The sequence below is a fragment of the Ectopseudomonas alcaliphila genome (assembly GCF_900101755.1).
Taxonomy (GTDB): Bacteria; Pseudomonadota; Gammaproteobacteria; order Pseudomonadales; family Pseudomonadaceae; genus Aquipseudomonas; species Aquipseudomonas alcaliphila.
Map to the genome: position 1 here is coordinate 316836 of NZ_FNAE01000002.1, position 111198 is coordinate 428033.

Below are 111198 nucleotides of genomic sequence, written 5' to 3' on the forward strand. Positions count from 1 at the left end.
GGTGCCGGCGAGCAGGCGCGCCTGCAGTTGCAGGCCCTGCGTCTGGTGCGTGAGGTGCGCGAGGTGCGTATCTGGGCACGCGATCCAGCCAAGGCCCGTGCCATGGCCGCCAAACTGGAGGATGCCTGCGCAGTGGACAGCGTCGATGCGGCGCTGGAGGGCGCCGATATCGCCATCACCACCACGCCGAGTCGCGAGCCACTGATCCAGCCGCAGCATCTGCGCCCTGGTTTGCATATCACCGCCATGGGCTCGGATGCCGAGCACAAGAACGAAATCGCCCCGGCGGTTCTGGCGCGGGTCGATGCCTACGTGGCCGACCGTCTCAGCCAGACCCGCGTGCTTGGTGAGCTGCATCACGCCATCGCCGCCGGCCTGGTCGATGCCCAGGCCGACTTCGCCGAACTGGGCCAGGTCATCGCCGGCCAGCGCGCTGGTCGCACCGCGAATGAGCAGATCACCCTGTGCGACCTGACCGGCACCGGCGCCCAGGACACCGCCATCGCCAGCCTTGCGTTCGAGCGGGCGCGGGCGGCGGGCAAGGGTTTCATCTTCAACGCCTAACCCTGTGGGAGGGGCCGGTCGGCGCTCCGCTTTAGCCGCGATAAAGCCAATCGCGACTAAGGCCCCTCCCACAGTCCAAAAAAACCACGGGGATTCATCCATGTCCGAAATCGTCGTCAACCTCCCCTTCAGTCGGGAGGAATATGCCCAGCGCCTGGCCAAGACGCGCAGCGCCATGCAGGCCAGGGGCATCGAACTGCTGATCGTCACCGACCCGTCCAATATGGCCTGGCTCACCGGCTATGACGGCTGGTCGTTCTACGTGCACCAGTGCGTGCTGCTGGCGCTCGATGGCGAGCCGGTCTGGTATGGCCGCGGCCAGGATGCCAACGGCGCCAAGCGCACGGTATTCATGCAGCCGAGCAACATCATCGGCTACCCCGATCACTACGTGCAGTCCACCGAGCGCCACCCGATGGACTACCTGTCCCAGGAGGTCATCGCCGCACGTGGCTGGGACAAGCTCAGCATCGGCGTCGAGCTGGACAACTACTACTTCAGCGCCGCCGCCTATGCCTCGCTGCAACGCAATCTGCCCAACGCGCGCTTCGTCGACACGACTGCGCTGGTCAACTGGCAGCGGGCGATCAAGTCGCCTACCGAAATCGGCTACATGCGCATCGCGGCGAAGATCGTCGAGCAGATGCACGCGGCGATCTTCGACAAGATCGAGCCGGGCCTGCGCAAGAACGAGCTGGTGGCCGAGATCTACCGCACCGGCATCCTCGGTGCCGACGGCCATGGCGGCGACTATCCGGCCATCGTGCCGTTGCTGCCCACCGGCGCCGATGCCAGCGCGCCGCACCTGACCTGGGACGACAGCCCGTTCGAGCGGGGCGCCGGTACCTTCTTCGAGATCGCCGGCTGCTACAAGCGCTACCACTGCCCGCTGTCGCGCACCATCTACCTGGGCAAGCCGCCGCAGCATTTTCTCGATGGCGAGAAGGCCGTGGTCGAAGGCATCGCCGCCGGCCTGGAAGCGGCCAAGCCGGGTAACACCACCGGCGATATCGCCCGCGCCTTCTTCAAGGTGCTGGAGAAGTTCGGCATCCACAAGGACAGCCGTTGCGGCTACCCCATCGGCATCAGTTATCCGCCGGACTGGGGCGAGCGCACCATGAGCCTGCGCCCGAGCGACGAGAGCGTGCTGCAGCCGGGGATGACCTTCCACTTCATGCCTGGCCTGTGGCTGGACGACTGGGGCCTGGAAATCACCGAGTCGATCCTGATCACCGACAGCGGCGTGGAAACCTTCTGCGACGTGCCACGCAAGCTGTTCGTCAAGGATTGATACCGCTTGATTGTAGGAGCCGGCTTGCCGGCGATCCGCATCAACAACGCATCGCTGGCAAGCCAGCTCCTACCAAAAGCGGCGCTATCGAGACATCCACTTATGCCGGGCTTTGCACCATGACCCAACTGCGCGACAACCCCATCAGCCCCACGGTCGACTTCGAGCGTGACGGCGTGCAACACGGCTTTCTCAAGCTGCCCTATTCCCGCGACGATTCCGCCTGGGGCGCGGTGATGATCCCGGTGACCGTGGTGAAGAACGGCAGCGGTCCCACCGCGCTGCTTACCGGCGGCAACCACGGTGATGAGTACGAAGGCCCGCTGGCACTGAGCAAGCTGGCGCAAACGCTGCGCGCCGAGAACCTCAGCGGCCGGGTGATCATCGTGCCGTTCATGAACGCTCCGGCTGTGCAGGCTGGCAGCCGCACCTCGCCAATCGACAAGGGCAACCTCAACCGCAGCTTCCCCGGCAAGCCGGACGGCACGGTGACGCAGAAGATCGCCGACTACTTCCAGCGCAGCCTGTTGCCGCTGGCCGATGTGGTGCTGGACATCCATTCCGGCGGCAAGACCCTGGATTTCCTGCCCTTCGCCGCCTGCCACGTGCTGCCGGACAAGGCCCAGGACGCCGCCTGCGCCGCCGGCATGCGTGCCTTCGCCGCGCCCTACTGCATGCGCATGCTGGAGCTGGACGCGGTGGGCATGTACGACACCGCCGCCGAGGAGCAGGGCAAGGTGTTCGTCACCACCGAACTGGGTGGCGGCGGCAGCAGTACGGCGAAAAGCCTGGCCATCGCCGAGCGCGGGGTGCGCAATCTGCTGATACATTTCGGCCTGCTGGCCGGCGAGATCGAGGCCGGCGAGTCGGTGATGCTGGATATGCCCGATGGCGACTGCTTCGTCGCCAGCGAGGACGACGGCCTGCTGGAGATGTGCCGTGACCTCGGTGATCGCGTCGAGAAGGGCGAGGTGATCGCGCGGGTGCACAGCGTTCGGCGCACCGGCGCTCCTGCTACCGAATACCGTGCCAGACGCAGCGGCCTGCTGGCCGCGCGGCATTTTCCGGGGTTGGTGAAAAGTGGTGATACCCTCGCGGTCATCGCCGAGGTGGTGGGTTGAAAATCGAACCTGCAGCCGCTGAGCCGCGCCTGGCCATGCTCGTGAGCGCCGGCAAGGCAAAAGCTTCGCGAGCAAGCTCGCTCCTACCGGCCTCGCATCGTTCCCAAGATAGGCGTACTGCCGATGCACAAGCTCGACCGCTATGACCTGAAGATCCTGCGCATCCTGTCCGAGGATGGGCGGATCACCAAGTCGGCCCTGGCCGAGGCGATCAACCTCTCGGTGACGCCGGCCTGGGAGCGCGTGCGCAAGCTCGAAGGCGCCGGGCTGATCAAGGGCTACCGCGCGCAGATCGACTGGGCGGCGCTGTTTCGCAGCCAGCAGGTGCTGGTGGAAATCACCCTGGCCCGCCACACCGCGCAGGACATGCGCCGCTTCGAACAGCGCCTGGCCGAGGCCCCGGAGGTAGGCTTCTGCTACGCCACCGGCGGCGGTGTCGACTACATCGCCATGATCCGCGCCCGCGACATCGATCATTACCAGCGCTTTATCGACCAGCTGCTGCTGGAAGACCTCGGTATAGAGCGCTACTTCACCTATATCGTGACCAAGACCATCAAGCCCGATAGCGGCCATGCTCCCGCCGAGCTGAGCGACAACTGACGCTATTTCCCGTATGGGAATGCGGCGGTTTTCGGCCCGACCGCTCGTCGGCCAGCGGCCCATGCAAATGAACCAATGCAGGCGCCGGCGAGTCCGTCCCGGAGACGGGCAGGAGGCTCGTTTCCGATGCAATGCCTTGATTCGGAAGGGCTTCCGCGTAAGGGCCAATCACCAGGGTCGCTGGGTTTGAATAAGTTCTTCATGTCATTTTGCCTGGGAGGCGCTCTTTTACTGGGAATCTGTACCCAAGCCTCCGCCACCTTTCGCATTCACACCATTCCTGCCGCCCCGCAAGCGGCCGCGCCCAAACCGGCGAGCGAAGTGATCGACCGCGCCCTCAGCGCGCTGGGCACTCCATACCGTTGGGGCGGTGCCAGCCTGCGCCATGGCTTCGATTGCAGCGGCCTGGTGCAATACGCCTTCAAGACCCAGGACGACCTCGAGCTGCCGCGCACCTCCCGCGCCTTGTCGCGCCTGGATGCGCCCTCGGTGAAACGCAGCGACCTGCAGCCGGGTGATCTGCTGTTCTTCCGCATTCGCAGCCGTTCGGTGGACCATGTGGCCATCTACATCGGCGAGGGCCGTTTCGTCCATGCGCCGCGTCGCGGCACCAAGGTGCGCATCGACCGCCTCAACAATGCTTACTGGCAGCGTCATTTCCAGCTGGCCAAGCGGGTGGTGCCGGAGGCCTGATGCGCTGAACCAGCAGGGATGGCCGTTTCTTCGATCAGCCACCATGACGGCCATGAGCAGGCATAACTACCTGAAATATTAAACTTTTGTGAATTCCGCACCCGGCTAGGAACCCCATCCGAACGCTTGCCACCCAAGCGGCAGCTTTGATGGATGTCCCAGGTATGGAGGTGTTGAATGCCCAGTGCTGCCTATTGCCGGTTGGTCGATGATGTATGCCAGCTGGCCTTGTTGCCGAACCCGAAAACGCTCTATGAACGAACCGCCCTGACGGTGGGCAAGGTCAACTTCAGCCTGGTCGAGCGCTCAGGCGATCCGTACAGCGAAGTGTTGATCTATACCGACCTGGGGCCGTTGCCCAGTCAGCGTCGGGATGCCGTGCTGCTGCGCTTGCTGGATATCAACTTTCATCTGTTCGTCGGTGCTGGCAGTCCCAGCTGTTCCTACAACAGCGAGACCCAGCGCCTGACTCTGGGGGTCAGCCTGCTGCTGCAGGCGGCCACTGGCCAACGTTTGCTGGCGCTGCTCGGACAACTGGCCGACATGGCTCATAACTGGCGTGACGATCATTTCCTGGATCTCCCGGCCCCACGTCATGCACAGGCGAGGTTGTGATGGACAGAATCCACCAGCCCAACCCAGCCGTACCCAATGGGGTTGGGCACACCCCAAGCTCGTCTCTCACTGGCTCGCCGCCTGCTGCAGCGGTATCGCAATCCAGCGTCACCGTGGCCAGCGAGGCCCCTTTGCAGGGGCGTCAGGCCGAGCGCGCGGCCAGGCCGCAGAGTGCGCTCGAACGTTACGAGTCCGCCTTCCCAGGGTTGCGGGAGTTGCGCCAGAAGGCTCAGCGTGAGGCGGCCCGGCAGGCGGACACGGACAGACCGGCCTATCACCCTCTGGAGGCTGCCAAGCGGCGCATGCTGATCGAAGGTGAATTGCTGCGGGCAAACCCTTCGCTGAGCCTGCAGCAGGCGTCGGAGATTCTCAATATGGGGCATGTCGAGCAGTTGGCCTCGCCGATTCCCTATGGCGACAGCCTGGAGAAAATGGCGACCGCTCTTGACCAGTTGTTCGCGCCGGGCCTGCAGGATGAGTTGCCGTCCTTGGTGCAATTGGGCGCGATACTGGACGAGGGCCTTGGTGAGATATCGCGCCACCTGGAAGGCCAGCTGGGTCTGTATCAGCAGGTACTGCAGCACACCGCGCTTGATGACACCGAGCGAGCCCAGGTGAAAGCCGGGCAGCAGGCCTTGCAGGCGCTGGCAGAGCGCTGGACGGAGGATATCAAGGGCAAGGTGCTGGGCAATGCACTGGAGTTGGCCGAAAGCCGCCTGCAGGGCCTGCAAAGGGCTCAGCAGCAAAACCCGGATCAAGTGGAACTCCAGACCCGGCAGTGGCAGAACATTCGCGACTACCTCAAGAGCGCGCAGGACGAGTTCGATACGCAAGGTGAGTTCGGCACGGCCTTGCAGCATGTCCGGCTCGACAGCCAGGTAGAGGCAATGAATGCCAGTAACCAGGGCCTGTTTTCCGCGATGCGTTCGTTCATGGCCAATGGTGTTCCGCCGGGTATCGCCTCGACCTTGCTCTATGTGATGGCGCGCGCCTATGTCTCACCGCAGTTGGCCGGCGCAGAATTCGTCGGTCGTTCGCTGGGCAGTGGCATGGCCATCGGTGCGGTGCATGAAACCCTGGACAACTTCGCTAAACCGGCGGCACGTGAGGTTCTGGCCTCGCTGGGCATGACGGAGTTGCGCGAGGTCGACCCGAGCGAAGTCATCCCGGACCCACCGCGTGCGGTGATCGTCGATGGGCGTTATCAGGAGCGCGACGCCGGACAAATGGCCGAAGCCCAGGCCGAGGTCGAGCAGGCGCGCAAGGCGTTCCTGAATGCACAGCAGGACTACAAGACGGGGACGCTGAGGGGTGATGCGATCACGCTGACCAGCCTGCCCGGTGCGCAGGCGGCTCGCGAGCTCGTCAACGTGCTGTCCACACAGAATGCCGCATCAACCGGGGCGATGGCACTGGCTGCGTTTCTGGGCAATGCCGGCATGTATGGCCTGCAGGCGATGGGACAACGGCAGAAGACGTTCAGCCATGAGGGGCATCACCTGCCGACCCACGTACCCAAGCCGGCACCGCAGGAAGCGTTGGGCCAGCGTCTGGGCAATGTGTTCAAGGATGGGTTGTCCACGATCAACCCGCTGGATGCCTCGGTCAGGCAGAAGTACGACAGCAAGGGCTGGAGCGCAGCGCTTGGCATGCTGGGCTACAACAGCCTCGAAGGTGCCATCAAGCCACTGGACACCAGTACAACCGGCGGCGCGGCCTCGTCCGTGATACTTACGGGGCTGCAGACGTTTCTCATGCAACAGGTGTTCTATGCCAACAAGCCTGCGGGTGATGAGGCCAAGGCAGGAGGAACCGGCCGTTTCGACAATGCGCTGAACAATATCCGTGACCCCGATCGGGAGACATTACCCCATGGCTCGCGCCCGGGCACGACGGAGCGCGGGATCGAAAACACCTACGACCGCTGGCGTGGCGTGATTCAGGGGCCACCGCAGGCCGCGACCGAGATCACCGAGGCTGTGACCAGCACGGTTGTGAGTGGTCTTGGGCAACTGGGGCGCCAGGTTGCTGAGCAGGCTTCGAGGCAGCAGCAACGGCTTACGTCCGAGGTCAGCACCAGGGTGTTCAGTGCGCTTTCGGGTGGGCTCGAGCACGTGGGGCGTCAGGTGGCAGAGCACGCCATGAGGCAGCGCGAGCGGTTCAGGGCGGCGGAGCCGCAAGTCGATATCGAAATGGGTTTGCAGGCACCTCGAGACCGAGACAACGTCTGACAAACCGGCAGGTTCAGGAGGAGTCTGTAGGAGCCAGCTTGCTGGCGATCAGGTGCCTGGCACATGACGAAAAGCATCGCCGGCAAGCCGGCTCCTACGGATTTGCGGCGCTAAAAGCGGTGCCTCCGAAGACCTGCTGTGGTATCCGACAGGCATTGGCCGGTGGGGTTGCTCACCGGCTTTGGTCATTCGGGATCAGGACGGCAGATGGCCAAGTCCTGCCAACTGCAGCTGTTCACGGCAGATATCGTCCATGGAGTTGCCCACCCCTGCAGCGTCCGGACTGGCATGCCACACCACGAAGTCCTGTTGCACGTTGAGGAAGAGGAAGTAGTCGCTGTAACGGTCGGACTCGACGAAGCGGCGCTCCAGGGCATTACGCAATTGCTCGGGGCTCATTGCGAGGTTCTCCACGTGCAAGGCGATGCCCCAGTCCTGATGCTCTCGCCGGCTCACAAAGGTCACGCCTGAGGCCACGGGCCAGACGGCGCTCCTTTCGGCAGCCACGTGCTCATAGAACGCCAGTTTCTGCGATACCTGTTTCATGCTCAGTCCTTCAGAGGAACGACGGTGTAATCCCGCTCGGGGTCGCGATCATTGAGGCCCTGGCGCATGTCTTCCGGCCACCAGACCACCAGGGCTCGGTTCGTGGAGTCAGGGCGTTCGCAGGCGTACCCGGAGCAGCCGCTCTTGCTGGCGCAGCCCGCCAACAAGGTCAGGGCCACGAGGACGGTCAGACAACGAATGGTCATCAAGGGGTGCTCCTGTGCAGCAATGAAGATCGGCCTTGCCCGGTTTTTTGCAGCGATTGCGGCTGGCGCAAGGCAATGAACACTTCGCTTTCCTCGCCAGGTTGCAGCCAGGCGCGTGGCCAGGCACTGACCCCCATGGCCCAGCGTCCCCCGCAGCGGCTCTCATCGATGCGTATCGGCTCTGCCGTGTCGTTACGTGCCACCACCACCGCCACACCCCAACCATCGCGGGCGAACCACTGGGAGCGGTCGGCATCCAGCGTCAGTCCGTGATCCGAATTGCAGAGCGTTTCTGCCCTGAGCGGCAAGGGCGTGCTGTCGAACCCGGAGGGCTGTATGCCATCAAGCAACTGGGTGAAGGCATGTTCGATGTCGCCCCGACTCGGGCGCTCGGCACCGCGGCGGCGTTCCTCGATCTCGCGAAGCTGTCGGTCCAGGTGATGCGGGTTGCCATGTTGCACGTAGCGCGCAGGGTTCACCTGATCCCCGATCAGACGAGGCGTGAGGATGAACAACCGCTCACGCCGGTTGAATTCGCGATTGCGTGACTGGAACAGCAATTTGCCGATGACCGGGATATCGCCGAGCAAGGGAATCTTGTTGATCCTGTCGTTGGCTTCGAGGCTGTGAAAGCCGCCGATCACCAGCGAGCCATGCTCGGCGATCACTGCCTGGGTGCTGACATTGCCACGGCGTACCGACGGCTGCTCCTCGGAGATGTTCGACTCGATGATCTGGCCATCTTCGATATCGACGATCAGCTGGACCTGGGAGCGGCTGCCCTGATTCAGTGACCTCGGGATCACCTGCAGGCTGGTGCCGGCGGTGATGGGTTGGATATTGGCCACGCGCTCGGCCAGCGCCGTCAGGTATTCGGTGCGGCTGAAGTCGATGACAGCGGGCTGGTTTTCCAGGGTCAGGATCGAGGGGTTGCCCATGATCGAGGCTGCCCCTGTGCCCTCCAGTGCACGCAATTCTGCGGCGAACCGGCCGGCATCCTGGATGAACAGCGTCGAAGTGGTGCCGGGTTCGAACAGGTTGGCGCCGCCGCTGACACTGCCGGAGTTGAAGGCCCAGCGGCTGGACAGTTCGGCCAGCTCGTTACGGTCGATATCGAGAATCACGGCATCGATCTCGATCAGGTTGCGCGGCACGTCCAGTTGCTGGATGAGCCCCTGATAGATTGCCTTGCGCTCTGGCAGGTCATAGATCAGTACGGCGTTGTTGCGCACATCGGCGCTGACGCGGATCTGCGAGCGGCCGCGGCTTTCACTGCGCTTGCGCGAAGAGGACTGAGCCAGCCCCAGTACATTGTCGAGTCCCTGCTCGAGGAGGCCGCCATCCAGGCCGCTCATCCCAGCGTAAGGCAACCCCATCGGGCGGGTTGGCGCCAGGCCTTGGGTCGTACCGGATGGTTGGAAAATGCCCACGCCGCTGATTGGTTCACCCCGTGACCGTGTTTCCAGAAGTTCGCGAAGGATGCTGGCCACACCCGCTACACGCAGCTCCTGATCACGATAGCGAATGGAGCGATCAGCCGCGTTGGCATATTTCAGGGCGAAGACGATGACGTCCTGCTTTTCCGCCTTCTCGGGTTCTTCGACCTTCTGGCTGTATTCGCGAATGAACTGCACGTACTGAGCCGGACCGCGAACCAGGACCAGGCCTTCTTCGGGGAGCGTGCCCCAGCCGAAACGTGGGTCGAGCAGGCCGATGGCGGTCAGTGCGTTTTCCAGGTCATCGACGGCATCTGGCGAGACCTCGATGCGGGCCGACGTCTGCTCGCTGGTGGGGCTGACGTAGAGCGTTTCGTTGTAAACGAACCATTGGAACTGGTATTCACGCCCGAGTCGTTCGAGGAACTCCTGAGGATTGCTGGCGCGAATACGTCCGTCGACTATGCCATCCATGGGCGGCATGTCCAGTGACAGACCGAACTCCCGGGTGAAGTCCGCCAACGCCGAGTTCAGGTCGGTTTGTCGGGCATCGTAGGCATAGGCGGTCTGTTTCCAGCTTTCTGGTGGCACGGCATGCGCCGGTATGGATACAAGCAATAACAACCACGACAGCGATATCAAGGTATTGCGCATCTCATGCTCCCGGATGCAGTGCGTTGAAGGTCGGTTGCGGTGCGATGGTCGCCGCCTCGCGTATGGACACGTGAAGCAGGCTGAGCAGGGCGGCCCGCTGGTTGGCCAGCCGTTCCAGGCTGGCCAGCAGCTGATCTGCGGAGCAGGGGGCGCGATGCCAGTTCACCAGGACGAGTGCATGGGTGTCGGGGTCGATGGCGAATGCGCCATCGCAGGCACAGGCCAGGCCGGCGCCACCCTGGCTCAGCACCGCCTGCAATCGTTGGCGGTCGCTGGCTTCGAAGGGGTTGAGCACTTCCAGGCTGCATCTGACGCCGCCACCGATCTCGGCCAGGCGCGCGTTGGCATCGTCGATCCAGCAGTCGAGTGGCAGTGCGGACGCCTCGCACCATTGGGCGATGACGTCGGAGAATTCACTGAATTCCATCGATGATCGCTTTGGTCAGGCCGTGTTGAGCGCGCAGCTCCTCACTGACCACGCTGCTGACGAGCTGGGCCTTGCGCGCCGCCTCGTTGTAGGCGTGCATGTCATTGATATCGGCGCTTTCGGCTGCCTGCAGCAAGGCATCGTCCTTGTTTCGCGCGGCGCTTTCCTGGGCGCGGTCCAGACGGTTACGCAGGGCTTCTAGGCTTGACATAGGAACTCTCCAGTCAGTGGACGATGTCACTGAGTGGGGCGTCTGCCGTGGCGGGTTCCCTGGATGTTGCAGGATCTTTGGCTGGATATGATCAACCGCTCGTTTTGCCTGAGCAGGTCGGAGTGTCGCAGCCGCAATGGCTGGCTAGAGGCAGGCAACGCTACGCATGCTGGGCGTCGGGCAGGCTCGGCATCAGCCCGCGCTGCAACGAGGGCCAGTCGATGTGAAAGGTACCCAGCGTATTGCTCAGGCGCAGGGATTCAGGTGCCATGCCCGGGTCTTCCTGCACGTGCCAAAGCACGTCGAAGCCCATCGCCTGCAGCCAGGCGCGGACTGTGCTGGCGGCTTCGGGGTGACATGTCAGGTTCGCCTCAGCCTTGCTGGGCAGACCATCGGCCAGGTTGCGCAGCAAGGCGCTGATCCGCTGCGGCAGATCCGTTTCATCCAGCAACCGCGACAAGGCGATGTTCAATAGCGAGTCGACAGCGGACAAGGCATCGCGCTGATAGCTCGCGCGTTCCTCCTGTATCGCCTGAAGCTGTGCGTTGGCTTCGCTCCAGAAGCTGGCGACGGCTTCGTCGAGGTAGTGTTGGCGTTGTTCATGGGCCTGTTGCAGCAATTGTTCGGCCTGCAGACTCGCCTGGGCCAGAAGTTCGTCCGCACGCAGGCTTTCTTCAAGCAGCTGTCGGCGCAGAATCGGTTCTTCGAGTACGGCCGAGCCGAGCGCGAAGCGGCGTTTAGTCAACACGATTGCGCTCCATCTGCGAGGTTCGCCACAGTACCGCCGCCCACAAGGTGGCAAGGCGTTTGGCCGGTAGACCCGGGGGGACTTCTTCCAGCGAACCGGGCGCCCACTGCAGGCGCAGGCGTTCCCAGCATGCGGGTCCGGCCCAGGCGCCCAGTAACAGCCTGGGGTCTGTGGCTTCGGTCGTCAGCCACAAGCCGGGACGCAATGCCTTGCCCAGGCTGCGACACCAGTCAGCATCGGCAGGCAGGGCCTGGCTGGGGGCTTTTGCCGAACAGATGTGCTGTGCCAGGGTTAGCGCGTACTGGCGCTGGCTCTCGCCCAATGCCAGCCACTGCAGGACACCCTCATGCGGCGGTGGGGGCTGCGTAGCGCTGATGCCCAGAGACTGGACGAGCGCGGCATGACGGCTGTTGGCGCAATCTGCCGCAGCTTCCAGTAGCGGAGAAGATTGCCGCCAGCCCGGATGCGCGAAGTGCCAGGCCTCGCACCACCAGCGCACCCAGCGCTCGGCAGCAGCACTCATGCGACGCGGCTCGGCAGCGTCGAGACGTTATGGCTGGCCCGATGTTGGGGCCGTACCCGACTGAGCAATACCAGGCGCCAGTCCTGGCGTACGGCCAGTGCCAGGATCGCCAACAGCAGCAGGCCTCCCAGGGGGATGAGCCAGGACATGAGCTGCCAGAATCCCAGCTTGTGGCTTTCGATCAGGAAGGGTCCGAACGGCACCAGGGTATCTGCATCCTGGAACTCGGCGGCCGGAACGAAGACGATGGAAAACTTTTCGCTGCTTTCGACCCCGGTACTGGCCAGGCCGGGAATGCTGCTGACCACCATCTGTTGAATGCGCCGCTGTACGGCATCAGGCTCCAGACTGGCCGCATGCTTGATGAAGACCGCGGCCGATGCCGGCTGTACCGGTTCGCCTGGTGCAATGCGCTCGGGCAACACGACATGCACCCGCGCGACGATGACGCCATCGATTTGCGACAGGGTCGATTCCAGTTCTTGCGACAGCGCATAGATGTAACGGGCGCGTTCCTCCAGCGGCGTGGAGATCACGCCTTCCTTCTTGAAGATTTCACCCAGGCTGGTCCGAGCCCGGCGTGGTAACCCGGCTGCTTCCAGTACGCGCACCGCTCGATTGATCTCTGCGGTGTCGACGGTCACCACGACACCCGCCTTCTCCGAGCGTTTGCGCGCGCTGATGCGGTGCTCACCGAGGGATGCGATGACCTCATTGGCATCGAGTTCGGAAAGGCCGCTGAACAGGTCGGTGCGATCACTGCATCCGCTCAACAGAAACAGGCACAGGGCGACAATGGGGAGCGTCCATTTCACGGTATCGGTCCTACTGCATGTTGGTCAGTTTTTCGAGTGCCTGCCCTGTCTTGCTGACCACCTTGGTCGTCACCGCCATTTGCAGCGAGTACTGCGAGAGGGCACGGCTCATATCCGTGATGGCGCTTACATCGTTGCCGGTAACGGCCTCTTTCATGTGGCGCATGGCTTGCCGCGAGAGATCATCCACAGACGTCATTCGAGCGTTCACCGTGTCGGCGATCACGGCCGCCAGGTGGCTGGGCTGCTCGGCTGTGTTGCCGTTGTCTCGCATCAAGCTGGAAAAAAGCTCGACATCTGCCTGAGAAGGCTCACTGACCAGTCCCTGGTCGAGCTTCAAGTCGGGACTCGTCAGTCCGTCTATCTTGGAAATGCTCATATGAAAACTCCTGCAGGCGATGTCGATTAGGGGGTAACGGATATCAGGCTGTGCGACTGTTGTTGGGCAACATCGCACTGACCAGGGCATTGGCCGTATCCATTGCACTGCTGGTGAGGTTTTGCAGGCTGAGTTGAGAGGCCAGACCTTGCAGACCCTGGATCAGGTTGTTCAGCTCTTGCAGAGGGTCCTGCGAGGTGTTGCCCGAACCACCCAGACCACCTTCACCGCCGAGCATGTTCGCTGCTGCGCTGCCCGGTAGACCTGCTGCGCCCTGTGCACCACCCGGCTGGCCGGAGGCCTTGGCGTCCAGTTGTCCGCCGATACTGTCGAGCGCTGCACGGAATGCGCCGGTCTCTTCCTTGTTCAGGTAGTTGTCTTCCTTGAGCTCATTGGCCCAGGAGCCCGAGTCGGGTTTTGGAAACTGACTCGGGTTGGCATCCATGAACTTGGCGATTTCCTCCAACATCGGCATGTCCTTGTCGGAGAACTTCGTACCCTCACCCTGCTTGCCAAGCAGGTCGTCCAGCGACGACTTGGCCAGCCCGCTCAGTACGCGCTCCAGCAGGTCAGGTTGCTGACCGCCACCGGCACCAGCGGCACCGCCAGCACCAGCGCCCTTGCCCAGGCCGAACGACTGGGCGGCGCCGAAGTTGTCGCCGAGCTTTTCACTGATAATGTCTTTGAGGGCGTCCTTGACTGCGTTCTCCATGCCGCCCTTTTTCAGGATCCCCATCAGGCCGCCCGAATCGTCGAGCTTATCCTTGACCATCTGTCCCAGCGGGGAAGATGACAGGTCGCTGCCTTTCAACATGTCGGCCAGTTTGTCCACCACCTGGTCCATGTTCTGCGGTCGTTCGCTATTGCTTTGCGAGCCAATGGAGAAGTTGCTGAGATTGCCAGCCACCAGCCCCGGCATATTGCTAATCATGTTCACGGGTGACGCCTCCTATCCATGCGCTAACAGCTTTGCAGCCTGTGCGGCGATCAGTAGCTGATGCCCTTGGCGTTCTGTGCGGTGGAGCTGATTTTCTTGTTGGCAGCATCGTCCTCGGCGGACTGCATGGCCTGCAGGGTGTTTTCGACTTTCATCTTCTCGGCGTGACGACTTTGCAGGTCGATCATCTTCGCGCTGCTGGCGTCGGAGCGGGCCATGGCATCTTCCATGGCCTTGGAGGACTTGCTGTCGCCTGCCGCGTCAGCGATGTTGTTGTTCATGTTGAAGGCGCTGGTGGCTTGGTTGAACATCTGTGCGCCGCTGTTGATCGGGTCCATGGTGTATTCCTCTGCATTGTTGCCAGCGTTATTGCTTGGCATCGATGGGTGGCAGGCAGGTGCGAATCGGTTCCATCAGGCTGCGCGAGGTGGGAAAAATGCGGACCAGGTCCTGTATCGGGCCGTCGCGGGGCACGCAGGCGTAGCGGTTAGCGCAAGGCCGGCGCAGGTTTAGCGAGGAGGGAGAGCATGCTTGCAGCGGTTATGCCCGCATGAACGAGCATTTTTTACAGGTGCGCCTGACTGGGCCAGGAGTCAGGACAATGATCGTCGGCAGCCAAAGCGGCGCTCGGAGGCGTTGAATGACGGGTCAGACATCGAGCTCTTTCATGCGGTGATAGAGCGTGCGCCGGGGGATGTCTAAATCGTGGAGCACGGCTTCGATGCAATGCTCGTGGCGCTGCAGGGATTCCTGGATCAACACCTTTTCGATCAGCCGGAGTTGACACTTGAGGTCGCAATCGGTGGGCTGTTCGGCTTCGATACCCAACAGGTTTATACCCAGCACGTGGCGCTTCGCCGCAGATTTGAGCTCGCGGATATTACCGGGCCAGTCATGGTTCAACAGGACATGTTCAATGGCCGGGTCGATGGCCGGTAGCTCCGTGTCCATGTCCTGGGAGGCCTCGAATGCGAAGCGCTCGAACATCGGGATGATCCATTCACGCTTCTGTCTCAGCGCGGGGAGCCTCAGCGTCAGTACATTGAGGCGGAAGTAGAGATCACGGCGAAACTCGCCCAGCTCGACCAACTCGTCCAGCGAGCGCTGTGCGGAGGCCACGATGCAGATATCCAACGGGACCGGCGTGGTCGACCCCAGTCGTTCGATCTGGCGGGTTTCCAGCACCCGCAGCAGCTTGGCCTGCAGGAACGAAGGCATGCTGTCGATCTCGTCGAGGTACAGCGTGCCGCCTTGAGCGGCTTCCACATAGCCCACTCTGGAGTGATCAGCGCCGGTGTAGGCGCCGCTCGTCACGCCGAACAGCTCGCTCTCGAACAGAGATTCCGGGATCGCTGCGCAATTCATGGCCACGAATGGTCCTTTGCGCCCGGACAGCTTGTGCAGGTATTTCGCCAGTGTGTCCTTGCCAGAACCGGTCTCGCCGGTCAGCAGGACATCGATATTCAGTTCGGAGATGCTGCTTGCCACGACTTCGAGATTGGGTAGCCCGCCGTCATTCATCCAAGATGCATCCGGCCAATCAAATTCACTCATGTGCTGCATGACCTCTGGCGCGCTGAAAAAGAGCACAGCTTCTTAGGCAGGTAAACCTGTCGATGCTGCTTCAGCGAGGTTGAACCTCCAGTTCTCCATGCGGTGATACGAGGAATGCTGGGTACTCGGTCACGGCTTCGAGACAGTGCTTGTGACACCGAAGACACCGAGATCAGGGGTTCCAATCATGGTGTCCGAATCTGAGACAGGGTCTTCTGTGGATGTTTCCGGGGGCGGCCGATCGATTGCGATTGCTGGGAAACTCGTCACAGATTGTTGTGCCGAGGCAGATCTGGCGGGTAGGTGATGCCTCGTCTGTAATGTTGGGCGCAAGGCAAGCGGGCCAATGGCACGCCGTTTCGAGCGCTGGCCTGGCGGTAGCAGGCGGGGCTGGTGCTAGGGTCTGTTCCCGTTTCGTCGCAAGCCGCGTTGCTGCGAAAAATCTCGCCAGGCTAGGCGGAGGACGCAGGGAATGGTTATTCCCTTGCCAAGTCCTCCAACAACGCATGGCGCGATTTTGCGCGCAACCCGCAGGGCCGGGCCCGTTTTAGCGCGATGCTGCGTTTCTCGATGGCTCATTTAGCTCACTAAACCTCGCATCTCGTGCCTTGCCTCGCGCTAAAACTGGCTCCGGCGCGGCCGCGAACGAAACGGGAACAGACCCTAGACGTCAAGTTCCTTTATTCGCTGATACAGGGTCCGACGGGATATGCCGAGCTCCTCGGCAACTGCCTCCAGACCGTTCTTGTGACGTTTCAAGGCGTCCTGAATGAGCATTTTCTCCACGGCACGCATGCGCTTCTTGAGCCCCCGCTTGTCGTGGGGAAAATCACCGTGCCCGAGATCATGAAGGGCGCCGGCATCGACAGGCGGCAGTCCCATCACGAAACGTTTGGCGGCGGACTTCAGTTCGCGGATATTGCCCGGCCAGGGATGGCTGAGCAGTATCTGGATCAGCTGGGAGTCCAGCGCATGGGCGTCATTTGCCTGTTTCGAGCCAAGGCTTCGGGTGAATCGCTTGAACAGCGGCAGGATCAACTCACGCCGCTGGCGCAAGGGAGGCAATGACAGCGTCATCGCATTGAGCCGGAACAACAGGTCGCGGCGAAACAGCCCTTGCTCCACGAGCTCCTCGAGAGGGCGTTGCGTCGAGGCGATGATCCGCAGGTTGAGAGGGATGAACGTCGTCGTGCCCAAGCGTTCGACGCCTCGGGTCTCGAGCACGCGCAGCAGCTTCGCCTGTAGTTGCAGGGGCATACTGTCGATTTCATCGAGGTACAACGTACCGTCGTTCGAGGCTTCGATATAACCCTGGCGTGACCGGTTGGCCCCGGTGAAAGCACCGCTGACAACACCGAATAGCTGGCTTTCGGCCAATGCCTCTGGAATGGCGGCGCAGTTTATGCCGACGAAAGCGCCTGTCCTGCCGGACAGATCGTGTATGTGCCTCGCCAGCACATCTTTGCCAGTCCCTGTCTCCCCACACAGAAGCAGGTCCATTCTGAAATGTCCTGCAGATAGCGTAATGCCCAACTCGGGAACGTCAGTACCACCACGTCTGCGCGCACTTTGTTCTGCGGCGACCCCCCTACTCATTACTGCTCCTCACACCTTACCCAGGGTCAGGCCAGTAAAAATAACCCTGAAGCAAGTCAGGTCAATAAATGGGCGTGCGTATTCCGACGAAGTGTTCAGCTTGCGACGCCATGGTCATGCCTGGCTCCGCAGGCTCCGTCCTAGAGCATTTTGTTCAATATTAACGATGCTGCACGGTTTTGCTCTTGGGCGGGCCGGGGCAGAGGGGAAAGCCGTTTGCAGCCGGCATCGGCCTTGAAATGAAAAATGCAGTGGAAACAATGAGAAAAGTAGAAAGTTGAACTTCAGGTCAATAAGTCGGGGTGCTGAATGAAAACATCTCGCAAATGCTCCGAAAGAGCATGGCAAGGGTGAAAACTTGCTTCTCAAGGCGAGTTGATATTGTTTGACTGGATAAATAAAAAACGACGAGCGGTATATGTTTGTGGCGATATGCCGTCACTGGGTGTCGAACGCAGAAAAGAGCGTGGGCCAACTTTTTTGCAGAACCGTGATTGCACGTTGCAATCACGGGGACCGTGAGAGATGGGCCGCTCAGTGATTCTGCATTTCAACGTCTTCGCCATCACGTTGTGCATTCGGGCGCTGTCGCAGTGAATTGACCGTCGAATTGAGCGAGGTGCTGATGCTGCTCGAGATCGCTTTACTCGTTTCGGCTACCTTGTGATCCTGCCGTAGCCATTGGTCTGCCGCTTCCGCACCAGGCTTACCGCCCGCATAGCCCATGCCGTAGAGGGCGAAGGCCGGGATGGATAAGGTGGTGATGGTGCCGAGCCGTGCCAGCTCCTGGATGCCAGGGCCTGCGCCATTTGCTTTGGCTGTCTCGAGAGCGGCCGCCTGCGCCTCGCCTACCGCGGCGAAACTACCGGTCAAAGCGATCGAGCTGTAGATGCTGGCCGGATCTACCAGGCTCTTGAGGTTGTTGCCGCTGACCAGGTCAGCCAAGAAGTTCTTCGGCATATCGAGCAGACGGGTCAAGCCTTGCAGTGCGTGCGAGCTATAGCTGGCCTGGTCGATAGCCTGATAGTTCTCCAGCCACTCCTCTTCCTCGAATTCATCTTTTTCTTCTGTGTCCATGCGTCCAAACAGCAGGGCTGGGCCAAGCAGGTCTCGACCCTCCTGGATCTGCATGCGCGCGAATGCCGTCAGCATGCCCGCGATGACGCCGGTAATAGGCGTGCCCAGGCCGTCCAGGGTGGCTGCCAGTTGCGGATTTACGCTGGCTACCGCCGGGACCACCTCCATTCTCAAGACGTTGCGGGGTAGGTAGCTTTGCCAGAGAGCACCCTCTTCCAATGAGCTCTGCAGCGGTGATGGTTCTTTCTCCTTGAGCGAGTCCTGCATGGAGGTATGCAGATTGTCGGTGGGCGGTTTCAGGTATTGGCTGTCGGCTGTCAGGTTTTCCAGTGTCGGGGCCATGAAGCGATCAGCCACGCATGCTTGCACGGCTGACCCGGCCCATTGCCCGGCAGCGCTGCTGCCGAACATGGCCAGGACTTCGGGTTTCAGGTATTGCACTATCAACGTCGCCGCGAACGGAAGCCCATTGGCCACCGAACAGGCGGCAATGCTGGCCTGGTCGAGGAAGCTGGCTTTTTCGAGAACGCGCCGTATGTCATTTGTCGTCTGGCCGGCAGCAAACAGCTTTTCCGTCCTCGATTCGATCAGTCGGTCGATCTTGTCGTGTTGCGCTCGGATTTTTTCATGATCGACGTCCTCGCCATCTCCGCCCGTCAACTTGTGGGCGGTGAAGATATCGGTGAGAAGGCCCCTGATGTCTCGGAGGCGCTGCTGCTCATGTTCCGAGAGGGCCGTTCTGAACGTCTGTACCGATGATGTGCTGGAGCGTGGTGACGCTTCGCTTGAGGCGTGGGTGTCATTTCTATGTAGCAGCGCGTTGTTACCAGAGCGAAGTGCGTCCATCGTCTTCTCCATTGGCGTCTAGATGAGAGCGGGCAATGCCGGTGTTGCTCATCCCGGAGCCGTGATTGAGTCGAATCGCCCGAGAGCGACCCCCAGGGTTCATGAATGCTGCGTGGTTCTGAGTCGCATTGAGTTCCGCCGGGCGCATGTGCGTTGTCGGCAACGCCCGGCGTTGTGCCGCTTGGCAGCGAGCTCAGGCAAACGGATCGATCTGCCGTTTCAACTGCTCTCTTGCGCGAGACAGGCGTGAGCGCACCGTGCCGATCGGGACGCCCAGTGAGGACGCGGTGTCCTGGTAGCTACCGTCCATGGCCAGGCTGACTTCGATCACCTTTTGCATATTGTTTGGCAGGTCGCTGATCGCACTGACGACACGGGCCAGTTGCCGGTGCCCGTCGACTTGCTGGCCAACGTCGTCGGTATGTTCGTTCTCCAAATGCCATTGGTCCTCCCAGGCCTCCTGATAAGGCTGGTTGTACAGGCGCCGGAAATGGTTGCGAATCAGGTTCAGGGCAATACCGCACAGCCACGTCTGCGGCTTGCTGGCGTGCTGGAACTTGTGCTCGTTGCGCAGTGCTTCGACGAAGGTGCCCTGCAGGATGTCGTCGGCATCGTCCGGGTTCATCACGCGTTTCTGGATGAAGGCACGGAGCATCTTCAACTGTTCGCTGTTGAGCTGGCGGATCGCGGAAGGTTGGCGGAGAGAAATGGCTGCGTTCGCGTACATGGCTAGTCCATCTATTACGGGTGAGTGTGCAACCGCTATAGCGACATGTGTGCCATCTCAGATTTGTTGTCTAACTGATTGATTTATAGAAATAAAACCTGAGCTCTGGTTATTACCTTGGGCAATTTCCTGCATAACTCGAAAGAAGCCGGAACATTTTTTTGCATGACCCCGCAGAGACCTCTTCGCGGGATGGAACTGGAATCATCGGTGTGCCACTCAAGCCGCGAGACTCCATCCAGACGTGCGCCATGATCAGACCTACCACCATTGCCAACTCGATCCTGCACATACCGCCTGTGGCCCGTGCAGCATCCCCTGCCGCTTCGCTTGCGCAGGTTCGGTCAGGTGCTGCCACCACCAATGGCACGAGTGCACAGCAAGCCTCGAGATTTGCCGCCGCTCTGGTACAGAACAGCCGCGAGTTGGGGCGTCGCGATCTGTTCGCCAAGATCAATGCTCTGCAATCCCAGGCAAGCAAGCAGCATGAGTTGGCCCACCTGCTGCTGGCGACCCATGAGCGGGGCATGGAGGAGTCGGCGCGTGCGCTGCGCAAGACGCTGAAGAACGGCCAACTGCTGCGAATGGAACGGGGCAAGTTGCTCAAGCAGATCGTCGACAGCATGGCGGGCGATGCAGCCAAGGCTCATGCCCTGTTGCAGGCAGCGGCTCGACAGGCCAAGGGCGAGAAGTCGCTCAATGAACAGCAGGTGCTGAATCAACAACTCCAGCTCTTGCGGCAACAGCATGGGCGCAATCCCCGGCCATTGTTCAATACGGGTAACAACACCAGGACCATGGCGCGCGGAGGCGAGGACCCTCAGCGTCGAGACAAGCTGCGCAGCCTCTACAGCGTTGCGGTGACCGAACAGTTGAACGTCGTCGGGCTGATCGAGGCTCTGTTGAATAGCACCCAGGACGATGGGCAGAAGGATGGCCGCGAAGGGTTCGAGGCCGTTCTGCGCGAAGTTCGTCAGGTCGTGGCGCGCGACATGGCGGAACTCGACAGCAGCGCATCGCCACAGAAACTGCGCACCATGATGTACGCCGTGAGTACGGCGCAGTACGTGGCAACCCTGTTCGGTGGTTGTGAACACCTGCTAGGCCGCATGCGTAACAAGAATCCCGCCATGCAGGTTGAGACCTCGGCATTTCTCAAGAACCTGCTGGGGCTGATCGGCAAGGGCATGGCGCTGAATGAAACCCTGCAGTTGACGCAGCAGATCGGCGGTCGGCAACTCAAGCATCAGCTGGCTTTTCTCAACGGGCTGCGCCCGATGCTGCATCAGCTGCCAATCATGTTGTGGCGTGACATCAAGAGTCGACAGAACGCGCTGGGTAATCTGCTCTCGCTGATGGCGGCGTTGACCAGTGAAGAGCAGAAGCGCCTCAAGGAGGGCATCGCCTGATGGGAGCGGTCATCGATTTTCTGAACGCTATCGCGCTGGCTGCCATGCGCCGCTCGGAGATCGTCGGCGCCTTCGTGGTCATTGCCATCATCTTCATGATGATCACGCCGATGCCCTCGGCGCTGATGGATGTGCTGATCGCGATCAATATCTGCATTTCGTGCCTGATGATCATGCTGGCCATGCATCTGCCCCGGCCCCTGGCGTTCTCGACGTTCCCGGCCGTGCTGCTGCTGACCACCATGTTTCGCCTGGCCCTGTCGATTTCCACCACGCGTCTGATCCTGCTCGAGCAGGACGCCGGACATATCGTCGAGGCATTCGGCGAGTTCGTCGTGGGTGGCAACCTGGCAGTCGGCGTGGTGATATTCCTGATCCTGACCATCGTCAACTTCCTCGTCATCACCAAGGGCTCGGAGCGGGTGGCGGAGGTCGGGGCGCGTTTTACCCTGGACGCCATGCCAGGCAAGCAGATGTCCATCGACAGCGATCTGCGCGCCAACCTCATTTCGGTGACCGAGGCGCGTAACCGCCGGGCCGAATTGAACAAGGAAAGCCAGCTGTTCGGCGCCATGGATGGGGCGATGAAATTCGTCAACGGCGATGCGATCGCCAGCTTGATCATCATCGCCATCAACATGATCGGCGGTATGGCCATCGGCGTGGCGCAAATGGGGATGAGCGCAGGCGATGCCTTGCAGGTTTACACCATCCTCACCATTGGCGATGGCCTGGTTTCGCAGATCCCGGCGCTGATGATTTCTGTCACCGCCGGTATCGTCATCACCCGGGTGCCCAACGAGCAGAAGCAGCAGACCAACATCGGCCGTGAGATCGCCGAGCAGCTGACCAGTCAGCCCAAGGCCTGGATCATCGCCTCGGTCGCCATGCTCGGTTTCGCCGCATTGCCGGGCATGCCCACCCTGACCTTCATCATCATCGCCATCATCTGTGGTTGCGGCGGCTTGTTGCAGTTGCAACGTGCGCGCACCTCCAGTGCGTTGGAGGAGGATCCCGAAGTCATTCCACCGGAGATGAACGGTCAGGAGGATCTGCGTACCTTCTCGCCAAGTCGTCAGTTCGTGCTGCAGTTTCATCCCAGCCAGGATGCCCATCAGGTCGCGGCCCTGCTCAGCGAGATTCGCCAGCGGCGCAACAGGTTGGTGGTGCAGTACGGCCTTACGTTGCCCTCGTTCATCATCGAGCAATCGCCGCTCCTGCCCCAGGACGAATTCCGTTTCTCGGTCTACGAGGTGCCTCTGTTCAAGGCCACGCTGACGCAAAGCCAGCTGGCCGTACCTGCACGGAGTCTGCCGCAGGGGGCGGTCTGCGGTTCCAACGAGCGTCAGGAAGAGGACTGGGTATGGATGCCGGCCGATGATCCCATGCTGCAGAACGGCGAGTTGGAGATCGTCAGCGCCGCGACGCTGATCGTCGAGCGTATGGAGCGTGCCATGCAGGCCTGCGGGCCGCAGTTCATCGGCTTACAGGAAACCAAGGCGATTCTCGGCTGGCTGGAATCGGAGCAGCCCGAGCTTGCCCAGGAGATGCAGCGGGTCCTGCCCTTGGCCAGGTTTTCCGCGATTCTCCAGCGTCTGGCCGCCGAATGCGTGCCGCTGCGCTCTGTTCGTCTGATCGCGGAGACCCTGATCGAGCATGCCCAGCACGAACGAGATGTGACGGTGCTGACCGACTACGTGCGCATTGCCCTCAAGTCGCAGATCTACCACCAGTACTCGAGTGTGGAGGGCTTGCTGGTGTGGCTGCTGACCCCGGAAAGCGAAGGCATCCTGCGTGACGGCTTGCGTCAGACCCAGACCGAGACCTTCTTCGCCCTGAACCATGAAACCAGCCAGCTACTGCTGCAACAGCTGCACATGGCCTTTCCGATGCGGGCGCCGGAGCAGGCGGTGCTACTGGTGCCGCAGGATCTGCGCAGCCCGCTACGCACGCTGCTGCAGGAGGAATTCCACCACGTGCCCGTGCTGTCCTTTGCGGAAATCAGCAGCGCCGCTCGGGTCAAGGTAATGGGTCGCTTCGACCTGGAAGAGTCGGTGGCGCTGGACAATGACTACGCCGCTTGATGCAGAGGTGAGCACGATGTACGAACTGAGGGTATTGACCGGCCTGCACAAGGGCGCCGCACTGCCACTGGTCGGTGAGCAATGGCTCATCGGTGCCGAGGAGAGTCGTGATCTGGCGTTGCACGATCCAGGGGTGGAAACCCTTCACTGCCGCTTGCAGCGGGCGGGCGACACCTGGCAGTTGCTGGCCGAGGAAGGGACCGTGCTCGATGGCGAGGGACACTCCCACGCCTCGATGGAAGTACTGCTTGATTGCCCACTCGTGCTCGGCTCCGTCTGGGTGTACCTGGCCGCCGCCGAGTCACCCTGGCCAACCTTGCCGGTACTCGTCGGCCATCCCGGCGAAGACGGCGACGGCAAGGCCTCTGCGGAGGTTGGGGAACGAGGCCGTGTGCGTTTGCTCAATCGTGGCACCGGCATAGCGCTTGGCGTCTTGCTGGGCGTCATGGGCAGTGCCTGGAGCCTGAGTTGGCCGGTTGGCTCCGGTGCTTCGGGGCCTGCGGCGGTGCCGACGAGCGAGCCTGCCGTGGTCAGCGATGGCCGCACCCTCTTGCAGGAGGACGAGGCTGTGCGCGTGCTCAAGCAGATGCTGAGCGAACGCCTGCTGACGGCCGTCTCGGTCGAGCCGAATGCGCAAGGAATAGCGCTCATGGGCTCGCTGCAGGGCGAAGGCATGTTGGTCTACGAACGCATGCTGCAGCGTTTCGAGAAGGACTATGAAACGGACTTCGTGTTGCAGGACCAGGTTTCAAGCGGCGCCGCAGGGCTGCCATTCGTGATCGTGCAGATCATCGCCGGCCCGCGTGGGCATCTGGTGATGGAGGATGGCCGGCGCTTGCATGTCGGCGACAAGCTGGACGGCCTGCGCCTGGTACGTATCGATAACGAGCGCATCCTGTTCGATGGTGTCCGCCGTCATGAGGTGGCCTGGTGAATGCTCCTGCCAGCGAGTTGCAGGCGTGGGTACGTTTGCAGGCTGCACGCCTGGGCACACTGTCGGCGGTGCAGGTCAGCGGTCGGGTGAGCGCCGTCAGCGGCATCCTGCTGGAGTGCCAGGTACCAGCCGCTCAGGTGGGCGAGCTGTGTGAAGTGAGCAAGGCCGATGGCAGCAAGATGCTGGCCGAGATAGTCGGCTTCACCCCTGACTGCACGCTGCTCAGCGCGCTGGGCACGCCGGACGGTATCCAGGTCGGGGCGGCCATCCGCCCTTTGGGCATTGCCCACCGTATCGGTGTCGATGACAGCCTGCTTGGCAGCGTCCTGGATGGTTTCGGCCGGCCGTTGCTGGGCCAGGTGCAGGGGGCTTTCGCCGGCCCTCATGATGCACGGCATACGCTGCCGGTGATCGCCGATGCGCTGCCACCGACGCAGCGTCCGCGTATCACCACTGCCTTGCCGACCGGTATTCGTTCGATCGATAGCGCGATGTTGCTGGGCGAAGGCCAACGCGTGGGCCTGTTCGCCGGGGCCGGCTGCGGCAAGACCACGCTGATGGCGGAACTGGCCCGCAATATGGCCTGCGATGTGATCGTGTTCGGCCTGATTGGCGAACGTGGCAGGGAACTGCGTGAGTTCCTCGACCACGAACTGGACGACACCCTGCGCAAACGCTCGGTGCTGGTCTGCGCGACGTCCGATCGCTCCAGTATGGAGCGGGCTCGCGCAGCCTTTACCGCCACGGCCATCGCCGAGGCATACAGAGCCAGAGGCCTGAAGGTATTGCTGTTGATCGACTCACTGACCCGTTTCGCCCGCGCCCAGCGTGAAATCGGTATTGCCGCCGGCGAGCCGCTTGGGCGTGGCGGCTTGCCGCCCTCGGTCTACACCCTGCTGCCGCAACTGGTCGAACGTGCCGGAATGAGCGAGAGCGGCTCGATCACGGCGCTGTACACCGTGCTCATCGAGCAGGACTCGATGAACGACCCGGTGGCCGACGAGGTGCGTTCGTTGCTCGATGGGCACATCGTGATGTCGCGCAAGTTGGCCGAGAAAGGCCACTACCCGGCCATCGACGTGCCGGCCAGCATCAGCCGTGTACTCAGCAATGTGGCCCCCCGCGAGCATCAGCGCGCCAACAACCGGCTACGTCGTCTGATGGCGGCCTATCGACAGGTGGAGATGCTGTTGCGTCTTGGCGAGTACCAGCCAGGCACTGACCCGGTGACGGATTGCGCCGTACAGCTGCATGAGCCGATCAACGCCTTCCTGCGTCAGGACCTGCGCGAGCCTTCGCCGTTGCCGGTGACCCTTGAGGCCCTGATGCAATTGACCGCAGCGCTCCCGGAGTGAGCATGGAAGACGAGCTGGCAGCCGACCCGCAGCGTATGGCCCTCGAGCAGGCCATTCAAGTGCTCAAGCCCCTGCGCCAGCACCGCCAGGCGAGTGCCGAGCGGCAGCAGCGGCAGATGCAGCAGACGCTTGCCAGCAGCCGTGAACGCCTGGCCGAAACCCGTGAACGGCTGGGCAGCGAGCGCCAGGCGCAACTGGCACGTCGCGAGGCCCTGGCGCAGCAGCACGTGGATCGTTGCATGACCCTGGATGAGGTCGAGCTCTGGCACAACCAGGAGCGGGCGATGCTCGATCGCCTGGCGCACATGCGTCAGGACATTCACCAGCAGGGCATGGTGATCGAGCAGCAGCAACAACAACTGCAGGTCATGCAGGCTCAAGCCAAGGCGGCTCAGCGTGCGGTGGAAAAACTGTCCTGCCTGGCGGAGGCGATCAACGATGAAAACTGAACACGCAGCCCGCCCGCAGCAGGCGCAAACCCCGCAGCAGGGTGCAGCGCCCCAGGGCAACCCGGCTGCACTCAAGGAGACGGGTTGGTCGCGGCGTGGTGATTTCGAGTCGAGCCTGTCGAGTTGGTCGAACAGCGCAGCGCCCACCCTGGCCGATGGGCAGCTGTTCGCCCAGTTGCTTCAGCCCGTCCATCAAGGTGGTGATCAGTCCGGTTTTGGCGGTAGCGGCGTGGCGTCGTTTCAGGCTCGGCCCGATGGCATGGCAGGAGAACTGGTCGATGAGCTGACGCAGCGCCTACCCAGCCTGCCGAGTGGCCCGATCAGCATCACCCTGTTGATGCCGAACCTGGGTCGGGTGCAGGTGCGCGCAGGCAAGCGCGACCAGCAATTGGAAGTGGAGCTGGGCTTCGAGCGGCAGGATGTGCTGGAACGCCTGCGCGCGCAGGAACACAGCTGTGCAAGCGCGTTGAGCGAGGCGCTTGGCCTGCCTGTGCGCCTGTGGATGCGTGAAGAGGCGAGCGTATGAAGCCTCTGGCCCTGGGCCCGATCCCTACCGCACTGGCCCAGGCCTCACGTGCTCTGGGCGCCGGCGTCACACTCAACTTCCAGGCCCGTGGTCATGACGGCGAGCTGAAACTGCTGCCCATGCTGCCTGGTGCCCCGTCGATGGTCGAAACCTGGCTGCATACGAGTGTCGGGCCGTTGTGCCTGAGTGACGCTGGGGCGGTGTTGAGTCTGCTGGGTGAGCTGCCGGTTGCGTTCGAAGGCGATGACCAGCCCTGGTACTGGCAACTGGTCAGTCAGCGCCTCAGCCAGGGGGTTGCGGGGGCCTTGGGGGTGATCTGCCCTGTTGACAGGGATGCTCCAGCGGGCGCGCTGCTGCATGCCCGGCTGCATGTTCGCCTGGGTGATGAACGGGTGCAGGCTCAACTCGCCGCACCGCCGGAGACCTGGCTGAACTGGTTGCAGGCACCTGAATGGCAACGCATCAGGACAGCGCTGCACGAGGCTTTGGTGTTGCAGGTTCCTCTGCAACTGGGGCGGCTGGAGCTTAGCGCCGAGCAGTTGGCCTCACTGCAGCCTGGCGACATCGTGCTACCGACCCAGGCGAGTTTCACCTGCGCCGGCAGTGGTCATCTGGAGTTGGCCAGCCGCTATTGGGCGGCCCAGGTGAGCAGTCGTGGCGAAAAACTGTTCTTGCATCTGAGTCACGAGGAAGGCGGCCAGCATGAGCACTGAAGATCTATCCCAGGAAACCTTGCAGGAGACGGCGGAAATGGACGCTGATGCGCTGCCTGAGGCGGGCGATGAACAATTTGTCGAAGTGCTCCCCGAAGGTCAGGCGTTTGCGCCGCAGGACGAGCAAGCGAGTGCCGTCGAGCCCCAGCAGATGGAGGCGCTTGGCGCTATCGCGCACTTGCCGCTGCAGCTTACCTTGCGCTGTGGCCAGTTGACCTTGAGCGTCGATCAACTGCGACAGCTAGGCAGTGGCAGCGTACTCGAGATTCATGGTGTCGCCCCTGGCCGCGCCAGCCTGTGCCATGGCGAATATGTGGTGGGCGAAGGCGAGTTGGTGGATGTCGATGGGCGCCTAGGTCTGCAGATCACCCGGCTGGCGACGCTGTCATGATTCTGGACGGAATGAACCCCATCATGCTGGCGCTGTTCCTTGGCGCCCTGTCGTTGATTCCCTTCCTGCTCATCGTCTGCACGGCATTTCTCAAGATCGCCATGACGCTGATGATCACCCGCAACGCCATTGGCGTGCAGCAGGTTCCGCCGAACATGGCGATCTACGGTATCGCCCTGGCAGCGACCATGTTCGTGATGGCGCCGGTGGCCTACGAGATCCAGAACCGACTCAGTGACAACCCTCTGGACCTGTCGTCTTCGGACACTCTCCAGGCCAGTGCCGGCACGGTTGTGGAGCCGTTACAGGACTTCATGGTGCGTAACACCAACCCGGACATCGCCACGCATCTTCTGGAAAACACCCAGCGTATGTGGCCCAAGGAAATGTCCGAGAAGGCCAGCAAAAGCGACCTGCTGCTGGCGATTCCGGCGTTCGTGCTGTCCGAGCTGCAGGCTGCGTTCCAGATCGGCTTTCTCATCTACATCCCGTTCATCGTGATCGACCTGATCATTTCCAACCTGCTGCTGGCGCTGGGGATGCAGATGGTGTCGCCGATGACCATATCGCTGCCGCTGAAGCTGTTGCTGTTCGTGCTGGTGGACGGCTGGACACGGCTGCTCAACAGCCTCTTCTACTCCTACATGTGAGGTCGCCATGGAGGCGTTGGCACTGTTCAAGCAAGGCATGTTCCTGGTGGTGATCCTGACTGCACCGCCATTGGCCGTGGCGGTGCTGGTCGGGGTGACGACGTCGCTGGTGCAGGCGCTGATGCAGATGCAGGATCAGACGTTGCCCTTCGGTTTGAAACTGGCTGCCGTCGGCCTGACCCTGGCGATGACCGGCCGCTGGATCGGCCTGGAATTGATTCAGTTCACCCATATGGCGTTCGACCTGATTGCCCGCTCAGGGGGCAATTAGATGCCATTGGATGCTCAGGCCGCTTTCGAGCTGATGCTGGGGCTAGGTCTTGGCGTGGCCCGGCTGCTGCCCTGCATGCTGCTGGTGCCTGCGTTCTGTTTCAAACACCTCAAAGGCATTCTGCGTTATGGCGTGGTGGTCGCCGTGGCGATGATCCCGGCACCTTCGATCGGCGAGGCCCTGGCCAGTGAGGGGGCCAGTTTCGGCGTGGTCATGGGGCTGCTGATCAAGGAGGTCATGCTCGGTGCGCTGCTCGGTGTGTTGTTGCACATGCCGTTCTGGATGTTCGCCTCGGTCGGCGCTTTGCTCGACAGTCAGCGTGGCGCTCTCAGTGGTGGACAGCTCAACCCGGCGCTCGGCCCGGACGTGACGCCGATGGGCGAGCTGCTGCAGGAAGTGCTGGTCATGCTGGTCATTCTGTTCGGCGGGTTGCCGCTGATTACCCAGGTGATCTGGGACAGCTACCTGATCTGGCCGCCCACGGTCTGGCTGCCGATCCTGAACGAGGACGGCCTGGGCGTGCTGCTCTCGCAACTCAGCCGCACGCTGCAACACATGCTGCTGTATGCCGCGCCCTTCATTGCCCTGCTGCTACTGATCGAGGCGGCCATGGCGATCATCAGCCTGTATGCGCAACAACTGAACGTATTCATCCTGGCCATGCCGGCCAAGAGCATTGCCGGGCTGGCTTTCCTGCTGATCTATCTGCCCACGCTTCTCGAACTGGGTGGTGGGGAGGTTCAGCAGTTTCAGCTGCTCAAGCTGTTGCTGGGCGATATTGCCCAGGTGCCTGTGCCATGAGCGAAAAAACCGAGAAGGCGACGCCCAAACAACTGCGCGATGCGCGGGAAAAGGGCCAGATTGCGCAGAGCCAGGACGTCAGCAAATTGTTGATCCTGCTGGTGGTCAGCGAAATCACCTTGAGCCTGGCCACGGAGAGCGTACAACGCCTGCAGCACCTGATGGCTCTTGCCATCAATGCGACCGGGCAGCCGTTTCTGCGGATTGTCGGGCAACTGGTCGAAGAGGCCGTGACCGTGTTGCTCGGCTTCCTGGTCTTCAGTGTCGGTGTCGCCATGGTGATGCGCCTGGCCGGGGGCTGGGCTCAGTTCGGGTTTCTCTTCGCGCCCAAGGCGTTGAAGATCGATTTCAACAAGCTCAATCCGTTTCCCCAGTTCAAGCAGATGTTCTCTGCGCAGAACCTGACCAACTTGCTGATGAGCATCCTCAAGGCTGCCGTCATCGGGATCACGCTTTACCTTCTGCTCTGGCCGGAGTTGGGTACGTTGATCCTGCTGGCCAACTCGGACCTGGACACCTACTGGCAATCGTTGATGGAGGTGTTTCGCTACATCCTGCGCTGCACCCTGGGTTTGCTGCTGGTGCTGGCTGCAGTGGACTTCGGCCTGCAAAAATACTTCCATGCCAAGAAACTGCGCATGAGCAAGGACGACGTGAAGAAGGAGTACAAGCAGTCGGAGGGCGACCCGATGGTGAAGGGGCAGCGCCGCCAACTGGCGCACGAACTGCTCAATCAGCCGCCCTCGGCTGCGGCAAAGCCTGTGGAAGAGGCCGATATGCTGGTGGTCAACCCGACCCACTATGCCGTGGCCCTGTACTATCGTCCGGGCAAGACACCCTTGCCGATGATTCACTGCAAGGGCGAGGACGACGACGCGCTGGCCCTGATCGCACGCGCCAGGAAGGCCAGGATTCCAGTGGTGCAGAGTGTCTGGCTCGCCCGTACCCTGTACAAGGTCAATGCGGGGCGTCATATCCCCCGTCCGACCCTGGAGGCTGTCGCTCACATCTATCAACTGGTGAAACAGCTGGACGAGGTGACCGACGAAATCATCCAGGCTGAGTCCGGGCTCTGAGCGCGACCTCATCGAGGCTGAACTCGGTCATGCCTGTGCTCGCAGCCTCTCGATTGCAGGGCGCGGCTTGCAAGCGTTCTGGCGAAACCTATCCTGCGGGTCAACAACGCGCTAGAATGCGCGCCGCTCGCGGCCATGTCGGCTGCGGCAGTGGGTTCCCTCACCCCACTTCATGAAAAAGGACATCGACATGACCCTGATTCCTGCGTCGGTCAGTCGGCCCGTGCTGGCCGGCCTGATCGCCTTCCATATCCTCATCATCATCGCCAGCAACTACCTGGTGCAGCTGCCGATCACCCTGTTCGGCTGGCATACCACCTGGGGTGCGTTCAGCTTCCCGTTCATCTTCCTGGCCACCGACCTGACCGTGCGCCTGATCGGCAAACACGCCGCGCGCGTGGTGATCGCCCGCGTCATGCTGCCGGCGCTGGTCGCCTCGTACGTGGTGTCGGTGCTGTTCCATGAAGGCGCTTTCGGCGGCCTGATGGCGCTGAGCGAATTCAATCTGTTCGTCTTCCGTATCGCCGTGGCCAGCTTCCTCGCCTACGCCTTCGGCCAGTTGCTGGATATCCAGGTGTTCGACCGCCTGCGCAGGATGCGCCAGTGGTGGATCGCCCCCACCGCCTCGACCGTCTTCGGCAACCTGCTCGACACCTTCCTGTTCTTCTCGGTGGCCTTCTGGCGCAGCGACGATCCGTTCATGGCGGCCAACTGGGTGGAGATCGCCACGGTGGACTACGTGATCAAGCTGGCCATCAGCCTGATCCTCTTCGTGCCGCTGTACGGCATGCTGCTCAGCGCTATCGTACGCGCCCTGCCGCAGCGTACCGCTACCGCCTGAGCTGAAACCCTAGCCCGGATGCAATCCGGGGACGGCGGTGCGCACGGCGCACCCTACAAAAGGAGCACGGCGGTTTCGGACAAGGGCAGAAAAAACGCCTGTTCGCCGATCACCTTCAGAAAAAACTGCTGTCACGCCTGCCCGGCTTGGAAAAAACGCCAAGCCACCCTTCCCTAGCATGTCTCCCATGCCCATCGGCCCGGAGACATCGCCATGCCCCTCGATCATCCCCTGCTGTTCAAGTCGCTGTGCTATGTCGACGGCCACTGGCTGCACAGTGACGACGGTGCCAGCATTGCCGTGCACAACCCCGCCGACCAGAGTGTGATCGGCCATGTGCCGATGCTCGGTGAGCAGCAGATCATCGCCGCGGTGGACGCCGCCCAGCGCGCCTTCGCCGACTGGCGCGAGCAGAGCCTGGACGCTCGCGCCACGTTGCTGCGGCGTTGGGCCGAGCTGATCCTGCAGCATCAGGAAGACCTGGCGCGCATTCTCAGCCAGGAACAGGGCAAGCCGTTGGCCGAGGCCCGTGGCGAGATTCGCTACGCCGCCAGCTTCATTCCCTGGTTCGCCGAAGAGGCGCGCCGGCTCTACGGCCAGACCATTCCCAGTCATATCCCCGGGGCTCAGCTCGGTACGCTGAAGGAGCCGGTTGGGGTCTGCGCCCTGCTCACGCCCTGGAACTTTCCCAGCGCGATGATCACCCGCAAGGCCGCCGCCGCCCTGGCCGCTGGTTGCACCGTGGTGGTCAAACCGGCGCACGAGACGCCCTACTCCGCTTTTGCCCTGGCGCAACTGGCCGAGGAAGCCGGCTTGCCGGCCGGCGTGTTCAACGTGGTGCTGGGCGAGCCGCAGATGGCCATGCAGACCCTGGTCAAGGATGCGCGGGTGCGCTCGGTGAGCTTCACCGGCTCGACTCGTGTCGGCAAGCTGGTGCTGCAGGTTGCCGCCGAGGATGTGAAGAAGGTGGCGCTGGAGCTGGGCGGCAACGCGCCGCTGATCGTCTGCGCCGATGCTGATCTTGACCACGCCGTGCAGGTGGCGCTGGACGCCAAGTTCCAGACCTCCGGCCAGGACTGCTGCGCGGCCAACCGCATCCTGGTGCAGCGCCCGGTGTATGAGGAATTCCTCCGGCGCTTCGCCAAGGCCGTGCGTGACCTGCGCGTCGGCCCTGGCCATGACGCGCGCAACCAGATTGGCCCGCTGATGCACCAGGCTGCGCTGGACGCCACCGCCGCCCGGGTCGCCGATGCCATCGAGCAGGGCGCGCGCCTGCTGGCAGGCGGCGAGCCGCATGCGCTGGGCGGCTGGTTCTGGCAGCCGACGCTGCTGGCCGATGTCACCGACAGCATGCGCATCTACCGCGAAGAGAACTTCGCCCCCATCGCCGGGGTACGCGCCTTCGATACCCTGGATGAGGCCGTGGCCATGGCCAACGACACCGAGTACGGCCTGGCCGCCTACATTTGTTCAAACCGCGTGGATGTCGTCCACCCGCTGATTCGCCGCCTCGACCACGCCATGGTCGCGGTCAACGGCACCAAGTTCACTGGCCACCCGATCCCCTTCGGTGGCATGAAAGCCTCCGGCCTCGGCCGTGAGGGCGGCACGGAAGGCTTCGAGCCCTTCGTCGAAACCAAGTACTTCTGCATTCATCATCAGGGCCAGCGTTACTGAGCCAATCCGGAGGATTTTCCATGAGCCACTACGACGAGCTGTTCGCCCAGGACCGTGCCCACTTCATGCACCCGTCCACCCACGCCCACGATCACGCCAGCGGCACGCTCAAGGGCCGCATCATCACCGGTGCCTCGGGTATCCGTATTCGCGATCACGAAGGCCGCGAGCTGCTCGACGCCTTCGCTGGGCTGTACTGCGTGAACATCGGCTACGGCCGCACCGAGGTGGCCGAGGCCATCTACAAGCAGGCCAAGGAACTGGCCTACTACCACACCTATGTCGGTCACTCGACCGAGGCGATCATCGAACTGTCGGCGCGTATCATCGACTGGGCGCCCAAGGGCATGAAGAAGGTCTATTACGGTCTGTCCGGCTCCGACGCCAACGAGACCCAGATCAAGCTCGTGCGGTACTACAACAACGTGCTCGGCCGCCCGGCGAAGAAGAAAATAATCTCCCGCCAACGCGGCTATCACGGCTCGGGCATCATGACCGGCAGCCTCACCGGCCTGGCCAGTTTCCACCAGCACTTCGACCTGCCTCACGCGGACATCAAGCACGCCGCCTGCCCGCACTTCTACAAGGCGCCGGCCGGCATGGACGAAGCGGCCTTCGTGCGTCATTGCGCCGAGGATCTGGAGCGCCTGATCCTGGCCGAAGGCCCGGACACCGTGGCGGCTTTCATCGGCGAGCCGGTGATGGGCACCGGCGGCATCATCGTGCCGCCCAGCGGTTACTGGGAGGCGATCCAGGCCGTGCTGGCCAAGTACGACATCCTGCTGATCGCCGACGAAGTGGTCTGCGCCTTCGGTCGTCTGGGCACGCCGATGGGCAGCCAGATGTTCGGCATGCAGCCGGACCTGATCACCACCGCCAAGGGCCTGACCAGCGCCTACGCGCCACTGTCGGCAGTGATCGTCGGCGAGAAGGTGTGGAACGTGATCGATGAGGCCTCCAGCCGTGACGGAGCCATGGGCCATGGTTGGACCTACTCAGGCCACCCGATCTGCGCCGCCGCCGCGCTGGCCAATCTGGATATCCTGGAGAAGGAAAACATCGCCGCCAACGCCGCCGATGTCGGTGCCTACCTCAACCAGCAACTGCGCCAGACTTTCGAAGGCCACCCGCTGGTGGGCGAGGTACGCGGCGTCGGCATGCTTGCCGCGCTGGAGTTCATGGCCGACAAGGACGCGCGCACGCCCTTCGAGGCATCACTCAAGGTCGGCCCGCGGGTTTCTGCCGCCTGCCTGGAGCGCGGCATGATCGCCCGCGCCATGCCACACGGCGACATCCTCGGCTTCGCCCCGCCGCTGGTGCTGACCCGCGCCGAGGCGGACGAGGTAGTGGGGATTGCCAAGGCGGCGGTGGATGCGGTGGCGAGCGAGGTGCTTTGAGGCGAACCGCTGCAATGGGCTTCAGCGTGAAAGTCGAAGCCCTTCGCCAATTCGGTGCGCACGGCGCACCCTACAACACCGTTGCGAACCGTAGGGTGCGCCGTGCGCACCGAGTCGATCAGCGCTGCTTGTCCAGTTTGCGCAGAAACACGCTCATTTCCTTCTCGGCCTGCTTGTCACCCTTGGCCTGGGCGGCTTTGAGGCCCTGCTGCCAGGCCTGGCGGGCGCCGTCGTGGTCGCCATCGGTCTGCAGCGCCTTGCCCAGCAGCTTCCAGGCGGCGGAGTAGCTCGGGTCGAACCCGACGCAGCGTTGCAGGTGTTCGGCGGCCTGCGCGGCGTTGCCGACATCGAGATGGGCCTTGCCCAGGCCGAAGCGCAGCAGGGCATTGTCCATGCCCTTGGCCAACATCTTTTCCAGTGCCTCGGTGCTCATCTCGGCTCCCAGTCTGCTGCGCGTCGGCACTGCTGCGTTAAAAACAGGCTCGGACTGCTCATGTACTGCTCGTACACTCCGCGTCCTCGCCTGTTTTTGCCTTGCATTGCTCTAGCTCGCGAGACTTTGAAATTTTTAGAAGAGGGTCAGTCGTAGTCGGATGCGATAAGGGACTCAGAAGAACGTCAATCCGGCCTGGAACAGCCGCTCTACGTCGCGGATGTACTTCTTGTCGACCAGGAACAGGATCACGTGGTCGCCAGATTCGATCACCGTGTCGTCGTGGGCGATCAGCACTTGTTCGTCGCGGATGATGGCGCCGATGGTGGTGCTGGGCGGCAGGGCGATGTCTTCGATGGCGCGGCCGATCACCTTGCTCGACTTGGCATCGCCATGGGCGATCACTTCCAGCGCTTCCGCTGCGCCACGACGCAGGCTGTGCACGCTTTCGATATCACCGCGACGCACGTGGGTCAGCAGGGTGCCGATGGTGGCCAGCTGCGGGCTGATGGCGATGTCGATTTCGCCGCCCTGCACCAGGTCTACGTAGGCCGGATTGTTGATGATGGTCATCACCTTGCGCGCGCCGAGGCGCTTGGCCAGCAGCGAGGACATGATGTTGGCCTCGTCGTCGTTGGTCAGGGCGAGGAAGATGTCGGCGTCGTTGATGTTCTCTTCCACCAGCAGGTCGCGATCCGAAGCGCTGCCCTGCAGGACGATGGTGCTGTCGAGGCTCTCCGACAGATAGCGACAACGCGCCGGGTTCATCTCGATGATCTTCACCTGGTAGCGACTCTCGATGGCCTCGGCCAGGCGCTCGCCGATATTGCCGCCACCGGCGATCACCACGCGCTTGTAGCTGTCTTCCAGGCGGCGCATCTCGCTCATCACCGCGCGGATGTGCGCCTTGGCGGCGATGAAGAACACTTCGTCATCGGCCTCGATCACCGTGTCGCCTTGCGGCATGATCGGCCGGTTGCGGCGGAAGATCGCAGCGACGCGCGTGTCGACGTTGGGCATGTGCTGACGCAGCTGGCGCAGTTGCTGGCCCACCAGCGGGCCGCCATAGTAGGCCTTGACCGCCACCAGCTGCGCCTTGCCTTCGGCGAAATCGATCACCTGCAGGGCGCCGGGGTATTCGATCAGGCGTTTGATGTAGTTGGTCACTACCTGTTCGGGGCTGATCAGCACGTCGACCGGTATCGCCTCGTTATCGAACAGCGCCTCGCGGGTCAGGTAGGCCGCCTCGCGCACGCGGGCGATCTTGGTCGGCGTGTGGAACAGGGTGTAGGCCACCTGACAGGCCATCATGTTGACTTCATCGCTGTTGGTCACTGCCACCAGCATGTCGGCATCGTCAGCGCCGGCCTGGCGCAGCACGGTGGGGAAGGAGCCCTTGCCCTGTACGGTGCGGATGTCCAGGCGATCGCCCAGATCACGCAGGCGGTCGCCATCGGTGTCGACCACGGTGATGTCGTTGGCCTCGCTGGCAAGGTGTTCGGCCAGGGTGCCGCCCACTTGGCCGGCGCCGAGAATGATTATTTTCACTGATCGCTCCGTTAGCTGTGGCTGGTCACAGCGGTCTTTATCAGCTTGGCATAGTAGAAGCCGTCGTGGCCGTCCAGCTGCGGCAGCAGCTGGCGACCGTGCGTCGGTTGCAGGCCGAAGTCGCCGATGATGGCGACTTCCTGGGCATCGGCGGTGCGGGCCAGGAAGGCGGCGATGGTCTCGCTGTTTTCCGTCGGCAGCACCGAGCAGGTGGCGTAGAGCAGGATGCCGCCCGGCGCCAGGGTTGGCCACAGCGCATCGAGCAGTTCGCCTTGCAGCTGCGCCAGGGCGGGAATGTCTTCGGGCTGGCGGGTCAGCTTGATATCCGGGTGACGGCGGATCACACCCGTGGCCGAGCAGGGCGCATCGAGCAGGATGCGCTGGAACGGCTGGCCGTCCCACCAGGCTTGTGTGTCGCGGCCGTCGGCGGCGATCAGCGTGGCGTCGAGGTGCAGACGCTCGAGGTTCTCGCGCACGCGCGCCAGGCGCTTGGCTTCCAGATCCACGGCGACCACTTCACTGAGTCCCGGCTCGACTTCGAGCAGGTGGCAGGTCTTGCCGCCCGGCGCGGCGCAGGCGTCCAGCACGCGTTGGCCAGGCGCCAGCTCGAGCAGATCGGCGGCCAGTTGCGCAGCCTCGTCCTGCACGCTGACGCGGCCTTCCTTGAAGCCGGGCAAGGTGGTTACGTCGCAGGGCTGCAGCAGGCGCACGCCGTCGCGGCTGAAGGTGCAGGGTTCGGCGGCAAAGCCGGCGCTGCGTAGTTCTTCGAGGTAGGCGTCGCGGCTGCCGTGGCGGCGATTGACCCGCAGGATCAGCGGCGGATGCGCGTTGTTGGCGGCGCAGATGGCCTGCCAGTGCTCAGGCCAGTGTGCCTTGAGCGCCTTCTGCAGCCAGCGCGGGTGGGCGCTGTGCAGTACCGGGTCACGATCCAGCTCGGCGAAAAGCGCTTCATGCTCACGCTGGGCGCGGCGCAGCACGGCATTGAGCAGGCCCTTGGCCCAGGGTTTTTTCAGGGAGCCTGCGCAGCCGACCGTCTCGCCGATGGCGGCGTGCGCCGGGATGCGACTGTGCAGCAGCTGATAGAGGCCAATCAGCAGCAGCGCCTCGACGTCTTTGTCTGCGGCCTTGAAGGGCTTCTCCAGCAGTTTCTCGGCCAGCAGTTGCAAGCGCGGCTGCCAGCGTGCGGCGCCGAAGGCCAGGTCCTGCGCCAGGGCGCGGTCATGGTGCTCGACCTTGTCCAGCTGTGGCGGCAGGCTGCTGCCCAGCGAGGCCTTGCTGGACAACACGGCGGTCAGGGCGCGGGCGGCGGCCAGGCGCGGGTTCATTGACCGAGCACCAGACCGGGGGCGAACTGCTCGCGACGGCTGTTGTACAGATCAGCGAAGGCCAGCGGCTTGCCGCCGGGTAGCTGCAGACGAGTTAGGCGCAGTGCGCCCTCGCCGCAGGCCACGGTCAGGCCGTGCTTGTCGGCGGCGAGAATGGTGCCTGGTGCACCCTTGCCCTCACCGATCTCGGCGGCATGCACTTTCAAGGCATCGTCGTTCAGCGTGGTGTGGCAGATCGGCCAGGGATGGAAGGCGCGCACCAGGCGCTCCAGTTCGACGGCCGGTCGGCTGAAGTCGAGCCGCGCCTCGTCCTTGTTCAGCTTGTGTGCGTAGTTGGCCAGGGTATCGTCCTGCACTTCACCTTTGAGCGTGCCCGCCGCCAGGCCGTCGATGGCCTGCAGCACCGCCTGCGGGCCGAGCTGGGCGAGGCGGTCATGCAGGCTGCCGCCGGTGTCTTCTGCCGAGATCGGCGTGCTGACCTTGAGCAGCATCGGTCCGGTGTCCAGGCCGGCCTCCATCTGCATCACGGTGACGCCACTCTCGGCATCGCCGGCCTGCACCGCACGTTGGATCGGCGCGGCGCCGCGCCAGCGCGGCAGCAGGGAGGCGTGGCTGTTGATGCAGCCCAGGCGCGGCGTGTCGAGCACCACTTGCGGCAGGATCAGACCGTAGGCGACCACCACCATCAGGTCCGGCTGCAGTGCGGCCAGCTCGGCCTGGGCCTCTTCATGGCGCAGGCTGGCTGGCTGGTAGACCGGGATGCCGTGCTCGACGGCGAGCTGCTTGACCGGGCTGGGCGCGAGCTTCTGGCCACGACCGGCCGGGCGATCCGGCTGGGTGTAGACCGCGACGATTTCATGCTGGCTGGCCAGCAGGGCCTTGAGGTGCTCGGCAGCAAATTCCGGGGTGCCGGCAAAGACGATACGCAGTGAATCAGGCATGGAAGCTCGCTAAAAGAAAAGGCTTGCCGTAGCAAGCCTTCTGGATGGGGCGTCAGGCGCGTTGACGATGCTGTTTTTCCAGCTTCTTCTTGATGCGGTCGCGCTTGAGATTGGACAGGTAGTCGACGAACAGCTTGCCGTTGAGGTGATCGCACTCGTGCTGAATGCACACGGCGAGCAGGCCTTCGGCGATCAGCTCGTAGGGCTGGCCATCGCGATCCAGCGCCTTGATCTTGACCTTCTGCGGGCGGTCGACGTTCTCGTAGAAGCCGGGCACCGACAGGCAGCCCTCCTGGTATTGGTCCATCTCGTCGGTCAGTGACTCGAACTCGGGGTTGATGAACACCCGTGGCTCGGACTTGTCCTCGGACAGATCCATCACCACCACGCGCTTGTGCACGTTGACCTGCGTCGCGGCCAGGCCGATACCCGGAGCGTCATACATGGTCTCGAACATGTCGTCGACCAGTTGACGGATGGAGTCGTCCACGACGTCCACCGGTTTGGCGATGGTACGCAGGCGTGGATCAGGAAATTCAAGGATATTCAGGATCGCCATATGCGTTTGTGATGCACTTGTGGAATAAAGTCAAAATCCGCTGCTAAGATGATGAACAGCATTGAAAAACGGCTTCACGCCGCGTATTCAGCGGGTTTGGCACGCGGCGCTAGGGCGCTTCACGTGAAGGCACATAATAAAGGGATTCACCGTATGAGGAAATCACTACTCGCCCTGCTCTTTGCAGCTGGCGGACTGGCCCTGACCAGCTTGGCTCAGGCCGAAGTGCAACTCAAGGACGGTCACCCGGACCGCTACACTGTGGTCAGGGGCGATACTCTCTGGGACATTTCCGGCAAATTCCTGCGCCAGCCGTGGAAATGGCCGGAGATCTGGCACGCTAACCCACAGGTGGCTAACCCGCACCTGATCTACCCCGGTGATACCCTCAATCTGGTTTACGTTGACGGTCAGCCACGCCTGATGCTCAACCGCGGCGAGTCGCGCGGCACCATCAAGCTGTCGCCGCAAGTGCGTAGCACGCCGATGGCCGAGGCGATCCCGACCATCCCGCTGGAGGCGATCAACAGCTTCCTGCTGAGCAACCGCATCGTCGACACGCCGGAAGAGTTCAACGGCAAGCCGTATATCGTCGCTGGCAACGCCGAGCGCGTGATCAGTGGTGCCGGTGATCGTGTCTACGCCCGTGGCCAGTTCGACGAAGAGCATCCGATTTACGGCATCTTCCGTCAGGGCAAGACCTACGTGGACCCGGAAACCAAGGAATTCCTAGGCATCAACGCCGACGACGTCGGTTCTGGCGAGATCGTCGCCGAAGAGGGTGATGTCGGTACGCTGGTGCTGAAGCGCTCGACGCAGGAAGTGCGCCTGGGAGATCGCCTGTTCCCCACCGAGGAGCGTGCGATCAACTCCACCTTCATGCCCAGCGAGCCGATAACCGACATCGACGGCCTGATCCTTGATGTGCCGCGCGGTGTGAGCCAGATCGGCCAGTTCGACGTTGTCACCCTGAACAAGGGGCTGCGTGACGGCCTGGAAATCGGCAACGTGCTGGCGGTGTTCAAGACCGGCGAGACCGTACGTGACCGCGTTACCGGCGAGAGCGTGAAGATCCCGGATGAGCGCTCCGGCCTGCTGATGGTGTTCCGCACCTATGACAAGCTCAGCTATGGCCTGGTATTGCAGGCCAGCCGCCAACTCTCGGTGATGGACAAGGTCCGCAACCCGTAATGCCCAACGAGCCCCGCAATAGCGGGGCTCGTGCTTTCAGGCCGCCAGGATGGCGGCGCAACTCATCAGGGAAGAGTCGCCATGCCTGCATCCTCCTCGCTTTCCCCCGCTGTTTCTCCAGCCGAGCTCGAAGCCCGCTTGCGTCTGCATCTGTTGCCAGAGTTGGGGCCGCGACGCTTTCGCAAACTCCTGAGCGCTTTTGATAGCGCTTCGGCGGCGCTCAGTGCGCCGGCCAGTGCCTGGCGTGCGTTGGGGCTGCCGGCTGCCTGCGCCGAGCCCCGCCGCAGTGCGCAGATCCGCGAGCGAGCTGCCGCTGCCCTGCACTGGCTGGATGAGCCTGATCAGCATGTGGTGATGTGGGACGATCCAGCCTATCCGGCTCTGCTCGGCGAGCTTGCGGATGCGCCGCCGCTGTTGTTCGTGGCGGGCGAGCCGCGTGTGCTGGAGTCGCCGCAACTGGCCATGGTCGGCAGTCGGCGGGCTTCGCAGCCTGGTCTGGATAACGCGCGAGCCTTTGCCCGCAGCCTGGCCGCCGGTGGTTTCGTCATCACCAGTGGTCTGGCGTTGGGGATCGATGGTGCTGCGCATCAGGGGGCACTGGAAGGGGGCGGCAAAACGGTGGCCGTGCTGGGCACCGGTTTGCAGTGCCTGTATCCGCGACGGCATGCGGGGCTGGCGGCGCAGATCGTTGAGCAAGGCGGTGCGCTGGTCTCCGAGCTGCCGCTGGACTGTCCGCCGCAGGCGAGTAATTTCCCGAGACGTAACAGGATCATCAGCGGCCTTTCGCTCGGCGTGCTGGTGGTCGAGGCCAGTCCCTCGAGTGGCTCGCTGATCACCGCGCGCCTGGCCGCCGAGCAGGGGCGCGAGGTGTATGCCATTCCTGGCTCCATCCACCATCCCGGAGCGCGTGGCTGCCATCAGCTGATTCGCGATGGCGCCAACCTGGTCGAAAGCATCGAGCATATCCTCGAAGCCCTGCGTGGCTGGCAGGCGCAAGCCATCGAACCCGTATCGGCGCCGCTGGCTAGCGTCGAGCACCCATTATTGGACTTGCTGCATGCCGCGCCGCACAGCACCGAGGCGCTGGTGCAGGCCAGCGGCTGGCCGCTGTCGCAGGTGCTGGCGGCTTTGACCGAGCTGGAACTCGATGGCCTGGTGTGCAACGAGGCAGGTCGTTGGCTGGCGCGCAGCCGTTAACAGTCTGTTAAGGCCCGTGGCAGGTCGCGATTGGCTTGGATAGACTGCCGCCCATCGATTCAGTGGGAGACAGGCGATGGCCAGCAACTGGCAGATACAGCAAACGGCGCGAGTGGTGCGTGAGGGGGGCGTGATCGCCTATCCGACCGAGGCGGTCTGGGGGCTGGGCTGCGATCCCTGGAACGAAGCGGCGGTGGATCGTCTTTTGGCGCTCAAGGAGCGGCCGATGCACAAGGGGCTGATCGTGGTGGCCGACGACATCGAACAGTTCGACTTCCTGCTCGATGATCTGCCAGAGGTCTGGCAGGAGCGCCTGGCCGGCAGCTGGCCAGGCCCCAACACCTGGCTGGTGCCGCACCAGAATCGTCTGCCCGAGTGGGTCACTGGCGAGCACGACACCGTTGCCCTGCGCGTCAGCGACCATCCCCTGGTACGTGCGCTGTGCCGCTACACCGGCCCGCTGATCTCTACCTCGGCCAACCCGGCGGGGCGCCCTTCAGCGCGTTCGCGCCTGCGCGTCGAGCAGTACTTCCCGGGCGAACTGGACAAGGTGCTCGGCGGCGCCCTGGGTGGACGCAAGAATCCCAGCCTGATCCGCGATCTGCGTACGGGCGATGTGATTCGCCCGTCCTGACTGGCCAATGCTCGCGGCTAAAGCCCCTCCCACGATCGTGGCGGCTGTGGGAGGGCGTAGCCCGGATGCAATCCGGGAGTGGGACTGACCCCGGATTTCATCCAGGCTACGGGCTCTTAAGGCATCAAAATGGTCGAGCCGGTGGTTTGCCGTGAGCTCAGCGCATCCTGCGCGGCGGCGGCGTCCTTCAGCGCGTAGCGATTGCTGATTTCCACCTGCAGCTTGCCGCTGGCGATCATGCCGAACAGCTCGTCGGCCATGGCCTGCAGGCGCTGCGCGCTGGTGGCGTAGCCGGCCAGGGTCGGACGGGTGACATACAGCGAGCCCTTCTGCGCGAGGATGCCCAGGTTGACGCCGGTCACGGCCCCGGAGGCGTTGCCGAAGCTGACCAGCAGGCCGCGCGGTGCCACGCAGTCCAGTGAGGTTTCCCAGGTGTCCTTGCCGACGCCGTCATAGACCACCGGGCACTTGGCGCCGTCGGTCAGCTCCAGCACGCGCTGCACGACATTTTCAACGCTGTAGTCGATGGTAGCCCAGGCGCCCTGCTCCTTGGCCCGCGCTGCTTTCTCGGCCGAGCTGACGGTGCCGATCAGCTTGACACCCAGCGCCTTGGCCCACTGGCAGGCGAAGGAGCCGACACCGCCGGCCGCGGCATGGAACAGAATGGTTTCGCCGCCCTTGAGCTCATAGGTCTGGCGCAACAGGTACTGCACCGTCAGCCCCTTGAGCATCACTGCAGCAGCCTGTTCGAAGCTGATGCTGTCCGGCAGTTTCACCAGCTTGTCGGCGGGTAGCACGTGCAGCTCGCTGTAGGCGCCGAGCGGGCCGGTGGCGTAGGCGACGCGATCACCCACGGCGAAGCCTGCGACCTCGCTACCCACTGCCTCGACCACGCCAGCCCCTTCGGTGCCCAGGCTCGAAGGCAGCGCGGGTGGCTGGTACAGACCGCCGCGGAAATAGGTGTCGATGAAGTTCAGGCCGATGGCCCGGTTGGCCACGCGCACCTCGCGCGGGCCTGGTGCTGCCGGCTGGTAGTCACGGTACTGCAGCACGTCGCTGCCGCCGTGCTGGCTGAACTCGATACGCTTGGCCATCTCGGATTCCTTGTCTGCTCAAGCCGCTGCAAGCGGCGAAAGGGTCTATCCAATCGTCCCGATTGACCGACGTCAACTGCGGATGTGCCCGGCTGAATGCTATGCTGCCCGCCGATTCCGACCTGCTCTCTGTTCAAGGTGCCGCCGTGACTGACCGTACCGAGGCCGTGAAGGCCTACCTGCTCGACCTGCAAGATCGCATCTGCTCCGCCCTGCAAGCCGAAGACGGCCAGGCCGTGTTCGCCGAGGACGCCTGGCAGCGTCCGGCCGGTGGTGGCGGTCGCACGCGGGTGATCGAGAACGGCGCGCTGATCGAGAAAGGCGGGGTGAATTTCTCCCACGTGTTCGGCGACAGCCTGCCTCCCTCGGCCAGCGCCCATCGTCCCGAGCTGGCTGGACGCGGCTTCCAGGCTCTCGGCGTGTCGCTGGTGATCCACCCGGAAAACCCCTATGTGCCGACCTCGCACGCCAATGTGCGCTTCTTCAGCGCCGAGAAGGAAGGCGAGGCGCCGGTGTGGTGGTTCGGCGGCGGTTTCGACCTCACGCCCTACTACGCCAATGAAGAAGACTGCGTGCACTGGCACCAGGTCGCACATGACGCCTGTGCGCCGTTCGGCGCCGAGGTCTATCCGAAGTTCAAGGCCTGGTGCGACCGCTACTTCCACCTCAAGCATCGCGGCGAGCCGCGCGGCATCGGCGGGCTGTTCTTCGATGACCTCAACGAATGGGATTTCGACACCAGCTTCGCTTTCATGCGCGCCATCGGCGATGCCTATATCCAGGCCTACCTGCCCATCGTCCAGCGCCGCAAGCTCACCCCCTTTGGTGAGCGCGAGCGCGAATTCCAGGCCTTCCGCCGCGGCCGTTACGTGGAGTTCAATCTGGTGTTCGACCGCGGCACCCTGTTCGGCCTGCAGTCGGGTGGGCGTACCGAGTCGATCCTCATGTCGCTGCCGCCGCATGTGCGTTGGGGCTACGACTGGAAGCCCGAGCCGGGCAGCGAGGAAGCGCGCCTCACCGAGTACTTCCTCACCGATCGCGATTGGCTCTCGAAGGCGTCGTGATCCTGTAGCCCGGATGCAGTCCGAGGCAGTTTACAGGCCGCCCGGGATTGCATCCGGGCTACGAACTGGCACCATTTTCCCGTAGGAGCCCGCTTGTGGGCGATCTGGCCCCAGAGCGAATCGCCAGCAAGCTGGCTCCTACACAAACAGGACTTTCCATGGACCGCTACTGCGTCTTCGGCAACCCCATTGGCCACAGCAAATCGCCGCTGATCCATCGTCTGTTCGCCGAGCAGACCGGCCAGGCGCTGACCTATGACGCGCGCCTGGCGCCGCTGGATGACTTTGTCGGCGATGCCCGCGCCTTCTTCGCCGAGGGCCAAGGTGGCAACGTCACCGTACCGTTCAAGGAAGAGGCCTTTCGCCTGGCCGACGAGCTCACCGAGCGTGCGCGACGCGCCGGCGCAGTGAACACCCTGAAGAAGCTGGCAGACGGTCGCCTGCTCGGCGACAACACCGATGGTGCCGGTCTGACTCGTGACCTGCAGGACAACGCCGGTTTCAGCCTGGCGGGCAAGCGCATCCTCGTGCTCGGCGCCGGTGGTGCCGTGCGCGGCGTGCTCGAACCCTTCCTGGCGCAGAAACCGGCGGTGCTGGTGATCGCCAACCGTACCGTGGCCAAGGCCGAACAACTGGTACGCGAATTCGCCGATCTCGGCCCGCTGGTCGCTGCCGGCTTCGACTGGATCGATGCGCCGGTGGACCTGATCGTCAACGGCACCTCGGCCAGCCTCGGCGGCGAGCTGCCCGCGATTGCGCCAAGCCTGATCGAGCCTGGTCATACCCTCTGCTACGACATGATGTACGGCCGCGAGGCCACCGCCTTCAACCGCTGGGCTGCCGAGCAGGGCGCCGCGCGTTGCCTGGACGGCCTGGGCATGCTCGTCGAGCAGGCTGCCGAAGCTTTCGAACTGTGGCGTGGCGTACGTCCGCATACCGCGCCGGTGCTGGCCGAACTGCGCCGTCAACTGGCAGGCTGAGCGGGCATGGACGAGCAAGCACTGCCGAGGATCAGGGGCTATCACGCCCATGTCTACTTCGACGCGAGCACCCTCGACCAGGCTCGTGCGCTGTGCGAAGAAGCCGCGCGGCGTTTTCCCTTGAAGATGGGCCGGATGCATGAGCGCCCGGTCGGGCCGCACCCGGATTGGAGCTGTCAGCTGGCTTTTCGTCCCGACCTGTTCGGTGAGCTGGTGCCCTGGCTGATGCAGCAGCGCAATGGCCTCAACGTGCTGGTGCATCCGATCACTGACAACGAGCTGCGCGACCACCGCGACTGGCCGCTATGGCTCGGTCAGGTGCGCCCGCTGGATCTGAGCACACTCGCAGACGAATGATGGCCGGGGCGAGCTGCCTCGCTCAATCTTCGAACAACAGCGGGCAGCGCTCGGCGCCTTCGAGCTTGAGGATTTCCTCCACCACCTGCGGCCGCGCCTGACGCAGCACCAGGCTGCGCTTCAGTGCCTGCAGGCGGCGCGCCTCCTGATGCAGCATCTCCACCCCGGCGTAGTCGATGAAGTTGATGTGTCGCGCGTCGATCACCAGGCGCTGCCCGCGGCTGCGTTGCAGCAATTGCTGGATGTACTGGCAGGCGCCGAAGAAGATCGAGCCCTCGATGCGCAGCACTTCATCTTCGCCGTCCTGCCACAGGCGCACGCGTGGTTGCGAGGTGCGCTTGAGGTAGAAGAACAACGACGCCAACACGCCGGCGTAGATCGCCGTCTGCAACTCCAGCACCAGGGTGGCGGCGAAGGTCAGCAGCATCACCATGAACTCGGCGCGACTGACACGACGCAGTGCACGGATCGCCGGCAGATCCACCAGCCCCCAGCAGATCAGCAGGATGCCGGCCGCCATCACCGGCAGTGGAATATGCGTCAGCAGCGCCGCGCCGAACACCGCGAACAGCGCCACCAGCAGCGCCGAGAAAACCCCGGCCAGCGGTGTGCGTGCGCCGGCCTGCAGGTTCAGCGCCGAGCGGGTGAAGGAGCCGGCCGACAGCGAGGCAGAGAACCATGGCCCGAGCATATTCGACAGGCCCTGGGCGCGAACTTCCTGATTGGCATCAAGGAACTGGTGCGATTTCACCGCCAGCGCCCGGGCGATGGACAGGCTGGTGACCAGCCCGAGCATGCCGCAGGCCACCGCTGCCGGCAGCAGACGCAGCACGTCGTCGAGGTCGAAGCTCAGCATAGTCAGTGGTGGCAGGCCGCCGGCGAATGGTGCGACCAGAGCAATGTCAGCGGTGAAGCGCGCAGGCAGCAACCAGGCCAGCAGGCTGCCACAGACCAGGCCGATCAGCAATGCAGGCGCCTTTGGCCAGAGTTTGCGCACGGCCACGCTGAGCAGCAGGGTAAAGGCCGCCAGGGCCAGGCTCGGCCAGTGCGCCTCGGGCAGGTGCTGGCCGATTTGCAACAGGCTGGTCAGCGCTGTGGGTTGGCTCGCGACTTCCACGCCGAGCAGATTGGGCATCTGCCCGATGGCGATCACCAGCGCCGCACCGAGGGTGAAGCCGAGCACCACCGACTGCGAGACGAAGTTCACCAGCGCGCCGAAGCGCAGCAGGCCGAGCAGCCACTGGAACAGTCCGGCGAGAAAGGTCAGCAGCAGAATCAGGGCGATGAATTCATCGCTGCCCATGCGCGCCATGGGGCTGACGCTGGTGAACAGGACGATGGAGATGGCCGCCGTCGGCCCGCAGATCAGGTGCCAGGAGGAGCCCCACAGGCAGGCGATGATCACTGGCACGATGGCCGCGTACAGGCCGTATTCGGCGGGCAGCCCCGCGATCAGCGCGTAGGCCAGCGACTGCGGCAGGGCCAGGATGGCGCCGGTCAGGCCCACCAGCAGGTCGTTGCCGAGGGTCTTGCGGCTGGTGCCAGGCAACCAGCGGAGAAACGGCAGCAGGGTCTGTCGGTCGGGTAGGCGCATGATTTGGGTCGAGGGTGGGCCGCAGGCGACTCCACCCTACTCACTTGCCGCGGTTAATTCAAAGCCGCGCCTTCACGGCGGCCAGCCCGTCGTCACCGTCGCGGGTGGTGACGCCCTGCAGCCAGCCATCGAGTACCTGCGGGTTGGCCTGGAGCCAGGCCTTGATCGCAGCATCGTTGCTGGCCTGCTTGCTGAGCACCTGATCCATGATGCTGTTCTCCATTTCCTGGGTGAAAGTCAGGTTGCTCAGCAGCTTGCCGACGTTCGGGCACTGCGCGGCGTAGCCCTTGCGCGCCAGGGTGTTGACCTGGCCGCTGTCGCCGAAGTACTTCTCGCCGCCCTTGAGGTACTTCATGTCGTACTGCACGTTCATCGGGTGCGGCGTCCAGCCGAGGAACACCACGAACTGATCGCGTTTCACCGCGCGGCCGACCTGCACCAGCATCGCCTGTTCGCTGGACTCCACCAGCGTCCAGTCGCCCAGGCCGAATTCGTCGGCGGCGATCATCTGCCTGATCGACTCGTTGGCGGGTGAGCCGGAAGCGATGCCGTAGAGCTTCTTGCCAAACTTGTCGGCGTGCTTGTCGAGGTCGGCGAAGGTCTTCACCCCGGCATCAAAGGCATAGGTCGGTACGGCCAGGGTGTACTCGGTACCTTCGAGGTTATGCGCCAGCTTGTCCACCTCGCCGCTGGCGACGAACTTGTCGTAGTTGCTCTGTTGCGCAGGCATCCAGTTGCCGAGGAATACGTCGACCTGGCCCTTCTGCAGGCCGGCGAAGATGATCGGCACGGCCAGGGTCTGGGTTTGTGCCTTGTAGCCCAGGCCGTCGAGCAGGAAGCTGGCGATGCCGTTGGTCACGGCGATGTCGCTCCAGCCCGGATCACCGAGCTTGACCGTGGCACAGGCTGCGTCCTCGGCCCAGACATTGCCGGCGCTGGTGAGCGCAGTGGCGAGTAACAGCACGCTGAATCGGTTCATGGCGTCTCTCCTTTTTTCTTCTGTGTTGGGCCCCTCTAAAAACGTAGGCGAGGCAGCCAGCGCAAGGCAAAAACAGGCGAAAAAGCGGAGTTTACGAGCTGTAAATGAGCATTTTGAGCCTGTTTTTAACGCAGTGATGGCAACGCAGGTAGTTTTTAGAGGTGCCCTTTTGGGGGCGGCAGTCGGTAAAGGTTCACGCCTGTGGAAAACGGGCGCGGCGCTCCAGGTCGTCGAGGTCGATATGGTTGCGCATGTACTGTTGGCTGGCGTCGACCCAGGGCTGGTGATCCCAACTGGTCAGCTTGCCCTGGCTCAGTGCTTCGGCCACCAGACGGCGGCGGCGCTGGCTGGCCAGGGTGGCGGCATGGATGGCCGGGACGTCCCAGCGCTCGCGGGCCTCGGCCAGGAAGCCGGCGAGAATGCCCTTGTGTTCGCTGCAGTCGGCCAGGTTCTGACACTCGAGCGGGTCATTATCCAGGTTGAACAGCAGCAGCGGGTCCTGCTCGGAATAGACGAACTTCCACGGGCCGCGGCGAATCATCATCAGTGGGCTTACAGTGCCTTCGGCCATGTATTCGCCGAGCACTTCGTCGTGGCCACCCCTGCCTTGCAGGTGCGGCAACAGCGAGTGGCCCTCCAGCTCCAGGCCGTCGTCGACCCGGCCGCCGGCCAGTTCCACCAGTGTTGGCAGCAGATCGAGAGTGGAGACGGACTGGCTGACACGATGTGCGGCGTAGCGCTTCGGTGCATGCACCAGCAACGGTACGCGGGCGGACATCTCGAACCAGTGCATCTTGTACCAGAGGCCGCGCTCGCCAAGCATGTCGCCGTGGTCGCCGGAGAACACGACGATGGTGTCATCCGCCAGGCCGCATTCCTCAAGGGCCTTCAGCAGCTTGCCGATATTGTCGTCGATATAGCTGCAGGCGCCAAAATAGGCGCGGCGGGCGTCGCGGATCTTATCCTCGGGCAGCGGCTTGTCCCACAGGTCGATGACCTTGAGCAGACGCTGCGAGTGCGGGTCCTGCTCGTTCTGCTCGAGGTGTTGGCGCGGCATGGGAATGTCCACGCCTTCGTAGCGATCCCAGTATTCGCGCGGGATGGTGTAGGGGTCGTGCGGGTGGGTCATGGATACGGTCAGGCAGAACGGCTGATCCGGGGTCATGCGCACATGGTCGTAGAGGTACTGGCGGGCCTTGAACACCACTTCCTCGTCGAAATCCAGCTGGTTGCTGCGCACGCAGGGGCCGGCCTGCAGCACCGAGGACATGTTGTGGTACCAGCTGGCGCGCACCTCGGGCTCGTCCCAGTTCACCGCCCAGCCATAGTCGGCCGGGTAGATGTCGCTGGTCAGGCGCTCCTCATAGCCGTGCAGCTGGTCGGGGCCGCAGAAGTGCATCTTGCCCGACAGCGCGGTGCGGTAGCCGAGGCGGCGCAGATAATGGGCGTAGGTCGGCACGTCGGCCGGGAAATCGGCGGCATTGTCGTAGGCACCGATCTTCGATGGCAGCCGGCCGCTGACCAGGGTGAAGCGCGACGGCGCGCAGAGCGGGCTGTTGCAGTAGGCCGAGTCGAACACCACGGCCTGTTCGGCCAGCTTCATCAGGTGGGGCATCTGCACCGGCGAGGCGGCATCGTGCAGCGGCAGAATCGGCGCGGCCATCTGATCGGCCATGATGAAGAGGATGTTCGGGCGCTTCATGGTGGCGGGTATTCCATACTGTTGGTTTATGCGACAGTGCGGGCACCATGATTCCGGTAGAACGGCGGCAGGGTAAACCCAGCTGAAATACATGCCTCGGATAAGCAGAGCTTATGTTTAAAGCCATCGATGGACTGTCGCTCGACGCGCTGCGGGTGTTCGAGTCGGCGGCGCGCCAGCTCAGTTTCACCGCCGCCGCCAGCGAACTGGGCAGCAGTCAGCCGGCCATCAGTCAGCAGATCAAGCGTCTGGAGCAGCAGCTGGCCACGCGCCTGTTCGACCGCGTCTACCGGGGCATCGTGCTGACCGAGGCCGGCGAGCTGCTGCTGGCTCATGTGCAGGAAGGGCTGGCGAGCCTCGATGCCGGGCTCGTCGCCGTTACCGCGCGTCAGCAGCATGAGGTGCTGCAGGTGGCCACCGACTTCGCCTTTGCCGCCTATTGGCTGATGCCGCGCCTGCAGCGTTTCAATCGCCTGTACCCGGAGGTGGACGTCAGCCTGATCACCAGCGAGCGCGACCCGGCCACGGTGCCGAGCGATATCGACGTGGCGATCCGTTTCGGCGATGGTCGCTTCAAGCATGGTGAAGCGCATCTGCTGTTTCGCGAAGAGGTGTTTCCGGTGTGCAGCCCGCGTCTGCTCGGCGAGCGTCAGCCGCCGCTGCCGGTGGCGGCGCTGGCCGACCTGCCACTGCTGCACCTGCGCCCGGAGCATCGTTCGCGCTGGTTCGACTGGGAGGGATTGTTCCGCGCCCTCGGCATCGCCAGCCTGCCGACACCCGGCGCGCTGCGCTTCGACAACTACACCCTGCTGATCCAGGCGGCGATTGCCGGGCAGGGCGTGGCCATCGGTTGGCGTCATCTGGTGGATGAACTTCTGGCTCAGGGTCTGCTCTGTCGTCTGGGTGAGGCCGAGGCGCAGTCGGCGTTGGGCTATTACCTGGTGCTGCCTGAACGCAAGCGTCGCCAACGCCTCACCGCGCGTTTCGTCGACTGGTTGCAGGCTGAGCTGGATTCGCCAGCAGCAACCGTTTGATCGGACCATACTGCAATAGCAAACGCTGAGTCCCTATACTTAGCGCCGCCGCACACCGCCACCGCGCGAAACGTGCTTGCGGCCCATCCACACAAACCGGTGAGCTGAACCGTGAAACTCCGTCATTCGATTTTGGGCCTGCTGCTGTGCGGCAGCCTTGTTGTTTCGAACCTCCAGGCCGCGCCGGCCCAGCCCAAGCAGGAGCTGGCCGCCGGTAGCGCATTGCTGATCGACCTGAAGACCGGCCAGGAGCTTTACTCCAGTAACCCCGACCTGCGCCTGCCGGTCGCCTCGGTCACCAAGCTGATGACCGCCATGGTAGTGCTCGACGCCAAGCTGCCGCTGGATGAGGTATTGCCCATCACCATCCGCGACACCCAGGAAATGCAGGGCGTGTTCTCCCGTGTGCGTATCGGTAGCGAAATCACTCGCCGCGAGATGCTGCACCTGGCGCTGATGGCCTCGGAAAACCGCGCCGCCGCCAGCCTCGCGCACCATTATCCGGGTGGCCACGCGGCCTTCGTCGCAGCAATGAACGCCAAGGCCAAGGCGCTGGGCATGCACAACAGCCATTTCGTCGAGCCCACCGGCCTGTCCGAGTTGAATGTCGCCACTGCCCGTGACCTGGCGCTGATGGTCAAGGCGGCCAACCAGTATCCGCTGATCCACCAGTTCAGCACCGACTCCGAAGCCACCGTGGCCTTCCGTAAACCCAACTACACCCTGGGCTTTCGCAATACCAATGCGCTGGTGCGCAAGGCGGACTGGAACATCGACCTGAGCAAGACCGGCTTCACCAACGCCGCCGGTCGCTGCCTGGTGATGGCCACCACCATCGCCAACCGCCCAGTGGCCTTCGTGGTGCTCGGCGCCTTCGGCAAGTACACCCACATGGCCGACGCCAACCGCCTCAAGCGCTGGATGGAGACCGGCAAGGTCACTCCGGTGCCGGCTGCCGCGCTCAGCTACAAGCAGCAGAAGCTGGCCGAGTGGAGCTTGCAGGCCGCGCAGTGATGCTGCGGTGACGGAAAGGGCGACTCGACGAGTCGCCCTTTTTCGTTGTGCCTCAGCCACCTAGCCCGGATGCAATCCGGGGAAACAGTGACACAGGCCCCGGATTGCATCCGGGCTACGGTCGTTGTGTCTCAGCTCGGACAGCCGAGCCGTTCGCTGAGAAAATCGAGAAAGCAGGTGATGCGCGACGACAGCGCGGTGTTGCGGTAGTACACCGCGTTGATCGGCTGGCGCACTTCCACGCGCTGCTCGGCCAGCACTTCCACCAGCGCGCCGCTGGCGCGGGTGGCATCGGTCATGAAGTCCGACAGACACACCAGGCCTTCGCCCGCCAGGGCCAGTTCGAGAATGGTATCGCCGCTGGAGGCGCGCAGGCTCGGGGTGATGCGCCAGCGCTCGCCGAGGGCGTGGCGTAGCGGCCATTCGTTGAGGCTGTCCGGTTCGGTGAAGCCGATCAGGCTGTGTCCGGCCAGATCCTCGGTACGCGTCGGCGTGCCATGGCGAGCCAGATATTCGGGGCTGGCCAGTACGCGGCGGCGGCTGTGGCACAACGGCCTGGCGTGCAGGCTGGAGTCCGGCAGGTTGCCGATGCGGATGGCCAGGTCGGTGCGGCGCTCCAGCAGATCGATGATGCGGTCGTCGCTGTGCAACTCCAGTTCGATCTGTGGATAGAGCGCACGAAATTCGCCGATCAGCGGCACGATCACGTGCAGCATGAAAGGCGAGGCGGTGTTGATCCTCAGGCGCCCGGCCGGTGCCTGGCGGCGCAGGGTCATCTGCTCCTCCGCTTCCTCGACGCTGGCGAGGATGCGCCGCGCCTGGGCCAGGAACACCTCGCCCTCCTCGGTCAGCTCCAGGCGCCGCGTGGTGCGGCGTAGCAAGGTGACGGCGAGTTTTTCCTCCAGTCGACTCAGCGCCCGGCTGACCCCGGATGCGGTTTGCTCGAGCTGCTCGGCAGCCGCGCTGATCGAGCCGCAGTCGACCACGCTGACGAAGGCGAGCATTTCTTCCAGGCTGGTCTTCATTGTTGACCTTCAGTCAAAGGTGTTTGCTGGGTTGTCGGTTTTTCCGCATGAGTCTGGCGTGGATACTGTCCCGCCTCAACCCCCCGTTTCTGTGCTTGCGGCGGTCGCCTTGGCAAGGGCCTGCAACTTTTGCGCAATTCGTGGGGCCGAACCTTTCTGTCCCCGTTGCGGCCTGATGGTTGGCCAGCGATTCGCAACCCATGAGGAGATTTTTCATGAAATTCATTCCGCCTTTCGGCCTTGGCACCTTCCGCCTCAAGGATCAGGTCGCCGTCGACTCGGTGCGCACCGGTCTGGAGCTGGGCTACCGGCATATCGACACGGCGCAGATCTACGGCAACGAGGCGGCGGTCGGCCAGGCCATCGCCGACAGCAATGTGGCGCGCGACGAGCTGTTCGTCACCACCAAGGTCTGGACCGAGAACCTCGGCAGCGGCCGGGTCATTGCCAGCCTGCAGGAGAGCCTGCAGCGTCTGGGCCTGGAGCGGGTCGATCTGACGCTGATCCACTGGCCGTCGCCGAATGATGAAATCGCCGTGGCGCAGTACCTGAGTGAGCTGATGGAAGCCAAGCGCCAGGGTCTGACCGCCGCCATCGGCGTGTCCAACTTCACCATCGCTCATCTGCGCCAGGCCATCGATGCGGTGGGTGTGGATGAGATCGCCACCAACCAGGTGGAAATCCATCCGCTGCTGCAGAACCGCAAGCTGGTGGATTTCGCCCGGCAGCAGGGGATCCATCTCACCGCCTACATGCCGCTGGCCTATGGCAAGGTGCTGGCCGAGCCGGAGATCCAGCGCATCGCCGCTGCCCATGGCGCCAGCCCGGCGCAGGTCGCCCTGGCCTGGTCGCTGCAGCAGGGCCATGCGGTGATTCCGTCCTCGACCAAACGTGAGAATCTCGCTGCCAATCTGGCTGCCGCCGAGCTGCGCCTGAGCGAAGCGGACATGGCCGCTATCGCCACGCTGGACCGCGGCGAGCGTGTCGCCAACCCGGGCTTCGCGCCACGCTGGGATTGAGCCCGGCGCTGATCACGCCCCCCCGACTGTGACGACGTGACCGCTACTGCTCAGAATCTCGCGCTCAGGGTCAGTTGCAGGTTGCGCGGCTCGCCATACCAGAGCTGGCTGTAGAAACCGATCTGCTCCAGGTACTTCTTGTCGAAGGCGTTGTTGAGGTTGGCGGTCGCCGCGATATTTTCGCTGATCTGGTACTTGGCCATCAGGTCGACCAGGGCGTAGCTGCCGGCGCTTACGTCCACCGGGCCGTTGGGGCTGCCGGTGTTGGCGCGTGAGATACCGCTGCGCCAGGTGGTGCCTGCGCCCAGGGTCAGGTCTCTCAATGCACCGTCCAGCCGGTAGGTGGTGAACAGCTTGAACTGCGTGCGCGGGTGGGTGGTGTTGATCGCCTTGCCTTCGGCATTGCGGGCAATGAAGTGGGTGTAGCTGGTGGACAGGTTCCATGCGTCACTCAACGCGCCGCTCAGCTCCAGGTCGAAGCCGTCGACCACCGCGCCCTTGCCCGACTTGTAAGCCTGCTGGCTGGGGTCGGCAATCAGGAAGGTATCGGGAATGGCTTCGGCCAGGCCCTCCTGTTTGGTGCGATAGACCGACAGGGCGGCATTGAGCTGACCGTCCAGATAGCCGGCCTTGATCCCGGCCTCGTAGCTGTCGCCGGTGACCGGGTCGAGGAAGCTGCCATCCGGCGCCCTTTGCGTCTGGTTCTTGAAGATGCTGGTGTAGCTCGTGTACAGGCTGTAGGTCTGATCGAGGTCGTAGACCAGGCCGGCATAGGGCGTGACCTCATCGCTGTAGCGATAGTTGCGCTGGGTACCGAAGTAGTTCTGTTCGATTTTCCAGGTGCTGACGCGAGCACCCAGAATCAGATGCAGCGGGTCGGCCAGCGACAGGCGTGTCACTGCGTAGCCGCCAGTCTGGCGAATATCGGTTCGGTCACCGTTGGCCCGAACGTTCGACCAGACGGGTTCGGCGATGTCGCCGTTGGTCCAGTCCAGTCTCGAGTCGGCAATCGGCGCGGTGCCTGGCACCGGCAGGTACTGGTCCATCTGCAGATCGTCGTCGATGCTCATCCAGCCGAACGCGGCTTCGTGAGTGCGCCCCAGCAGCTCGAACGGCCCGCTGCTGGTCAGGTGCCAGTCGTCGCGGGTGCGCTCACCGTCGTACTTGAGGAAGCTGGCGCTCATGCCGGCGTTGTCCCGGTCTGGATAGCCGCCGCGGAACAGGTAGCGCATGGCGTAATCGGCCTCGGTGCGACTGTAGGCCGCGCGCAGCTTCCAGTCGTTGTCCAGCTGGTGCTCGAGATCGACGAAGGCGGTGTTCGACTCGGTGCCGAAGTACGACCACTTGGTGTTGTTGGCCGTGGAGCGACCAAAGTTGGTGCGCGACCCGTCGGCGTAGAACATTGGAACGCCGGCGCCCATGCCGTCGGTATCGTTCTTCTGGTGTTCGAGGCTCAAGGTCAGCTGCGTGCTTGGGGTCAGCTCCGCGCTGATCACGCCGTACAGCGTTTCACTGTCGTAACTCTGGTGGTCGATGAAGGTGTCGCGCTCGGAGTAGGCCGCCACCACCCGGGCAGCGATTCGACCGTCAGCGCTGAGCGGGGTGGAGATATCGATATCGCCACGGCGCTGATGCCAACGTCCGATGCCGAGCGAGCCGCCGATGGCGAACTCCGGCAATGGGCGCTTGCGTATGAAGTTGACCGCGGCCGAGGGGTTGCCGGCGCCGGTCAGCAATCCCGTCGAGCCGCGTACCACCTCGACGCGATCATAGATCGCCGAATCGATATCGGTGGCGCCGAAGTTCCAGAAGTTGTTGATCGGCGAAGCCAATCCATCGAACTGGAAGTTGTCGATGTCGAACCCGCGTGCGGAAAACGACACCCGATTGCTGTCGCTGCGGCTCATCGAGATACCCGGAGCGCTGGCGAGAACCGCCGCCGTGTCACGCAGGCCGCGATCTTCGATCTGTTGGCGGGTAACGACACTCACCGATTGTGGCGTCTCGCGTATCGACAGCGGCAGGCCTACGGCGGTGGACATGCTGCCGGTGGTGTAGCTGCCCGTGCCCTCGGTTCCCGCCTGCGGCAGCTGCTTGCCATGCACATTCATCGTCGGCAGCGTCAGGCTGGTCTCGCTGGCGCCGTTGTCATCGAAATCCCCTTGCGACGTTGCCCCGGCTGTCAGGGGTGCCATTGCGCTGGCCAGCAATGCGCTGCACATCACCGAGGCTAGCGGCGTGAGGGGGAAGATCGAACACTTCGACATGGCAGGGACCTCTTGGGAATAATTTCTTCATGCGAATTATTCACATTTACTTGAAGGTCCACTTTTGCCGGATGCCAGTGTTCCTATGCTGGATGCCAGGGCGGGAACGACGGTGTTGGGGTGATGTCCTGCTAGATCGACTCGCGGGGAGAAACACCGAAATGGTGCCGGTACGCGGTGGCGAAATTGCTGGCGTGGCGATAGCCAACGTAGTGGGCGGCGTCCTGAACGCGCCAACCCTGTTCGAGGTATTGCCTGGCCAGCTCCATGCGGCGCCGGCGCAGGTAGGCCATGACGCTGACGCCGTAGGCTTGCTGGAACTTCTGGCGCAGAGAGCTGGGGCTCATGCACGCCAGTTGGGCCAGCTGGTGCAGGCTGTGCTCGGCGCCAGGCTCTTGATGCAGGTAATCGCGAACCCGTTCCAGCAGGGCCCGATCACGTGGATTGAGCGAGGGGGCGTCGCGCTCATGGGTGCCAATGGCGCTCAAGCCGTGCGCCAACAGTTGCAGTGCCAGGCCCTCGTTCAAGAGCCGTTGCAGGCAGCCTTGCGACTGTTCGCAGGCCAGGGCCTGCAAACCCTGGTGCAGGCTTGCGGGGATGGTCCAGCGTTGGGTGTAGGCGCTGCGGCGTTGCAGGTTGCCACGTAGCTGATCCGCCAGGTTCTCGTCTGCCAGGTCATCGATGTTGCCGATGGACAGGTTGAGGCCGCGCAAATTGTGATGAGCGTGATGCCGAGCAGTCTGGCTGGGCCCTTCCTGGCTGAGCAGGATGACGCCATGACCAGGCGTGAGGGTGATGGAGGCGGGGCCGGCGAGCTGAGCCTGTCCCTCCAGCAGGACGATCATGGTCAGGCTGGGAGAGGTGAATGACTGCGCCTGGTAACCCTGGAAGGTTTGTACCTGAGAGCTGACCAGCGTCATGCCCAGGCTGGTTTCCTGCTCGTTGATGTAGCCCTGCATCACGCACGGATTATCCTCGTGCTGTGCGCCAATCAGGCTGTAATGCACATGATGACGCCGGCCCAACTGGCGGAGGTCCTCCAGCGAATACCGGCATGGGGCAGGTTGGGGCTGAGCCAAGAGAGGCACCTGGTTGTTCAAAACGCAGATAATAGCATTGCTTCTCATTTGCGCATTGATACTGGTTGGCGGATCGCCTGGCAGATGTTCTCCCGCTATGAGGGGCGCGACAGAGCGGTATTCCGGCCTCGCTCGACGTCCCTTCGTTAAGAGCTAGCGCCCGCCTGCGATATCGATCAGCGCGCCGGTGGTGTAGCTGGCTTTGTCATCGAGCAGCCAGACGATGGCTTCGGCGACTTCCTCGGCACGCCCGGCGCGGCCCAGCGGTGTCGCCTTGCCCAGGCGCTCGGCGCGGTCCGGCTGGCCGCCGCTGGCATGGATCTCGGTATCGATCAGTCCCGGGCGCACGGCATTGACCCGCACGCCCTCGCCGCCCAGTTCCTTGGCCAGGCCGCGGGTCAGTACATCCATCGCGCCTTTGGCGCCGGCGTAGTCGACATACTCGAAGGGCGCGCCCAGGCTGGCGGCCACCGACGACACCAGCACCATCGAACCACCTTCGCCGCCGCGGCTGCGGGCCATGCGCCGGGCGCCCTCGCGCGCGGTGAGATAGCTGCCCAGCACGTTGACGTCGAACATCCGCTGCAGGCGCTCGCCGCTCATCTCCAGCAGCGGCATGGGCGGGGCGACGATGCCGGCATTGACCACCAGGCCGTGCAGCGGACCGAACCTGTCCATGGCCTCGAACAGGCGCTGTACATCCTCCTCATTGGCGACATCGCCAGGCAGGGCCACGGCTTTGCCGCCCATGGCTTCGATCTGCGCCACCACCTCATCGGCGGCGGCGCGATCACAGCGGTAGTTCACCCCGACCGCCCAGCCGCCAGCGGCAGCCAGCAGGGCGGTGGCGCGACCGATGCCGCGGCTGGCACCGGTGATCAGCAGGTTCTTGTTCATGACTGGGCTCCTTGTTGTTCTGGGGTTCAGAATATGTGCCGGGCTGTCGAAGTGTGGCGCCCTTCGTGTCCGGCTTTGCCGGATGCAGGTAGCATCGGCGCCGCGCATGTCTGCCTGTGGACGTGTCTCATCATCCGATAAGGAAATCCCATGAAGAAACTGCTGTGTGTTCCCCTGTTCGCCCTGTTGTCGAGCGCGGCCAGTGCCGCCACGATCGAAAGCCAGGACCAATTGCTCGGCATCTGGGCCATGACGCCGCTGAACAACGGTATCGCCAACGTCGTCGAGTTCAAGGCCGACGGCAAGAGCGACCTGCATCCGTTCAACTGCGCAGCGCCGAGCAAGCAGGAGGTGGAGGTCTCCGACTATCGCCTCAGCGACGATGGCCAGACGATCCACATCACCTCGCCCTACCAGAGCTTCGATCTGCAGGTGCTGGAGTTCAACGCCAAGACCATGGAACTGAGCATGGAAATCGAAGGCCACACGCTGACCTTCTCTTACGTCAAAGGCAACAAGATCGAGCCGCTCTGCGGGCTGTATCGTTGATTCAGGCCTGAGCGCTGGCCTGCCGCGCAATATTCCGCGCGGCAGGCCCTGGTGCCTCAGCGGGTGCATGACGACGAATGCCGCAGGCGCTACCATGCGCGCCCCTTTCGTTCCGCCACCATCACCCGGCCCCGCCGGCTTGCCGAGACGCCATGAAACTCGCTTCCCTACGCGCCGACCTGCTGGCCGGCCTGACTTCGTCCTTCGCCCTGGTGCCCGAGTGCATCGCCTTCGCCCTGGTGGCCCAGGTCAACCCGCTGATGGGCCTGTACGGCGCCTTCATCATCTGCACCCTCACTGCGCTGTTCGGCGGCCGGCCCGGCATGATCTCCGGCGCCGCCGGTTCGATGGCGGTGGTGATCGTCGCCCTGGTGGTGCAGCACGGTGTGCAGTATCTGCTGGCCACGGTGCTGCTCGGCGGCCTGATCATGCTGCTGTTCGGCCTGCTGCGCCTGGGCAAGCTGATCCGCATGGTGCCGCACCCGGTGATGTTGGGCTTCGTCAACGGCCTGGCGATCATCATCGCCCTGGCCCAGTTCGAGCACTTCCAGCATGACGGCCACTGGCTGCAGGGCAACACGCTGTACCTGATGCTCGGCCTGGTGGCGCTGACCATGCTGATCGTCTACCTGCTGCCGCGCCTGACCCGCGCCGTGCCGCCGGCGCTGGTGGCAATTCTCGGCATCGGCGCGCTGGTCTACCTGTTCGACCTGCCCACGCACACCCTGGGCGATATGGCGCAGATCGCCGGTGGCCTGCCGAGCCTGGTACTGCCGGACATTCCCTGGAACCTGGAAACCCTTGCCATCATCGCCCCCTACGCGGTGCTGATGGCCCTGGTCGGTCTGCTGGAAACCCTGCTGACGCTGAACCTGACCGACGAGATCACCGCCACTCGCGGCCATCCGGATCGTGAGTGCGTGGCGCTCGGCGTGGCCAACATGACCTCCGGCCTGTTCGGCGGCATGGGCGGTTGCGCGATGATCGGCCAGACCATGATCAACCTTGGCTCCGGCGGTCGCGGCCGGCTGTCCGGGGTGGTCGCCGGGGTGATGATCCTGCTCTTCGTGCTGTTCCTCTCGCCACTGATCGAGCGCATCCCGCTGGCGGCGCTGGTGGGCGTGATGTTCGTGGTGGCGCAACAGACCTTCGCCTGGGGCTCGCTGCGCGTGGCCGGCAAGGTGCCGGCCAACGACGTGCTGGTGATCGTCGCGGTGACCGCCATCACCGTCGCCACCGACCTGGCCACGGCCGTGCTCTGCGGTATCGTCATCGCCGCGCTCAACTTTGCCTGGCAGCATGCCCGCGAACTCTATGCCGACAGCGATATGCAGGCCGACGGCAGCAAGCTGTACCGCGTGCACGGCACGCTGTTCTTCGCCTCCTGCACCACCTTCCTGGCGCAGTTCGAGCCGGCTGACGACCCACAGCAGGTGACCCTGGACTGCCGCCACCTGAGCTTCGTCGACTACTCGGCCATCGCCGCGCTGAAGACCCTGCGCGAACGCTACGAGCGCGCCGGCAAGCACCTGCGCGTGGTGCACTTGTCCGAACGCTGCAAGCAACTGCTCAAGCGCGCCGGCTCGGACCACTGAGTCGCTGAACGCCCGGGCGCGGCCGCAATGGCGACGCCCGGCGACTATTGCTGGCAACTGTGATTGCCGTCACCTTGTTCTGTGGAGGGGTGGCAATACGCCTGCTAAGATCCGCCGCCCAACGCAAAACCGGTCGACAGGACGCGCCCGTACGGCCACGCACGCAAGGACTCAGCATGAACAAGACCACCCTGGCCATTGCCATTCCCCTCGCCATCGTCGGCGCCTCCGTTGCCGGCGCCTGGTACACCGGCACCCTGGTCGAACAGCAACTGCAGGCAGCCATCAGCCAGGCCAACGCCTCGCTGACGCAGGAGGCGCCGCACCTCAACGCCCAGATGCAGTTGGTCGAGCTCGAGCAGGGCATCTTCTCCAGCCGTGCTCGCTACACCCTCAGTTTCTCTGTCGAAGCCGACGCGGCGCCGCTGACCCTGGCCTTCAGCGACAATCTCGAGCATGGCCCGTTTCCGCCCTCGCGACTGGCAGCCGGCAAGCTCGCCCCGGTCATGGCGCAGAGCCACTTCAGCCTGGAGCACAATGAGCTGACCGCGCCGCTGTTCGAAGCGGCCGGCGGCAAATCGCCGCTCACCGGCGAAGTCGCGTTGAACTACGACCAGAGCCAGAATGGTCGCATCGACCTAGCTGCGCTGCAGCACACTCACGCCGCAGGCACCCTGCGTACGTCCCCGGCCAGCCTGGACTTCAGCGGCTCCAGCGACAGGAAGCACATCAGCGCCAGCGGGCAGCTGGCCGAGATGGATTTCCACTTCGCCGAGAGCAACCGCGGTGGGCCGATCAGCGTGCAGCTGCGTGACCTGAGCCTGCAGGCCGACAAACAGGAAAACGCCAACGGCTTTGCTCTGGGCCCCAGTTCGGCCACGATCAAGCGCGTGATGATCCAGTCCTCGCAGGATCTGCAGATCGAACTGCAGGACGCGGTGGTCGAGGAAGCCCTGACCCAGAACGGCAGCAGCCTGGACCAGAGCGTTGCCTATCGCGTCGGCCAGGTACTGGTGCAGGAGCAGAACGTCGGCGGCGTGAAGCTGGCCATCAGCGCCCGCCACATCGACGAGGCCGCATTCAAGGCGCTCAAGGACGCCTATAACCAGCTGCTGCTGAGCAGCTTGGAAGGTCAGGAGCCTGGCAGCGACACCGAGGAAGAATTCAAAGGCCTCGCCCTGGCCCTGTTGGAAGGCGCCCCGGTGCTGGCCCTGGACGAGTTCTCGCTGAATACCGCCAACGGCCAGGGCAAGGCCGCGCTGTCGTTCAACCTGCGCAAGCCGGCAGAAGACGCCAGCAGCCCGGAGGAAATGGCACAGAGCGCACTGGCTGCGCTGCAGGCCGATATCAAGCTGGACAAGGCGGTGATCGGCGACCTGGCCACGGTTCAGGGCACCCTGGAAGGCGCAGCCAGTGGCGGCGCCGACTCGCAAGCCATTGCCCAGCAGGCGCAAATGATGACCGAGATGTTCAGCGGCATGGCGCTGGCGTCGCAGTGGGTAGTGGAAGATGGCAATGCCCTGCGCGGCTCGCTGGCCTATGCGGACGACAAGGTGACCTTCAACGGCAAGGCCATGAGCGTGGCCGAGTTCATGGCTTTCGCCACGGGCGGTGGCATGGGTATGAGCGGTCTGGGCGATGACAGCGAACAGGAGCAATACGGCCTGGAGTAAACCCCGGCCACCTGCAAACGCTCGCTGAATGCGGGCGTTTGTGTTTTTGCTCGGGTTAGCCACTGCATCAGACAATTCTCAAGTATCGCTGCGCTCAACCCAGGCCACCGAGTTATCGGCTGTGACACGCGCATGAAAAAGCCGCTGGCGGATCACTCCGTCAGCGGCTTTTTCGTAGCCAGAGAGGGGTGTCAGCGACGCGCGTTGCGCACCCCTTCGGCCAGTTCGCGGCACAGGCCGAGCACGCCGTCGATGGCCTGCTGCGGGCTTTGCGCCTCGGCGATCTTGTCGATCAGCGCCGAGCCGACCACCGCGCCCTCGGCGCGCTTGGCCACTTCAGCGGCGTGTTCCGGGGTGCGGATGCCGAAGCCGATGCACAGTGGCAGGTCGGTGTGGCGGCGCAGGCGCGCCACGGCTTCCTCGACGTGATCCATGGTCGCTGCTCCGGCGCCGGTGACGCCGGCCACCGACACGTAGTAGACGAAGCCGGAGCTGCCAGCCAGCACGGTGGGCAGGCGGTCGTCGTCGGTGGTCGGCGTGGTCAGGCGGATGAAGTCGATTCCGGCGCTCTGCGCGGGCTCGCACAGCTCGTCGTTGTGCTCTGGCGGTAGGTCGACCACGATCAGGCCGTCGACGCCAGCGGCCTTGGCATCGGCGATGAAGCGCTCCACGCCATAGACGAAGATCGGGTTGTAGTAGCCCATCAGCACCAGTGGCGTGCTCTGGTTGCCCTCACGGAATTCGCGAACCATCTGCAGCGTCTGCTGCATGCCCTGCTTGCCGGCCAGCGCGCGGATATTGGCGAGCTGGATGGCCGGGCCGTCGGCCATCGGGTCGGTGAACGGCATGCCCAGCTCGATCACGTCGGCGCCGGCTTCCGGCAGGCCCTTGAGGATGCTCAGCGAGGTGGCGTAGTCGGGGTCACCGGCAGTGATGAAGGTGACCAGCGCGGCGCGGTTTTCCTGCTTGAGTTCGGCGAAACGGTTCTGCAGGCGGCTCATGCGTGCTTCTCCTGGTTGTCCTGCATGTGGTGCATCACGGTCTGCATGTCCTTGTCGCCACGACCGGACAGGTTGATCACCATCAGGTGATCCTTGGGCAGCTTGGGTGCGCGCTTGAAGGCTTCGGCCAGCGCGTGGGCGCTTTCCAGGGCCGGGATGATGCCCTCCAGACGGCAGCACTGATGGAAGGCTTCGAGGGCTTCGTCATCGCTGATCGGCACGTATTCGACGCGCTTGATCTCGTGCAACCAGGCGTGTTCCGGGCCGACGCCGGGGTAGTCGAGGCCGGCGGAAATCGAGTGGGCATCGGTGATCTGGCCGTCGTCGTCCTGCAGCAGGAAGGTGCGGTTGCCGTGCAGCACGCCCGGCGCGCCACCGGCCATGCTCGCCGCATGCTTGCCGGTGTCGATGCCGTGGCCGGCCGCCTCGACGCCGACGATCTGCACGCCGCTGTCGTCGAGGAAGGGGTGGAACAGGCCGATGGCGTTGGAACCGCCGCCGATGCAGGCCACCAGCGAGTCGGGCAGGCGTCCTTCCTTCTCGAGGATCTGCTCACGTACTTCGTTGCCGATCACCGACTGGAAGTCGCGCACCATGGCCGGATACGGGTGCGGGCCGGCAGCGGTGCCGATCAGGTAGAAGGTGTTGTGAACGTTGGTCACCCAGTCGCGCAGGGCCTCGTTCATCGCGTCCTTGAGGGTGCCGGTGCCGGCGGTGACCGGGATCACCTCGGCGCCGAGCAGCTTCATACGGAAGACGTTGGCCTGCTGGCGGTCGATATCGGTGGTGCCCATGTACACCACGCACTGCATGCCGAAGCGCGCGGCCACGGTGGCGGTGGCCACGCCGTGCATGCCGGCGCCGGTCTCGGCGATGATGCGCTGCTTGCCCATGCGCTTGGCCAGGAGGATCTGGCCGATGCAGTTGTTGATCTTGTGCGCGCCGGTGTGATTGAGGTCTTCGCGCTTGAGGTAGATCTTCGCCCCGCCGAAGTGCTCGGAGAGGCGTTCGGCGTAATACAGCGGGCTGGCGCGGCCGATGTAGTCGCGCTGGAAGTAGGCCAGCTCTTCGAGGAAGGCCGGATCGCTCTTGGCCTTTTCGTATTCGGCGGCCAGCGAGTTGATCAGCGGCATCAGGGTTTCGGCGACGAACTGGCCACCGAAGCGACCGAACAGGCCGCGAGTGTCGGGGCCGGTGCGAAATGAGGTCATGGTGTGCTCCTTGTCGACAGCGCTTGGCTGGCAGGGCGAGTGGACGATGGGGTTATTCTATCCCCATGAGGCGCGGCGAAAAGCGAATTGATTGAGACTATTCGTTAGAAAAACTCACAAATAGAACGGCCTGCTGGAGTGATACGCCGCACATGGCCGCCAACCGGGCAGAACTCGGCGCGGCCAAATCAGTCCCAAGCGCAGGCGGCATGGGCGCCGTCCCACAGGGAGACACACGCATGCACAAGGTAATGGCTGTAGGCGCGCTCTGCGCGGCACTGGCAACGACGGCCCAGGCCGAGACTCTGGAACTCGATGGCATCGGTAATACCCGCGATGTGGCGTGCAAAGGTCAGGATGTCAGCATCACCGGCAACGCCAACCACTTCCGCTTGAGTGGCGACTGCGGGCGGGTCGAGGTGCACGGTTCCGAACATGTGATCAGTATGGGCAAAGTCTCCAGCCTGGAGGTGACCGGCGGGGAGAATCAGATCGAAGCCGAGCGAGTCGCAGGCCTGGATGTGAGCGGTGCCGATCACCGGATCACGGCCCGGGTGCAGGGCGACGGAGAGCAACCCGCGCCAGTCGTGCTGTATGGCGGCGGCAACGTACTGACGCTCGATCTGCAGGGGCCGGTGCGGCTGGAGGTCAACGGTATCGGCCAGCAGGTGACCTGGCGCGGCGACGATCCGACTGTCGAAACCAGTGGCGGCGAGCACCGCATCCAGCGCCAGTGAGCATCCGGCTGGTTGGCGCCCCAGTTGGAACGTGATTAGATGCGCCTGACCTGTCAGGAAAAATCACCTCTCCCATGAGCCGAGACCTGCCCCCACTCAATGCCCTGCGTGCCTTCGAGGCGGCGGCGCGCCTGCAGAGCGTCAGCCGCGCCGCCGAGGAGCTGCACGTCACCCACGGGGCGGTCAGCCGGCAGATTCGTGTACTCGAAGAGCAGCTGGGCCTTGGCCTGTTCGACAAGGATGGTCGTGGCGTCAAGCTCACTGCCGCCGGCGTACGCCTGCGCGATGTCGCCTCGGAAGCCTTCGAGCGCCTGCGCGACACCTGCGCCACGCTGCGCCGCGAAACCGAGGAGCGTCCCTTCGTGCTCGGCTGCCCCGGCAGTCTGCTGGCGCGCTGGTTCATCCCGCGCCTGGATCGCCTGCAGCGCGAACTGCCCGAGCTGCGCCTGCAGCTGTCGGCCAGCCAGGGCGAGCTGGACCCGCGCAGCGCCGAGGTGGATGCCACCCTGCTGTTCGCCGAGCCGCCCTGGCCGGTTGACATGCAGGTGTTCGAGCTGGCGCCAGAGCGCATCGGCCCGGTGCTCAGCCCGCGCTACGCCAATCACGCGCAACTGGCCGCGAACACTGCCGAAGCGCTGTACGCCGAGCCGCTGCTGCATACCACCTCGCGCCCGCAGGCCTGGCCACAGTGGGCGCAGGCCCAGGGCTTGACGACCGGGAGGCTGCAACAGGGCCAGGGTTTCGAGCATCTCTACTACCTGCTGGAGGCGGCGGCGGCCGGGCTTGGCGTGGCCATCGCGCCAGAAACGCTGGTGGCCGACGACTTGCGAGCCGGTCGCCTGGTGGCGCCCTGGGGCTTCGTCGAGACCAGCGGCTGCCTGGCGCTGTGGACACGCCGCGCCGACCCACGCAGCGAGCGCCTGGCGCACTGGTTGAGGCGTGAGCTGGTGTAACGCCGGCGATGTTGCCAAGTCGGCTCGGCAAAGATGACAATGCAATTCATTGTCATTTGAGATGAAATTCGCTCCATGTCCGCCGACGCTCAGGTGCTGCACACCCTCTACCGTGACCATCACAACTGGCTGCAAGGCTGGCTGCGGCGGCGCCTGGGCAATGGTTGCGATGCTGCCGACCTGGCGCAGGACACCTTCGTGCGTCTGCTACGTGCCGGCAATGCCGCGAGCATCCGTGAGCCGCGCGACTACCTGGCCACCGTGGCGCGCGGGCTGATGGTCGATTTCCTGCGGCGGCGCTCGCTGGAGCAGGCGTATCTGGAAGCGCTGGTCAGTCAGCCCGAAGCCGAGCAACCCAGCGCCGAACAGCAAGCCCTGCTGCTGGAAGCGCTGATGGAGGTCGACCGCATGCTCGCCGGCCTTGGCCGCACGGTTCGCGAGGTGTTCATCCTGTCCCAGCTCGACGGCCTCACCTACGTGCAGATCGCTGCCCGCCTGGGTATTTCCCTGCGTAGCGTGAACAACTACATGGCCCGCGCGGTAGAGCATTGCTGCCTGCTGCAGGCCGGCTGGCAGTCGTGAACGAGGCCCAGCGCGCCGCGCTCAAGGCTGCCAGTGGCTGGTATGCGCGGCTCTGTTCCGGCGCTAGCGATGCCAGCGAGCAGCAGGCCTGGCAACACTGGTACGACGCCGACGAGCAGCATCGTCAGGCCTGGCAACAGGTCGAGATGCTGCGTGAACAAATGGGCCTGCTGCCCGGCCCCATCGCATCGTCGACCCTGCGTGGCGTCGACCACGGCCGTCGCCGCTTGCTCGGCAGCCTGGCAGTGGTCGGCCTGGCATTGCCGCTGGGCTGGTTCGCCTGGCACAGCGATACCCGTCGCTACTGGCTGGCCGACTACCGCAGCGATGTGGGCGAGCGCCGGCAGTGGCAGCTCAGTGACGGCAGCCAACTGATGCTGGGCACGGCCAGTGCTGCGCAGTGGCATACCGACGGGCAGCGCCGGCTGCTGCGTCTGGTCAGTGGCGAGGCGATGATCGACAGCCCGAACGAGACGCGGCCACTGCTGGTGGAAACCCGACATGGCCTGGTGCGCTGCCAGGGCGCACGTTTCTGTGTGCGCAGCGATGAGCAGAGCAGCCAGGTCGCGGTGCTGGAGCAGCGCGTGGAAGTCGCGCCATTGCACGATCTGCAGGCCATGCAACCTCTCGCTGCCGGGCAGCAGCTACGCTTCGATGTCGAGCGCCTGGGGCCGCAGCGGCCCAACGATGCCGCTACGGCGGCCTGGACCCAGGGCAGCCTGATCGCCCTCGACCAGCCGCTGGGTGAAGTGATCGCCGAATTGGCGCGCTATCGCCATGGCGTGCTGCGCCTCGACCCGGCACTGGCCGGCTTGAAGGTATCCGGCAGTTTCCCCCTGGCCGACACCGACCGCGCCCTGGCGGCGCTGGAGCACAGCTTCCCGTTGCGCGTGGTAAGGCGCAGCGACTATTGGCTGACACTGGTGCCGCGCGGCGTGTGAGATCAGCGCAGAGCGGAAAATGATGACCCTGTAGGAGCGGGCACTCTGTCGCACCACTGCGAGGAAATTTTCCAGCGTTTGCACTTTTTGCCGCGCTGTTTCGACCCTTCCTGCAGACAATCACTCCGCAGTCTGCTGCCAGGGAATCTGCATGCCGTCATATCGCTTCGTTCACGCTCCACTTCGCACCGCCATCCGTCACGCCCTTTTATGCTCCAGCCTGGCACTGGGCGGCGCTCTGCCGGTGCTAAGCCTCGCAGACACGTCGGCGCCGCACGCTTATCAGATCGCCGGCGGCCCGCTGGCTGAGGTGCTCAACCGCTACGCCAGCGCGGCCGGCGTCGCCCTGTCGTTCGATTCGGCAGCATTGCAGGGCCAGAGCAGCCCAGGCCTGCAGGGCACCTACGCGGTGGAGGATGGCTTTGCGCGTCTGTTGCAGGGCAGCGGCCTGCGCGCGGTGCGCCAGGGTGAGGGTGTCTATGGGCTGGAGCGCCAGCCGCAGCCACGTTCGGGGAACGCCGATGTGCTGCAGCTGGACTCCGTTACGGTCAGCACCCTGCGCAGCGACACCGCCGTTGGCCAGACCAGCCAGCGCGTGACGGTCATCGACCGCCAGCAGATCGAGCAGCAGCTGGCGCTGAGCAGCGACCCGGGGCAGGTGCTGAGCAACCTGATCCCGTCCTACTCGCCGAGCCGACAGAAGATGTCCAACGCCGGCGAAACGCTGCGTGGTCGCACCCCGCAGTTTCTCGTCGACGGCGTGCCGCAGGCCAGCTCGATTCGTAACGACGGGCGCAGTAGCTACACCATCGACCTGGCGCAGATCGAACGCATCGAGGTGATCCATGGCGCCTCAGCCGAACATGGCGGCGGCGCTACCGGCGGTATCGTCAACTTCATCAGTCGGCGGCCCGAGGGCAATGGCGTTACCCAGCATGCCGGCGTCAGTCTGGAAAGCGACGACCGCTTCAGCAGGGACGGCCTGGGCTACAAGATGAACTATCGGGTCAGCGCGCTGCACGGCGACTGGGAAACCCTGTTCGGCGCCACCTGGCAGGAGCGCGGGGCGTTCTATGATGCCAACGATGAACTGGTCGGCATCGCCTACCCCGGCGAAATTCAGGACACCCGCGACCATGACCTGATGTTCAAGCTGGGCTACTGGCTCGACGACGTGCAGCACCTGCAGTTCAGCGCCAACCATTATGAACTCAAGGGCAACAACGACTATGTGCCGGTGCTCGGTGATCGCGCGGCCGGTATTCCCAGCACCGCGCGCAAGGGCGACCCACAAGGCGACCCGGCGTTCAACGAGAACCGCCAGTACAGCTTCAGCTACAGCAACCAGGATCTGTACGGCAACGTGCTCGACGTACAGCTCTATCACCAGCGCTATCGCGGCCAGTTTGGCGCCCTGCTCTCGGCCTCGTTCCAGGATCCCAACATCGCGCCGGTCGGTACCCTGTGGGAGCAGAGCCGCAGCGACTCGGAAAAATGGGGCGGCAAGCTGACCCTGCGTCGCAGTGGCCTGTTCGACGGCCTGCTCGATCTGACCGGTGGTCTCGACCTGATGCGCGACAAGGGCGAACAGGTACTGGTGCAGAGCAATCGTAGCTACGTGCCGCCGTCCACCTACGACAACCAGGCCGGTTTCCTTCAGGGTGATCTGCACCTGACCGACAAGCTGACCCTGATGGCCGGCGTACGCCGCGAGCACTCCGAGCTGGACGTGGATGATTTCCGTACCGTCTGGGGCACCAACAACGCCGGTGGGGTCAGCGTCACCGGCGGCCAGGTGTCGTTCGGCAAGACGTTGAGCAATTACGGTTTCACCTACCAGGCCAGCGACTGGGCGCAGCTCTACGGCGGTTATTCCGAAGGCTTCGGCATGCCCGATATCGGCCGTGTACTGCGCGGGCTCGATGAGCCGGGACTGGAGGTAGAAAACCTGCTGGAACTGGAGCCGATCATCACCCGTTCGCGCGAGGTAGGTCTGCGCCTGAACTTCGAGCGGGTGGACATGGAGCTGAGCTACTACGAGTCCTTCTCCAACCTCGGCGAGCGTCTTTCGGTGAACGACGATGGCAACTACATCGCCAACCGCGAGCGGGTCGAGATCCAGGGCTATGAGCTGACCGGCAACTGGCGCATCGACGACCGCCACAGCCTGCGCGGCAGCTACGCCCACAGCCAGGGCAAGTCCGACACCGACGACGACGGCAAGGTGGATACGCGTCTGACCGGCCTGAACATCGCGCCGGATCAGTACAGCCTGGGCTGGCAGGCCAACTGGAACGACGACTGGTCGAGCTACCTGCAGTACAACTACTACGTCAGCCGCAGCTTCGATGATCCGCGTCTGGAGTTCGACGGTTATGCCCTGCTCTCGGCCAGCGTCAGCCGCCGCCTGCCGTTGGGCAGCCTGTCACTGGGCATCGACAACCTGCTCGACGAAGACTACTTCACCTACTACTCGCAGTCGGCGCGCATCGCCGACGACTACAACTTCAAGGGGCGTGGCCGCACCTTTACCCTGGGTTATCAGGTGGAGTTCTGACGCGCGAGGGGACCGGCGCGTGGTGGCGGTAGATGACACTTATGCGTGGCGGGCTAGTCTCAAGGAGAACCTACACGCCACAGGAGATCCGTCATGACCGACCACCACACCTACAAGAAGATCGAGATCGTTGGCTCGTCTCGTACCAGCATCGAGGAGGCCATCGAGAACGCCCTGGCCGAGTGCGCCAAGAGCGTGCGCAACATGGACTGGTTCGAGGTGGTGGACACCCGTGGCCATATCGAGAATGGCAAGGTGGGTCACTACCAGGTCACGCTCAAGATCGGCTTTCGCCTGAGCGATAGCTGACAGAGACGCCGAACCAGGCTGCCGGCCAGCCGTTTCATCGACAGGAGCGATATGTGGTGCCGTGCACAGCGACGGTGGCTGTCGCTGGCGAGGCGCGGCGGGTTCGGGCAAGCTGCCAGGGCTGATTTCAGGGAGGAAATGTCATGTTCAGGATGATGCTGGTGTTGTTCGTCGCACTGTCGCTCGCGGGTTGCATCGACAACGAACCGCCACTCGCCGAGGAGCGCCGCCTGCTGCTCAGCGGTGAGGATTTCGCCGCTTACGAGGCGCCGGACGACGGGCGCTACGAGAAGCTGGTGACCTACGCTGCGCGCAGTATCGACCTCAGTTTCGAGAGCGAAGGCAGCGACTGGTTCTATCTCTACAGCGGTGTCTCGCTCTACCCGCGCGCGGGTGATGCGCTGATGACCAGCTACGCCGAGACCTTCGGCGCCTCGTTCGGCCTGCGTGACAGCGGCCTGGTGCAGCAGGATCTGCCGCTGGAAACCAAGCTGGCCAGCCGCGCCAGCCTCAAGCTGCTGACCCAGGACGGCGATCCGGTGGGCAATCTGTTCTATGCCACGGTCGGCAACAAGTCGATGTTCACCATCTTCACCGGTGTGTACTTCGAGCAGCCCGAGGACTTCGAGGCATTCATCGCACCCAAGCTGCTGGCATTGCGCGAATACCAGCATACCGATCCGTTGCTGAGCTGGGCGGGCGACAAGTTGGGCTTGGGCACCGATTGAGCCGCCCCAGCCCGAAGACGATCAGCCGAAGAACCAGTAGCACACGCCGATGGCGGCGATGATGCCGGCCGTGTCGGCGACCAGCGCGCAGCCCACCGCATGGCGGGCGCGTTGCAGACCGACTGCACCGAAATACACCGCAAGCACGTAGAACGTGGTCTCGGTACTGCCTTGCACCGTGGCGGCGATCAGTGCCGGAAAGCTGTCGACGCCGAAGTTCTCCATGGTCTCGATCAGCATGGCGCGCGCGGCACCGCCGGAGAAGGGTTTCATCAGCGCGGTTGGCAGGGCGTCGACGAAGCGGGTATCCCAGCCCAGCGCCTCGGTCAGCCAGCGGATGCCGTCGAGGCCGAAATCCAGTGCGCCAGATGCGCGCAGCACGCCGATGGCGCAGAGCATGGCGACCAGATAGGGCAGCAGGCTCTTGGCCACATCGAACCCTTCCTTGGCACCTTCGATGAAGCTCTCGTACACCGCCACCTTGCGCAATGCTCCGACTATCAGAAACAGCAGGATCAGGCCGAACAGGGTGAGGTTGCCGAGCAGCGAGGACAGCGCCGCCAGGGCCGTGGCACTCATGCCGGCGAGCAGGGCCATGAAGCCGCCGAGCAGCAACGCCGAGGGAATCAGGTAGGCCAGCACCACCGGGTCCCACAGGCGCAGGCGCTGCATCACCGACACCGCCAGCAGGCCGGCCAGGGTCGAGGCACTGGTCGCCAGGAGGATCGGCAGGAACACCAGCGTAGGATCCTCGGCACCTTGCTGCACGCGGTACATGAAGATCGATACCGGCAGCAGGGTCAGCGAGGAGGTGTTGAGCACCAGGAAGAGGATCTGCGCGTTGCTCGCCGTGGTGGCGCTGGGGTTGAGGTCCTGCAGGGCGCGCATGGCCTTGAGGCCGATGGGTGTGGCGGCGTTGTCCAGACCCAGGCCATTGGCGGCGAAGTTCATGCTGATCAGCCCCAGCGCGGGATGGCCGCGCGGTACTTCCGGCATCAGGCGGGCAAACAGTGGGCCCAGCATGCGCGCGAGCAGGTCGACCAGACCGGCCTTCTCGGCGATGCGCAGCAGCCCCAGCCACAGCGTCAGGGTGCCGAACAGCACCACCATCAGCTCCACCGAGAGCTTGGCCATGGCGAACAGGCTCTCGACCATGGCGCCGAACACGGCGGCGTCGCCGCCGATCAGCCAGCGCGCCAAGGCGGCGATGGCCCCCAGCAGAAAAAAGCTCAGCCACAGGCCATTGAGCATTGCGATCCCCCTTAGCTCGAAGTCGCGAGCGACGCCTTCCTTGGTGTCCTTCTCCCTGGGGGGAAGGTGGCGCGAAGCGCCGGATAAGGGAGGGCATGCCGTTATGGCGGGGGATGATAACGTGCCTGCGGCGTCTATGGGACAGCCGGCAAACTGCCGTCACTCAATACCAGTTCGGGTCGCTGCGCAGCTGTTCCATCAGCATCTGCTGGATTTCCTCGTCGGGGTCGCCCAGCCAGCGCAGGCTGGCGTGTTCACTGGGTGCACGGTCTTCCGGCAGGCCATCCGGTACCTGCACGTAAAGCGCATAGGCATCGTCGTCTTCCCATTCGAAGGCGACATAGGCGCGCTGGCTGAAGCACCTGTGCGCTTCGCATATCTGGCCAACCAGGTAGCGATCGCTATCGGCCTCCACTGCCTGCATGGGTGTGGATAGGCCGCTGAGATTGATCAGCCAGTCCGGCAAGCGCTCTTCGTTCTTCACCAAGTCCTGCCAGGCTTCGCGATACTCGGCGTTGCTGGTCAGCAACTCGCCTGGATGGAAGCTGGCGTCGCGGTCGGCGGCCTGAGCCGCCAGGGCGCCGCCCATCAGCAGGGCGGCGGCAATGGCGTGAATCGACTGCATCTATGTCTCCCTAAAGACGCGGGCGGCGGCCCATGACGAACGAGACGATGAACAGCACCAGGAACACCACGAATAGAATCTTGGCGATACCTGCAGCGGTGCCGGCGATACCACCGAAGCCCAGTACAGCGGCGATGATGGCGATGATCAGGAAAGTAACTGCCCAGCTAAGCATGGTGTTTCTCCTCGATGTATCAGTGGGTAATGGCCCAGGCAGGCCAGGGGTCTTGCACGTTGCTCGGGACCAAAGGCTGGGGCGCAGCACCCGTGGGCAGCTCCAGCTCGGCGGTATTGCGGCTCGCGCACAGGGTCTGGCCAATCAGTACAACGCTGGCGAGCGTCAGGCTGAGCAGAAGCAGCAAGGTGGCCAACACCAGAGCAACTATCCACATGGCGATTCTCCTGTTGCGTTGGAGGCGGAGGGCTCGGGTTTGTGGCCTATCCGTCTCTTCCTTGTTCTACGTTGCAACCGGTGCGTGGCCGGTCACCCACTGGGAACATTGCAGCACCCGTGCCAGACTTTTTCTTTATATAAAATCCTTGAAAATCATTGGCTTACGTTTGCATGGTGGCATTAGGTGGCAGGCATACTGCCCGAACGAGGCTTGGCCGGTCGTGCGTTTTGCCCGACACCGCATGGGCTGTGGCGTTCTACTCCCTGCCAGAGTGGTCGCTCGCCGACTGCACAGTCGGTATACTCGTTGCGCCCGTGTGCCATGCGGGTTCCGCGCCCAGAACAACAACCGCGCCGCGAGTCTCGAGCCGATGAACGACTACGAACAGGAAGACCCGATTCCCCAGGGCGATCTCGCCCTGCAGATCACCGCGTTGCCGCGCGAGACCAATGGTTTCGGTGATATCTACGGTGGCTGGCTGGTATCGCAGATGGATCTCGCCGGCACCGCGATGGCGAGCAAGGTCGCGGGCGGCCGCGTGGCGACCGTGGCCATCGATCGCATGGCCTTTCTGGTGCCGGTATCGGTGGGTGCCCAGCTCTCGTTCTACACCCAGGCACTGGAGATCGGCCGCAGTTCGATTCAGATGATGGTCGAGGTGTGGAGCGACGACCCGCTGTCCAATGAGTGGCGCAAGGTCACCGAAGCGGTGTTCGTCTTCGTCGCCATCGACGGCAGTGGTCGCACTCGCCCGGTGCCGCCGCGTCGCGGCTGACGCTCACCCAGCGCAAACGCGAATTGCAGTAATGAAAACGCCGGCTAGAAGCCGGCGTTTTGTTTTGCCCTGAGCGATCAGCCGCGGATGTTGTAGATATCCTTCTCGTTGCTTTCCGCGTATTCGTACAGGCGCTTGAGGTAGGCCTTCTGGTGTTCCCACACCTTGCTCGCTGCCGGATCGGCCGCTGCGCTGGCATCGACCACCTCGGCAGCCACTTCCTTCAGGCGCGCCAGGACTTCGTCCGGCAGGCGGCGAACTTCCACGCCGTCGGCCTTGAGCTGTTCCATGGCCTCCATGTTCTTGGCGTTGTAATCGTCGAGCATGTCGCCGTTGACGTCGCGAGCGGCGGCGCGAACGATGGCTTGCAGATCTGCAGGCAGGGTTTCCCAGGCCTTGATGTTGACGTCCAGCTCGAACAGCACGCTCGGCTCCTGCCAGCCCGGGGTGTAGTAGTACTTGGCTGCTTTGTGCAGGCCGAGGGCCAGGTCGTTGTATGGGCCGATCCACTCGGTGGCGTCGATGGCGCCAGTCTGCATGGCGGTGAAGATTTCACCGGCCGGCATGTTGACCACGGTACCGCCCATCTTGGTCAGCACTTCGCCGCCCAGGCCCGGGGTGCGCATCTTCAGACCTTTGAAGTCGTCGACCGAGTTCATTTCCTTGTTGAACCAGCCGGCGGTCTGCACGCCAGTGTTGCCACAGGCCATCGGCAGCACGCCGAAGGGTTTGTAGACCTCTTCCCACAGCTGCTGACCACCACCACGGTGCAGCCAGGCGTTCATTTCCTGGGCATTGGGGCCGAATGGCGAGGCGCAGAAGAACTGCGCAGCCGGAACCTTGCCTTTCCAGTAGTACGGGGCGCCGTGACCCATCTCGGCGGTACCGCGGGAGACTGCATCGAACACTTCCAGTGCCGGTACCAGTTCACCTGCTGCGTACACCTTGACCTTCAGGCGGCCGTTACTCATTTCATCGACCAGCCTGGCGAAGGGCTCGGCCCCCACGCCGACGCCCGGGAAGTTCTTCGGCCAGGAGGTGACCATCTTCCAGTTGAAGGTCTGGGAACTCGAGCCCTCTTGGGGTGCTGCGGCGCTCTTGGCATCTTCTTTACAGCCAGCCAGTGCGGTTGCTGCAAGGCCTACGCCCGCTGCGGCGAGTATGTCGCGACGTTTCATGCAATGCTCCTTCTTGTTGTATTGGTCTTACCACGGGATCGCCGAAGGTAGACCGGGCGTGAATAACATAGGGGGTCGTGACCTACAAGCCTAGCTACTACGACTAAAGTTGTACGGGCATTGCTGCATTACCGGTAGCCTGCCTAGAATCGCCGGCCTGCGGCTCACAAGGACGCGGGCGGCGTGACGTGCAGCCAACCGGCTTACTGTCCTGTCTCCTACACTCATAACGATAAAGGACTCACTATGTCCGACAAGCCTTCATTCCCCCTCGCTCTTGCATATCTGATCGATGCGCTCAACAGCTGGTTCGGCAAGGCCTGCGCCTGGCTGACGGTATTTCTGGTGATCGGTACCGCCGTCGTCGTGGTGCTGCGTTACGGTTTTGGTATCGGCGCGACAGCCCTGCAGGAGGCAGTGCTTTACGCTCACGCATTGGTGTTCATGGGCGCAGCGGCCTGGGTGCTGCAGCGCAACGGCCACGTGCGTGTGGATATCTTCTACCAGAAGTTCAGCGGCCGGCGTCAGGCGCTGGTGGAAATTCTCGGTAACCTGCTGTTCCTGCTGCCGGTGGCGCTTTTTCTCGGCTGGGCCAGCTGGGATTACGTCAGCAACTCCTGGTCGACGTTCGAAGCCTCGAGCGAGTCTGGCGGCCTCAAGTTCGTCTATCTGCAGAAAAGCATCATCCTGGTACTGGTCATCAGCCTGGTACTGCAAGGTATTTCCAATCTGATCAAGGCGCTCTACGTCTTCAGCGGTCGCCTGCCGGCTCCGGAGGTGAAACATGGCTGAGTTGATGGCGATTCTGCTGTTCGTCAGTATTTGCGTGGCCTTGATGGCCGGCTTCCCGGTGGCGTTCACCCTGGCCGGCGTTTCCCTGCTGTTCGCCGCTATCGGCGTCGTCACGGGCACCTTCGATCCCGGATACCTCAGTGCCCTGCCGAACCGTCTGTTCGGCATCATGAACAACCAGACCATGCTCGCCGTGCCGCTGTTCGTGTTCATGGGCGTGATGCTGGAACGCTCACGGGTGGCCGAGGATCTGCTCGAGTCCATGTCGCGCCTGTTTGGCACCCTGCGTGGTGGTCTGGCCATTTCCGTGTGCGTGGTTGGCGCCCTGCTGGCGGCTTCCACCGGCATCGTTGGCGCTACCGTGGTGACCATGGGCCTGTTGGCGCTGCCGACCATGCTGCGTCGCGGCTATGATCCGGCCATTGCCACCGGCACGCTGGCTGCTACCGGCACCCTGGGTCAGATCATCCCGCCGTCCATCGTGCTGGTGCTGCTGGGTGACGTCATGTCCAGCGCCTATCAGCAGGCGCAACTGAAGATGGGCATCTTCTCGCCGAAGACCGTGTCGGTGGGCGACCTGTTCGTCGGTGCGCTGTTGCCCGGCTTGCTGCTGGTCGGCCTGTACATCCTCTACATCATCGCAGTCGCCATCCTCCAGCCGAAGAAACTGCCGGCGCTGCCGCAGGAGGAGCTGGGTCCGATCGAGTGGGGCAAGCTGATCAAGGCGCTGGTGCCGCCGCTGATCCTGATCGGCGCGGTGCTAGGTTCGATCCTCGCCGGCTACGCCACGCCGACCGAGGCTGCTGCATTGGGCGCCGTCGGCGCCATGCTGCTGGCGTTGAGCAAGAACAAGCTGAACTTCGCCCAGCTCAAGGAAGTGGCCTACGGTACCACCAGCATCAGCGCCATGGTCTTCATGATCCTGATCGGTGCTTCGCTGTTCTCCCTGGTGTTCCGTGGCTTCGGTGGCGAGGCGCTGATCGAGGATGTGTTCGCCCAGCTGCCTGGCGGCGTGCTCGGCGCGTTCTTCCTGGTGATGGTGGTGATCTTCCTGCTCGGCTTCATTCTCGACTTCATCGAGATCACCTTCGTGGTGGTGCCGATCGTCGGGCCGGTGCTGCTGGCCATGGGGCTCGACCCGATCTGGCTGGGCGTGATGATCGCGCTGAACCTGCAGACCTCCTTCCTTACCCCGCCGTTCGGCTTCGCGCTGTTCTATCTGCGCGGGGTCACGCCGAAATCGGTAGCCACCAGCACCATCTACAAGGGTGTGCTGCCGTTCATCCTCATCCAGATCATGCTGCTGGTAATCGCCTATATGTTCCCGGGGCTGATCACCTGGCTGCCGGAACAGGTCTACGGCAAGTAAGCGTCGCTGGCTTGATCGAGCAAAACGCCCGTCTTCGTGATGGGCGTTTTGCTTTTTGTGTTGTCACACTATCCATCATCTATCTCAGCGAGAGGTCGTCATGAGCACTGCCCAAGTCGAACGCGTGGAACTGGATCAACTGACCTGCTGGCGCATCCGTGCCGCCGGCAGCGAATTGCTGGTGGCTCAGCAGGGCGCGCAGATTCTCAGTTACCAGCAGGGCGAGCAGCCGCCGCTGATCTGGCTAAGCCCGGACGCGGCCTACCGGCGTGGCCAAAGCGTGCGTGGTGGTGTGCCGGTCTGCTGGCCCTGGTTCGGTGACCTGCGCCGCAATCCGCAGGCCGTGCAGGCCCACTATCATGAGGAGCAGGCGCCGGCCCATGGCCTGGTGCGCGCGCTGGACTGGGAGTTGCTGGGCATCGACGAGGACGACCACGCCGTCACCCTGCGCTTCGCCTACGACACGCGCAATCAGCCGCTGGAGGGTTGGCCCAGGGATGCCAGCCTGACCTTCGTCGTGCGCCTGGCGCAGGACCTCAGCATGAGCCTGGAGACCCATAATCGCGGTGACACGCCGCTGACCCTGAGCCAGGCGCTGCACAGCTATTTCGCCGTCAGCGACGTGCGCCAGGTCCACGTGGAGGGGCTGCAGGGCTGTCGCTACATCGACACCCTGCAGGACTGGCAGGAGCTGCGTCAGCAGAGCGAACTGGGGTTCGGCTCCGAGACGGATCGCATCTACCTCGATACCCCCGCGCGGCTGAGCATCGTCGACCCGGGTTGGGGGCGGCGCATCCATCTGGATGCACGCGGCTCACGTTCGGCCGTGCTGTGGAATCCCTGGATCGACAAGGCCAAGCGCCTCTCGCAATTTCCCGATGACGCCTGGCAGGACATGCTCTGCATCGAGACGGCCAACCTGCTGGAAGATGTCGTGCAGGTGAAACCTGATGAAAGGCATCGGCTGGAGCTGCGACTGTCCAGTGAGTCGCTGGCCGGTTAGTGCGGCCTCTGCTGTTCCAGCGCCTGGCGAAGAAGCTCGGCGCTGGTGAAGGTCTGTTGCTGAACCAGCCGCCCATCCTTTAGCTGCAACCACAGCACCTCGCCCTCGCCAGCCGGATAGCGCGGGGCGATGCGCGCATCGCGGTCGAGGAGGATGCGGTAGCTGTAATCGCGCATCTTGGGCAGGGCGAAGAGGCTGGCGATGACCTTGGGCATGCGGCTGATATCGGCGAGGAAGACCGCCTGGCGTTGCTCCAGATAGCCCTTGGCTTTGCCTTCCAGGGCGGCGTTGACCAGCTTGGCGCCATCCATGTCGCGCGCCACCAGCAGCACGCGGGCCTGATCGTTGAGGGTGTAGGGGGCGTCATGCTGATCCAGCAGTGTCCAGGGCGCCAGGCGTTCGCCGGGCTCCAGAGCCAGCGCAGCGTTGGACAGCAGGCCCAGCAGCAGGAACGTGACGATCTTCATCTACGGCGGCTCAATAAAGATCTTCGTCGGTTACCAGGCGCACTTCGCCCGCTTCCATGGCATAGGCGGCGTCTGCCAGGTCATTGCTGACCTTCTCCACCTTCAGTTCGCCGCTGACCCACAGTGGGGCGTAGATGTCGTCGAGCGGGATGCCCTTGGGATAGCGCACCAGCACCAACTGGTTGGGCGGCGGCGGCGGGACGTGGATGCAGGCGCCCGGGTAGGGCACCAGGAAGAACAGGGTGCTGTTGCCTTTCTCGTCGTTCTCCAGCGGCACCGGGTAGCCGCCCAGACGAATGGCCTGGCCATCGAGTTCGGGCACGGTCTTGGTGGAATACATCACGGCCGGCAGGTCCTGGTCCTGCTGGCGCAGGCCGCCTTCGCTGTAGAAGGTGCTGTCGCCCTCCGGGCTGTCGTGGCTGATCTCGGGCATCTCCTCGAGGGCCTTGCGGTCTTCGGGCGGCATCAGATCGAGCCAGTCGGTTTCCGGCAGTTCGGCGTGAGCCAGGCCGGTACAAAGCAGCAGGGCGAGCAGCAGGTGGCGCATGGGGTATGGCATCTCGTGGCAGCGGTAAGCGAGAGCCGGCAAGGACTGGGTGTCCTCCGGCTCCTACAGAAGGGCAGTCAGCTCTTCTTGATCGCGCCGTAGATTACCAGCAGAACGATGGCGCCGATCACTGCGCCGATAAAACCGGCAGCCTGTCCGGCTTCGTAGATGCCCAGCGCCTGGCCGCCATAGGTGGCGGCGATGGAACCGCCGATGCCGAGCAGGATGGTCATGATCCAGCCCATGCTGTCATCGCCGGGTTTGAGAAAACGTGCGATCAGCCCGACGATCAGGCCGATGAAAATGGTACCGATAATGCCCATTGGCGTGTCTCCTTGATGAGTACCGCTTGTGCGGCAGACCCAGCTTGGGACAGGTAAATGGGGCTGTCAGTTCGCTTCGTCTGGCGGCAGAACGCCATAACGACGGTAGATCAGGGCGACTTCGCCCTCCTCACGCATGCGCTCGAGCTCAGCGCCCAGGCGGTCGTAGAGCTCGCGCCGGTCGCTCTGGTAGCGTTTCATCGAGGCGCCGAAGTGGTTGCCCAGTACCTGCTGGTGCGCGTAGTGCGCGTAGCTGTAGTCGCGAAAATCCATCGCCTCGAACTGCGCCTCCATGGGGATGCGATCGAGCACGGCAATGGTGTCGAGGCGCCCGGCCCGGAACATCGCGGCCAACTGCGCATCGTCGCTGGCATAGGCGCGGTTCAGCAGGCCATCACTGTCGAAGGGGGCGAAATAGACGGTACCGCGTTTGACCCCCAGAGACAGGTCGTACAGATCCTCGTAGCGGCTCAGCCTGGTCTCTTCCCCCGGGCGCACGACGAAGCGAACGTTCAGTTGCTGGTTGCCGATGCTGGGCAGGAAATGGATGTACTCGCGGCGTTGCTGAGTGAGCAGCACACGCGGCACCAGGTCGACTCGCCCGGAGCGCAGGTCGTCGAGACTGCGCAGGAACGGCGCTTCACGCCACTGCAGGTCTACCCCGACGCGGTGTGCGGCGGTTTCCAGCACGCTGATCAGGGGGCCGCTGGGCAGCCCGTCGACGGCACGCATCTCCGGCGGCCGTTCGCGAAAATCGACGCGCAGCACGTCTTCCGCACCAACGCAGGTCAATGCGAAGAGCAGAGGCAGTAAGGAAAGAAGATGTCTCATGGAGGGGGCTCTTGAACGACCACCGTCGTTCAAGAGCTTAGCTGCGATTCGCCCTTTCAGCTTTTACCGATCAGCGCCTGAACCGCTGCGATGCCGGCATTCAGGCTGGCGCGATCAGCACTGCGCAGGGTGGCATGACCGACCTTGCGCCCGGCCTTGAAGGCCTTGCCGTAGTGGTGCAGGTGGCAGTCGGCGACGCTGATCACCTTGTCTACCGGCGGCACTTCGCCAATGAAGTTGAGCATGGCGCTTTCGCCCCGTTTGGCGGTGGAGCCCAGCGGCAGGCCGGCGACGGCGCGCAGGTGGTTCTCGAACTGGCTGCACTCGGCGCCTTCGATGGTCCAGTGCCCGGAGTTGTGCACGCGCGGGGCGATCTCGTTGGCCTTGAGGCCGCCGTCCACCTCGAAGAACTCGAAGGCCAGCACGCCGACGTAGTCGAGCTTGTCCAGCACGCGGCCGACATAGTCCTCGGCCAGCGCTTGCAGCGGGTGATCGGTGCTGGCGATGGACAGGGCGAGGATGCCGCTGTCGTGGGTGTTGTGCACCAGCGGGTAGAAGCGCGTTTCGCCATCGCGGGCGCGCACGGCGATCAGCGATACCTCGCCAGTGAAGGGCACGAAACCTTCGAGGATGCACGGCACGCTGCCCAGTTCGGCGAAGGCGCCGGTCACGTCTTCAGGCTTGCGCAGGACTTTCTGGCCCTTGCCGTCATAGCCCAGGGTGCGGGTCTTCATCACTGCCGGCAGGCCGATGCTGGCCACGGCGGCGTCGAGGTCAGCCTGCGACTGGATGTCGGCGAACTCCGGGGTGGGAATGCCCAGTTCGCGGAACATGGACTTCTCGAACCAGCGGTCGCGGGCGACGCGCAGCGCCTCTGCACCCGGATAGACCGGCACGAACTGCGAGAGGAAGGCCACGGTCTCGGCCGGCACGCTCTCGAATTCGAAGGTGACCAGATCGACCTCGTCGGCCAGCTGGCGCAGGTGGTCCTGATCGCCGTAGTCGGCGCGGATATGCTCGCCGAGCGTCTGGGCACAGGCGTCCGGCGCCGGGTCGAGGAAGGCGAAGTTCATGCCCAGCGGGGTGCCCGCCAGGGCCATCATGCGGCCCAGCTGGCCGCCACCGATCACGCCGATCTTCATTACTGCGCCCTCGGGTCCGGATTTTCCAGCACGGTGTTGGTCTGCTCGTCGCGGAACTGCTTCAGCGCCGCGTGGAACTGCGGGTGCTGATGACCGAGGATGCTGGCGGCCAGCAGCGCGGCGTTGACCGCACCGGCCTTGCCAATGGCCAGGGTGGCGACCGGAATGCCGGCTGGCATCTGCACGATCGACAGCAGCGAGTCGACGCCCGAGAGCATGGACGACTGTACCGGTACGCCGAGCACCGGCAGGTGGGTCTTGGCCGCGCACATGCCCGGCAGGTGAGCGGCGCCACCGGCACCGGCGATGATCACCTGAATGCCGCGTGCTTCAGCCTCTTCGGCGTACTGGAACAGCAGGTCCGGGGTGCGGTGGGCAGAGACCACCTTGACCTCGTGGGGAATGCCCAGCTTGTCCAGCATCTCGGCGGTGTGGCTAAGGGTGGACCAATCGGACTTGGAGCCCATGATCACGCCAACCAGTGCGCTCATCGTCGTGCCTCTTCTCTCGGGCGCCTCGCGGCGCGTCAAAAACCAACAAGCCACGCGGGCGGGCCAGCGTGGCTTGTCATGATTCGTTGGCCGGGTGCTGCCGGCCGAAGGCCGCGCAGTATAACGCAAAGCCACTGCTGGCGGGCAGTGGCGATGACCGTTTGTCATGCAAGGTGTGGCAGAGGGGAAAACCGCCTAAATCTTGTTCTGGAGCAATGCCGGGGTGGGCTGCGCGCGCATACTGGCCAGACACTCGCATGCAAGAGGAACCGCGCATGAACCAGACCATGAAAGCCGCAGTCGTCCACGCCTTCGGTGAGCCGCTGCGTATCGAGGAGGTGAAAACCCCGCTGCCTGGCCCCGGGCAGATTCTGGTGAAGATCGAGGCGTCCGGCGTCTGCCACACCGACCTGCACGCGGCCGAGGGCGACTGGCCGGTGAAGCCGAGCCTGCCGTTCATTCCCGGCCACGAGGGCGTCGGCTACGTGGCGGCGGTCGGCAGCGGCGTGACCCGGGTCAAGGAGGGCGACCGCGTCGGCGTGCCCTGGCTGTACACCGCCTGCGGCTGCTGCGAACACTGCCTGACCGGCTGGGAAACCCTCTGCGAGGGTCAGCAGAACACCGGCTATTCGATCAACGGTGGTTATGCCGAGTACGTGCTCGCCGACCCCAACTACGTCGGCATCCTGCCGAAGGGCGTCGACTTCCTGGAGATCGCGCCGATCCTTTGCGCCGGCGTGACGGTGTACAAGGGCCTCAAGGAAACCAGGGCACGTCCCGGCCAGTGGGTCGCGATTTCCGGCATCGGCGGCCTCGGCCACGTTGCCGTGCAGTATGCCCGTGCCATGGGGCTGCACGTCATCGCGGTGGACGTCGACGACGCCAAGCTGGAACTGGCACGCAAGCTCGGCGCCAGCCTGACCATCAACGCGCGCAAGGAAAACCCCGTCGAGGTGGTGCAGCGCGATATCGGCGGCGCCCATGGCGTGCTGGTCACCGCGGTGTCCAACGCCGCCTTCGGCCAGGCCATCGGCATGGCGCGCCGGCGCGGTACCGTAGCCCTGGTCGGCCTGCCGCCGGGTGACTTCCCCACGCCGATCTTCGATGTGGTGCTCAAGGCCATCACGATCACCGGCTCCATCGTCGGTACTCGCGCCGATCTTCAGGAAGCGCTGGATTTCGCCGGCGAAGGCCTGGTCAAGGCCACGGTGCACAGCGACAAGCTCGACAACATCAACGGCATCTTCGATCAGATGCGCGGTGGGCAGATCGAGGGGCGGGTCGTGCTGCAGTTCTGATTCGAGCAAGGCCACGCAGTGGCGACTTTCCTACAGAACGGACGCGTACGGGCGCACAGATCGCTGCCAGATGGCTGGCTATACTGTGCGCTCATCATCCGAACAAGGACGTGTCGTCATGAAACAGTACGTTTCGCTAGTAGCCCTCTCCCTGCTTTCCCTTCAAGCCGCAGCGCTGGATCTGGCCAAGCACCCGCAGGTATTCGACGCCGGCCAGGGCGTCAGCCTGGCGCTGGCCCCGTCTGCCGATGGCAAGCAGGCGCTGGTGCAGGTTCGCGGCATCAATCACCCGCTCGACGAGGTGGTGTTTCTCACCGATGTCCGTGAGCTGGGCAACGAGCAGCGCGACTACGGCATCCGCCTCGATGGTCGCGACTACAACCTGCTGAACAAGCGCCGCGCCTGGAGCGGCGAGAGCTACCAGCTCAACCTGCCGAACACCCAGGGGTTCGAGCTCAGCTACAACGAGGACAAGACCAAGGCGCTGAAGCCCAAGGACCTCCTGGCGATTTATCAGAAGCAGGAGAAGGACGGCTTGCAGGCACGCCTCGCCGCCTTCGACCGCAAGCAGCGCGTTGCCGATTACAGCGCGCGCCTGCAGGAGATCGACGGCGAAGCCTCCAAGGCCTGCGCCACCCCGCTGAGCACCAAGGTCGATTGGAGCGCGATTTCCGACGAGCAATTGATCGGCGTCAGCGTGCCGAGCTTCTGCGGTGAAGTGGTCAGCCAGATGGCCAACCTGTGTGGCAAGGATGAGCGCTACAAGGCTGAGGCCAAGACCCTCAAAGGCGTCGACTGCCGCTTCGGCGAGCACATGAAGTTGCGCGAGCAGGACGGGCAACTGCAGTTCACCACCCTCAAGGACGAACCGAATCAGGGCGACTTCATCAACGCCATCCTGCGTAATCGCTGATCCTCTCGGGCGGGCTGCGGCCCGCCGTCTCGCGGCATAGTTCTTGCGTTCCTTTGCGTAACCGCGCATACGGAACGCATCATGCCGCACGCCCCGCTGACCACCTTGCATGTGGTTTCCCTGATCCTGCAATGCTTCGCCGAGCAGCCCGAGCTGCGCCCGCAATTACTGGCCGGGAGCGGCATTGGTGCGGCCGATCTGGACAGTGCCGATGCGCGCATCACCCGGGTGCAGGAGCAGCAGGTCTGCGCCAATGCCCTGGCCTTGCGCGCCGACATGGGCCTGGAACTGGGGCGCAGCCTGCATGTTTCCTCCTATGGGCTGCTTGGTTACGCCGCGCTCTCGGCTGCCACCTTTGGTGACGCCTGGCGCCTGCTGTTGCAGTACCCGGCATTGCTTGGCACCTATTTTCGCCTCGACCTGCAGGTGGAGGGCGAACTGGCCTGGATCTGCGCCAGCGGTTATCGCGATGCCGAGGCGCTGGAAGTGTTCAACGTGGAGATGTGCCTGGCCTCGCTGAAGCTGATCGGCGACGAACTGTTGCGCCAGCCGCTGCCGCTGGAGGGTGCCGAGTTCACCTATGTCCAGCCGCGCTATGTGAAGCGCTACGCAAGGAGTTTTCCTTGCCCGCTGCATTTCCAGGCGCAGCGCAATGCCTTCGCCTTTCCCGCCGCACTGCTGGAGCGCCGCCTGCCGCTGGCCGATAGCGTCACTCATGGCGACATGGTGGAACGCTGCCGCCGCCTGAATGCCGAGTTCAGCAGCCGGCAGGCTTGGCTGGAACGGGTGCGCCAGTTGCTCGCCGCGCAACTGGCCGAGCCTCCGGGCCTGGAAAATCTGGCGCAGCAGATGCACTGCTCGCCACGCACCCTGCGTCGCCACCTGCAGGAGCTGGGCACCAGCTACCAGGGCCTGCTCGACGAGCTGCGTTTCGAGCGGGCCAAGACCCTGCTCAGCGAGGAGCAATGGCCGGTGTACCGCATCGCCGAGGTGCTCGGCTTCAGCGAGACCGCCAGCTTTCGCCACGCCTTCCAGCGTTGGAGCGGCGTGCCTCCGAGCCGCTTTCGCGCCTGAGACGAGCGATGGCATTCGCGGCTGAAGCCGCTCCTACAAGAGCGGCAACTCACACCCCCGTGGGAGCGGCTTCAGCCGCGATAAAAGCTCGCCGCTGAAGCGCCTCCCACAGGCATCGCTCATTCATCCGCCTGCACGTTGCGATACATCTGCAGACGCGCCGCTTCATGCAAACCGCGACTCAGTGCCAGCAGGCGCTGGAATTCATCCGGGTGACGCTCGGCGACATTGTCGCGTGGCGTTGGCGAGCGCAGATCGTGCAGGGTCGGTGAGCTGCCGTCGTGCTGCATCTGCACGAGAAAATCGCGCGTCACCGCGCCGATCACCGGGAAGGTGCCTTCCTGCAGCACCAGCGGCACTACGCGTTCGCCTTCCGGCGCAGGCAGCTGCAGGTCGCGACCTAGGCCGCCGTTCTCAAAGGGCACGCCGACCATCCCGGCAACGGTCGGTAGCAGATCGGCCAGGCCCACGGCTTCGTCGAACTCACGCGGCGCCAGCCATTTCGGGGCGTGAATCAGCAGCGGCACGTTGTTGCTCTCCAGCCCCAGTTGCTCGAAGGCCGGCGCCATGTGCGGGATCTGGCTGATACGGGTGTTGTGGTCGCCGAAGAAGACGAAAATCGTGTCGTCGTAGAAGCCCTGCTCCTTGGCCAGCTCCATCAGGCGGCCGATATTGAAGTCCAGCAGGCGCACGGCGTTGTATTGCTCCAGGCTGCGCGAGCCGGCCTGCTGCACCTGTTCCAGCGGCAGGTCGAGCGGCTCGAAGCCGTCGTTTTCCTTGGGAATGGTGAAGGGGCGGTGGTTGCCGGAAGTCTGCAGGTAGGCGAAGAAGGGTTGGTCCTTGGGCAGGGCGCCGAGGATGCGCGAACTCTCCTTGAAGAAATCCAGGTCGGAGATGCCCCACACATCCACCTGCGGAGATTGCCAATGGCGCTCTTCATAGAGCTGCACGCCGTCGATGCTCTGGCGGATCAGCGCGTTGATGTTGGCCCAGCCGGCGTTGCCGCCGATCATGTAGAACTTCTCATAGCCCGGCAGTGCGTTGATCAGCGTGCGCTGGCGGGCGATCAGCGGGTTGCGCGTGGCCGTCTCCTGGCGCGACACGTCGGGAATGCCGGTGATGCTCGCCCACACCGTCTTGGCGGTGCCGGTCACCGGCACGTAGAAGTGGCGGAAGAACCAGCTTTGCTGGGCCAGGCGGTCGAGATTCGGCGTCGGGTTCAGCGGGTTGCCGTAAGCGCCGACGGCGCTGGTGCCGAGGGATTCGAGCATGACGAAAATCACATTCGGTTGGCGCTCTGTGGCAATGCGGTGGGGCTGTACAGGCTGGTGGCGGAAGAAGTTCAGGCTCTGCGCATCGCGCTCGCTGACGCCCAGGTAATCGGCCACCACCTCGTAGTGCTCGCGCGTGGCCGCTTCGTCGAAGGCGCTGGGGGCGAGCGTGAGGGTGTCGAACAGAAACAGCGCCGGATTGATCCCGAGCGCGCCAATCTGACTGTTGCCACTGTAGAAGGCATCGCTCCAGCGCAGCGGTACCGGGTTCTCCAGGTTAAGCGCGCTGGCGCGACCGAGCAGACCGAAGAACACCAGCATGCCGACCACTGCCGCACCGCCGATTGCCGGCAACACGCCGACTCGTTGTGCTTGCGGGCGATCCAGGGTAGCGCGCTCCAGGCGCAGCAGCGCCCAGGCCCACAGCGCCACACCGCTCAGCCAGGCCAGGGTTATCCACAGCACCGGGTAGGTCTGCCAGAGCATGCCGGCTGAAATCTGCGCATCGCCGGCAAAGCGCAGCACCGTGGCGTTGAGGCGCACGCCCAGGTAGGCGTAGTGGCCGAAGTCGAGGATATACAGCAGGCCCAGCGCTGCCACGGCCAGCAGCAGGTAGCCACGCAGCAGCCAGCGCACCGCCAGCAGGATGCCGACCGGTAGCATCAGCAGCAGGGCCAGGCGCAGGTCGAAGCGCAGGCCGATGCCGAGGGTGTGCAGTACGTCCGGGTCGCTGATGTTATCGACAGCGGAAAATCCCAGCAGAAACAGCCCGCGCAAGGCGGCGAAGAGTACGAACAGCAGCGCCGTGAGGCCTGCCAGGTAATGCAGGCGGCGGGATTTCAGCCAGCTCATGCGAGTTTCCTTGTCGGTCGGGCCAGCAGCCAGCGCACAGCGGCGCTCAGCAGCGCGCCCAGGCTATAGAGGGCCAGGTAGGGGTCGATCAGGTAGTCCCAGTAGTTTTCCGAAGCGCCCAGGCGCAGGGCGAAGGCCAGGGTCGCCAGCGCCAGTGCCAGGGCGCCGAGCCAGCTGCGCTGGACGATCAGCACCGCGCACAGCAGGCCCAGCACCAATAGCATCGGTCGCGGCTCGAAGCCGAGCTGATACGGGTCGGCATAACTCAGGCCCAGTGCCGCCGGATAGAGCAACACGGCCAGGCCGGCGAACAGTGCCAGGCTGGCCAGGCGATCCCGTGCGCTGGCAGGCGCCAGGCCGAATCGGCTCAGGGTCGCCCAGCCCAGTAGCACCAGGCTGGCCACCGACAGATCGCCGATATAGGTGCGCAACTGCAGCGCCAGGCTGATGCCCTGCACCGGCAAAAGGCTGAGCAGCAGGCAGCCTGTCAGCAGGGTGCCGCGCTGCATCGCATTGCGCGCCAAGCGCGCGAAGATCAGGAAGACGAGCAGAGTGAAGGCCAGGTGCGGCAGCCAGAAGTCAGTCATGCGGGCGGCGCTCCGACAGCCAGGCCTCGTTGAAGCTCAGGTGTTTGATGAACATATCGTTCCACGAATACACCAGGTGGTAGGTACCCGCGCGGTCACGGGTGAAGTAGGGGTATTCGTAGTCGAAGGTGCAGCCGTCGGCGCTGCACATGCGCGCGCTTACCCGTTCCAGGAACTGTGGCTGCTGCTCCGGCTTGCCGCCGCTGGCGCGGAATTTCTCGCTGACCACGGTCGGAAATTCGTCGTGTGGGATGGGCTCGCCCCAGGGGTTGGGGCTTTCGTCGAGCTCACCGAGGGTGCGCCAGTTGTCCAGATTGGCGTCGGTGGCATAAAGCGTCAGGCGAAAGCGCCCGTCTTCGAGGTCGTTCATCGCCACCAGCAAGTTGCCGTCGGGGCGACCGACCGCCGCCAGGGACGAATTGGGGTTGCTCGGTTCCACCGGCTGCGGATGGCTCCAGCTACGCCCGGCATCCTCGCTGTAGCTAGCCAATACGCGGTGATGCTCCTCGCCGGCATAGCGCAGCAGGGCCACGGCGCGGCGTTCGCCCAGCGCCACCACGGTCGGTTGCAGGGAATCACGCCCTTTGCCGATGCGGTACTTGCCCAGCACTTCGCCGTTCGCGCTCAGGTGCAGGTACTCGGGAAACTTGCCGAGAAACTCGTGGTACACCGGCAGGCCGATGCTGCCATCTGCGTGGAATACCGGCGTGGCGCGCACCAGGGTGCTGATATTGAGAAAGGGACTGGTGACCAGTTGCCTGGGTGCCGACCAGGTTTCGCCGAGGTCGTCGGAAACCATGGCGTTGACTGCGCTGCCGGCCCAGCCGCCAATCGACACCGAGACGTAGAACAGCCACAGGCGGTTGTCCGGCGCCAGGCTGATCACCGGGTTGCCCAGCTTGCGGATGTGCTTGCCGACCGCGCGCTGGGTGTCTTCACGGCTGGCCAGCACGCGCTCGGCGCTCCACTGGCCGCTGGCGGCATCGAAGCGTGCGGCGCGGATCTGCACGTCGGCGGCGCCTTCGCGGCTGCCTGCGAACCAGGCGGCCATCAGGTCGCCGCCGGGCAGGCCGGTGATCGAGGCGGAATGGACGAAGTCCTCCAGGTCGGAGGAGGCGAAGTGTGCGGCCATGGTCGGCTGCTCGGCAGAGGGCGCTGGCGCCTGGCTGGCGAAGGGCGCCAGTGCATGCGGGGCAGCGCCGAGCCAGGCGCAGGCGAACACCGTGGCAGCGCCCAGCAGCAGGGCGCAGGTCTTGAAGGTTGAGGTCATGTTTGGTGGTTCAGGGATGTCTGGGCGAGGCCAGGTGCGAGCTGGCGACTTCTTCTACCGGGCGGGCGTCGACCGGGTCGTAGTAGATCTCCAGCTTGCGGCCGTTGGCATCGAAGCCATAGATCTCGTAGCAGTTACCGGGGGTGATGCGGAATTTGGTGATCTGCACGCCCTGGCGCTTCATCTGCTCGCGAAACTGCGACTCCGGCATCCAGGCACTGCGGTCTTGCCGAGCGCAGTCGGTATCAGCGAGTGCGGCGCCGGATAGCGCAAGCAGTGCGAGCATCGTCAGGGCGCGAACGGGTTGGCGGGCCGGTGTCGACATGCTCGGCATCCTTTGGCGTGGCGAATGGAACGGGGCTCGGCCCCAGGCAGGTCGCCACCTTCGGCCGACAGGCTTAAGGAAAGCTTAAGCATCACGGGTTGTTACATTTGCCTGCTGTGGATAGCTCGGGGTTTTTGGCCATTTCGATCCCCTTTTGGCCATTGTCAGCGTTCTCGATTCGCTGCCAGCAGGCGAACAATGCAGGCACAACAACGAGCCTGGAGCGCTTTGCATGCTCACCTACTACAGCGACGACCACCACCTGCACCATGGCAAATGCGAGCTGATCGACGGGCAACTGATGCCCTGCTTCGAGAAACCGCAGCGCGCCGACCACATCCTCGCCCGCGTCAAGCAGCGCCAGATCGGCGACGTTCGCGCACCCAAGGATTTCGGCCTGGCGCCCATCGAACGTATCCACAGCAAGGCCTACCTGGAATTCTTCGAGGGCGCCTGGGCGCGCTGGCAGGAGCAGGGCGGCAAGGGTGACCTGCTGCCGTTCACCTGGCCGGCGCGCACGCTGCGGCGGATGATCCCCAATGACCTGCACGGCCAGCTTGGCTACTACAGTTTTGACGGCGGTGCGCCAATCACCGCTGGCACCTGGCAGGCCGCCTACAGCGCCGCACAGGTGGCGCTCAGCGCCCAGCAGGAGATCGCCAATGGCGCACACAGCGCCTTCGCCCTGTGCCGTCCGCCAGGCCACCACGCCGCTGGCGACGTGATGGGCGGTTACTGCTACCTGAACAACGCCGCCATCGCCGCTCAGGCCTTCCTCGATCAGGGCCGCAAGAAAGTCGCCATTCTCGATGTCGACTACCACCACGGCAACGGCACCCAGGACATCTTCTACCAGCGCAGCGACGTGCTGTTCGCCTCGATTCACGGCGACCCGGCCGAGGAATTTCCGTTCTTCCTCGGCTACGCCGACGAACTGGGCGAGGGTGCCGGCGAGGGCTACAACTTCAACTACCCGTTGCCCATGGGCAGCTCCTGGGACACCTGGAACGCCGCGCTGGAGCAGGCCTGCCAGCGCATCGCCGAATACGGCGCCGAGGTGCTGGTGGTGTCGCTGGGCGTGGACACCTACATGGAAGACCCGATTTCGCAGTTCAAACTCGACAGCCCGGACTACCTGGCCATGGGCCGGCGCATCGCCGCACTGGGCCTGCCGACGCTGTTCATCATGGAAGGCGGCTACGCGGTGGAGGCCATCGGCGTCAACGCGGTCAACGTGCTGGAAGGCTTCGAGGGCGCGTAGCGCGTAGGGTGGACGACGCTTTTTTCGTCCACCCTAAAAAAGACCAATAACGACACTTCAGGGGTGAGAAACGATGAAAGCCATCAAACAGATGCTCGGCGCCGCCCTGTGCGGCGCCACTCTGCTCAGCGGCGTAGCGCAGGCCAAGGAACTGCGCGTATACAACTGGGCCGACTACATCCTTCCGGAGGTGCCCAAGGACTTCCAGAAGGAGTCCGGCATCCAGATCACCTGGGACACCTTCGAGACCAACGAGGCGCTGGAGGCCAAGCTGCTTACCGGCAACTCCGGCTATGACCTGGTGATCCCGTCCAACCAGTTCCTCGAAACCCAGATCAGGGCCGGCGTGTTCGCCCCGCTGGACAAATCCAAGCTGCCCAACTGGAAGAACCTCGACCCGGTACTGCTCGGCCTGCTGGAAAAGAACGACCCGGGCAACCAGTACGGCGTGCCCTACATGTACGGCACCGTGCTGATCGGTTACAACCCGGACAAGGTCAAGGCCGCGCTTGGCGACGATGCTCCGGTGAATAGCTGGGACCTGGTGTTCAAACCCGAGTACATGGAAAAGCTGAAATCCTGCGGCGTGGCCATGCTCGACTCGCCCACCGAGATCATCCCCATCGCCCTGCACTACCTGGGCCTGGACCCCAACAGCGCCAATCCGGCCGACTACGAGAGGGTCACCGAACTGCTGCTGAAAGTGCGCCCCTACGTGGCCTACTTTCATTCGGCCAAGTACATGACCGACATCGCTAACGGCGACATCTGCGTGGCCATCGGTTACTCCGGCAGCTTCTACCAGTTCGCCAACCGCGCCAAGGAAGCCGGCAACGGCGTGACGATCAACTGGCGCCTGCCCAAGGAAGGCGCGCCGATCTGGTTCGACACCTGGGCCATCCCCAAGAGTGCGAAGAACGCCGACGAAGCCCACGCCTTCATCAACCACCTGCTCGAACCCAAGGTCATCGCGCCGATCAGCGATTTCCTCGGCTACCCCAACCCCAACGTACCGGGCATGGAACTGGTGGGCGCGGAGATCGCCGACGATGCCGATCTGACGCCGACGCCGGAGCTGCAGAAGTCGCTCTACGTGGTGCAGCCGCTGCCGCAGAAGATCGAGCGGGTGCGCACCCGCGCCTGGACGTCGATCAAGTCGGGCAAGTGATTCGTCACTAACGGCTCGCGGCTGAAGCCGCTCCTACAGACCCAGCACGAATCTGTAGGAGCGGCTTCAGCCGCGATGATATAGGCGGCACAACGTGCTGCACCGGAAATCGGCTACTTGCAACTGGCTGCGGACGACAAAATGGCCAGGGAGACAACGCCTACAACAGGCCGGATATACGAATGCAGCGCGCTGACGACGGGATCGAAAAGCTATTGCTCACTACTTTGATTTGTCGTGCAGCCACTTAATAAAACGATTATTTTAAAAAATAAAATTCTGACCATTATTGTCTTCTAGAGATTAGCTAACATTCGATTATGAGGTGGCCTCAGCTCGTTCCAGTAATCACAGAGAACGGTTTGAACCTGTTGATATAGCACGTAGCGTTGCGGCAAGTATGGATACCACGGAGGGTCGCATTTTGGGTGATTTCAATTTTGCTGGTAGACGACTTAGCCAATGCCGATTTGGACCTAGGCCCGCCTCGCGTAGCATTGATAAACGACGAGTTGTTGGCAGGGGATTGAGAGACAAGACTCTGATGCACTCAGAAATTTGCTCGGAAGAAGAGAATTGCAATACCACACCCTGTATCTGAACGCATATGATTGCAAAGCCCTTGTGAGGTATGGCTTTAGGCGCCTCAGGTAAAAAATTATTGGAATTGAACCATGGCTCGCCGTCTTGCTCAATGTGTACCCAAAAAGCAAGTGGTGTATTCCGCCACGAGTCAGTGTATTCAATCCAATACTCAGGAGCTGACATAAGAGTCCTGGAATTTTATTTGGAGGCGGTTTTTAGCTTGCTTCAGCGAGCGAAAAAATGCCCGACCCACTACTTAAAAACTCAAGCTCCGGAAGCCAGCCCGGTTATTACCATAGCAAAAACAAGCCACGCTACAAAGGCACCAGCCCCTGCCAGTAAGCTCTGAGCTATTTTAGCCTTAAGGGATAATTCAGACCTATACAAGGACAGATTGAAGTAATAAGCAGCAACGCCAAGAACGCCGCCTATCGCACCACCAATGAAAATCAAAAATATCGGCCAGCCACATATTAGGTGTGCTTTAAGCGGTAATTTTTTCTTCTGTTCGGAGTCATTCATCAATAATTATTCTCTTGCATTTGGTTAGGTGTGAATTTAGCTCGGCCAGATAGCGATTTGAGCGGTTTGAACTAGCTTTTCGGAGTTCCCACGCTTCTGCATGGCGGCAATTATGCTTCGCTTTCGTGTCAGATATGCAAATACTTGCTGTAGATATACAGCAACACCGCTGACATACCTTCCGGCCAGAGTGTTAACGCAGTCCATGTTTATTCTGCTTTGTCGCATGTGTACTCGATATGGCGCTCATCGAGCCAGCACTCAATTCTTATTGTTCCAAATTCCTTTTCTGATTTCACTTCGCTAGAAATCACAGCTCGCTCTGCTTCAAGAAGACTGCTAATCGCTTGACCTAACTCATCGAATCCTGAAAGCACCATGCGTTCCTCAGCATTTTGCTTCGCTACTTGAAGCCAAACCTTCAAGGGGCCTTGCTCTTGTTCACGGCTAATGTTTATCTCTTTTACGTATTCAGGTCTAGAGAATTCAAGTAAAATTTTATATTCCGACACAAGCTCTCCGAGACACATGGCAGAAGTTATATTAAAAGCGACGCCAGTCTAATAGTCGAGACCTCCCATAATTCCGCGCCATTCACTAGACATTGGAAGATCCCATTAAAAGCACGGTATTGATCTGTCCGAGTCGGATGCCCTGACGTACTCATTGACGACCCAAGTCACCATTACGAGAGTACAAAAGTATAACCAAGCAATCACCACTGACGCCCCTCAGTCTGGATTAGCCGCACGCGTAATCCGGGACAGTATCGCCAACAGCCGACGCTTCCCCGGCCCGTGAGCGAAAGCTCACCTGCAGGTGTGCGTTCTTCGTTTTGCTCCTCCTTGATGTTACGCCGTGCCTCTGCTGCCAGCCGATGAATGGCACTACAGAAATAAGTCGAGCGTCACACCAGACACTGGACGGGATGTATCTGGCTGGTCAAAATTTCGCCCAGCAATACCCCTGTGCAATGGACGCCCTTGAACGCCGAAAAGGCTTCAAGAAGAGGACACGATATGGAAGATCTCTACCCCGCCGGGCCCAGCGATGTGCCCGCAACGCTCACCCGCCCCAGCTCCCTCTACAAACGCCAAGCCTGGCTCGCCGTCGGCAGTCTGGCCTTGTTCGTCGCGCTGTATTTCGCCTTGGCAGGCTGGTTCGGCTGGACCGCCTGGCGCCTGATCAGCAGCGCGCTGGCCGGCAGCGAAGACGTGATCGTGCATGTTCTGGTTGGCGGCTGCTCCGCCTTTCTCTGCGTGTTCATGCTCAAGGCGCTGTTGTTCATGGAGCGCGGTGGCGCGCCGAATCACGTCGAGTTGCACCCCGAAGAGCAGCCACAGCTGTTCGCCTTTCTCTACCGGCTGGCTGACGAAGCCGGCGCACCACGGCCTCATCGCGTGTACCTCTCGGCGCGGGTCAATGCGGCGGTGTTCTATGACCTGTCGGTTCTCAATCTCCTGTTTCCCTCGCGCAAGAACCTGGAGATCGGCCTACCGCTGGTCAACATCCTCACCTTGAGCGAATTCAAGGCTGTGCTGGCCCACGAGTTCGGCCATTTCGCCCAGCGCTCGATGGCCATCGGCAGTTGGGTCTACATCGCCCAGCAGATCGCGTCGCATATCATCAGCAAACGTGACGCGCTGGATAAGCTGCTGCGCGTGCTGTCGAAGTTCGACCTGCGCGTTGCCTGGATAGGCTGGCTGCTGTCGTTGATCGTCTGGTCGATTCGCTCGCTGCTCGATACCGTCTTCCGCCTGGTGGTGCTGGCGCAACGCGCGCTGTCGCGGCAGATGGAGTTTCAGGCCGACCTGGTTGCGGTTTCCCTGACCGGCAGCGACGAACTGGTGCATGCCCTGCACAAGCTGCAAGCCGCCGATGAGGCCTGGGATCGCACCCTGGCCTTCGCCAACAGCGAATACCAGCAAGGGCGCTCGGTGCAGGATCTTTTCAGCATCCAGACGCAGGTGCTGGAAAGGGTTACGCAGATTCTCAACGACCCCAGCTATGGCAAGGTTCCGCCGCGGCGTAGCGATGCCCCCGAGCAGCACCGCGTGTTCGTCTCCGGCTTCGCCCAGCCGCCACAGATGTGGTCGACCCACCCGGCCAACAGCGACCGCGAAGAAAATGCCAAGCGCCTCTATCTGCCAGCCCCGCACGACGCCCGCAGCGCCTGGCTGTTGTTCGACGAGCCGGCGGCCCTGCGCCAGCGCCTGACCAGTGACTTCTTCCACGGCGCGCAGCTCGAGCCCGTCGCACTGGAGCAATCTCTGCGCAACCTGGCCGACCGCTATGACATGCTGCAATACGCCCCCGACTACCAGGGCGCCTACCTGGGGCGCAGCCTGACGCGCCACGCCGAGCAAGCGGTCGAGCTCTATCAGGACGCTTCCCCGGCCACCGATCTGCACGGTGCGCTGCAGGCGCTGTATCCGCTCAGCCTCAGCCAGCAGCTCAACCAGCTGCGCGCTCTGGAGGAAGAGCGAGGCATGCTGCAGGCGTTGCGTGACAAGGTCTACAAAGCCTCCGGCGGCTCCATCGTGTTCCGTGGCAACAGCGTGTCACGCCGCGATTTGCCGCGCCTTATCGAACAGGTCACCGACGAAGCCGAAGCGCTGCGGCAGGAGATCCTCGGCCATGACCGGTGCTGCCGGGCCACTCACCTGGCCATCGCCGAACAGTTCGGCAACGGCTGGCCGGGCTACCTGACCGGCTTGATCGAAGTGCTGCACTACGCGGAGCACAGCCTGGCCGACCTGCGCGATGCGCAAGGTTTGCTCGCCAATGTCACCTCGGTGGTATTGGCTGACGGCAAGGTCAGCTCCCGCGAACTCAAGCGCCTGTTGCAGACGGCCAACGAACTGCATCGGGTGATGGCAGGTATCCATGACGACAAACAGCTCGTGGTATTGGATCAGGCTCTGCTGACGCGTCTTGGGATTGAGTCCTGGGCGGCCTCGCTCGAGGAATTCACCCTGCCTCAGGCGACCAATGACAACGTCAATGAGTGGATGCAGGTGATCGATGGCTGGGGCAACAGCCTCGCTGCCCAGCTATCCGGCCTGTGCAGTGCGACCCTGGAGCAGTTGCTGCACAGCGAAGCCGAGCTGGCGCGCCACCTGCGTCAGCACAGTCAACCCGATGCCGCCCCGGCACCCACGCAGGTGCCGCAACGCTACACCACGCTCTTGCCTGGCCAGGAGCGCAAGCGCCAGTTGAAGCTGGATTGGTGGGATCGCTTCCAGATTGCCGATGGTGCTCTGGCGACCGGCATGCGCCTGTTGGTAGCAGGTCTTATCGTCGGTGCCGTACTGGGCTTCGGCAGCCTGACGGGTGTGGATACCAAGGTTGCGGTCTACAACGGCCTGGGTACGGCCGTGCTGGTGCGAATTGGTGACCAGATGTCGGTTGTTGGGCCCTATTCCTCTGCCGAGATCAAGGTCGGTTTCGCCAGCAACACCGAGGTGAGCGCCCGCACCCTTACAGGCGAGTTGATCGAAACCTTTACCCCCAGCGTGAGTAACACGGGGCTGCATTACGTCTACAACGTCGCGGGCGCCAGCCCTCTGGTTGCCTGGACCGCGTCATACGGTAATGCCGCCGAGGAAGAACCCCGCTTTCTCGGCGCGCCGCGCTGGCTCGACGCCCGTGCCGATTTCTTTTTCAGCGACCCTCCCGAGTCCATCAGCAGCAAGAGCGGTGGTGCCCAGCGCCGTGTTCTCAGTGGGATGGGAGACGGTACGCCCGAGGAAGTGCTGAAGCTAGCCGGCAACGAAGCACAAGCGCAGCAGATCATCCGGGCGCACGCTCGCTGGGACGAGCCCAATACAGCCAATGCCGGCCTGTGGAAAACCCATGCTCAAGCGCTGGATGCGCCCGGCAAGGCGCCCTGACGCATCGGTCGACAGAATGAGCAGGCGCCTCCGGGGTGTAATGCCGATCAGCTAAGGCTTCCAAAGCAGCCTTTCGTAGGAGCCCCGCCCCGGGGCGAAGCTTTTCGAGTTCGCGGCGCCTGAGTTAGCGGCGGGGCGCCGTTCCTGCAGGCTCGGTGCATCGGCGCTTAGCTGACGGGCATCAGCCTCGGCACCTCTTTCTCTGGCTACGTCGTAGTTGGCTGCTGACGCATCAATGTGGTTTGTGTCGGAGCGAACTTATTCGCGAGATTCGCGGATGAATCCGCTCCTGCGGGCGTGCAACGCTTGACTCGGACACGGCCCTTTCTTTTTCGCTTTGCCGCCAGCAGCCAACACTCAGCCGCCCACTTCCCCCGTCTCCAGCTTGCGCCACAGCAAACGCACCGCGGCCTTGCGCACCAGGGCGCAGCGGTACAGGCGGATTTCCAGCGGGATCTGCCACTGTTCGCCGCCGCAGACGGCCAGTTCGCCACGTGCCAGTTCGGCAGTGACCGACAGCCGTGGCACCCACGCCACGCCCATGCCCTGCAGGGCCATGCTCTTGAGGCTGTCGGCCATGGCGGTTTCGTACACCGTGGTCGAGCGCAGGGCGCGCTGGCGTAGCAGCAGGTTGACCGAGCGCCCGAGAAAGGCGCCGGCGCTGTAGGCCAGCAGCGGCACGCTCTGGCCATTGTCGAGGTCGTACAGCGGCGCGCCGGACTCGTTCACCGCGCACACCGGCAGCATCGAGGTCGCGCCCAGGTGCAGCGAGGGGAAGATCGCCGGGTCCATCTGCAGCGCCGCGTCGGGATCGTAGTAGGCGAGGATCAGGTCGCAGGCACCTTCGCGCAGCGAATGCACCGCTTCGCCGACGTTGGTCGCCACCAGGCGTGTCGTCAGTGGCAGGCCTTCGCGGCGCAGGCGGGCGATCCATTCGGGGAAGAAGCCCAGGGTCAGCGAGTGCGCGGCGGCAATCGACAGCACCTCGCCCTGTTGGCCTTCCAGGTTGTGCAGATGGCGCACCACTTCGCCGAGCTGCTCGACCAGGCTGCGCGCGGTGACCAGGAACAACCGGCCAGCCTCGGTCAGCTCGATGGGCGTACAGGAGCGGTCGACCAGGGTCAGGCCGAGCATGGCTTCGAGGCTGCGGATGCGCCGGCTGAACGCAGGCTGGGTGACGAAGCGCTTTTCGGCCGCCTGGGAGAAGCTACGGGTGCCGGCCAGGGCGATGAAGTCTTCCAGCCATTTGGTTTCCAGGTTCATCGAGTCTCCGTAGCCCGGATGCAATCCGGGGATGGCCCATCAAGTTGCCCCGGATTGCATCCGGGCTACGCACTATAGGCAGGGTACGAATCGTGGGAGGCGCTTCAGCGGCGAGCGGTCGCGGCTCAAGCCCCTCCCACGGAGGTCATGTACGCCACAGCGGCGATCGACGTCACACCCACATTATGCCGATTGTGCATAGGGCAGCAAGCAACGGCATTGGTAGTGAGGCGGTCAGGGCCCCTATTCTATGGGCATCGCGGCGCTCGCCGTATTTCCCAAGAGTCATCTCTATCATGTCCTCTGCTGCATCTGTTCGCGTCGAAAAAGACCTGCTCGGCACCCTCGAAGTCCCCGCCGATGCCTATTACGGCATCCAGACCCTGCGCGCCGTGCAGAACTTCCGCCTGTCCGGCGTGCCGCTGTCGCACTACCCGAAACTGGTGATCGGCCTGGCCATGGTCAAGCAGGCCTCGGCCGACGCCAACCGCGAGCTGGGCCACCTGTCCGCGTCCAAGCACACGGCGATCAGCACCGCCTGCGCACGCATCATCCAGGGCGAGTTCCACGAGCAGTTCGTGGTCGACATGATCCAGGGCGGCGCCGGCACCTCGACCAACATGAATGCCAACGAGGTGATCGCCAACATCGCCCTCGAGGCCATGGGTCATGAGAAGGGCCAGTACCAGCACCTGCACCCGAACAACGACGTGAACATGGCGCAGTCGACCAACGACGCCTACCCGACCGCCATTCGCCTCGGCCTGCTGCTCGGCCACGACAGCCTGCTCGGTGCGCTGGACAAGCTGATCCAGTCGTTCGCTGCCAAGGGCCTGGAGTTCGGCCATGTGCTGAAGATGGGCCGCACCCAGCTGCAGGACGCCGTGCCGATGACCCTTGGCCAGGAATTCCGCGCCTTCGCCACCACCCTCGGCGAAGACCTGCAGCACCTGAAACTGCTGGCGCCGACCCTGCTCACCGAAGTCAACCTGGGCGGCACCGCGATCGGCACCGGCATCAACGCCGACCCGAAATACCAGGCCCTGGCGGTCAAGCGTCTGGCCATCATCAGCGGCCACCCGCTGACTCCGGCTGCCGACCTGATCGAGGCCACCAGCGACATGGGCGCCTTCGTGCTGTTCTCCGGCATGCTCAAGCGCACCGCAGTCAAGCTGTCGAAGATCTGCAACGACCTGCGCCTGCTGTCCAGCGGTCCGCGTACCGGCATCAACGAGATCAACCTGCCGGCACGTCAGCCGGGCAGCTCGATCATGCCGGGCAAGGTCAACCCGGTGATCCCCGAGGCGGTCAACCAGGTGGCCTTCGAAGTGATCGGCAACGACCTGGCCCTGACCATGGCGGCCGAGGGTGGCCAGCTGCAGCTGAACGTGATGGAACCGCTGATCGCCTACAAGATCTTCGACTCGATCCGCCTGCTGACCCGCGCCATGGATATGCTGCGCGAGCTGTGCATCGACGGCATCACCGCCAACGAGGCGCGCTGCCGTGAACTGATGGAAAACTCCATTGGTCTGATCACTGCGCTCAACCCCTACATCGGCTACGAGAACGCCACCCGCATCGCCAAGGTCGCCCTGGAAAGCGGGCGCGGTGTGCTGGAGCTGGTGCGCGAGGAGCAGTTGCTGGACGAGGCCACCCTGGCCGACATCCTGCGCCCCGAGAACATGATCGCCCCGCGCCTGGTTCCGCTGCAGGGCTGATTCATCGAATGACGCGCGCCGCCCCTCTGGGCGGCGTGTTCATTTCCGCCCTCGAGCCTGTTCATGGGGCGGCACCGCTGAAGGCCGCGCAGACGGCCCCACAACAACGACAATCCGGGTGTAAAACCACATGAGTCAGAGCAACACCGCTTCCCCTTCTTTCCTTGCGCGCGTGCCGTTGTGGCAGCAGATTCTCGTCGGCCTGGTGCTCGGCGTAGTCGTCGGCATGCTGTTCAAGAGCTTCGCCCTGGCGCTGGCGCCAGTCGGCGCGCTGTTCCTCAATGCGATCAAGATGCTCATCGTGCCGCTGGTGTTCGTCTCCCTGGTGGCGGGCATCACCGCCATGAGCGACAGCGCCAAGCTCGGCCGCATCAGCGTCAAGACCATCGCCATCTACCTGATCAGCACAGCCTTCGCGGTGAGCATCGGTCTGGCGTTCGGCACCCTGTTCAGCCCCGGTGAGGGCATGAACATGGTCGCCAGCGGCAGCGAAGAGGCCAAGCAGGCGCCCTCGCTGGTGCAGATTCTGGTGGGGCTGGTGCCGACCAACCCGGTGATGGCCTTCGCTGAAGGCAACATCCTGCAGATCATCGTCTTCGCCATCGCCCTGGGCGTGAGCATGAACCTGATCGGCGACAAGGCCGCGCCGGTGGTCAAACTGTTCGACAGCCTGGCCGAGGTCTTCTACAAGCTCACCGACCTGGTGATGCGCTTCGCCCCCATCGGCGTGTTCGCGCTGATCGCCGGTGTGGTCGCTTCCCACGGTATCGAGGTGCTGCTGCCGCTGGCCGGCGTGATCGGGGTGATCTACCTGGCCAGCATCGCCCACATGCTGCTGGTCTACGGTGGCCTGATCGGCGGCCTGGCGCGCCTCAGCCCGCTGCGCTTCTTCCGCGGCATCGCCCCGGCACTGGCGGTGGCCTTCAGTACTTCGAGCAGCTCCGGCACCCTACCGGTGTCCATCGAGTGCGCGCGCAAGAATCTCGGCGTGTCGCAGGGCGTGGCCGGCTTCGTGTTGCCGGTGGGCGCCACCATCAACATGGATGGCACCGCGATCTACCAGGGCGTGCTGGCGCTGTTCATCGCCCAGGCCTTCGGCATCGATCTGAATGCCGGCCAGTACCTGATGATCATCCTCACCGCCACCCTGGCCTCGGTCGGCACCGCCGGTGTACCCGGCGCCGGTCTGATCATGCTCGGCCTGGTGCTGACCTCGGTTGGCCTGCCGCTGGAAGGCGTGGCGCTGATCGCCGGTATCGACCGCATCCTCGACATGGCGCGCACCACGGTGAACGTCGCCGGTGACCTGATGACCACCACCCTGGTGGGCAGCAGCGAGAAGGAGCTGGATCGCGAGATCTACAACAGCGACAACGCTGCCTGAGCAATCGTTTTCATAGGAGGCCTTCACCAGCCTCAACCTTCAGGGATGGCCTCGGCCATCCCTTTTTTTGTGGCCTGCCATCCCTGGCGGCCACCCTTGGGCGCCTCTAAAAACTACCTGCGTTGTCATCGCTGCGTTGAAAGCAGGCTCAGAATGCTCATTTACAACACGTAAACTCCGCTTCTTCGCCTGTTTTTGCGGGGCCGCCATCGGTATTGCGCTGACTGCCTCGCCAACGTTTTTAGAGGCGCCCCCTTCGGGCCGTCGCAAGCGACGTCAAAAACTGCTCCCGGCAGTTTTTTGCCTGCCATTCAAGGGTGGCTGCCGTAGGGTGCGCCGTGCGCACCTCCGGATGATCTGCGTTACAGCCTCCAGGCCCGGCGTAGCGTCTGCACCGCCTCGACGATCTGCGCCTCGGGCACCGCGGCAAAACCCAGCACCAGGCCGGCGCGGGCGTCCTCGGCCGTCTCGCTGCCAGGCAGCCAGTAGTCGCTCAGGGGATTCATCTCGATGCCTGCGACGCGTGCGGCGCTGATCAGCTCGCGTTCACGCGCGACACTCTCGACCCTGATGCTCAGGTGCAACCCGGCCTCCACGGCCGGCAGCGGCGAGCACCCTGGAATCGCCCGTGGCCAGGCCTGCAGCAGGGTATCGCGACGGCTGCGCGCAGCCTGTCGCATGCGCCGCACATGGCGCTGGAAGTGCCCGGCGGCGATGAATTCGGCCATCACCGCCTGGGTGCCGATCTCCGAGTGGCGCATCTCCAGTGCCTGGCGCCTGGCGAAGCTCTCGGCCAGCGCTGGCGGCAGCAGCAGATAACCCAGGCGCAGCGCCGGGAAGGCGAGCTTGCCGAAGGTGCCGACGTAGATCACCCGCTGCTGGTCATCCAGCGCCGCCAGAGGTGCGAGCGGGGTGCCGCTGTAGCGGTACTCGCCGTCGTAGTCGTCCTCGATGATCCAGCCGTTCACGCGCTTGGCCCACTCCAGCAGGGCCAGGCGCCGCGGCAGCGACAGGGTCACGCCGGTCGGGTACTGGTGTGCGGGCGTGACATAGGCCAGGCGGCAGTTTTCCAGGCGCTGCAGGGCGGCGACGTCCATGCCCTCGCCGTCTAGCGCCACGCCGCACAGCTGCGCGCCGGCCACCGCGAAGGCATGGCCGGCGGCGCGGTAGCCGGGGTTTTCCACTGCCACAGGGTCGCCCGGTTGAATCAGCAGTTGAGCGCAGAGGCTGATGGCCTGCTGCGAGCCACAGGTGATAAGCACTTGCGACGCTTCGCAGGTCAGGCCGCGGCTGTTGCGCAGGTAGGCGGCGATCAGCTCGCGCAACTGCATGTCACCGGCCGGATCGCCATAGCCCAGCCGCGCCGGTGAGGGTTTGCGCCAGAAGCGTGCCTGCAGACGTGCCCAGGTCTCGAAGGGGAACAGATCGAAAGCCGGTACCCCGATACGAAAGGCGCGTGGCGCGCCCTCGGTGGGCATCGCCAGGTGGTGGCTCTGCAACAGCTGCAGTGCCGAACTGGTCGCAGCTGGGGCGACGGCTGCTACGGCGGCAGGCCGGCGGCGCGTCAGCTCGGCGACATAGGTGCCATCGCCGACCCGCCCGGCCACGTAGCCCTCGGCATACAGCTGGTCCAGCGCGCGGGTCACGGTGTTGCGCGAGATGCCGAGCAGCGTGGCCAGTTCGCGGCTCGCAGGCAGACGTGTGCCACTGGCCAGGCGGCCGTCGAGGATGCGCTCGCGCAAGGCCTGGTAGAGCTGGCGCGCCAGGCCCTGGCCGGGGTGCAGGCGAATGCCGGAAAGATCGAATGGCACGGCGGAGGAGCGATTCATGATCGGCCGATTGGCTCCATAAAAGTCATCTGTAATGGATCTTACATCAGGCCAATATCCTGCCTAGCATGGCTCCATCACATCAGGAGACGCCGCCATGTATTGCCCCGCCGCCTTTCGCCAGGACGATCTGGCCAGCCTCCACGCGCAGATCCAGGCCAGTGGCCTGGCCATTGTTACCAGCAGTGGCGCGCAGGGCCTGCAGGCCAGTCACCTGCCGCTGCTGCTTGAGCCTGGTGAGGGCGAATTCGGCACCCTTTACGGCCACTTCGCCCGCGCCAATCCGCACTGGCGTGTTCTGGCCAGCGGCGCCGAGGCACTGGTGGTGTTCAGCGGTGCGGACGCCTACGTGCATCCCGGCTGGTATCCGGCCAAGGCCGAGCACGCCAAGGTGGTGCCGACCTGGAACTACATCGCCGTGCATGCCTGGGGCCAGGCCGAGGTGTTCGACGAACCGGAGCGCTTGCTGCAACTGGTCAGCCGCCTCAGCGACCGCCACGAACAGACTCGCCCGCAGCCCTGGGCGGTCGGCGACGCACCGCGCGACTACATCGACGCCATGCTGCGCGCCATCGTCGGTTTCGCCCTGCCGATTCGCCGACTCGAGGGCAAGTGGAAGCTAAGCCAGAATCGCTCGACTGCGGATCAGGCCGGTGTCCGCGTCGGCCTGGCGACGTCCAGCAACCCGCGTGACCGCGAACTGGCGGCGCAAATGAAGCCCATCGACTGACCACCAAAGGAATGCACTCATGCTCGACATCCGCCCCATCACCGCTGCCGATCACGCCGCCTGGCTGCCGCTCTGGCAGGCTTACCAGCGCTTCTACCAGGCCGAGATCCCGGCAGAGACCAGCGCCGTTACCTGGCAGCGCTTTCTCGACCCGGCCGAGCCGATGCACGCCGCCCTGGCCTGGCAGGACGGCGAGGCGGTCGGCCTGGTGCACTTCATCTATCACCGCAGCTGCTGGACGAGCGGTGACTACTGCTACCTGCAGGATCTGTTCGTCGCCGAGCACATTCGCGGTGGCGGTATCGGCCGCGCGCTGATCGAGCATGTCTACGCCGAGGCGCGTGCCGCTGGCGCCAGCCGCGTGCATTGGCTGACTCAGGAAAACAACTACCAGGGGCGTATGCTCTACGACCGCATCGGCGACCGCTCCGGTTTCATCCAGTACAGGAAACTCTTCTGATGATGTGTGATCTCGCTCACTGGCAACCCCGCCCAACCCCGGACCAGCGCACGCTGCATGGTCGCTTCGTGCGTCTCGAGGCGCTCGATGTCGAGCGCCATGGCGATGATCTGTGGTGCGCGTTGCAGGGGCCGGACCCGGCGCTTTGGGATTATCTGCCCTATGGCCCCTTCACCGAGCGTGGCGTCTTCGATGCCTGGCTGGCCGGCAATGCGCAGAGCCGCGACCCGCTGTTCTATGCGGTGGTCGATCTGGCCAGCAGCCGCGCTCTGGGGGTATTCAGTTACCTGCGCATCACCGCGCAGGACGGCAGCATCGAGATCGGCCATGTCGCCTTCGGTGCGCCGATGCAGCGCACGGCGGGAGCGACCGAGGCGATCTATCTGCTGGCGCGCCACGCCTTCGACGACCTCGGTTATCGCCGCCTGGAGTGGAAGTGCGACGCAGCCAATGCCCGCTCGCAACGCGCCGCTGAGCGCTTCGGCTTCACCCGGGAAGGGCTGTTCCGTCAGCATATGGTGCGCAAGGGCCGCAACCGTGACACCGCCTGGTTCTCCATCATCGATGGGGAGTGGCCGGCCTGCCGGGAAGCCTTCGAGCGCTGGCTGGCGGTGGAAAACTTCGATGATAAGGGCCAGCAGAAGCAGCGCCTGGAGGCGCTGCGCGAGTGATTCGAGGTTATGCCGGTTCGGTTGTTGTGCCTGAGCTTGCTCTCAGGTTTCGCTCCGGCAGTGCCTGTGCGTGGTAAATGATGAAAAGAATCAGTTCTTCCAGCAGTCGGCAAAGCGTTCGCACACGGCATAGCGTTTGTCCAAGTCGGCCATGCGTGTCAGATGATTGCTGAGATTTTCCCTCAACACCTCGCTACTCGCTGTGCGGTAGTACCGCAGCATTCGGATATTTACCGTGAGTACTCGGTTTTTATCTGTAGACGCGCTATTGGGGACCAGTTTACGTAGTTCGGCCGTGTCCAGTTGCCTGAGGTATTTGCGGTATTCGTCTTCGTAGCGTTTGAGCGTTCTCTGCTTGCTGGTCGAGAGTTCTTGCGCGGCAATGTCAATGTTCTGCTGGTACTCGTTCCAGTACTCCTTTGGCAAGGTAAAACCCATGCGTCGGGTGCGCTCGTCGATCCGCTTGTCGAAGCTCTCGTCGAGTAGTGCCTTGTCCAACTGCGGCTGCTCGGCTTTCATCGATTCCGTGAGGCTCTCGGCGATGATCTGTTCGATCATGCTCACACGCTCTTGCGTATCGGGCTGCGCTACAGGTGCTTTGGGAAATAGGGCATTACTACCAGCGCATGCAGGTAGGCCATTGTTGAGCAGCGGTACTGGTGAGCGCGATACCTGATCGCCGACCTGGTGTAGACGGTTGAGCAGTGCGCGACACATCTTGCCTGAATAGTCGAAGGTCAGTTCGTATTCAGCCCCGCTTTGTGGCGTGTAGCTGAACATGCTCCCACAAACGCTGCTCCTACCTTGAGTGTTCACCTGTAGCACGACTTCACTTTCCGGTTGCAGGCGAATTTCCAGATACGCCTTGGCGTCGGGAGGCGGTGCGATGGACATGTCTGCCCGGCGTGAGGTGTTGGCTATAAACAGATTATTGAGTATGCCCGTAGTTCGACCTCCACAGTGCTCCGCGTCGAATACCGCGAGTGTGGCGCTGTCCAGGTCGCTTATGAAACGCAACTTCGCTGCATCGGTCTCGGTGGCGTCCGGGTAAGAGCCGTGAATACTGCATCCACTCAGCAAAAGCATGAGTATGGTTGTAGTAATGGGCGTGCGAAGGGTGAGTAGATCGAGCATGGGCGGATCGTCCTTGATGCTTAGAGGCGTGGGCTCGCATGCTAATAAAGGGGGGGTAGCTCAGTCCAGCAAGTAAGCCCCAAGGCAGTCTTTCGTAGGGATCGCGCTCTGGGGTGATGCTTTTGAGAGTCCGCGCCGTAATTGTTCGCAGCGGAGCGCCGCTCCTACACGTACCGAATCAGACGCCTTTTTGTGTGCATCCGAACATTCTTTCAATGCGCTCGCATTCATCGCTACTCCATCTCGAACAACCCATCACGCAGCTGCGCGCCACCCAGACGCTGGCGGATGTCGTCGTCGATGCGTGGGTCGTCGGGGGCGTAGAGCATCAACTGACGATAGGCGTTGACCCGGTTGATCTCGTGGCCCAGGTACTGCCAGACCACGCGGGTGCAGGCCGGCGTGCGGCGGTCGCCGCTGGATACGCCGGTCTTGATGCCATTGAGACGGATGATCCGGCTCTTGAAGCTGGGGATCAGGATGGTCTGGCTCATCTCGTTGCCGGTGAGCGACTCGTAGTCCACCAGAAACAGGCGGTCCTGCAGGAAGAACGCTGTGCCCAGGTAGCGACAGCGCACCCAGTCCTCGCTGCCGCCGCGTGTGGGCTCCTGGCGCTCTTGGCGTTCCTGGCGTTCGAACAGGTAGTTGCCGCGCTCTTCGCGCAGGTGCACCAGTGACAGCAGCACGTGCCCCGGCACCGACATGCAGTTGGAGTATTCGAAGTAGTAGCCGCAGTAACGCTCCATCGGGCTGGCCTGACGGCGCAGTGGGGCGAACAGGTCCAGCAGTGGATCGCTGCCGCTGTGTCGCTGCGCATCGCCGCTGCGTGCGCCGATCAGGCGGGTGAACTGCTCGGCCGGCATGGCCAGCTCGAAGGCTTCGACGCCGAAGAAATCGCAGATACGTTTGAGGTTGTGCGTGGTCGGTCGGCTCTGCCCGGCCAGGTAGCGGTTGAACTGCGCGCGGTTGATCGACAGCTTGCGGCACACCTCTGCAATCGAGCGGTAATGACTGCAAAGCAATTTGAGATTGCTGCCGAGTGAATCGGACATATGGCCGCTCCAGCTGATGCGAATGACGCGATTCTAGCATCAACTCGCATCATATCGCCGCGACCTGCGAAATTGTCCCGCGCGGCGCCTTCACCAAAGATTGCGCCACCCGCCCGGCGCGGCGCATTCCCATTCAGAACAACAAGAGAGAAAGCCTCCATGCTCGATCTTCTCAATGACCTCATCTGGAGCAAGCTGCTGATCGTGATGCTGATCGGTCTCGGCCTGTTCTTCACCATCGCCTCACGCTTCGTCCAGTTCCGTTACTTCAGCAGCATGTTCCGCATCTTCAGCGAGGCCTTCCAGCGTCAGCCGGGCCAGCTCAGCTCGTTCCAGGCCCTGATGCTGTCGGTGGCCGGCCGCGTGGGCGCCGGCAATATCGCCGGTGTCTCGGTGGCGATCATGCTCGGTGGCCCGGGCGCCATCTTCTGGATGTGGATCGTGGCCCTGGTCGGTATGGCCACCAGCTACTTCGAGTGCTCGCTGGCGCAGCTGTACAAGCGTCGCGAGGCCGATGGCGGCTACCGCGGCGGCCCGGCCTTCTACATTCAGCACGGCCTCGGCCAGCGCTGGCTGGGTATCGTCGTATCGATCCTGTTGCTGGTGACCTTCGGCTTCGGCTTCAACGCCGTGCAGTCCTTCACCGTCGCCAGCTCGCTGCACGACACCTTCGGCATCCCGACCCTGGCCAGCGGCATCGCCCTGACCGTGGTGATCGGCCTGATCATCTTCGGCGGCATCAAGCGCATCGCCAAGTTCGCCGACGTGCTGGTGCCGGTGATGGCGTTCTCCTACCTGGCCATGGCACTGCTGGTGATCGGTCTGAACATCAGCGAAGTTCCAGCCACCTTCGCCTTGATCTTCAAGAGCGCCTTCGGCCTCGAGCCGGCCTTTGCCGGTGGTATCGGCGCGGCCATCATCATGGGCGTCAAGCGCGGCCTGTTCTCCAACGAAGCGGGTCTGGGCAGTGCGCCGAACGTGGCTGCGGTGGCCGAGGTCAAGCATCCGGCCGCGCAGGGCATCGTGCAGTCGCTCAGCGTGTTCATCGACACCCTGATCCTGTGCAGCTGCACCGCGCTGATCATTCTGCTGTCCGGCGTGTATCAGCCGGGCATGGAGCAGGCCGGTGTGGTGCTGACCCAGAGCGCCGTCGCGGCCGTGGTCGGTGAGTGGGGTCGGGTGTTCATCAGCCTGGCGCTGCTGCTGTTCGTCTTCACCACCCTGATCTACAACTACTACCTGGGCGAGAACGCCCTGGGCTTCTTCAGCCAGAAGCGCGGCCCGGTGATGATCTACCGTGTGCTGGTGGTCGGCCTGGTGCTGTGGGGCTCGGTGCAGGATCTGGGCACCGTGTTCGCCTTCGCCGATGTGACCATGGGTCTGCTGGCGATCTGCAACCTGATTGCCCTGGCGCTGCTGTTCAAAGTGGGTCTGCGCCTGATGCGCGACTACGATAGCCAGATCAAGGCTGGCGTGGCCTCGCCGGTGCTGGATGCCAAGCAGTTCGCCGATCTGGATCTCGACCCTGCCGTGTGGGGTAACCAGTCGAGCAACGCCGCCGACCCGGCGGAAATGGGTGATCGCGTCTACCAGCGCTGATCTGACTCAGATGGAAGAAGGGGGCGAGGCCCCCTTTTTCTTGCCTGCCACCTTTGGCAGCCATTGTTCGGGCAGCCGTGAGCGACGTTGCAAAAGTCGCCCTGGCCCGTGATTTGTGAGGAGAGCCCATGGCGACCCCAGAAAAACTCCTGGTGCTGTACACAGGCGGCACCATCGGCATGCAGATGAGCGCAGACGGCCTGGCGCCGGCCTCGGGTTTCGAGGCGCGCATGCGCACGCAACAAGCCAGCGAGAACGGCAGCGAGTTGCCGCAATGGACCTTTCGCGAGCTGCTGCCGCTGATCGACAGCGCCAACATGAACCCCGGCCACTGGCTGGCACTGCGTGACGAGATCATCGCTGCGGTGCAGGCAGACGGTCATGACGCCGTGCTGGTGCTGCATGGCACCGATACCCTGGCCTACAGCGCCGCGGCGCTGAGCTTCCTGCTGCTAGGCCTCGACGTGCCGGTGGTGCTGACCGGCGCCATGCAACCGGCCGGTGTGGCCGGCGGCGATGCCTGGCCCAACCTGTTCGGCGCCATGCGCGCGCTGTATCGCGGTGTGGCACCCGGCGTGCACCTGTATTTCAACGGTCAGCTGCTGCATGGCGCACGCTGCTCGAAGCTGCGCAGCGATGCCTTCGACGCCTTTCAGGTGCTGCCGCGCCAGCGTCAGGCGGAGCGGGCCACGGTCGATGCGCGTATCGACTTCCGTCAGCCGCGCCAGGCGGTGAACATCGCCGTGCTGCCGCTGCATCCGGCCGTGCAGGCCGGGCATCTGCAAGCCCTGCTGGCCAGCGGCGTGCAGGGGCTGCTGCTGGAATGCTACGGCAGCGGCACCGGCCCGGCCGGTGATGAACAGCTGATGGCCGTGCTGCGAGAAGCGCATCAGCGCGGCGTGGTGCTGGCGGCGATCAGTCAGTGCCCGCAGGGGCATGTGCAGTTCGGCGTTTATGCGGCCGGCAGCCGTCTGGCCGAGGTTGGCCTGGTGTCCTGCGGCGGCATGACCCGCGAGGCTGCTCTGGGCAAGCTGTTTGCCCTGCTCGGTGCCGGTTTGCCGCAAACGGAGGTCGAGCACTGGCTGGCGCGCGATCTCTGTGGTGAGATGAGCGACTGATCCACCTGCCCAAACAGAGGAAGGACGATGAGTATCGAAATTCGCCCTGTAGTCGCTGCCGATCACCAAGCCTGGTTGCCCTTGTGGCAGGGCTACCAGCGTTTCTACATGACCGAGATTCCTGCCGAGACCAGCGCCGTCACCTGGCAGCGCTTTCTCGACCCCGCCGAGCCCATGGGCGCCGCCCTGGCCTGGCAGGGTGACCAGGCCATCGGCCTGGTGCACTGGGTCATTCACCGCTCGACCTGGACCGCTGGCGATTACTGCTACCTGCAGGACCTGTTCGTCGCCAAGGGCCAGCGCAGCAGTGGTATCGGCCGCCAGCTGATCCAGCACGTCTATGACCAGGCGCGCGCCGCCGGCTGCTCGCGGGTGCACTGGCTGACGCATGAGAGCAACAGCCAGGCCAAGCTGTTGTACGAACGCATCGGTGAGCGTTCGGGGTTTGTGCAGTACCGCAAGCTGTTGTAGGGCTGTGCCCCTCTCCCTTACCCCGAATGCAACCGGAGCGGCGCACCTTTCCCGGATTTCATCCGGGCTACGGCAGCCTCAGGGCCGGCGCGCGATAAAGTCGATTTCGACCAGCGCATGCCGCGCCAGCCCGGTGGTACCGATGCAGGTACGCGCCGGGCGTTTGGCTTCGGGGAAGTAGCTGGCGTAGACCGCGTTGAAGCGCTCGTAGTCGCCATGGAAATCGGTGAGAAACGCCCGCGCCGAGACCACGTTTTCCAAGCCCAGCCCGAGGCCTTTCAAGACCACCAGCAGGTTGTCGAAAGTCTTGTGGGTTTGCGCCTCGATGCCTTCGGGCAGCGGCGCCGATTCGTTGCCCGGATCGATGGGTAGCTGGCCGGTGATGAACACCCAGCCGTCGGCTTCGCAGGCGTGG

General features: G+C 63.6%; 111 protein-coding genes (2 of these 111 running past the window's edge). 59 read left to right on the top strand and 52 right to left on the bottom strand.

Translation table 11 applies throughout. The features are described from left to right. From eutC to BLR77_RS10170, 7 genes are all read left to right on the top strand, one after another. Positions 1-564, top strand: the 3' portion of a protein-coding gene (gene eutC, locus BLR77_RS10140; protein ID WP_074677326.1) for an ectoine utilization protein EutC. The gene continues 414 nt to the left of window position 1, outside the view; 564 of the gene's 978 nt are visible here — the last part of the coding sequence; the start codon falls outside the window, past its left edge; its stop codon occupies positions 562-564. Between the two features lie 100 nt (positions 565-664). Continuing rightward, positions 665-1855, top strand: a complete 1191-nt coding sequence (gene doeA, locus BLR77_RS10145; RefSeq protein ID WP_074677328.1) for an ectoine hydrolase DoeA — start codon at positions 665-667, stop codon at positions 1853-1855. 119 nt (positions 1856-1974) lie between these two features. Further along, on the top strand, positions 1975-2976 hold the full coding sequence (gene doeB / locus BLR77_RS10150; RefSeq protein ID WP_074677330.1) for a N(2)-acetyl-L-2,4-diaminobutanoate deacetylase DoeB: 1002 nt from the start codon (positions 1975-1977) through the stop codon (positions 2974-2976). Between the two features lie 123 nt (positions 2977-3099). Further along, positions 3100-3579 carry an Lrp/AsnC family transcriptional regulator gene (locus tag BLR77_RS10155; RefSeq protein ID WP_074677332.1) on the top strand — a complete coding sequence of 160 codons (480 nt, stop codon included), beginning with the start codon at positions 3100-3102 and terminating at the stop codon, positions 3577-3579. 321 nt (positions 3580-3900) lie between these two features. Further along, positions 3901-4272, top strand: coding sequence for a C40 family peptidase (locus BLR77_RS10160; RefSeq protein ID WP_394328047.1), 372 nt, complete (start codon positions 3901-3903; stop codon positions 4270-4272). 177 nt (positions 4273-4449) lie between these two features. Further along, complete coding sequence (locus tag BLR77_RS10165) at positions 4450-4887, top strand: CesT family type III secretion system chaperone (RefSeq protein ID WP_074677336.1); 438 nt, start codon at positions 4450-4452, stop codon at positions 4885-4887. Continuing rightward, a complete protein-coding gene (locus tag BLR77_RS10170; RefSeq protein ID WP_238380560.1) occupies positions 4887-7118 on the top strand; it encodes a type III effector HopM1 in 2232 nt (743 codons plus the stop codon). The genes BLR77_RS10165 and BLR77_RS10170 overlap by 1 nt, the downstream gene beginning before the upstream one ends. A 195-nt stretch (positions 7119-7313) precedes the next feature. On the opposite strand, the gene BLR77_RS10175 is transcribed toward BLR77_RS10170, so the two are convergent. From BLR77_RS10175 to BLR77_RS10250, 15 genes are all read right to left on the bottom strand, one after another. Further along, positions 7314-7664: a type III secretion protein HrpV gene (locus BLR77_RS10175; protein ID WP_074677340.1), complete on the bottom strand. Its 351-nt coding sequence runs from the start codon at positions 7662-7664 to the stop codon at positions 7314-7316. 2 nt (positions 7665-7666) lie between these two features. Next, positions 7667-7870, bottom strand: coding sequence for an HrpT family type III secretion system protein (gene hrpT, locus BLR77_RS10180; RefSeq protein ID WP_074677342.1), 204 nt, complete (start codon positions 7868-7870; stop codon positions 7667-7669). Next, positions 7870-9960 carry a type III secretion system outer membrane ring subunit SctC gene (gene sctC / locus BLR77_RS10185; RefSeq protein ID WP_074677344.1) on the bottom strand — a complete coding sequence of 697 codons (2091 nt, stop codon included), beginning with the start codon at positions 9958-9960 and terminating at the stop codon, positions 7870-7872. Before sctC ends, hrpT begins: the two co-directional genes overlap by 1 nt. A 1-nt stretch (position 9961) precedes the next feature. After that, complete coding sequence (locus tag BLR77_RS10190; RefSeq protein WP_074677346.1) at positions 9962-10387, bottom strand: type III secretion protein; 426 nt, start codon at positions 10385-10387, stop codon at positions 9962-9964. Next, positions 10374-10598, bottom strand: a complete 225-nt coding sequence (locus BLR77_RS10195; RefSeq protein WP_074677348.1) for a type III secretion protein — start codon at positions 10596-10598, stop codon at positions 10374-10376. Before BLR77_RS10195 ends, BLR77_RS10190 begins: the two co-directional genes overlap by 14 nt. 160 nt (positions 10599-10758) lie before the next feature. Further along, positions 10759-11346, bottom strand: coding sequence for a type III secretion system stator protein SctL (gene sctL, locus BLR77_RS10200; RefSeq protein WP_074677350.1), 588 nt, complete (start codon positions 11344-11346; stop codon positions 10759-10761). After that, a complete protein-coding gene (locus BLR77_RS10205; protein WP_074677352.1) occupies positions 11336-11869 on the bottom strand; it encodes a hypothetical protein in 534 nt (177 codons plus the stop codon). Before BLR77_RS10205 ends, sctL begins: the two co-directional genes overlap by 11 nt. Next, a complete protein-coding gene (gene sctJ / locus BLR77_RS10210) occupies positions 11866-12684 on the bottom strand; it encodes a type III secretion system inner membrane ring lipoprotein SctJ (protein ID WP_074677354.1) in 819 nt (272 codons plus the stop codon). Before sctJ ends, BLR77_RS10205 begins: the two co-directional genes overlap by 4 nt. A gap of 10 nt (positions 12685-12694) precedes the next feature. Beyond that, the gene (sctI, locus tag BLR77_RS10215; protein ID WP_074677356.1) at positions 12695-13063 is read right to left on the bottom strand and encodes a type III secretion system inner rod subunit SctI; all 369 of its coding nucleotides are present in this window, start codon (positions 13061-13063) and stop codon (positions 12695-12697) included. Positions 13064-13106: 43 nt separating this feature from the next. Beyond that, positions 13107-13994 (bottom strand): harpin HrpZ family protein, encoded by an 888-nt coding sequence (locus BLR77_RS10220; RefSeq protein ID WP_074677928.1) that lies wholly within the window; start codon positions 13992-13994, stop codon positions 13107-13109. Positions 13995-14050: 56 nt separating this feature from the next. Next, the gene (locus BLR77_RS10225; RefSeq protein ID WP_074677930.1) at positions 14051-14338 is read right to left on the bottom strand and encodes a type III secretion system major pilin HrpA; all 288 of its coding nucleotides are present in this window, start codon (positions 14336-14338) and stop codon (positions 14051-14053) included. Between the two features lie 310 nt (positions 14339-14648). After that, positions 14649-15554: a sigma 54-interacting transcriptional regulator gene (locus BLR77_RS10230; protein ID WP_074677932.1), complete on the bottom strand. Its 906-nt coding sequence runs from the start codon at positions 15552-15554 to the stop codon at positions 14649-14651. A 663-nt stretch (positions 15555-16217) separates the two neighbouring features. Next, positions 16218-17054, bottom strand: a complete 837-nt coding sequence (locus tag BLR77_RS10235; protein WP_139202941.1) for a sigma 54-interacting transcriptional regulator — start codon at positions 17052-17054, stop codon at positions 16218-16220. A gap of 630 nt (positions 17055-17684) precedes the next feature. Beyond that, on the bottom strand, positions 17685-19073 hold the full coding sequence (locus BLR77_RS10240) for a hypothetical protein (RefSeq protein WP_139202942.1): 1389 nt from the start codon (positions 19071-19073) through the stop codon (positions 17685-17687). A 193-nt stretch (positions 19074-19266) separates the two neighbouring features. Further along, positions 19267-19800 (bottom strand): RNA polymerase sigma factor, encoded by a 534-nt coding sequence (locus tag BLR77_RS10250; RefSeq protein ID WP_074677364.1) that lies wholly within the window; start codon positions 19798-19800, stop codon positions 19267-19269. A gap of 251 nt (positions 19801-20051) precedes the next feature. Here BLR77_RS10250 and BLR77_RS10255 point away from each other — a divergent pair, with 251 nt between their 5' ends. The 15 genes from BLR77_RS10255 (at position 20052) to BLR77_RS10325 (ending at position 34374) form a co-directional block, all read left to right on the top strand. Further along, positions 20052-21209, top strand: coding sequence for a TyeA family type III secretion system gatekeeper subunit (locus BLR77_RS10255; RefSeq protein ID WP_074677366.1), 1158 nt, complete (start codon positions 20052-20054; stop codon positions 21207-21209). Continuing rightward, a complete protein-coding gene (gene sctV / locus BLR77_RS10260; RefSeq protein WP_074677368.1) occupies positions 21209-23293 on the top strand; it encodes a type III secretion system export apparatus subunit SctV in 2085 nt (694 codons plus the stop codon). Before BLR77_RS10255 ends, sctV begins: the two co-directional genes overlap by 1 nt. 16 nt (positions 23294-23309) lie before the next feature. Beyond that, a complete protein-coding gene (locus tag BLR77_RS10265; protein ID WP_074677370.1) occupies positions 23310-24227 on the top strand; it encodes an FHA domain-containing protein in 918 nt (305 codons plus the stop codon). Positions 24228-24244: 17 nt separating this feature from the next. Continuing rightward, the gene (locus BLR77_RS10270; protein WP_139202954.1) at positions 24245-25582 is read left to right on the top strand and encodes a FliI/YscN family ATPase; all 1338 of its coding nucleotides are present in this window, start codon (positions 24245-24247) and stop codon (positions 25580-25582) included. A 2-nt stretch (positions 25583-25584) separates the two neighbouring features. Beyond that, positions 25585-26031: a type III secretion protein gene (locus tag BLR77_RS10275; protein ID WP_074677374.1), complete on the top strand. Its 447-nt coding sequence runs from the start codon at positions 25585-25587 to the stop codon at positions 26029-26031. Next, positions 26021-26557 carry a type III secretion system HrpP C-terminal domain-containing protein gene (locus BLR77_RS10280; protein WP_074677376.1) on the top strand — a complete coding sequence of 179 codons (537 nt, stop codon included), beginning with the start codon at positions 26021-26023 and terminating at the stop codon, positions 26555-26557. The genes BLR77_RS10275 and BLR77_RS10280 overlap by 11 nt, the downstream gene beginning before the upstream one ends. Further along, positions 26554-27270, top strand: coding sequence for a type III secretion protein (locus BLR77_RS10285; protein WP_074677378.1), 717 nt, complete (start codon positions 26554-26556; stop codon positions 27268-27270). Before BLR77_RS10280 ends, BLR77_RS10285 begins: the two co-directional genes overlap by 4 nt. Beyond that, positions 27260-27661 carry a FliM/FliN family flagellar motor switch protein gene (locus tag BLR77_RS10290; protein WP_074677380.1) on the top strand — a complete coding sequence of 134 codons (402 nt, stop codon included), beginning with the start codon at positions 27260-27262 and terminating at the stop codon, positions 27659-27661. Before BLR77_RS10285 ends, BLR77_RS10290 begins: the two co-directional genes overlap by 11 nt. Then, entirely contained in the window at positions 27658-28311 is a 654-nt protein-coding gene (gene sctR, locus BLR77_RS10295; RefSeq protein WP_074677382.1) for a type III secretion system export apparatus subunit SctR, read from the top strand. The genes BLR77_RS10290 and sctR overlap by 4 nt, the downstream gene beginning before the upstream one ends. A gap of 7 nt (positions 28312-28318) precedes the next feature. After that, positions 28319-28582 (top strand): type III secretion system export apparatus subunit SctS, encoded by a 264-nt coding sequence (gene sctS, locus BLR77_RS10300; RefSeq protein ID WP_074677384.1) that lies wholly within the window; start codon positions 28319-28321, stop codon positions 28580-28582. Further along, entirely contained in the window at positions 28583-29383 is an 801-nt protein-coding gene (gene sctT / locus BLR77_RS10305) for a type III secretion system export apparatus subunit SctT (protein ID WP_074677386.1), read from the top strand. Next, positions 29380-30459, top strand: coding sequence for a type III secretion system export apparatus subunit SctU (sctU, locus tag BLR77_RS10310; RefSeq protein WP_074677388.1), 1080 nt, complete (start codon positions 29380-29382; stop codon positions 30457-30459). The genes sctT and sctU overlap by 4 nt, the downstream gene beginning before the upstream one ends. A 190-nt stretch (positions 30460-30649) precedes the next feature. After that, complete coding sequence (locus tag BLR77_RS10315; RefSeq protein WP_074677390.1) at positions 30650-31300, top strand: 7-cyano-7-deazaguanine/7-aminomethyl-7-deazaguanine transporter; 651 nt, start codon at positions 30650-30652, stop codon at positions 31298-31300. Positions 31301-31513: 213 nt separating this feature from the next. After that, positions 31514-32977, top strand: coding sequence for an NAD-dependent succinate-semialdehyde dehydrogenase (locus BLR77_RS10320; RefSeq protein WP_074677392.1), 1464 nt, complete (start codon positions 31514-31516; stop codon positions 32975-32977). A gap of 20 nt (positions 32978-32997) precedes the next feature. Further along, entirely contained in the window at positions 32998-34374 is a 1377-nt protein-coding gene (locus BLR77_RS10325; protein ID WP_074677394.1) for an aspartate aminotransferase family protein, read from the top strand. Between the two features lie 118 nt (positions 34375-34492). Here BLR77_RS10325 and BLR77_RS10330 read toward each other — a convergent pair whose 3' ends face one another. From BLR77_RS10330 to def, 5 genes are all read right to left on the bottom strand, one after another. Then, positions 34493-34807 (bottom strand): tetratricopeptide repeat protein, encoded by a 315-nt coding sequence (locus tag BLR77_RS10330; RefSeq protein ID WP_074677396.1) that lies wholly within the window; start codon positions 34805-34807, stop codon positions 34493-34495. A 174-nt stretch (positions 34808-34981) separates the two neighbouring features. Further along, complete coding sequence (trkA, locus tag BLR77_RS10335) at positions 34982-36355, bottom strand: Trk system potassium transporter TrkA (RefSeq protein WP_074677398.1); 1374 nt, start codon at positions 36353-36355, stop codon at positions 34982-34984. 11 nt (positions 36356-36366) lie between these two features. Then, on the bottom strand, positions 36367-37680 hold the full coding sequence (gene rsmB, locus BLR77_RS10340; protein ID WP_074677400.1) for a 16S rRNA (cytosine(967)-C(5))-methyltransferase RsmB: 1314 nt from the start codon (positions 37678-37680) through the stop codon (positions 36367-36369). Beyond that, positions 37677-38621, bottom strand: coding sequence for a methionyl-tRNA formyltransferase (gene fmt, locus BLR77_RS10345; protein WP_074677402.1), 945 nt, complete (start codon positions 38619-38621; stop codon positions 37677-37679). The genes rsmB and fmt overlap by 4 nt, the downstream gene beginning before the upstream one ends. 52 nt (positions 38622-38673) lie before the next feature. Further along, a complete protein-coding gene (gene def, locus BLR77_RS10350) occupies positions 38674-39180 on the bottom strand; it encodes a peptide deformylase (protein ID WP_013713230.1) in 507 nt (168 codons plus the stop codon). Positions 39181-39333: 153 nt separating this feature from the next. Between def and BLR77_RS10355 the strand changes: the two genes are divergently transcribed. From BLR77_RS10355 to BLR77_RS10365, 3 genes are all read left to right on the top strand, one after another. Next, entirely contained in the window at positions 39334-40371 is a 1038-nt protein-coding gene (locus tag BLR77_RS10355) for a LysM peptidoglycan-binding domain-containing protein (RefSeq protein WP_074677404.1), read from the top strand. Positions 40372-40452: 81 nt separating this feature from the next. After that, entirely contained in the window at positions 40453-41568 is a 1116-nt protein-coding gene (gene dprA, locus BLR77_RS10360) for a DNA-processing protein DprA (protein ID WP_074677406.1), read from the top strand. 76 nt (positions 41569-41644) lie between these two features. Continuing rightward, positions 41645-42202, top strand: coding sequence for an L-threonylcarbamoyladenylate synthase type 1 TsaC (locus BLR77_RS10365; protein ID WP_074677408.1), 558 nt, complete (start codon positions 41645-41647; stop codon positions 42200-42202). 116 nt (positions 42203-42318) lie between these two features. Here the strand turns inward: BLR77_RS10365 and BLR77_RS10370 are convergent, their stop codons facing one another. Further along, a complete protein-coding gene (locus BLR77_RS10370) occupies positions 42319-43296 on the bottom strand; it encodes an NADPH:quinone reductase (protein ID WP_074677410.1) in 978 nt (325 codons plus the stop codon). Between the two features lie 146 nt (positions 43297-43442). Between BLR77_RS10370 and hemF the strand changes: the two genes are divergently transcribed. The 3 genes from hemF (at position 43443) to BLR77_RS10385 (ending at position 45697) form a co-directional block, all read left to right on the top strand. Next, positions 43443-44360, top strand: a complete 918-nt coding sequence (hemF, locus tag BLR77_RS10375; RefSeq protein WP_074677934.1) for an oxygen-dependent coproporphyrinogen oxidase — start codon at positions 43443-43445, stop codon at positions 44358-44360. Positions 44361-44518: 158 nt separating this feature from the next. Next, a complete protein-coding gene (gene aroE, locus BLR77_RS10380; RefSeq protein WP_074677412.1) occupies positions 44519-45340 on the top strand; it encodes a shikimate dehydrogenase in 822 nt (273 codons plus the stop codon). Positions 45341-45346: 6 nt separating this feature from the next. Further along, positions 45347-45697 carry a DOPA 4,5-dioxygenase family protein gene (locus BLR77_RS10385; protein WP_074677414.1) on the top strand — a complete coding sequence of 117 codons (351 nt, stop codon included), beginning with the start codon at positions 45347-45349 and terminating at the stop codon, positions 45695-45697. A gap of 22 nt (positions 45698-45719) precedes the next feature. Here the strand turns inward: BLR77_RS10385 and BLR77_RS10390 are convergent, their stop codons facing one another. The 3 genes from BLR77_RS10390 to betC form a co-directional block, all read right to left on the bottom strand. Next, positions 45720-47291, bottom strand: coding sequence for a SulP family inorganic anion transporter (locus tag BLR77_RS10390; RefSeq protein ID WP_074677416.1), 1572 nt, complete (start codon positions 47289-47291; stop codon positions 45720-45722). Between the two features lie 58 nt (positions 47292-47349). Then, positions 47350-48270 (bottom strand): choline ABC transporter substrate-binding protein, encoded by a 921-nt coding sequence (gene choX, locus BLR77_RS10395; protein WP_074677418.1) that lies wholly within the window; start codon positions 48268-48270, stop codon positions 47350-47352. A gap of 193 nt (positions 48271-48463) precedes the next feature. Beyond that, entirely contained in the window at positions 48464-49972 is a 1509-nt protein-coding gene (gene betC / locus BLR77_RS10405) for a choline-sulfatase (protein ID WP_074677420.1), read from the bottom strand. A gap of 113 nt (positions 49973-50085) precedes the next feature. On the opposite strand from betC, the gene BLR77_RS10410 reads away from it, so the two are divergent. After that, positions 50086-51006, top strand: a complete 921-nt coding sequence (locus BLR77_RS10410; RefSeq protein WP_074677422.1) for a choline sulfate utilization transcriptional regulator — start codon at positions 50086-50088, stop codon at positions 51004-51006. Between the two features lie 111 nt (positions 51007-51117). Beyond that, complete coding sequence (gene pbpG, locus BLR77_RS10415; RefSeq protein ID WP_074677424.1) at positions 51118-52020, top strand: D-alanyl-D-alanine endopeptidase; 903 nt, start codon at positions 51118-51120, stop codon at positions 52018-52020. 131 nt (positions 52021-52151) lie between these two features. On the opposite strand, the gene BLR77_RS10420 is transcribed toward pbpG, so the two are convergent. Further along, a complete protein-coding gene (locus BLR77_RS10420) occupies positions 52152-53045 on the bottom strand; it encodes a LysR substrate-binding domain-containing protein (protein WP_074677426.1) in 894 nt (297 codons plus the stop codon). A gap of 215 nt (positions 53046-53260) precedes the next feature. On the opposite strand from BLR77_RS10420, the gene dkgB reads away from it, so the two are divergent. Continuing rightward, on the top strand, positions 53261-54064 hold the full coding sequence (gene dkgB, locus BLR77_RS10425) for a 2,5-didehydrogluconate reductase DkgB (protein ID WP_074677428.1): 804 nt from the start codon (positions 53261-53263) through the stop codon (positions 54062-54064). 50 nt (positions 54065-54114) lie between these two features. On the opposite strand, the gene fauA is transcribed toward dkgB, so the two are convergent. From fauA to BLR77_RS10440, 3 genes are all read right to left on the bottom strand, one after another. Continuing rightward, complete coding sequence (fauA, locus tag BLR77_RS10430; RefSeq protein WP_074677430.1) at positions 54115-56331, bottom strand: TonB-dependent alcaligin siderophore receptor FauA; 2217 nt, start codon at positions 56329-56331, stop codon at positions 54115-54117. A 131-nt stretch (positions 56332-56462) separates the two neighbouring features. Beyond that, positions 56463-57338, bottom strand: a complete 876-nt coding sequence (locus BLR77_RS10435) for a helix-turn-helix transcriptional regulator (RefSeq protein ID WP_162275012.1) — start codon at positions 57336-57338, stop codon at positions 56463-56465. 225 nt (positions 57339-57563) lie between these two features. Then, a complete protein-coding gene (locus BLR77_RS10440; RefSeq protein WP_074677432.1) occupies positions 57564-58307 on the bottom strand; it encodes an SDR family oxidoreductase in 744 nt (247 codons plus the stop codon). Between the two features lie 150 nt (positions 58308-58457). Here BLR77_RS10440 and BLR77_RS10445 point away from each other — a divergent pair, with 150 nt between their 5' ends. The 3 genes from BLR77_RS10445 (at position 58458) to BLR77_RS10455 (ending at position 62124) form a co-directional block, all read left to right on the top strand. Beyond that, positions 58458-58856 (top strand): hypothetical protein, encoded by a 399-nt coding sequence (locus BLR77_RS10445; protein WP_074677434.1) that lies wholly within the window; start codon positions 58458-58460, stop codon positions 58854-58856. A 152-nt stretch (positions 58857-59008) separates the two neighbouring features. Continuing rightward, positions 59009-60451, top strand: coding sequence for a SulP family inorganic anion transporter (locus BLR77_RS10450; RefSeq protein ID WP_074677436.1), 1443 nt, complete (start codon positions 59009-59011; stop codon positions 60449-60451). A 176-nt stretch (positions 60452-60627) separates the two neighbouring features. Further along, positions 60628-62124 (top strand): YdgA family protein, encoded by a 1497-nt coding sequence (locus BLR77_RS10455; protein ID WP_074677479.1) that lies wholly within the window; start codon positions 60628-60630, stop codon positions 62122-62124. A 191-nt stretch (positions 62125-62315) separates the two neighbouring features. Here BLR77_RS10455 and trpA read toward each other — a convergent pair whose 3' ends face one another. Both trpA and trpB read right to left on the bottom strand, forming a co-directional pair. Next, positions 62316-63125, bottom strand: a complete 810-nt coding sequence (gene trpA, locus BLR77_RS10460) for a tryptophan synthase subunit alpha (protein ID WP_074677481.1) — start codon at positions 63123-63125, stop codon at positions 62316-62318. Further along, on the bottom strand, positions 63122-64336 hold the full coding sequence (gene trpB, locus BLR77_RS10465; RefSeq protein WP_074677483.1) for a tryptophan synthase subunit beta: 1215 nt from the start codon (positions 64334-64336) through the stop codon (positions 63122-63124). The genes trpA and trpB overlap by 4 nt, the downstream gene beginning before the upstream one ends. 239 nt (positions 64337-64575) lie before the next feature. Here trpB and BLR77_RS10470 point away from each other — a divergent pair, with 239 nt between their 5' ends. The 7 genes from BLR77_RS10470 to BLR77_RS10500 all read left to right on the top strand — a co-directional run bounded on the left by BLR77_RS10470 (position 64576) and on the right by BLR77_RS10500 (position 71143). Then, the gene (locus tag BLR77_RS10470) at positions 64576-65073 is read left to right on the top strand and encodes a DUF3060 domain-containing protein (RefSeq protein WP_074677485.1); all 498 of its coding nucleotides are present in this window, start codon (positions 64576-64578) and stop codon (positions 65071-65073) included. Positions 65074-65147: 74 nt separating this feature from the next. Next, positions 65148-66026 (top strand): LysR family transcriptional regulator, encoded by an 879-nt coding sequence (locus tag BLR77_RS10475; RefSeq protein WP_074677487.1) that lies wholly within the window; start codon positions 65148-65150, stop codon positions 66024-66026. Between the two features lie 75 nt (positions 66027-66101). After that, positions 66102-66608, top strand: coding sequence for a sigma-70 family RNA polymerase sigma factor (locus BLR77_RS10480; protein ID WP_074677489.1), 507 nt, complete (start codon positions 66102-66104; stop codon positions 66606-66608). Then, a complete protein-coding gene (locus tag BLR77_RS10485) occupies positions 66605-67549 on the top strand; it encodes a FecR domain-containing protein (RefSeq protein WP_074677491.1) in 945 nt (314 codons plus the stop codon). Before BLR77_RS10480 ends, BLR77_RS10485 begins: the two co-directional genes overlap by 4 nt. Before the next feature lie 151 nt (positions 67550-67700). Next, entirely contained in the window at positions 67701-70106 is a 2406-nt protein-coding gene (locus BLR77_RS10490; RefSeq protein WP_074677493.1) for a TonB-dependent receptor, read from the top strand. 93 nt (positions 70107-70199) lie between these two features. Next, positions 70200-70415 carry a dodecin gene (locus BLR77_RS10495; RefSeq protein ID WP_074677495.1) on the top strand — a complete coding sequence of 72 codons (216 nt, stop codon included), beginning with the start codon at positions 70200-70202 and terminating at the stop codon, positions 70413-70415. 143 nt (positions 70416-70558) lie between these two features. After that, the gene (locus BLR77_RS10500; protein WP_074677497.1) at positions 70559-71143 is read left to right on the top strand and encodes a hypothetical protein; all 585 of its coding nucleotides are present in this window, start codon (positions 70559-70561) and stop codon (positions 71141-71143) included. A gap of 21 nt (positions 71144-71164) precedes the next feature. On the opposite strand, the gene BLR77_RS10505 is transcribed toward BLR77_RS10500, so the two are convergent. The 4 genes from BLR77_RS10505 to BLR77_RS10520 form a co-directional block, all read right to left on the bottom strand. Continuing rightward, complete coding sequence (locus tag BLR77_RS10505) at positions 71165-72394, bottom strand: nucleoside recognition domain-containing protein (RefSeq protein ID WP_074677499.1); 1230 nt, start codon at positions 72392-72394, stop codon at positions 71165-71167. A 163-nt stretch (positions 72395-72557) separates the two neighbouring features. After that, positions 72558-73019 carry an inhibitor of vertebrate lysozyme family protein gene (locus BLR77_RS10510; protein WP_074677501.1) on the bottom strand — a complete coding sequence of 154 codons (462 nt, stop codon included), beginning with the start codon at positions 73017-73019 and terminating at the stop codon, positions 72558-72560. Between the two features lie 10 nt (positions 73020-73029). Further along, positions 73030-73194, bottom strand: coding sequence for a DUF1328 domain-containing protein (locus tag BLR77_RS10515; protein WP_017676339.1), 165 nt, complete (start codon positions 73192-73194; stop codon positions 73030-73032). Between the two features lie 19 nt (positions 73195-73213). Continuing rightward, entirely contained in the window at positions 73214-73411 is a 198-nt protein-coding gene (locus BLR77_RS10520) for a hypothetical protein (protein WP_074677503.1), read from the bottom strand. 373 nt (positions 73412-73784) lie between these two features. On the opposite strand from BLR77_RS10520, the gene BLR77_RS10525 reads away from it, so the two are divergent. Then, positions 73785-74189 carry an acyl-CoA thioesterase gene (locus tag BLR77_RS10525; RefSeq protein WP_017676341.1) on the top strand — a complete coding sequence of 135 codons (405 nt, stop codon included), beginning with the start codon at positions 73785-73787 and terminating at the stop codon, positions 74187-74189. Positions 74190-74266: 77 nt separating this feature from the next. Here BLR77_RS10525 and BLR77_RS10530 read toward each other — a convergent pair whose 3' ends face one another. Beyond that, positions 74267-75367 (bottom strand): TRAP transporter substrate-binding protein, encoded by a 1101-nt coding sequence (locus BLR77_RS10530; RefSeq protein ID WP_074677505.1) that lies wholly within the window; start codon positions 75365-75367, stop codon positions 74267-74269. A gap of 246 nt (positions 75368-75613) precedes the next feature. Here BLR77_RS10530 and BLR77_RS10535 point away from each other — a divergent pair, with 246 nt between their 5' ends. From BLR77_RS10535 to BLR77_RS10545, 3 genes are all read left to right on the top strand, one after another. After that, complete coding sequence (locus BLR77_RS10535; protein WP_074677507.1) at positions 75614-76159, top strand: TRAP transporter small permease subunit; 546 nt, start codon at positions 75614-75616, stop codon at positions 76157-76159. Continuing rightward, positions 76152-77528 carry a TRAP transporter large permease gene (locus BLR77_RS10540; protein WP_074677509.1) on the top strand — a complete coding sequence of 459 codons (1377 nt, stop codon included), beginning with the start codon at positions 76152-76154 and terminating at the stop codon, positions 77526-77528. The genes BLR77_RS10535 and BLR77_RS10540 overlap by 8 nt, the downstream gene beginning before the upstream one ends. A 100-nt stretch (positions 77529-77628) precedes the next feature. Further along, positions 77629-78531 (top strand): D-hexose-6-phosphate mutarotase, encoded by a 903-nt coding sequence (locus BLR77_RS10545; RefSeq protein ID WP_074677511.1) that lies wholly within the window; start codon positions 77629-77631, stop codon positions 78529-78531. On the opposite strand, the gene BLR77_RS10550 is transcribed toward BLR77_RS10545, so the two are convergent. The 6 genes from BLR77_RS10550 to purE form a co-directional block, all read right to left on the bottom strand. Next, positions 78528-78998 carry an FAD/FMN-containing dehydrogenase gene (locus tag BLR77_RS10550; RefSeq protein WP_074677513.1) on the bottom strand — a complete coding sequence of 157 codons (471 nt, stop codon included), beginning with the start codon at positions 78996-78998 and terminating at the stop codon, positions 78528-78530. The two genes, BLR77_RS10545 and BLR77_RS10550, sit on opposite strands and share 4 nt — an antisense overlap. A gap of 10 nt (positions 78999-79008) precedes the next feature. Next, on the bottom strand, positions 79009-79545 hold the full coding sequence (locus BLR77_RS10555) for a DUF3299 domain-containing protein (RefSeq protein ID WP_074677515.1): 537 nt from the start codon (positions 79543-79545) through the stop codon (positions 79009-79011). Positions 79546-79622: 77 nt separating this feature from the next. Further along, positions 79623-79868 (bottom strand): GlsB/YeaQ/YmgE family stress response membrane protein, encoded by a 246-nt coding sequence (locus BLR77_RS10560; protein WP_074677517.1) that lies wholly within the window; start codon positions 79866-79868, stop codon positions 79623-79625. Positions 79869-79934: 66 nt separating this feature from the next. Continuing rightward, positions 79935-80699 (bottom strand): substrate-binding periplasmic protein, encoded by a 765-nt coding sequence (locus BLR77_RS10565; protein WP_074677519.1) that lies wholly within the window; start codon positions 80697-80699, stop codon positions 79935-79937. Between the two features lie 56 nt (positions 80700-80755). After that, complete coding sequence (locus tag BLR77_RS10570) at positions 80756-81841, bottom strand: 5-(carboxyamino)imidazole ribonucleotide synthase (RefSeq protein WP_074677521.1); 1086 nt, start codon at positions 81839-81841, stop codon at positions 80756-80758. Next, positions 81841-82332, bottom strand: coding sequence for a 5-(carboxyamino)imidazole ribonucleotide mutase (gene purE / locus BLR77_RS10575; RefSeq protein ID WP_011920449.1), 492 nt, complete (start codon positions 82330-82332; stop codon positions 81841-81843). Before purE ends, BLR77_RS10570 begins: the two co-directional genes overlap by 1 nt. Before the next feature lie 275 nt (positions 82333-82607). Here purE and adhP point away from each other — a divergent pair, with 275 nt between their 5' ends. From adhP to BLR77_RS10590, 3 genes are all read left to right on the top strand, one after another. Continuing rightward, entirely contained in the window at positions 82608-83630 is a 1023-nt protein-coding gene (gene adhP / locus BLR77_RS10580; RefSeq protein ID WP_074677523.1) for an alcohol dehydrogenase AdhP, read from the top strand. Between the two features lie 118 nt (positions 83631-83748). Beyond that, positions 83749-84543: a hypothetical protein gene (locus BLR77_RS10585; RefSeq protein WP_074677525.1), complete on the top strand. Its 795-nt coding sequence runs from the start codon at positions 83749-83751 to the stop codon at positions 84541-84543. Between the two features lie 81 nt (positions 84544-84624). Further along, positions 84625-85617, top strand: coding sequence for an AraC family transcriptional regulator (locus BLR77_RS10590; RefSeq protein ID WP_074677527.1), 993 nt, complete (start codon positions 84625-84627; stop codon positions 85615-85617). 119 nt (positions 85618-85736) lie between these two features. Here the strand turns inward: BLR77_RS10590 and BLR77_RS10595 are convergent, their stop codons facing one another. Genes BLR77_RS10595 through BLR77_RS10610 form a run of 4 tightly spaced genes read right to left on the bottom strand, consistent with a single transcriptional unit; the run spans position 85737 to position 89922 of the window. Continuing rightward, on the bottom strand, positions 85737-87740 hold the full coding sequence (locus BLR77_RS10595; protein WP_074677529.1) for an LTA synthase family protein: 2004 nt from the start codon (positions 87738-87740) through the stop codon (positions 85737-85739). Beyond that, positions 87737-88327: a hypothetical protein gene (locus BLR77_RS10600; RefSeq protein WP_074677531.1), complete on the bottom strand. Its 591-nt coding sequence runs from the start codon at positions 88325-88327 to the stop codon at positions 87737-87739. The genes BLR77_RS10595 and BLR77_RS10600 overlap by 4 nt, the downstream gene beginning before the upstream one ends. Beyond that, positions 88320-89597, bottom strand: coding sequence for a sialidase family protein (locus BLR77_RS10605; protein ID WP_074677533.1), 1278 nt, complete (start codon positions 89595-89597; stop codon positions 88320-88322). The genes BLR77_RS10600 and BLR77_RS10605 overlap by 8 nt, the downstream gene beginning before the upstream one ends. 10 nt (positions 89598-89607) lie before the next feature. After that, positions 89608-89922, bottom strand: a complete 315-nt coding sequence (locus tag BLR77_RS10610; protein WP_074677534.1) for a PepSY domain-containing protein — start codon at positions 89920-89922, stop codon at positions 89608-89610. 232 nt (positions 89923-90154) lie between these two features. Here BLR77_RS10610 and BLR77_RS10615 point away from each other — a divergent pair, with 232 nt between their 5' ends. Beyond that, on the top strand, positions 90155-91183 hold the full coding sequence (locus BLR77_RS10615) for a histone deacetylase family protein (protein WP_074677535.1): 1029 nt from the start codon (positions 90155-90157) through the stop codon (positions 91181-91183). A 73-nt stretch (positions 91184-91256) separates the two neighbouring features. Further along, positions 91257-92351: a polyamine ABC transporter substrate-binding protein gene (locus BLR77_RS10620; protein ID WP_074677536.1), complete on the top strand. Its 1095-nt coding sequence runs from the start codon at positions 91257-91259 to the stop codon at positions 92349-92351. Positions 92352-93200: 849 nt separating this feature from the next. Here the strand turns inward: BLR77_RS10620 and BLR77_RS10625 are convergent. Together BLR77_RS10625 and BLR77_RS25050 are read right to left on the bottom strand one after the other, a co-directional pair. After that, a complete protein-coding gene (locus BLR77_RS10625; protein ID WP_074677537.1) occupies positions 93201-93458 on the bottom strand; it encodes a hypothetical protein in 258 nt (85 codons plus the stop codon). A 209-nt stretch (positions 93459-93667) separates the two neighbouring features. Beyond that, positions 93668-93970: a hypothetical protein gene (locus BLR77_RS25050; RefSeq protein ID WP_074677938.1), complete on the bottom strand. Its 303-nt coding sequence runs from the start codon at positions 93968-93970 to the stop codon at positions 93668-93670. Positions 93971-94477: 507 nt separating this feature from the next. Between BLR77_RS25050 and BLR77_RS10635 the strand changes: the two genes are divergently transcribed. Continuing rightward, positions 94478-97351 carry a M48 family metallopeptidase gene (locus BLR77_RS10635; protein WP_074677538.1) on the top strand — a complete coding sequence of 958 codons (2874 nt, stop codon included), beginning with the start codon at positions 94478-94480 and terminating at the stop codon, positions 97349-97351. Between the two features lie 357 nt (positions 97352-97708). Here the strand turns inward: BLR77_RS10635 and BLR77_RS10640 are convergent, their stop codons facing one another. Beyond that, positions 97709-98614: a LysR substrate-binding domain-containing protein gene (locus tag BLR77_RS10640; RefSeq protein WP_074677539.1), complete on the bottom strand. Its 906-nt coding sequence runs from the start codon at positions 98612-98614 to the stop codon at positions 97709-97711. Positions 98615-98910: 296 nt separating this feature from the next. Here BLR77_RS10640 and aspA point away from each other — a divergent pair, with 296 nt between their 5' ends. Next, positions 98911-100335: an aspartate ammonia-lyase gene (gene aspA, locus BLR77_RS10645; RefSeq protein WP_074677540.1), complete on the top strand. Its 1425-nt coding sequence runs from the start codon at positions 98911-98913 to the stop codon at positions 100333-100335. A 130-nt stretch (positions 100336-100465) separates the two neighbouring features. Then, on the top strand, positions 100466-101719 hold the full coding sequence (locus BLR77_RS10650) for a dicarboxylate/amino acid:cation symporter (RefSeq protein ID WP_074677541.1): 1254 nt from the start codon (positions 100466-100468) through the stop codon (positions 101717-101719). 362 nt (positions 101720-102081) lie between these two features. On the opposite strand, the gene pdxR is transcribed toward BLR77_RS10650, so the two are convergent. After that, positions 102082-103548: a MocR-like pyridoxine biosynthesis transcription factor PdxR gene (pdxR, locus tag BLR77_RS10655; protein WP_074677542.1), complete on the bottom strand. Its 1467-nt coding sequence runs from the start codon at positions 103546-103548 to the stop codon at positions 102082-102084. 97 nt (positions 103549-103645) lie between these two features. Between pdxR and BLR77_RS10660 the strand changes: the two genes are divergently transcribed. From BLR77_RS10660 to BLR77_RS10670, 3 genes are read left to right on the top strand one after another with little or no spacing between them, the layout of a single operon-like run. After that, a complete protein-coding gene (locus BLR77_RS10660) occupies positions 103646-104278 on the top strand; it encodes an FMN-binding negative transcriptional regulator (protein ID WP_074677543.1) in 633 nt (210 codons plus the stop codon). Positions 104279-104297: 19 nt separating this feature from the next. Then, the gene (locus BLR77_RS10665) at positions 104298-104738 is read left to right on the top strand and encodes a GNAT family N-acetyltransferase (protein ID WP_074677544.1); all 441 of its coding nucleotides are present in this window, start codon (positions 104298-104300) and stop codon (positions 104736-104738) included. Continuing rightward, on the top strand, positions 104738-105409 hold the full coding sequence (locus BLR77_RS10670) for a GNAT family N-acetyltransferase (RefSeq protein WP_074677552.1): 672 nt from the start codon (positions 104738-104740) through the stop codon (positions 105407-105409). The genes BLR77_RS10665 and BLR77_RS10670 overlap by 1 nt, the downstream gene beginning before the upstream one ends. Positions 105410-105499: 90 nt before the next feature. On the opposite strand, the gene BLR77_RS10675 is transcribed toward BLR77_RS10670, so the two are convergent. Together BLR77_RS10675 and BLR77_RS10680 are read right to left on the bottom strand one after the other, a co-directional pair. After that, complete coding sequence (locus tag BLR77_RS10675; protein ID WP_074677554.1) at positions 105500-106543, bottom strand: hypothetical protein; 1044 nt, start codon at positions 106541-106543, stop codon at positions 105500-105502. 233 nt (positions 106544-106776) lie between these two features. After that, on the bottom strand, positions 106777-107595 hold the full coding sequence (locus BLR77_RS10680) for a helix-turn-helix domain-containing protein (protein WP_074677556.1): 819 nt from the start codon (positions 107593-107595) through the stop codon (positions 106777-106779). 159 nt (positions 107596-107754) lie between these two features. On the opposite strand from BLR77_RS10680, the gene BLR77_RS10685 reads away from it, so the two are divergent. From BLR77_RS10685 to BLR77_RS10695, 3 genes are all read left to right on the top strand, one after another. Then, entirely contained in the window at positions 107755-109194 is a 1440-nt protein-coding gene (locus BLR77_RS10685; protein WP_074677558.1) for an alanine/glycine:cation symporter family protein, read from the top strand. A gap of 128 nt (positions 109195-109322) precedes the next feature. After that, entirely contained in the window at positions 109323-110312 is a 990-nt protein-coding gene (locus BLR77_RS10690) for an asparaginase (RefSeq protein ID WP_074677560.1), read from the top strand. Between the two features lie 27 nt (positions 110313-110339). After that, on the top strand, positions 110340-110783 hold the full coding sequence (locus BLR77_RS10695) for a GNAT family N-acetyltransferase (RefSeq protein ID WP_074677562.1): 444 nt from the start codon (positions 110340-110342) through the stop codon (positions 110781-110783). Positions 110784-110861: 78 nt separating this feature from the next. Here BLR77_RS10695 and BLR77_RS10700 read toward each other — a convergent pair whose 3' ends face one another. Further along, positions 110862-111198 carry the 3' portion of a RidA family protein gene (locus BLR77_RS10700; RefSeq protein WP_074677564.1) on the bottom strand. Its footprint extends 59 nt past the window's final position, so only the last 337 of its 396 coding nucleotides appear in the window; its start codon lies off the right edge, out of view — the gene reads right to left on this strand; it ends in the stop codon at positions 110862-110864.

What these genes read in the sequence shown, in the direction of transcription:
- BLR77_RS10235 (WP_139202941.1), bottom strand. Translation starts at nt 17,054, where the DNA reads ATGGACCTGCTTCTGTGTGGGGAGACAGGGACTGGCAAAGATGTGCTG.
- fmt (WP_074677402.1), bottom strand. Translation starts at nt 38,621, where the DNA reads ATGCCTGATTCACTGCGTATCGTCTTTGCCGGCACCCCGGAATTTGCT.
- BLR77_RS10315 (WP_074677390.1), top strand. Translation starts at nt 30,650, where the DNA reads ATGACCCTGATTCCTGCGTCGGTCAGTCGGCCCGTGCTGGCCGGCCTG.
- hrpT (WP_074677342.1), bottom strand. Translation starts at nt 7,870, where the DNA reads ATGACCATTCGTTGTCTGACCGTCCTCGTGGCCCTGACCTTGTTGGCG.
- BLR77_RS10695 (WP_074677562.1), top strand. Translation starts at nt 110,340, where the DNA reads ATGAGTATCGAAATTCGCCCTGTAGTCGCTGCCGATCACCAAGCCTGG.
- BLR77_RS10275 (WP_074677374.1), top strand. Translation starts at nt 25,585, where the DNA reads ATGGAAGACGAGCTGGCAGCCGACCCGCAGCGTATGGCCCTCGAGCAG.
- trpA (WP_074677481.1), bottom strand. Translation starts at nt 63,125, where the DNA reads ATGAGCCGCCTGCAGAACCGTTTCGCCGAACTCAAGCAGGAAAACCGC.
- BLR77_RS10525 (WP_017676341.1), top strand. Translation starts at nt 73,785, where the DNA reads ATGAACGACTACGAACAGGAAGACCCGATTCCCCAGGGCGATCTCGCC.
- sctV (WP_074677368.1), top strand. Translation starts at nt 21,209, where the DNA reads ATGGGAGCGGTCATCGATTTTCTGAACGCTATCGCGCTGGCTGCCATG.
- rsmB (WP_074677400.1), bottom strand. Translation starts at nt 37,680, where the DNA reads ATGAACCCGCGCCTGGCCGCCGCCCGCGCCCTGACCGCCGTGTTGTCC.
- BLR77_RS10480 (WP_074677489.1), top strand. Translation starts at nt 66,102, where the DNA reads ATGTCCGCCGACGCTCAGGTGCTGCACACCCTCTACCGTGACCATCAC.
- dkgB (WP_074677428.1), top strand. Translation starts at nt 53,261, where the DNA reads ATGAAATTCATTCCGCCTTTCGGCCTTGGCACCTTCCGCCTCAAGGAT.
- BLR77_RS10570 (WP_074677521.1), bottom strand. Translation starts at nt 81,841, where the DNA reads ATGAAGATCGGCGTGATCGGTGGCGGCCAGCTGGGCCGCATGATGGCC.
- BLR77_RS10225 (WP_074677930.1), bottom strand. Translation starts at nt 14,338, where the DNA reads ATGGACCCGATCAACAGCGGCGCACAGATGTTCAACCAAGCCACCAGC.
- aspA (WP_074677540.1), top strand. Translation starts at nt 98,911, where the DNA reads ATGTCCTCTGCTGCATCTGTTCGCGTCGAAAAAGACCTGCTCGGCACC.
- BLR77_RS10230 (WP_074677932.1), bottom strand. Translation starts at nt 15,554, where the DNA reads ATGAGTGAATTTGATTGGCCGGATGCATCTTGGATGAATGACGGCGGG.
- BLR77_RS10330 (WP_074677396.1), bottom strand. Translation starts at nt 34,807, where the DNA reads ATGAGCACCGAGGCACTGGAAAAGATGTTGGCCAAGGGCATGGACAAT.
- BLR77_RS10175 (WP_074677340.1), bottom strand. Translation starts at nt 7,664, where the DNA reads ATGAAACAGGTATCGCAGAAACTGGCGTTCTATGAGCACGTGGCTGCC.
- BLR77_RS10650 (WP_074677541.1), top strand. Translation starts at nt 100,466, where the DNA reads ATGAGTCAGAGCAACACCGCTTCCCCTTCTTTCCTTGCGCGCGTGCCG.
- BLR77_RS10165 (WP_074677336.1), top strand. Translation starts at nt 4,450, where the DNA reads ATGCCCAGTGCTGCCTATTGCCGGTTGGTCGATGATGTATGCCAGCTG.
- BLR77_RS10285 (WP_074677378.1), top strand. Translation starts at nt 26,554, where the DNA reads ATGAAGCCTCTGGCCCTGGGCCCGATCCCTACCGCACTGGCCCAGGCC.
- BLR77_RS10530 (WP_074677505.1), bottom strand. Translation starts at nt 75,367, where the DNA reads ATGAAACGTCGCGACATACTCGCCGCAGCGGGCGTAGGCCTTGCAGCA.
- BLR77_RS10685 (WP_074677558.1), top strand. Translation starts at nt 107,755, where the DNA reads ATGCTCGATCTTCTCAATGACCTCATCTGGAGCAAGCTGCTGATCGTG.
- BLR77_RS10455 (WP_074677479.1), top strand. Translation starts at nt 60,628, where the DNA reads ATGAACAAGACCACCCTGGCCATTGCCATTCCCCTCGCCATCGTCGGC.
- BLR77_RS10625 (WP_074677537.1), bottom strand. Translation starts at nt 93,458, where the DNA reads ATGAATGACTCCGAACAGAAGAAAAAATTACCGCTTAAAGCACACCTA.
- BLR77_RS10190 (WP_074677346.1), bottom strand. Translation starts at nt 10,387, where the DNA reads ATGGAATTCAGTGAATTCTCCGACGTCATCGCCCAATGGTGCGAGGCG.
- BLR77_RS10280 (WP_074677376.1), top strand. Translation starts at nt 26,021, where the DNA reads ATGAAAACTGAACACGCAGCCCGCCCGCAGCAGGCGCAAACCCCGCAG.
- BLR77_RS10475 (WP_074677487.1), top strand. Translation starts at nt 65,148, where the DNA reads ATGAGCCGAGACCTGCCCCCACTCAATGCCCTGCGTGCCTTCGAGGCG.
- sctI (WP_074677356.1), bottom strand. Translation starts at nt 13,063, where the DNA reads ATGAGCATTTCCAAGATAGACGGACTGACGAGTCCCGACTTGAAGCTC.
- BLR77_RS10450 (WP_074677436.1), top strand. Translation starts at nt 59,009, where the DNA reads ATGAAACTCGCTTCCCTACGCGCCGACCTGCTGGCCGGCCTGACTTCG.
- doeB (WP_074677330.1), top strand. Translation starts at nt 1,975, where the DNA reads ATGACCCAACTGCGCGACAACCCCATCAGCCCCACGGTCGACTTCGAG.
- BLR77_RS10195 (WP_074677348.1), bottom strand. Translation starts at nt 10,598, where the DNA reads ATGTCAAGCCTAGAAGCCCTGCGTAACCGTCTGGACCGCGCCCAGGAA.
- BLR77_RS10555 (WP_074677515.1), bottom strand. Translation starts at nt 79,545, where the DNA reads ATGCGCCACCTGCTGCTCGCCCTGCTGCTTTGTACCGGCCTGGCTCAC.
- BLR77_RS10495 (WP_074677495.1), top strand. Translation starts at nt 70,200, where the DNA reads ATGACCGACCACCACACCTACAAGAAGATCGAGATCGTTGGCTCGTCT.
- BLR77_RS10370 (WP_074677410.1), bottom strand. Translation starts at nt 43,296, where the DNA reads ATGGCCAAGCGTATCGAGTTCAGCCAGCACGGCGGCAGCGACGTGCTG.
- BLR77_RS10585 (WP_074677525.1), top strand. Translation starts at nt 83,749, where the DNA reads ATGAAACAGTACGTTTCGCTAGTAGCCCTCTCCCTGCTTTCCCTTCAA.
- BLR77_RS10675 (WP_074677554.1), bottom strand. Translation starts at nt 106,543, where the DNA reads ATGCTCGATCTACTCACCCTTCGCACGCCCATTACTACAACCATACTC.
- dprA (WP_074677406.1), top strand. Translation starts at nt 40,453, where the DNA reads ATGCCTGCATCCTCCTCGCTTTCCCCCGCTGTTTCTCCAGCCGAGCTC.
- BLR77_RS10325 (WP_074677394.1), top strand. Translation starts at nt 32,998, where the DNA reads ATGAGCCACTACGACGAGCTGTTCGCCCAGGACCGTGCCCACTTCATG.
- BLR77_RS10420 (WP_074677426.1), bottom strand. Translation starts at nt 53,045, where the DNA reads ATGAAGACCAGCCTGGAAGAAATGCTCGCCTTCGTCAGCGTGGTCGAC.
- BLR77_RS10385 (WP_074677414.1), top strand. Translation starts at nt 45,347, where the DNA reads ATGGACGAGCAAGCACTGCCGAGGATCAGGGGCTATCACGCCCATGTC.
- BLR77_RS10690 (WP_074677560.1), top strand. Translation starts at nt 109,323, where the DNA reads ATGGCGACCCCAGAAAAACTCCTGGTGCTGTACACAGGCGGCACCATC.
- aroE (WP_074677412.1), top strand. Translation starts at nt 44,519, where the DNA reads ATGGACCGCTACTGCGTCTTCGGCAACCCCATTGGCCACAGCAAATCG.
- BLR77_RS10205 (WP_074677352.1), bottom strand. Translation starts at nt 11,869, where the DNA reads ATGAGTGCTGCTGCCGAGCGCTGGGTGCGCTGGTGGTGCGAGGCCTGG.
- BLR77_RS10565 (WP_074677519.1), bottom strand. Translation starts at nt 80,699, where the DNA reads ATGAGACATCTTCTTTCCTTACTGCCTCTGCTCTTCGCATTGACCTGC.
- BLR77_RS10440 (WP_074677432.1), bottom strand. Translation starts at nt 58,307, where the DNA reads ATGAACAAGAACCTGCTGATCACCGGTGCCAGCCGCGGCATCGGTCGC.
- choX (WP_074677418.1), bottom strand. Translation starts at nt 48,270, where the DNA reads ATGAACCGATTCAGCGTGCTGTTACTCGCCACTGCGCTCACCAGCGCC.
- BLR77_RS10515 (WP_017676339.1), bottom strand. Translation starts at nt 73,194, where the DNA reads ATGCTTAGCTGGGCAGTTACTTTCCTGATCATCGCCATCATCGCCGCT.
- BLR77_RS10560 (WP_074677517.1), bottom strand. Translation starts at nt 79,868, where the DNA reads ATGGGCATTATCGGTACCATTTTCATCGGCCTGATCGTCGGGCTGATC.
- BLR77_RS10545 (WP_074677511.1), top strand. Translation starts at nt 77,629, where the DNA reads ATGAGCACTGCCCAAGTCGAACGCGTGGAACTGGATCAACTGACCTGC.
- BLR77_RS10470 (WP_074677485.1), top strand. Translation starts at nt 64,576, where the DNA reads ATGCACAAGGTAATGGCTGTAGGCGCGCTCTGCGCGGCACTGGCAACG.
- BLR77_RS10635 (WP_074677538.1), top strand. Translation starts at nt 94,478, where the DNA reads ATGGAAGATCTCTACCCCGCCGGGCCCAGCGATGTGCCCGCAACGCTC.
- sctS (WP_074677384.1), top strand. Translation starts at nt 28,319, where the DNA reads ATGGAGGCGTTGGCACTGTTCAAGCAAGGCATGTTCCTGGTGGTGATC.
- fauA (WP_074677430.1), bottom strand. Translation starts at nt 56,331, where the DNA reads ATGTCGAAGTGTTCGATCTTCCCCCTCACGCCGCTAGCCTCGGTGATG.
- BLR77_RS10535 (WP_074677507.1), top strand. Translation starts at nt 75,614, where the DNA reads ATGTCCGACAAGCCTTCATTCCCCCTCGCTCTTGCATATCTGATCGAT.
- BLR77_RS10410 (WP_074677422.1), top strand. Translation starts at nt 50,086, where the DNA reads ATGTTTAAAGCCATCGATGGACTGTCGCTCGACGCGCTGCGGGTGTTC.
- BLR77_RS10365 (WP_074677408.1), top strand. Translation starts at nt 41,645, where the DNA reads ATGGCCAGCAACTGGCAGATACAGCAAACGGCGCGAGTGGTGCGTGAG.
- purE (WP_011920449.1), bottom strand. Translation starts at nt 82,332, where the DNA reads ATGAGCGCACTGGTTGGCGTGATCATGGGCTCCAAGTCCGATTGGTCC.
- BLR77_RS10620 (WP_074677536.1), top strand. Translation starts at nt 91,257, where the DNA reads ATGAAAGCCATCAAACAGATGCTCGGCGCCGCCCTGTGCGGCGCCACT.
- sctC (WP_074677344.1), bottom strand. Translation starts at nt 9,960, where the DNA reads ATGCGCAATACCTTGATATCGCTGTCGTGGTTGTTATTGCTTGTATCC.
- BLR77_RS10540 (WP_074677509.1), top strand. Translation starts at nt 76,152, where the DNA reads ATGGCTGAGTTGATGGCGATTCTGCTGTTCGTCAGTATTTGCGTGGCC.
- BLR77_RS10255 (WP_074677366.1), top strand. Translation starts at nt 20,052, where the DNA reads ATGATCAGACCTACCACCATTGCCAACTCGATCCTGCACATACCGCCT.
- BLR77_RS10170 (WP_238380560.1), top strand. Translation starts at nt 4,887, where the DNA reads ATGGACAGAATCCACCAGCCCAACCCAGCCGTACCCAATGGGGTTGGG.
- BLR77_RS10665 (WP_074677544.1), top strand. Translation starts at nt 104,298, where the DNA reads ATGCTCGACATCCGCCCCATCACCGCTGCCGATCACGCCGCCTGGCTG.
- BLR77_RS10590 (WP_074677527.1), top strand. Translation starts at nt 84,625, where the DNA reads ATGCCGCACGCCCCGCTGACCACCTTGCATGTGGTTTCCCTGATCCTG.
- BLR77_RS10600 (WP_074677531.1), bottom strand. Translation starts at nt 88,327, where the DNA reads ATGACTGACTTCTGGCTGCCGCACCTGGCCTTCACTCTGCTCGTCTTC.
- BLR77_RS10680 (WP_074677556.1), bottom strand. Translation starts at nt 107,595, where the DNA reads ATGTCCGATTCACTCGGCAGCAATCTCAAATTGCTTTGCAGTCATTAC.
- BLR77_RS10670 (WP_074677552.1), top strand. Translation starts at nt 104,738, where the DNA reads ATGATGTGTGATCTCGCTCACTGGCAACCCCGCCCAACCCCGGACCAG.
- BLR77_RS10265 (WP_074677370.1), top strand. Translation starts at nt 23,310, where the DNA reads ATGTACGAACTGAGGGTATTGACCGGCCTGCACAAGGGCGCCGCACTG.
- BLR77_RS10390 (WP_074677416.1), bottom strand. Translation starts at nt 47,291, where the DNA reads ATGCGCCTACCCGACCGACAGACCCTGCTGCCGTTTCTCCGCTGGTTG.
- sctR (WP_074677382.1), top strand. Translation starts at nt 27,658, where the DNA reads ATGATTCTGGACGGAATGAACCCCATCATGCTGGCGCTGTTCCTTGGC.
- BLR77_RS10155 (WP_074677332.1), top strand. Translation starts at nt 3,100, where the DNA reads ATGCACAAGCTCGACCGCTATGACCTGAAGATCCTGCGCATCCTGTCC.
- BLR77_RS10320 (WP_074677392.1), top strand. Translation starts at nt 31,514, where the DNA reads ATGCCCCTCGATCATCCCCTGCTGTTCAAGTCGCTGTGCTATGTCGAC.
- BLR77_RS10510 (WP_074677501.1), bottom strand. Translation starts at nt 73,019, where the DNA reads ATGCAGTCGATTCACGCCATTGCCGCCGCCCTGCTGATGGGCGGCGCC.
- def (WP_013713230.1), bottom strand. Translation starts at nt 39,180, where the DNA reads ATGGCGATCCTGAATATCCTTGAATTTCCTGATCCACGCCTGCGTACC.
- BLR77_RS10605 (WP_074677533.1), bottom strand. Translation starts at nt 89,597, where the DNA reads ATGACCTCAACCTTCAAGACCTGCGCCCTGCTGCTGGGCGCTGCCACG.
- sctT (WP_074677386.1), top strand. Translation starts at nt 28,583, where the DNA reads ATGCCATTGGATGCTCAGGCCGCTTTCGAGCTGATGCTGGGGCTAGGT.
- adhP (WP_074677523.1), top strand. Translation starts at nt 82,608, where the DNA reads ATGAACCAGACCATGAAAGCCGCAGTCGTCCACGCCTTCGGTGAGCCG.
- BLR77_RS10445 (WP_074677434.1), top strand. Translation starts at nt 58,458, where the DNA reads ATGAAGAAACTGCTGTGTGTTCCCCTGTTCGCCCTGTTGTCGAGCGCG.
- BLR77_RS10290 (WP_074677380.1), top strand. Translation starts at nt 27,260, where the DNA reads ATGAGCACTGAAGATCTATCCCAGGAAACCTTGCAGGAGACGGCGGAA.
- doeA (WP_074677328.1), top strand. Translation starts at nt 665, where the DNA reads ATGTCCGAAATCGTCGTCAACCTCCCCTTCAGTCGGGAGGAATATGCC.
- BLR77_RS10500 (WP_074677497.1), top strand. Translation starts at nt 70,559, where the DNA reads ATGTTCAGGATGATGCTGGTGTTGTTCGTCGCACTGTCGCTCGCGGGT.
- BLR77_RS10640 (WP_074677539.1), bottom strand. Translation starts at nt 98,614, where the DNA reads ATGAACCTGGAAACCAAATGGCTGGAAGACTTCATCGCCCTGGCCGGC.
- BLR77_RS10505 (WP_074677499.1), bottom strand. Translation starts at nt 72,394, where the DNA reads ATGCTCAATGGCCTGTGGCTGAGCTTTTTTCTGCTGGGGGCCATCGCC.
- BLR77_RS10220 (WP_074677928.1), bottom strand. Translation starts at nt 13,994, where the DNA reads ATGATTAGCAATATGCCGGGGCTGGTGGCTGGCAATCTCAGCAACTTC.
- BLR77_RS10520 (WP_074677503.1), bottom strand. Translation starts at nt 73,411, where the DNA reads ATGTGGATAGTTGCTCTGGTGTTGGCCACCTTGCTGCTTCTGCTCAGC.
- BLR77_RS10615 (WP_074677535.1), top strand. Translation starts at nt 90,155, where the DNA reads ATGCTCACCTACTACAGCGACGACCACCACCTGCACCATGGCAAATGC.
- pdxR (WP_074677542.1), bottom strand. Translation starts at nt 103,548, where the DNA reads ATGAATCGCTCCTCCGCCGTGCCATTCGATCTTTCCGGCATTCGCCTG.
- BLR77_RS10240 (WP_139202942.1), bottom strand. Translation starts at nt 19,073, where the DNA reads ATGGACGCACTTCGCTCTGGTAACAACGCGCTGCTACATAGAAATGAC.
- BLR77_RS10250 (WP_074677364.1), bottom strand. Translation starts at nt 19,800, where the DNA reads ATGTACGCGAACGCAGCCATTTCTCTCCGCCAACCTTCCGCGATCCGC.
- BLR77_RS10660 (WP_074677543.1), top strand. Translation starts at nt 103,646, where the DNA reads ATGTATTGCCCCGCCGCCTTTCGCCAGGACGATCTGGCCAGCCTCCAC.
- BLR77_RS10490 (WP_074677493.1), top strand. Translation starts at nt 67,701, where the DNA reads ATGCCGTCATATCGCTTCGTTCACGCTCCACTTCGCACCGCCATCCGT.
- BLR77_RS10550 (WP_074677513.1), bottom strand. Translation starts at nt 78,998, where the DNA reads ATGAAGATCGTCACGTTCCTGCTGCTGGGCCTGCTGTCCAACGCTGCG.
- BLR77_RS10355 (WP_074677404.1), top strand. Translation starts at nt 39,334, where the DNA reads ATGAGGAAATCACTACTCGCCCTGCTCTTTGCAGCTGGCGGACTGGCC.
- BLR77_RS10610 (WP_074677534.1), bottom strand. Translation starts at nt 89,922, where the DNA reads ATGTCGACACCGGCCCGCCAACCCGTTCGCGCCCTGACGATGCTCGCA.
- trpB (WP_074677483.1), bottom strand. Translation starts at nt 64,336, where the DNA reads ATGACCTCATTTCGCACCGGCCCCGACACTCGCGGCCTGTTCGGTCGC.
- BLR77_RS10595 (WP_074677529.1), bottom strand. Translation starts at nt 87,740, where the DNA reads ATGAGCTGGCTGAAATCCCGCCGCCTGCATTACCTGGCAGGCCTCACG.
- sctU (WP_074677388.1), top strand. Translation starts at nt 29,380, where the DNA reads ATGAGCGAAAAAACCGAGAAGGCGACGCCCAAACAACTGCGCGATGCG.
- betC (WP_074677420.1), bottom strand. Translation starts at nt 49,972, where the DNA reads ATGAAGCGCCCGAACATCCTCTTCATCATGGCCGATCAGATGGCCGCG.